General features: G+C 65.2%; 98 protein-coding genes (2 of these 98 only partly in view). 56 read left to right on the top strand and 42 right to left on the bottom strand.

Annotated features, from left to right (window positions below):
* From QCE73_RS36145 to QCE73_RS36135, 3 genes are all read right to left on the bottom strand, one after another.
* On the bottom strand, positions 1–1025 hold the 5' portion of the coding sequence (locus tag QCE73_RS36145; protein ID WP_309885646.1) for an aldehyde dehydrogenase family protein. Its footprint begins 460 nt before the window's first position; the window shows 1025 of its 1485 coding nt (coding positions 1–1025); the start codon lies at positions 1023–1025; the stop codon falls past the left edge of the window.
* 2 nt (positions 1026–1027) lie between these two features.
* Entirely contained in the window at positions 1028–1993 is a 966-nt protein-coding gene (gene speB / locus QCE73_RS36140; protein WP_035504913.1) for an agmatinase, read from the bottom strand.
* Between the two features lie 113 nt (positions 1994–2106).
* A complete protein-coding gene (locus QCE73_RS36135; protein ID WP_309885645.1) occupies positions 2107–2952 on the bottom strand; it encodes a LuxR C-terminal-related transcriptional regulator in 846 nt (281 codons plus the stop codon).
* Between the two features lie 201 nt (positions 2953–3153).
* On the opposite strand from QCE73_RS36135, the gene QCE73_RS36130 reads away from it, so the two are divergent.
* The 6 genes from QCE73_RS36130 (at position 3154) to QCE73_RS36105 (ending at position 10027) form a co-directional block, all read left to right on the top strand.
* Positions 3154–3501, top strand: a complete 348-nt coding sequence (locus tag QCE73_RS36130) for a cupin domain-containing protein (RefSeq protein WP_187602978.1) — start codon at positions 3154–3156, stop codon at positions 3499–3501.
* Between the two features lie 34 nt (positions 3502–3535).
* Positions 3536–5008, top strand: coding sequence for an FAD-dependent oxidoreductase (locus QCE73_RS36125; RefSeq protein WP_309885644.1), 1473 nt, complete (start codon positions 3536–3538; stop codon positions 5006–5008).
* 15 nt (positions 5009–5023) lie between these two features.
* Positions 5024–5977 carry a LysR family transcriptional regulator gene (locus QCE73_RS36120; RefSeq protein WP_309885643.1) on the top strand — a complete coding sequence of 318 codons (954 nt, stop codon included), beginning with the start codon at positions 5024–5026 and terminating at the stop codon, positions 5975–5977.
* 140 nt (positions 5978–6117) lie between these two features.
* Entirely contained in the window at positions 6118–7629 is a 1512-nt protein-coding gene (locus tag QCE73_RS36115) for a cytosine permease (RefSeq protein ID WP_309885642.1), read from the top strand.
* A 183-nt stretch (positions 7630–7812) separates the two neighbouring features.
* A complete protein-coding gene (locus tag QCE73_RS36110) occupies positions 7813–8949 on the top strand; it encodes a porin (protein ID WP_309885641.1) in 1137 nt (378 codons plus the stop codon).
* A gap of 64 nt (positions 8950–9013) precedes the next feature.
* A complete protein-coding gene (locus QCE73_RS36105) occupies positions 9014–10027 on the top strand; it encodes a sensor domain-containing diguanylate cyclase (RefSeq protein WP_035504897.1) in 1014 nt (337 codons plus the stop codon).
* 5 nt (positions 10028–10032) lie between these two features.
* Here the strand turns inward: QCE73_RS36105 and QCE73_RS36100 are convergent, their stop codons facing one another.
* The gene (locus tag QCE73_RS36100; protein ID WP_309885640.1) at positions 10033–10293 is read right to left on the bottom strand and encodes a hypothetical protein; all 261 of its coding nucleotides are present in this window, start codon (positions 10291–10293) and stop codon (positions 10033–10035) included.
* A 224-nt stretch (positions 10294–10517) separates the two neighbouring features.
* Between QCE73_RS36100 and QCE73_RS36095 the strand changes: the two genes are divergently transcribed.
* On the top strand, positions 10518–10838 hold the full coding sequence (locus QCE73_RS36095) for a hypothetical protein (RefSeq protein ID WP_035504895.1): 321 nt from the start codon (positions 10518–10520) through the stop codon (positions 10836–10838).
* Positions 10839–10946: 108 nt separating this feature from the next.
* Here QCE73_RS36095 and QCE73_RS36090 read toward each other — a convergent pair whose 3' ends face one another.
* Positions 10947–11405: a ribonuclease gene (locus tag QCE73_RS36090; protein ID WP_309885639.1), complete on the bottom strand. Its 459-nt coding sequence runs from the start codon at positions 11403–11405 to the stop codon at positions 10947–10949.
* A gap of 395 nt (positions 11406–11800) precedes the next feature.
* Between QCE73_RS36090 and QCE73_RS36085 the strand changes: the two genes are divergently transcribed.
* Entirely contained in the window at positions 11801–12493 is a 693-nt protein-coding gene (locus QCE73_RS36085; protein WP_309885638.1) for an NnrU family protein, read from the top strand.
* Between the two features lie 22 nt (positions 12494–12515).
* Here the strand turns inward: QCE73_RS36085 and QCE73_RS36080 are convergent, their stop codons facing one another.
* Together QCE73_RS36080 and QCE73_RS36075 are read right to left on the bottom strand one after the other, a co-directional pair.
* On the bottom strand, positions 12516–13172 hold the full coding sequence (locus tag QCE73_RS36080) for a transcriptional regulator (protein WP_273654946.1): 657 nt from the start codon (positions 13170–13172) through the stop codon (positions 12516–12518).
* A 31-nt stretch (positions 13173–13203) separates the two neighbouring features.
* Positions 13204–14193 (bottom strand): ornithine cyclodeaminase family protein, encoded by a 990-nt coding sequence (locus QCE73_RS36075; RefSeq protein WP_404989859.1) that lies wholly within the window; start codon positions 14191–14193, stop codon positions 13204–13206.
* A 149-nt stretch (positions 14194–14342) separates the two neighbouring features.
* Here QCE73_RS36075 and QCE73_RS36070 point away from each other — a divergent pair, with 149 nt between their 5' ends.
* The 3 genes from QCE73_RS36070 (at position 14343) to bluB (ending at position 17111) form a co-directional block, all read left to right on the top strand.
* Entirely contained in the window at positions 14343–15125 is a 783-nt protein-coding gene (locus QCE73_RS36070; protein WP_309885637.1) for an ABC transporter substrate-binding protein, read from the top strand.
* A 22-nt stretch (positions 15126–15147) separates the two neighbouring features.
* Positions 15148–16389, top strand: coding sequence for an FAD-dependent oxidoreductase (locus QCE73_RS36065; RefSeq protein WP_309885636.1), 1242 nt, complete (start codon positions 15148–15150; stop codon positions 16387–16389).
* A gap of 71 nt (positions 16390–16460) precedes the next feature.
* Positions 16461–17111, top strand: a complete 651-nt coding sequence (gene bluB / locus QCE73_RS36060) for a 5,6-dimethylbenzimidazole synthase (protein WP_309885635.1) — start codon at positions 16461–16463, stop codon at positions 17109–17111.
* A gap of 19 nt (positions 17112–17130) precedes the next feature.
* On the opposite strand, the gene QCE73_RS36055 is transcribed toward bluB, so the two are convergent.
* Positions 17131–18270 carry a branched-chain amino acid ABC transporter substrate-binding protein gene (locus QCE73_RS36055; RefSeq protein ID WP_035504878.1) on the bottom strand — a complete coding sequence of 380 codons (1140 nt, stop codon included), beginning with the start codon at positions 18268–18270 and terminating at the stop codon, positions 17131–17133.
* A gap of 265 nt (positions 18271–18535) precedes the next feature.
* Positions 18536–18901, bottom strand: coding sequence for a BON domain-containing protein (locus QCE73_RS36050; RefSeq protein WP_035504876.1), 366 nt, complete (start codon positions 18899–18901; stop codon positions 18536–18538).
* A 425-nt stretch (positions 18902–19326) separates the two neighbouring features.
* Between QCE73_RS36050 and QCE73_RS36045 the strand changes: the two genes are divergently transcribed.
* The 6 genes from QCE73_RS36045 to flgM all read left to right on the top strand — a co-directional run bounded on the left by QCE73_RS36045 (position 19327) and on the right by flgM (position 23662).
* Positions 19327–20442 carry a SpoIIE family protein phosphatase gene (locus tag QCE73_RS36045; RefSeq protein WP_035504872.1) on the top strand — a complete coding sequence of 372 codons (1116 nt, stop codon included), beginning with the start codon at positions 19327–19329 and terminating at the stop codon, positions 20440–20442.
* Between the two features lie 12 nt (positions 20443–20454).
* The gene (locus tag QCE73_RS36040; RefSeq protein WP_187602999.1) at positions 20455–21018 is read left to right on the top strand and encodes a SiaB family protein kinase; all 564 of its coding nucleotides are present in this window, start codon (positions 20455–20457) and stop codon (positions 21016–21018) included.
* Positions 21019–21037: 19 nt separating this feature from the next.
* A complete protein-coding gene (locus QCE73_RS36035; protein ID WP_309885634.1) occupies positions 21038–21433 on the top strand; it encodes a DUF1987 domain-containing protein in 396 nt (131 codons plus the stop codon).
* 2 nt (positions 21434–21435) lie between these two features.
* Positions 21436–22161, top strand: coding sequence for a GGDEF domain-containing protein (locus QCE73_RS36030; protein WP_187603000.1), 726 nt, complete (start codon positions 21436–21438; stop codon positions 22159–22161).
* A gap of 103 nt (positions 22162–22264) precedes the next feature.
* Positions 22265–23173, top strand: coding sequence for a CHAD domain-containing protein (locus tag QCE73_RS36025; RefSeq protein WP_309885687.1), 909 nt, complete (start codon positions 22265–22267; stop codon positions 23171–23173).
* Positions 23174–23356: 183 nt separating this feature from the next.
* A complete protein-coding gene (flgM, locus tag QCE73_RS36020; protein WP_309885633.1) occupies positions 23357–23662 on the top strand; it encodes a flagellar biosynthesis anti-sigma factor FlgM in 306 nt (101 codons plus the stop codon).
* A gap of 15 nt (positions 23663–23677) precedes the next feature.
* On the opposite strand, the gene QCE73_RS36015 is transcribed toward flgM, so the two are convergent.
* The 5 genes from QCE73_RS36015 to QCE73_RS35995 form a co-directional block, all read right to left on the bottom strand.
* Positions 23678–24178, bottom strand: coding sequence for a cupin domain-containing protein (locus tag QCE73_RS36015; RefSeq protein WP_035504858.1), 501 nt, complete (start codon positions 24176–24178; stop codon positions 23678–23680).
* 99 nt (positions 24179–24277) lie between these two features.
* Positions 24278–25054 (bottom strand): sulfite exporter TauE/SafE family protein, encoded by a 777-nt coding sequence (locus QCE73_RS36010; protein ID WP_309885632.1) that lies wholly within the window; start codon positions 25052–25054, stop codon positions 24278–24280.
* A gap of 176 nt (positions 25055–25230) precedes the next feature.
* On the bottom strand, positions 25231–27030 hold the full coding sequence (locus QCE73_RS36005; RefSeq protein ID WP_309885631.1) for a thiamine pyrophosphate-requiring protein: 1800 nt from the start codon (positions 27028–27030) through the stop codon (positions 25231–25233).
* 104 nt (positions 27031–27134) lie between these two features.
* On the bottom strand, positions 27135–28685 hold the full coding sequence (locus QCE73_RS36000) for an alpha/beta hydrolase (RefSeq protein ID WP_309885630.1): 1551 nt from the start codon (positions 28683–28685) through the stop codon (positions 27135–27137).
* 19 nt (positions 28686–28704) lie between these two features.
* Positions 28705–29868 (bottom strand): citrate synthase family protein, encoded by a 1164-nt coding sequence (locus QCE73_RS35995; RefSeq protein ID WP_309885629.1) that lies wholly within the window; start codon positions 29866–29868, stop codon positions 28705–28707.
* A gap of 113 nt (positions 29869–29981) precedes the next feature.
* Here QCE73_RS35995 and QCE73_RS35990 point away from each other — a divergent pair, with 113 nt between their 5' ends.
* From QCE73_RS35990 to QCE73_RS35980, 3 genes are all read left to right on the top strand, one after another.
* A complete protein-coding gene (locus QCE73_RS35990) occupies positions 29982–31337 on the top strand; it encodes an MFS transporter (protein WP_309885628.1) in 1356 nt (451 codons plus the stop codon).
* 55 nt (positions 31338–31392) lie between these two features.
* Positions 31393–32361 (top strand): 2-hydroxyacid dehydrogenase, encoded by a 969-nt coding sequence (locus QCE73_RS35985; RefSeq protein ID WP_309885627.1) that lies wholly within the window; start codon positions 31393–31395, stop codon positions 32359–32361.
* Positions 32362–32586: 225 nt separating this feature from the next.
* A complete protein-coding gene (locus QCE73_RS35980; protein WP_309885626.1) occupies positions 32587–33774 on the top strand; it encodes a porin in 1188 nt (395 codons plus the stop codon).
* A gap of 74 nt (positions 33775–33848) precedes the next feature.
* Here the strand turns inward: QCE73_RS35980 and QCE73_RS35975 are convergent, their stop codons facing one another.
* Together QCE73_RS35975 and QCE73_RS35970 are read right to left on the bottom strand one after the other, a co-directional pair.
* Positions 33849–34295 carry a type II 3-dehydroquinate dehydratase gene (locus tag QCE73_RS35975; protein WP_035504833.1) on the bottom strand — a complete coding sequence of 149 codons (447 nt, stop codon included), beginning with the start codon at positions 34293–34295 and terminating at the stop codon, positions 33849–33851.
* Between the two features lie 4 nt (positions 34296–34299).
* Positions 34300–35586, bottom strand: a complete 1287-nt coding sequence (locus tag QCE73_RS35970; protein WP_309885686.1) for an MFS transporter — start codon at positions 35584–35586, stop codon at positions 34300–34302.
* 188 nt (positions 35587–35774) lie between these two features.
* On the opposite strand from QCE73_RS35970, the gene QCE73_RS35965 reads away from it, so the two are divergent.
* Positions 35775–36560, top strand: a complete 786-nt coding sequence (locus QCE73_RS35965) for an IclR family transcriptional regulator (RefSeq protein WP_309885625.1) — start codon at positions 35775–35777, stop codon at positions 36558–36560.
* 9 nt (positions 36561–36569) lie between these two features.
* Here the strand turns inward: QCE73_RS35965 and QCE73_RS35960 are convergent, their stop codons facing one another.
* Both QCE73_RS35960 and QCE73_RS35955 read right to left on the bottom strand, forming a co-directional pair.
* Positions 36570–36899 (bottom strand): multidrug efflux SMR transporter, encoded by a 330-nt coding sequence (locus QCE73_RS35960; protein ID WP_238214105.1) that lies wholly within the window; start codon positions 36897–36899, stop codon positions 36570–36572.
* A complete protein-coding gene (locus tag QCE73_RS35955) occupies positions 36896–37600 on the bottom strand; it encodes a glutathione S-transferase family protein (protein WP_309885624.1) in 705 nt (234 codons plus the stop codon). Before QCE73_RS35955 ends, QCE73_RS35960 begins: the two co-directional genes overlap by 4 nt.
* Positions 37601–37721: 121 nt before the next feature.
* On the opposite strand from QCE73_RS35955, the gene QCE73_RS35950 reads away from it, so the two are divergent.
* Together QCE73_RS35950 and QCE73_RS35945 are read left to right on the top strand one after the other, a co-directional pair.
* On the top strand, positions 37722–38654 hold the full coding sequence (locus tag QCE73_RS35950; RefSeq protein ID WP_309885623.1) for a LysR family transcriptional regulator: 933 nt from the start codon (positions 37722–37724) through the stop codon (positions 38652–38654).
* Positions 38655–38784: 130 nt separating this feature from the next.
* Entirely contained in the window at positions 38785–39675 is an 891-nt protein-coding gene (locus QCE73_RS35945; RefSeq protein WP_309885622.1) for an alpha/beta hydrolase, read from the top strand.
* A gap of 72 nt (positions 39676–39747) precedes the next feature.
* On the opposite strand, the gene QCE73_RS35940 is transcribed toward QCE73_RS35945, so the two are convergent.
* On the bottom strand, positions 39748–40503 hold the full coding sequence (locus QCE73_RS35940) for an SDR family oxidoreductase (RefSeq protein ID WP_035504814.1): 756 nt from the start codon (positions 40501–40503) through the stop codon (positions 39748–39750).
* A 124-nt stretch (positions 40504–40627) separates the two neighbouring features.
* Between QCE73_RS35940 and QCE73_RS35935 the strand changes: the two genes are divergently transcribed.
* Complete coding sequence (locus QCE73_RS35935; protein WP_309885621.1) at positions 40628–41515, top strand: LysR family transcriptional regulator; 888 nt, start codon at positions 40628–40630, stop codon at positions 41513–41515.
* A 12-nt stretch (positions 41516–41527) separates the two neighbouring features.
* Here the strand turns inward: QCE73_RS35935 and QCE73_RS35930 are convergent, their stop codons facing one another.
* Entirely contained in the window at positions 41528–41962 is a 435-nt protein-coding gene (locus tag QCE73_RS35930; RefSeq protein WP_035504809.1) for a hypothetical protein, read from the bottom strand.
* Between the two features lie 327 nt (positions 41963–42289).
* Here QCE73_RS35930 and oxlT point away from each other — a divergent pair, with 327 nt between their 5' ends.
* The 4 genes from oxlT to QCE73_RS35910 all read left to right on the top strand — a co-directional run bounded on the left by oxlT (position 42290) and on the right by QCE73_RS35910 (position 47410).
* A complete protein-coding gene (gene oxlT, locus QCE73_RS35925) occupies positions 42290–43642 on the top strand; it encodes an oxalate/formate MFS antiporter (RefSeq protein ID WP_309885620.1) in 1353 nt (450 codons plus the stop codon).
* 205 nt (positions 43643–43847) lie between these two features.
* Positions 43848–45590: an oxalyl-CoA decarboxylase gene (oxc, locus tag QCE73_RS35920; protein WP_035504803.1), complete on the top strand. Its 1743-nt coding sequence runs from the start codon at positions 43848–43850 to the stop codon at positions 45588–45590.
* 29 nt (positions 45591–45619) lie between these two features.
* On the top strand, positions 45620–46873 hold the full coding sequence (gene frc / locus QCE73_RS35915) for a formyl-CoA transferase (protein WP_238214115.1): 1254 nt from the start codon (positions 45620–45622) through the stop codon (positions 46871–46873).
* Between the two features lie 108 nt (positions 46874–46981).
* Positions 46982–47410: a PAS domain S-box protein gene (locus QCE73_RS35910; protein WP_309885619.1), complete on the top strand. Its 429-nt coding sequence runs from the start codon at positions 46982–46984 to the stop codon at positions 47408–47410.
* A gap of 34 nt (positions 47411–47444) precedes the next feature.
* Here the strand turns inward: QCE73_RS35910 and QCE73_RS35905 are convergent, their stop codons facing one another.
* Complete coding sequence (locus tag QCE73_RS35905; RefSeq protein WP_075583909.1) at positions 47445–47633, bottom strand: hypothetical protein; 189 nt, start codon at positions 47631–47633, stop codon at positions 47445–47447.
* Between the two features lie 136 nt (positions 47634–47769).
* On the opposite strand from QCE73_RS35905, the gene QCE73_RS35900 reads away from it, so the two are divergent.
* The 7 genes from QCE73_RS35900 to QCE73_RS35870 are packed head-to-tail and all read left to right on the top strand — an operon-like array spanning position 47770 to position 55981.
* Positions 47770–47877, top strand: coding sequence for a potassium ABC transporter ATPase (locus tag QCE73_RS35900; RefSeq protein ID WP_222946335.1), 108 nt, complete (start codon positions 47770–47772; stop codon positions 47875–47877).
* Positions 47874–47969 carry a K(+)-transporting ATPase subunit F gene (kdpF, locus tag QCE73_RS35895; protein ID WP_008350504.1) on the top strand — a complete coding sequence of 32 codons (96 nt, stop codon included), beginning with the start codon at positions 47874–47876 and terminating at the stop codon, positions 47967–47969. Before QCE73_RS35900 ends, kdpF begins: the two co-directional genes overlap by 4 nt.
* Positions 47966–49750, top strand: a complete 1785-nt coding sequence (gene kdpA, locus QCE73_RS35890) for a potassium-transporting ATPase subunit KdpA (protein WP_309885618.1) — start codon at positions 47966–47968, stop codon at positions 49748–49750. Before kdpF ends, kdpA begins: the two co-directional genes overlap by 4 nt.
* A 13-nt stretch (positions 49751–49763) precedes the next feature.
* A complete protein-coding gene (kdpB, locus tag QCE73_RS35885) occupies positions 49764–51893 on the top strand; it encodes a potassium-transporting ATPase subunit KdpB (RefSeq protein WP_309885617.1) in 2130 nt (709 codons plus the stop codon).
* 5 nt (positions 51894–51898) lie between these two features.
* Positions 51899–52474 carry a potassium-transporting ATPase subunit KdpC gene (gene kdpC, locus QCE73_RS35880; RefSeq protein WP_309885685.1) on the top strand — a complete coding sequence of 192 codons (576 nt, stop codon included), beginning with the start codon at positions 51899–51901 and terminating at the stop codon, positions 52472–52474.
* Between the two features lie 31 nt (positions 52475–52505).
* Positions 52506–55289, top strand: coding sequence for a sensor histidine kinase KdpD (locus tag QCE73_RS35875; protein ID WP_309885616.1), 2784 nt, complete (start codon positions 52506–52508; stop codon positions 55287–55289).
* On the top strand, positions 55286–55981 hold the full coding sequence (locus QCE73_RS35870) for a response regulator (protein WP_309885615.1): 696 nt from the start codon (positions 55286–55288) through the stop codon (positions 55979–55981). The genes QCE73_RS35875 and QCE73_RS35870 overlap by 4 nt, the downstream gene beginning before the upstream one ends.
* 10 nt (positions 55982–55991) lie before the next feature.
* Here QCE73_RS35870 and QCE73_RS35865 read toward each other — a convergent pair whose 3' ends face one another.
* Positions 55992–57110, bottom strand: coding sequence for an AraC family transcriptional regulator (locus QCE73_RS35865; RefSeq protein ID WP_238286532.1), 1119 nt, complete (start codon positions 57108–57110; stop codon positions 55992–55994).
* 160 nt (positions 57111–57270) lie between these two features.
* Here QCE73_RS35865 and QCE73_RS35860 point away from each other — a divergent pair, with 160 nt between their 5' ends.
* The 5 genes from QCE73_RS35860 (at position 57271) to QCE73_RS35840 (ending at position 59915) form a co-directional block, all read left to right on the top strand.
* Positions 57271–57705, top strand: a complete 435-nt coding sequence (locus QCE73_RS35860) for a GFA family protein (protein WP_309885614.1) — start codon at positions 57271–57273, stop codon at positions 57703–57705.
* Between the two features lie 135 nt (positions 57706–57840).
* Positions 57841–58674 carry a class I SAM-dependent methyltransferase gene (locus QCE73_RS35855; RefSeq protein WP_035504789.1) on the top strand — a complete coding sequence of 278 codons (834 nt, stop codon included), beginning with the start codon at positions 57841–57843 and terminating at the stop codon, positions 58672–58674.
* On the top strand, positions 58671–58847 hold the full coding sequence (locus QCE73_RS35850) for a hypothetical protein (RefSeq protein WP_187603029.1): 177 nt from the start codon (positions 58671–58673) through the stop codon (positions 58845–58847). The genes QCE73_RS35855 and QCE73_RS35850 overlap by 4 nt, the downstream gene beginning before the upstream one ends.
* A 77-nt stretch (positions 58848–58924) precedes the next feature.
* Positions 58925–59071 carry a DUF3563 family protein gene (locus tag QCE73_RS35845; protein ID WP_309885613.1) on the top strand — a complete coding sequence of 49 codons (147 nt, stop codon included), beginning with the start codon at positions 58925–58927 and terminating at the stop codon, positions 59069–59071.
* Positions 59064–59915 carry an alpha/beta hydrolase gene (locus QCE73_RS35840; protein WP_309885612.1) on the top strand — a complete coding sequence of 284 codons (852 nt, stop codon included), beginning with the start codon at positions 59064–59066 and terminating at the stop codon, positions 59913–59915. Before QCE73_RS35845 ends, QCE73_RS35840 begins: the two co-directional genes overlap by 8 nt.
* Before the next feature lie 15 nt (positions 59916–59930).
* Here the strand turns inward: QCE73_RS35840 and QCE73_RS35835 are convergent, their stop codons facing one another.
* Positions 59931–60920, bottom strand: coding sequence for a sulfonate ABC transporter substrate-binding protein (locus QCE73_RS35835; protein ID WP_309885611.1), 990 nt, complete (start codon positions 60918–60920; stop codon positions 59931–59933).
* Positions 60921–60973: 53 nt separating this feature from the next.
* Entirely contained in the window at positions 60974–62008 is a 1035-nt protein-coding gene (gene tauA, locus QCE73_RS35830) for a taurine ABC transporter substrate-binding protein (protein ID WP_309885610.1), read from the bottom strand.
* Between the two features lie 205 nt (positions 62009–62213).
* Here tauA and QCE73_RS35825 point away from each other — a divergent pair, with 205 nt between their 5' ends.
* The 3 genes from QCE73_RS35825 to QCE73_RS35815 all read left to right on the top strand — a co-directional run bounded on the left by QCE73_RS35825 (position 62214) and on the right by QCE73_RS35815 (position 70771).
* Positions 62214–63545: an LLM class flavin-dependent oxidoreductase gene (locus QCE73_RS35825; protein ID WP_309885609.1), complete on the top strand. Its 1332-nt coding sequence runs from the start codon at positions 62214–62216 to the stop codon at positions 63543–63545.
* A 282-nt stretch (positions 63546–63827) separates the two neighbouring features.
* Positions 63828–66842, top strand: coding sequence for a patatin-like phospholipase family protein (locus QCE73_RS35820; RefSeq protein ID WP_309885608.1), 3015 nt, complete (start codon positions 63828–63830; stop codon positions 66840–66842).
* A 224-nt stretch (positions 66843–67066) separates the two neighbouring features.
* Positions 67067–70771: a patatin-like phospholipase family protein gene (locus tag QCE73_RS35815; RefSeq protein WP_309885607.1), complete on the top strand. Its 3705-nt coding sequence runs from the start codon at positions 67067–67069 to the stop codon at positions 70769–70771.
* Between the two features lie 12 nt (positions 70772–70783).
* Here QCE73_RS35815 and QCE73_RS35810 read toward each other — a convergent pair whose 3' ends face one another.
* A complete protein-coding gene (locus QCE73_RS35810; RefSeq protein WP_035504774.1) occupies positions 70784–71347 on the bottom strand; it encodes a hypothetical protein in 564 nt (187 codons plus the stop codon).
* 271 nt (positions 71348–71618) lie between these two features.
* On the opposite strand from QCE73_RS35810, the gene QCE73_RS35805 reads away from it, so the two are divergent.
* The 3 genes from QCE73_RS35805 to QCE73_RS35795 all read left to right on the top strand — a co-directional run bounded on the left by QCE73_RS35805 (position 71619) and on the right by QCE73_RS35795 (position 73406).
* Positions 71619–71939 carry a DUF4148 domain-containing protein gene (locus QCE73_RS35805; RefSeq protein ID WP_035504772.1) on the top strand — a complete coding sequence of 107 codons (321 nt, stop codon included), beginning with the start codon at positions 71619–71621 and terminating at the stop codon, positions 71937–71939.
* Between the two features lie 154 nt (positions 71940–72093).
* Positions 72094–72579, top strand: coding sequence for a hypothetical protein (locus QCE73_RS35800; protein WP_035504769.1), 486 nt, complete (start codon positions 72094–72096; stop codon positions 72577–72579).
* On the top strand, positions 72576–73406 hold the full coding sequence (locus tag QCE73_RS35795) for a hypothetical protein (protein ID WP_309885606.1): 831 nt from the start codon (positions 72576–72578) through the stop codon (positions 73404–73406). The genes QCE73_RS35800 and QCE73_RS35795 overlap by 4 nt, the downstream gene beginning before the upstream one ends.
* A 30-nt stretch (positions 73407–73436) precedes the next feature.
* On the opposite strand, the gene QCE73_RS35790 is transcribed toward QCE73_RS35795, so the two are convergent.
* Entirely contained in the window at positions 73437–74213 is a 777-nt protein-coding gene (locus tag QCE73_RS35790; protein WP_309885605.1) for a hypothetical protein, read from the bottom strand.
* A gap of 124 nt (positions 74214–74337) precedes the next feature.
* On the opposite strand from QCE73_RS35790, the gene QCE73_RS35785 reads away from it, so the two are divergent.
* Positions 74338–76128, top strand: coding sequence for a hybrid sensor histidine kinase/response regulator (locus tag QCE73_RS35785; RefSeq protein WP_309885604.1), 1791 nt, complete (start codon positions 74338–74340; stop codon positions 76126–76128).
* A 25-nt stretch (positions 76129–76153) separates the two neighbouring features.
* Here the strand turns inward: QCE73_RS35785 and QCE73_RS35780 are convergent, their stop codons facing one another.
* From QCE73_RS35780 to tssJ, 9 genes are all read right to left on the bottom strand, one after another.
* On the bottom strand, positions 76154–76909 hold the full coding sequence (locus QCE73_RS35780; protein ID WP_309885603.1) for a hypothetical protein: 756 nt from the start codon (positions 76907–76909) through the stop codon (positions 76154–76156).
* A complete protein-coding gene (locus QCE73_RS35775) occupies positions 76906–77604 on the bottom strand; it encodes a response regulator transcription factor (RefSeq protein WP_250486739.1) in 699 nt (232 codons plus the stop codon). Before QCE73_RS35775 ends, QCE73_RS35780 begins: the two co-directional genes overlap by 4 nt.
* A gap of 19 nt (positions 77605–77623) precedes the next feature.
* Complete coding sequence (locus QCE73_RS35770) at positions 77624–79486, bottom strand: MltA domain-containing protein (protein WP_309885602.1); 1863 nt, start codon at positions 79484–79486, stop codon at positions 77624–77626.
* A 70-nt stretch (positions 79487–79556) separates the two neighbouring features.
* Positions 79557–81371, bottom strand: coding sequence for a serine/threonine-protein kinase (locus QCE73_RS35765; protein WP_309885601.1), 1815 nt, complete (start codon positions 81369–81371; stop codon positions 79557–79559).
* Positions 81368–82114: a type VI secretion system-associated protein TagF gene (gene tagF, locus QCE73_RS35760; RefSeq protein WP_309885600.1), complete on the bottom strand. Its 747-nt coding sequence runs from the start codon at positions 82112–82114 to the stop codon at positions 81368–81370. The genes QCE73_RS35765 and tagF overlap by 4 nt, the downstream gene beginning before the upstream one ends.
* The gene (tssM, locus tag QCE73_RS35755) at positions 82111–85737 is read right to left on the bottom strand and encodes a type VI secretion system membrane subunit TssM (RefSeq protein ID WP_309885599.1); all 3627 of its coding nucleotides are present in this window, start codon (positions 85735–85737) and stop codon (positions 82111–82113) included. The genes tagF and tssM overlap by 4 nt, the downstream gene beginning before the upstream one ends.
* Positions 85738–85739: 2 nt before the next feature.
* Entirely contained in the window at positions 85740–87050 is a 1311-nt protein-coding gene (locus tag QCE73_RS35750) for a DotU family type VI secretion system protein (protein WP_035504750.1), read from the bottom strand.
* 21 nt (positions 87051–87071) lie between these two features.
* Entirely contained in the window at positions 87072–88421 is a 1350-nt protein-coding gene (tssK, locus tag QCE73_RS35745) for a type VI secretion system baseplate subunit TssK (protein ID WP_309885598.1), read from the bottom strand.
* A gap of 122 nt (positions 88422–88543) precedes the next feature.
* Positions 88544–89104 (bottom strand): type VI secretion system lipoprotein TssJ, encoded by a 561-nt coding sequence (tssJ, locus tag QCE73_RS35740; RefSeq protein ID WP_309885597.1) that lies wholly within the window; start codon positions 89102–89104, stop codon positions 88544–88546.
* A 152-nt stretch (positions 89105–89256) separates the two neighbouring features.
* On the opposite strand from tssJ, the gene QCE73_RS35735 reads away from it, so the two are divergent.
* The 6 genes from QCE73_RS35735 to tssC all read left to right on the top strand — a co-directional run bounded on the left by QCE73_RS35735 (position 89257) and on the right by tssC (position 102658).
* Entirely contained in the window at positions 89257–91626 is a 2370-nt protein-coding gene (locus QCE73_RS35735; protein ID WP_309885596.1) for a CHAT domain-containing protein, read from the top strand.
* A gap of 58 nt (positions 91627–91684) precedes the next feature.
* Positions 91685–93433, top strand: a complete 1749-nt coding sequence (locus QCE73_RS35730; RefSeq protein WP_309885595.1) for a ShlB/FhaC/HecB family hemolysin secretion/activation protein — start codon at positions 91685–91687, stop codon at positions 93431–93433.
* Positions 93434–93474: 41 nt separating this feature from the next.
* The gene (locus QCE73_RS35725) at positions 93475–99435 is read left to right on the top strand and encodes a filamentous hemagglutinin N-terminal domain-containing protein (protein WP_309885594.1); all 5961 of its coding nucleotides are present in this window, start codon (positions 93475–93477) and stop codon (positions 99433–99435) included.
* Between the two features lie 13 nt (positions 99436–99448).
* The gene (gene tssA / locus QCE73_RS35720) at positions 99449–100480 is read left to right on the top strand and encodes a type VI secretion system protein TssA (protein WP_309885593.1); all 1032 of its coding nucleotides are present in this window, start codon (positions 99449–99451) and stop codon (positions 100478–100480) included.
* An 83-nt stretch (positions 100481–100563) separates the two neighbouring features.
* On the top strand, positions 100564–101106 hold the full coding sequence (gene tssB / locus QCE73_RS35715; RefSeq protein WP_035499928.1) for a type VI secretion system contractile sheath small subunit: 543 nt from the start codon (positions 100564–100566) through the stop codon (positions 101104–101106).
* 46 nt (positions 101107–101152) lie between these two features.
* Positions 101153–102658, top strand: coding sequence for a type VI secretion system contractile sheath large subunit (gene tssC / locus QCE73_RS35710; protein WP_035499929.1), 1506 nt, complete (start codon positions 101153–101155; stop codon positions 102656–102658).
* Positions 102659–102692: 34 nt separating this feature from the next.
* On the opposite strand, the gene QCE73_RS35705 is transcribed toward tssC, so the two are convergent.
* From QCE73_RS35705 to QCE73_RS35675, 7 genes are all read right to left on the bottom strand, one after another.
* Positions 102693–103475, bottom strand: coding sequence for a PP2C family serine/threonine-protein phosphatase (locus tag QCE73_RS35705; RefSeq protein WP_309885592.1), 783 nt, complete (start codon positions 103473–103475; stop codon positions 102693–102695).
* Positions 103476–103494: 19 nt separating this feature from the next.
* The gene (tagH, locus tag QCE73_RS35700) at positions 103495–104868 is read right to left on the bottom strand and encodes a type VI secretion system-associated FHA domain protein TagH (protein ID WP_309885591.1); all 1374 of its coding nucleotides are present in this window, start codon (positions 104866–104868) and stop codon (positions 103495–103497) included.
* 3 nt (positions 104869–104871) lie between these two features.
* A complete protein-coding gene (gene tssH / locus QCE73_RS35695; RefSeq protein ID WP_309885590.1) occupies positions 104872–107535 on the bottom strand; it encodes a type VI secretion system ATPase TssH in 2664 nt (887 codons plus the stop codon).
* 94 nt (positions 107536–107629) lie between these two features.
* A complete protein-coding gene (gene tssG / locus QCE73_RS35690) occupies positions 107630–108700 on the bottom strand; it encodes a type VI secretion system baseplate subunit TssG (protein WP_309885589.1) in 1071 nt (356 codons plus the stop codon).
* A 2-nt stretch (positions 108701–108702) separates the two neighbouring features.
* Positions 108703–110586, bottom strand: a complete 1884-nt coding sequence (gene tssF, locus QCE73_RS35685) for a type VI secretion system baseplate subunit TssF (RefSeq protein ID WP_309885588.1) — start codon at positions 110584–110586, stop codon at positions 108703–108705.
* A gap of 27 nt (positions 110587–110613) precedes the next feature.
* A complete protein-coding gene (tssE, locus tag QCE73_RS35680; protein WP_309885587.1) occupies positions 110614–111120 on the bottom strand; it encodes a type VI secretion system baseplate subunit TssE in 507 nt (168 codons plus the stop codon).
* 11 nt (positions 111121–111131) lie between these two features.
* Entirely contained in the window at positions 111132–111731 is a 600-nt protein-coding gene (locus QCE73_RS35675; protein WP_309885586.1) for a type VI secretion system tube protein Hcp, read from the bottom strand.
* Positions 111732–111881: 150 nt separating this feature from the next.
* Here QCE73_RS35675 and QCE73_RS35670 point away from each other — a divergent pair, with 150 nt between their 5' ends.
* The 3 genes from QCE73_RS35670 to QCE73_RS35660 form a co-directional block, all read left to right on the top strand.
* Positions 111882–112364: a type VI secretion system tube protein Hcp gene (locus QCE73_RS35670; RefSeq protein ID WP_035500121.1), complete on the top strand. Its 483-nt coding sequence runs from the start codon at positions 111882–111884 to the stop codon at positions 112362–112364.
* Positions 112365–112399: 35 nt separating this feature from the next.
* Entirely contained in the window at positions 112400–114781 is a 2382-nt protein-coding gene (locus QCE73_RS35665; RefSeq protein WP_309885585.1) for a type VI secretion system tip protein TssI/VgrG, read from the top strand.
* Between the two features lie 225 nt (positions 114782–115006).
* Positions 115007–115343, top strand: the beginning of a protein-coding gene (locus tag QCE73_RS35660; RefSeq protein WP_309885684.1) for an OmpW family outer membrane protein. Its footprint extends 371 nt past the window's final position; 337 of the gene's 708 nt are visible here — the first part of the coding sequence; the start codon lies at positions 115007–115009; its stop codon lies beyond the right edge, outside the window.

The raw sequence follows: 115343 nt of genomic DNA, 5'->3' as shown, positions 1-115343 counted from the left end.
GAAACGAGCGGGCCCATCGCGACGTTTTCAGTCCGCGGCGACCCGACCACGAGCGCGCGCACCGCCGCTTCGAAGGCCGCCATGAACTTGCGATAGACATCGTCGTGCACGATGATGCGCGAGGTGGCCGAACACATCTGCCCCGCGTTCGTGAACGCGCCGCCCAAAGCGAGCGCGACCGCGTGTTCGATATCCGCGTCGGCGCGCACGATCAGCGCGGATTTCCCGCCGAGTTCGAGCGTCACGCGCTTCATGTCCTGCGCCGCGGTCTGCATGACCTTGCGGCCCACGGCCGTGCTGCCCGTGAACGAAATCTTGTCGATGAGCGGATGCGCCGCGAGCCGCGCGCCCACTTCGCCGCCGCCGTTCACGAGATTCACGACGCCATCGGGCACACCCGCTGCCGTCATGATTTCCGCGAGCCGATGCTCGACCGGCGACGTGAATTCGGACGGTTTCAGCACCACGGTGCAACCCGCCGCGAGCGCGGGCGCGATCTTCCACGAGGTCGTGACCATCGGGAAATTCCACGGCACGATCAGCGCGGCCACGCCGACCGCTTCGTAATGACGCTCGCCCGTCACGGTGTCGTCGGGCAATGCGAGAGAATCGGCGGCGAAGAGCGAACCGTCCGCGCACAGGTCCGCGTAGTAATCGAACGTGGCGATGGCGTCGCTTACGTCGGTGTCGGCTTCGAGCGGCGGCTTGCCGCTCACCTGCTGCTGCATCGCGGAGAGGCCCGCGCGCTCCGTTGCGAGCAGTTCGGCGATCTTGCGCAGCACCTCGCCGCGCGCAGCGGGCGTCCGGTTGCGCCATGCATCGAGCGCGGCGCGCGCCGCACGCACGGCGGCATCGATTTGCGCGGCATCGGCGTGTTCCTGCCAGCCGATGACCTCGCCAGTCGATGCATCGTGGATCGCGTTGCCCGCTTCCCAGTTCGATGCGCCGTAGCGCGTGCCCGCGATCGTCGCGGCGGGCAGCAGGATCGAGCCGTCTTCGGGATGTCGTTCGAGTCGAGCGGCCATGTTCATCCTCGCGTGCTTTGACGGTAGGTGACGCCCGGCATCACGCAGAGCATTTCGAACGCGAGATTGGCGCCGACGAGCGCTGTCGTGCCGGCCTGATCGTAAGGCGGCGATACCTCGACGAGATCCGCGCCGACGACATTGAGCCCCTTCATGCCGCGCACGATTTCGAGGCCCTGCTGCACGGTCAGGCCGCCCACTTCGGGCGTGCCGGTGCCGGGCGCGAACGCGGGGTCGAGCCCGTCGATATCGAAGCTGAGATAAACGGGCGCATCGCCCACGCGCGCGCGCACTTCCTCCATCAACGGCGCGAGCGACCTGTTCCAGCACGCTTCGGCCTGCACGACGGTGAAGCCCTGTTCGCGGCACCAGTCGAAGTCGTCGGCGTGGTAGCCGGTGCCGCGCAGGCCGATTTGCGTGACCTTGTCGCACTGGAGCAGACCGTCTTCCACCGCGCGTCGAAACGGCGTGCCGTGCGCGATCTTCTCGCCGAACATCGTGTCGTTGACGTCGGCGTGTGCATCGACATGCACCACGGCAACCTTGCCGTACTTCTTGTGCAATGCGCGCAGGATCGGCCACGCGATCGTGTGATCGCCGCCGAGCGTGATCGGACGGCAGCCGTTCGCGACGATCGCGTCGTAAGCCGATTCGATCAGGCGGATCGAATCCTTCAAATCATAGGGATTGGTGGCGACATCGCCGATATCGGCTACTTGCAGCGAATCGAAGGGCGCGGCGCGCGTCGCCATGTTGTAGGGGCGCAGCAGCACGGATTCCGAGCGGATCTGGCGCGGCCCGAAGCGCGCGCCCGAGCGGTTGGACGTGCCGATATCGAGCGGCACGCCGACGAAACACGCGTCGAGGCCTTCGGTGCTGTTCGCCTGCGGCAGGCGCATCATGGTCGCGATGCCGCCGAAGCGCGGCATGTCGTTGCCGCCGAGCGGCTGGTTGAGTTCACGCTGCATGGGCTCGTCTCCCGTCATCGTTATGTGGACGGGGCGATGTTAGGCGACGAGACTGCAGCGCAAATCACGAAGTCGAAATGTTCACATCGAGCCGGTTCGATGTGAACGGGGCCTCAGGTGGCCGTGAGACGGGGGCAAGCCTGCCCCCACGCGATCAGGTCGCGCTTGGTGCGCACGCCGAGCTTCGCGAACGCGCGCTTCACATACGACTCGGCCGTGCCGATGCGCACGCCGATGATCTCCGCCGCCTCGGGCACCGTGCGGCCCGTGATGAGATGCGTGCAGATTTCGTACTCGCGTTTGGACAGGCGCACGTCGTCGGCGGCAATGCGCGCGTCGAACTGCGCGAGCGGATGCAGAAACGACGTGGGATGCGCGACGCGTTTCGCCGCGCTCGTCGATGCGTGCAACTCCAGCAGCGGAAACAGGAACTCGCTCACGTTGCGAAAGCGGTTCATCTCGGCGAGCGTGAACGGCGGCGCGTCGAGCGCGCGTTCGAGCGCGATCGAATCCTGCGCGTGAGGCGTGCCGCGTGCGAGCACGCATTCATGCGCGATCAGCGCTTCGTCGAAAAGACGCTGGCGAAATTCGCCGGGCGGTATCGCGCCGATGTCGCGCACCACGAGCAGCGTGCCGATCTTGCCGCGAATGCCCGCGAAGAGCGGATCGGTATCGTAGAAGCGGTCGTAGTAGAGCGTCATGACTTCGGAGATCACGCCCGTGTCCATGCCCACACCGCTGCTGCCGATCCATTCGCAGCGAAAGCCCGTGGGCTTGCTGCGGTCCACGCGCGAGCGCTCGATGTGCACGACATTGAGCGGCACGACTTCATTGAGAAGCAGCGTGAGACGCGGCACGAAATCCGGTGTGCCGACAGCTTCGATGACTTTGCCAAGCGTCTTGAACGAGAGCGCGAACTCGGCTTGATCCTGATTGAGCGGGGGTACGTTGAGCAGCATGGCGCGCCGCGAAGAAAAGTCCCTTCGATTGTAGACCATGCGTTATAGCCCTTGCCAGAAGGGGTTTTCAGCAAATCTAGGTATTTACCCGCGCTTCGCTAAACGCCGCTTGTCCCCCCTGCGGGGGGGCATACCGGGGCAGCGTGAATCGGTAACTTTGGCGCACCGATTCAATTCAAACCGACGCAACAAGGGAAGCACATGAGCAAGCTGATTCAAGACATCGCGCCGCTGGGCGAGGGCATCGGGCAGTTCACGAAGCTGGACTACGGCATGGACGAAAGCGACTGGCGCGCGGCCGAAGGCCAAAGCGGCAATTACGTGATCGGCTGGTGGGAAGGCAAGGCCGGCGCTGTCGATTTCCCCGCGACGACGGCCGACGAAGCGGTCTGGCTCGTCGAAGGCCGGATCGCGCTGATCGACGTGAACGGCGGTCGCAAGGAATTCACGGCGGGGCAGGGCTATCTTCTGCCCGCGGGTTTCGCGGGCCGCTGGGAAACGATCGAGGACGCGAAGAAGTTCTACGTCGTGCTCGAACCGCAGCAATAACAATCGCGCGCCGCGCCCGAGGAGGAGACACGTCATGAACGAAAGCGCGCAACTTTTCGAAGCCGACATTGCCGCGCCCGCGCAGGAGGCGTCGCGCGGCGTGCGTCGCACGTCTGTCAAACTGAGCGTCGAGGAAGCGCTCGCCCGCACGCGCCTCCTGCCTTACTGGCTCGACAATCCCGCCGAGCCGCCGGCCGAACCGGCGCTCGTGAGCGATACGCGCGCCGATCTGCTGATCGTCGGCGGCGGCTTCACCGGGCTGTGGGCCGCGGTGCAGGCGAAGGAGCAGATGCCCGAACTCGATGTCGTGCTGATCGAGGCGGGACGGATCGCGCACGGCGCATCGGGGCGCGCGGGCGGCATCATCTCGACATCGGTGATGCACGGGCTGCCCAACGCGGTACGCGTGTTCCCGGACGATATCGCGGAGCTCGAAGAGTTCGGCCAGCGCAACCTCGACGGCTTCGAGGCGACGCTCAAGCGCTACGGCATCGATGCCGACATCGAGTGGAACGGCGAGATGACGGTGGCCGTCGATCCGGATCACGTCGATCATCTGCGCGCCGATTACGATCTGCACAAGTCTTATGGCCACGACGTCGTGCTGCTCGACGCAGCGGCCACGCGCGCACAGCTCGATTCGCCGCTGTTCGCGGGCGCGCTCTGGTCGCGCAACCGCAGCGGCATCGTGCATCCGGCCAAGCTTGCGTGGGGTCTCAAACGCGCGGCGCTCGAACTCGGCGTGCGGATCTACGAACACAGCCCGTTGATGACCGTAAGCGACGAAGGCGAGACCGTCTTCGTGAAAACGCCGGCGGGCACCGTGCGCGCGCCGCGCGTCGTGTTCGGCAGCGGCACCGCGAAAGTAGGCATTCCCGACATCAACCGCCGTGTGTTGCAGGTGCGCGATCACGTGCTCGCGACCGAGCCGCTCACCGAGGAACAACTGGCGCGCATCGGCTGGAAGCAGCGCCAGGGCATTTACGACACGCGCACGCAGCTCAATTATTTCCGCCTCACGAAGAACAACAACATCATCTTCGGCGGCCTCGTGAGCTATCACTTCGACGGCGATCCCAATCCGCCGAGCGACCAGCAGCGCGACACGTACTACCGGCTCGCGCAAGCGTTCTACACGACCTTCCCGCAATTGAGCGATGTGCGCTTTTCGCACGCGTGGGGCGGCCCGATCGACTATTGCTCGCGCGGCTCGGTGTTCGCGAAGCGCTATCTCGGCGACAAGGCCGTGTTCGTCGCGGGCTACACGGGTTTCGGCGTGGCCGCGAGCCGCTTCGGCGCGTTCATGGGCCTGAACATCCTGTTCGATCGCGCAAGCCCCGAGCGCGCGCTCGACATCGCCAATCAAAGCCCGACGTACATCCCGCCCGAGCCGGTGCGATGGCTGGCCGCGAAGGTGACCTTCCACGCGTTCGACGGCGCCGATGCAGAAGGCGGCTGGAAGCGCGCGTGGATCAAAGGCATCAAGGCGATGGGCTTTCCCATGTGAGCGCGGCGCAAGCATATGTTCTCCAATACCTCCGATCTCGACCTGCGCCTGGTGCGCGTCTTTCTCGCGGTCGTCGATGCGCGCGGCATCACGGCCGCCGAAGCGACGCTCGGCGTGCGCCAGTCCACCATCAGCTCGCAGTTGTCCGCGCTGGAAGCACGCATGGGCTTTCGGCTCTGCGAACGCGGACGCGGCGGCTTTCGGCTCACGTCGAAAGGCGAGCGCTTCGTCGCGTCGGCGCGCGCGCTGGTCGCCGCGACTTCGCAGTTCGTCGCTCAGGTGCGCGATATCGATCGCAAACTCGTGGGCACGCTTTCGATCGGTTTGATCGGGCAGGCGTCGCATGTCGAAAACGCGCGGCTCGCCGAAGCCATCGGCACGTTCCGCAAGCGCGATCAGGCCGTGCGTTTCGCGATGCACGTCGCGCCGCCGCAGGAACTCGAAGAAAGCCTCGTGAATCAGCAGCTCGATATCGCGATCGGCTACTTCTGGCATCGCGTCGCGGGGCTGTCGTACAGCAGGCTGTTCAGCGAGCGGCAGGTGATCTGTTGCGGGCGCGGGCATCCGCTCTTTCATGCCGGCCCGCATGTGACGTTCGACGATCTGCGCGCGCACGACTGGATCTGGCGCAGCTATCCCGTGCCCGAGGAGCTTGCGAGCATCGGCGAGCGCCGGGTGACGGCCATCGCGGACAACATCGACGCGGCCACCGTGCTGATTCTTTCGGGCAGCCATATCGGCTATCTGCCCACGCATCACGCCGAACCGTTCGAGCAGCGCGGCCTGATCCGGGTGCTGGGACGGACCGCCTTCGGCTTCGACGTGCCGCTGCATCTCGCGATGAAGCGCGGCATGGCCGACAAGCCGATCGTCCGGGCCTTCTGTGAAGACCTTCTCGGCGTCTATGGCATGCGCGCGAGCGAGCGCGAGCCGCTGATGGATCAGCCGGAACACGCAGTAGCGGTGTGAGCGCGGCCAAACATTGGCCGGACCTGATGTGAACGTTTTGACTACGCAATATGGCGCGCATTCCGCTGCAGCAGAATGACCGCCGATAACGATAGTGCGTGAACCGGCATGCCGGACGACGCCTCAAGGAGCGAGACAACATGGCAGACAACACCAGCATCACGCAGGTCGAAACATTCGGTTTCGAGCGCATTCCCGACGCTTCGCGATACGCGCGGCCGATCGATCTGTTCCGGCTGCTGTTCGGCGGCTGCAACACGTTTTCGACGTCGGTGCTCGGCAGCTTTCCGATTCTGGTCGGGCTTTCGTTCGAGGCGAGCCTGTGGGCCATCGTGCTCGGCGTGCTCGCGGGCACCTGCATTCTCGCGCCGATGAGCCTGTTCGGGCCGCGCAACGGCACGAGCGACCCGGTGTCGTCGGGCGCGCACTTCGGCATTCATGGCCGTATCGTCGGCTCGTTTCTCGCGGTGCTCACGTCGGTCGCGTTCTTTTCGCTCGCGGTGTGGAGTTCGGGCGATGCGCTCGTCGGCGGCGCGCACGACATGGTCGGCCTGCCGGTCAACCCGTGGACGCTCGGCACGGCGTACATGGTGTTCGCGGTGCTCGTGCTGATCGTGTGCATCTACGGCTTTCGCTTCATGCTGTGGGTGAACAAGATCGCCGTGTGGGCGGCGAGCCTCATGTTCGTGCTCGGCGCGTTCGCGTTCGCGAAGGCCTTCGACGTGCACTACGCGGGCACGCTCCATCACGGCGGCGCGGGCTTCTGGGCCGCGTTCATCGGCGCGGCGCTCGTGGCGCTCAGCAATCCGGTTTCGTTCGCTTCGACGCTCGGCGACTGGGCCCGCTACATTCCGCAATCGACGCCGCGTCATCGCGTGATGGGCGCCGTGTTCGCCGCGCAGATCGCGACGTTCGTGCCGTTCTTCTTCGGCCTCGTGACCGCGACGATCATCGCGACGCAGGCGCCGACCTACATCAGCTCGAACGATTACGTGGGCGGTCTGCTCGCGGTGTCGCCGCGCTGGTTTCTCTTGCCGATGTGTCTCATCGCGATCATCGGCGGCATGTCGACGGGCACGACCGCGCTCTACGGCACGGGCCTCGACATGTCGAGCATGTTTCCGAAGTACTCCAATCGCGTGCGTGCGACGGCACTGATCGGCACGCTTGCCATCGGCTTCATCTTCGTCGGCCGCTTCGCGTTCAATCTGGTGGAAAGCGTGGCGACGTTCTCGACGCTCATCTGCACGTTCAGTTGCCCGTGGATGGCGATCATGGTGATCGGCTTCGTGCAGCGCGGCGGCTTCTATCTCGCGGACGATCTGCAAGTGTTCAACCGCGGCGGGCGCGGCGGCCACTACTGGTTCTCGCATGGCTGGAACTGGCGCGCGATGGGCGCGTGGCTGCCGGCGGCGTTGATCGGTCTCGCGTTCGTGAATCTGCCGGGGCAGTTCGTCGGGCCGCTCGGCGCGCTCGCGGGCGGCTGCGATCTCAGCGTGCCGGTGTCGTTCGTGGTCGGCGGCATGCTGTATCTGGCGATGCTGTGGCGCTTTCCCGAACCCGACGCCGTTCATGGTCCGCAAGGACGCCGCCTCGTCGGTGCGGCGCGCGAACGTGACGATGACGTCGCGCGCGCGGGATCTCGCGGGTAATCTCGAACAGGCCGAAAAAGGCTGCACGTTTCACAAGGGAGCGCCGGGTCCGGCGCTCCGGTTGCGATCCTCACGCTCGAATTCCTCAATCGATAAAGCACATGCTCGTGAACCGGGCAGGGCGCCGCGCGCGCTCGGGAAACATATAGAACTCAAACCATTCAAACGCTGGAGACAAGCAGCATGAATTCGAAGATGGTCCTCGCGGCGATATCGCTATTCGCCGCCGCCACCGCACATGCGCAAAGCAGTGTGACGTTGTTTGGCGTGCTGGACGAAGGCATCAATCTGACGAGCAATGCGGGTGGACACAAGGCATGGCAGACATCGAGCGTCGATCTGGTGACGAGCCGATGGGGCCTGAAGGGCAGCGAAGATATCGGCGACGGCCTCCATGCGATCTTCGATCTGGAAAGCGGCTTCATGCTGGATAACGGCGCCGCCTATTACAACGGTCGGCTGTTCGGCTATCAGTCGTATGTCGGACTGCAATCCGATACGCTCGGCACGATCACGTTCGGACGCCAGTTCGATTCGATGACCGATATCATCGGGCCGATGACGGCGAATGGTTACTGGGGCGGTTATCTGTTTTCGCATCCGCTCGATAACGACAATACCGACGCCACGTTTCATGCGAACAACTCGGTCAAGTTTACGAGCGGCGAATACGGCGGCGTGACGGCGACCGCACTATACGGATTCAGCAATCAGGCCGGCGCATTCTCGGGCAATCGCATGTACAGCGCCGGGCTGAAGTACAGCTATGCGACATTCACGATCGGCGCGGTTTATGAAAACCTCGCGGCGCCAGGCGCGACATCGACAGGCGCCGTGGCCTCCGACGAGGCGGGCTTCGTCGCGGCGAACCAGAAGATCTACGGGATCGGCGCGAGCTATGGAGCGGGGCCGGCGACGCTCGGCCTTGTCTATACCCATGTGAACGTGCAGCAGCCGGTGTCGTCGCTATATCTCGGCGATCTCGGGGTGAATGACGCGAGCCTGCGCTTCGATAACATCGAATTCAACGCCAAGTACGACATTCAGCCGGATTTGTCGATCGCCGGCATGTACACGTACACGATGGCGCATCTGAAGCACGGCGGTTTCGATAACTCGATGCACTGGAATCAGGTCGGCTTGATGGCGCAATACTTTTTGTCGAAGCGCACCGGCATTTATACGCAACTGGTTTATCAGAAGCTGAGCGGCGGCAATACGGGCACGGCGCTCGATACGGCGTTCATTCCCGGCGCGGCGAGCCCGTCGTCGAATTCGCATCAGATGGTGGCGCGAATCGGGATGACGCACGCGTTCTGATCCTTTAAGCGAAGCCGACTTCCGCACCGTTACAATTCAGTTTCTCAGGCTAAACGAGGTGCCTATGGAATTGATGCTTGAGCGGCTTTCGGAGTCGGTGGCTTCAGCGCAAAGTCTGGAACAGCTCACGAGACCGCTGCTTGAAATGCTTGAAATCGTCACGGGGCTGGAGTCGGTCTATCTGACTTCCATCGATGAAGCCGCCGGGATTCAGTTCGTCGATTTCGCGCGCAACACGGGCGAGCTTCGCATCGACGAAGGACTGGAGGTGCCCTGGTCGGACACGCTTTGCAAGCGCTGCATCGAGGATGGACGCCGCTTCACGTCCAACGTCAGCGAAGTGTGGGGCGACTCGCAGGCTGCCAGGGCGCTCGGCATCGAAACCTATGCGAGTGCGCCGATATGCGCGAGCAACGGCCTGATCATCGGCACGCTCTGCGGCGCGAGCAGAAAAAGCCAGGCTATCGGGCCGCGTGCGCGCAGTGCGCTCAACCTGTTTTCGAAGATCATCGCTCAGCATATCGAGCGTGAACGCTTGCTGGAAGAAGTGCGCCGCTCCAACGAATATCTGACCAAGTTCGCGCTGACCGACACGCTGACCGGGCTGCCGAATCGACGCGCATTGCAGGACGAACTGGGACGGCTGCTCGCAAGGGCCGCGAGAGACGGGTCATATGTGATCGTCGGCATGATCGATCTCGACGATTTCAAAAAGATCAACGACGAGTTCGGGCACGCCGCCGGCGACAGTCATTTGAGGGACTGCTCGGAGCGTATCGCCAGCGTCACGCGCGACACGGATATGCTCGCGCGCATCGGTGGCGATGAATTCGCCTTCGTGGGCCCGGGCCCCGCCGATCTCGACGAGGCGAACCGGATCGCGGCCGAGATTCGGGCGCGCTTTGCGCGGGCAGGAAGCGGAACGAGCTTGCCCGGTCGCCATCCGGTGGGCGCTTTCGGCTTGAGCATCGGTGCTGTCGCGGTGCGGTTCGTGAGTGCGGATCAGGCGATCGCCCTCGCCGATACCGCGATGTACGAAGACAAGCGCGAAAGAAAAGCGCGTGCGAAACGAGACTGATGATGTTATCGGGCGACAGCGCGCGCAAGTGACGAAGCGGGTTCCCGGTCAATTGTCGTCAGCGCATCGCCGCGCTCCGCTTCGCTGATCTTCTCGATCTTCGTAAGCAGATCCGCCACTGCCGAAAACTGGTGGTGAAGAAGGTGCCGGCTGCGCAGCAAATGCTCCAGACGCCGGCGCCAATACAACATCGGAAGCGCCGAATTCGACTCGTGCAGAACCGCTTCGATCGCGAGTCGAATGTGGGCGATGTCGGCGTCGATCATCCGAAGCTCGAATGCGCCAACGATGTTGTTATCACAGGTGTCCATAGCTCTTGTTATCGGCATGGACTTTGAGCTTCTGAAGGGCATTGCTTTCGTGTCGGTGTACTGTCGAATCGGAAATGTAAGAGGGGCTGTAAAACTGCGGCACGGCGATTGCGGGGTTCATGTCAAGCAGGCGGCGAGCGTCTGCGTCCATACTTCAGCCCGATTAGGAGGGACGGAACATGAGCAAGACAATCAGCACTTTGATGGCGGCCGTGGCCGCACTCGCCCTGTCGGCGGGGGCTTATGCACAAACGGCGGGCGGCTCGAACGGCGCGGGTTCGGCAGGCAGCACGGCCAGCCCGGCGAACCAGGTCAACGGTGCGACAGGCGGCTATGGCACGCCAGGGATGACGAACTCGGATAGCGGCATGGGCATGAGAGCGCCGAATTCGGGCCTGCCGAGCAGCACGAACAGCAACACCACGTCGGGCACGAGCGCGCCGACCACGAGCAATAACACGCTGGCGACCCCGAGCGTGAAGTCGCCTGCGGCGCAATAAAGACGGTAGAAATGACAACTCGCGGGAAATGCTGCCGGGTCGGGTGACCGACTCGGCGGTTTGTCGCGTTCAAATTCCTTCCATGAGCTTCCGCCATTGCTGGAGATTTTATTCCGCGATGCGCTTGAAGCTGACGTAGTAATCCTCGGTGTAATAGCACTCCGCGATCTGCTTGCGCGGTCCGCCGCATACGATGCGGCGCTGCCCGCGATCCGTCGATCCGGGCGTGCGAACCGTGTATGCGTGGTAGTAGCCGCGCGGATGCTTCGGTAGCAGGTTCGAACTGTTACGGAACAGGACGCCGTCCTCGCCGAACGGGAAAGGTCCGCCCGCTTTGATGAGCCGCAGTGTCTCGCCCGCTTCCGTTGGCAACTGTGTCTTGGTGACGGTGCCTACCGTGCCCGATGCGGCGGGCGCTTCGCTCGCGCTTTGAGCCGGCTGAACCGGCGCCTGACTCGCGGATGCGCCCGATGCCTCGGTGGCGCTTTGCGATCCGCCGCCCTTGTTGCATCCGCCGAGCATCGCGCCGACGACAACGATGCAGGAGAAAACCCATGTTTTCTTCACGAAGCTGCTCTCCACTCGTTGATCAGGGCACGACGACAAGGATGGATGTAAAGGTATCGCTAATAGCGGAGCGAAGCAACGTTCGTCTGGGAAATGGCGGATTTTGTATGACCAGCCGATGGTACAGCGGTGGATTTGTTCAGACGCCGTGCGAGGCGCTTGCACACTCCACACAACTGGCGAATCGAACTCGAAGTATTTCGGAATACTGCATGAAAAGAGAGCGCGATTTCCGGTCAAACGAGACTCGGCCGGCACGCGAAGAAACCGGGCGCCGCACGTTCGAACAAATGTCGCGGTAAAGTCAACGAAAAGCGATGCGAGCGCCGATCAAACTCGCGAGACATTCATTCGAGTGACACGGCTACCGTCGCGGAGTCGAGGAGCACAGGCAAATGGACAACACCAGCGCGGTTCTGGCGGCGGCGATCGCCTTCGTAGGCAGCCACTTTCTCCTGTCGCATCCGCTACGCAAGCCTGTGATTCGCGCAGTCGGCGAAGCGGGCTTCCAGGGCGTCTATTCGCTTATCGCTTTCCTGACGCTCGGCTGGCTCGTACTGGCCTACCGGAAGGCGCCCGTGACGACGCCCTTGTGGCCGGTAGGCGACGCGCTCTGGGCGATCGTGACCGTGGTCATGCTGATCGCGTCGATCCTCCTGATGGGCTCCCTGATTCGCAACCCGGCGCTTCCCACCGGCAAACGTCCCGCCGCGTTACCGGACGCGGCGCACGGCGTGTTCGCGGTGACGCGTCATCCGATGATGTGGTCGTTCGCACTCTGGGGGCTGTGCCACATCGCGGTGTTTCCGGTGACGAAGAACATCATCGTGGGGGCGGCTATCGTCATCCTTGCGCTTGTCGGCGCTGCCTTGCAGGACCGGAAGAAGGAACGGCTCCAGCCCGATCTCTGGCCGGCATGGGAAGCGAAGACGAGTTACTTGCCGTTCGCGGCGATCGCCGCCGGGCGCGCGCGGCTGGGCGGATTCGGCTTGCACGCGCTCCTGGGCGGACTCGTCGTCTGGTTTGCGGCGACGTGGGCTCATAAGCCGCTCGCCGGATGGGCAGCGGGTATCTGGCGCTGGTTGTAAGCCCGGACACGATGCGTGACGTTCACGCGCCGTCTTTCATCTCGCGCAGATGCTTGTAGACGGTCGCGCGCCCCATGCCGAGCACCTTCGCGACATAGTTCGCCGAACTCTTGCCCTTGAACGCGCCCTGCGCGTGCAGCGCCTCCACGAGTTCGCGCCGATGATCGCGCGTAAGCGAATTGAGCGCGAGTTGCCGATCGCGCAGCCATCCGTGCAGGAACGTGTTGATGCGTTCCTGCCAGTCGTCCTTGAATAGCTCGACCGGCTGCGCGACGACGCCCGCGCCGCGCAAAAAGACATCGAGCATCGAGCGCATCTCCTCGAAAGCCGCGATGTTGAAGTTGATGCACATCACGCCCGCGGCGTTACCCGCGTCGTCGAAGAGCGCCGTGCTCACGCAGCGCATGCGGCGTCCGTCCCAGTTCAGCTTCTCGTACGGACCGACGAGCCGCTCGCGCGCAGTCTCTTCGACATCCTCCAGCGCGGAGTCGTCGCCGATCTCGCGCTTGGAAAGATTGTTCGACAGATACGCGATCGTCTGATCCGAAAGATCGTGGATCACCACTTCCGCATACGGGAAGAAGAGCGTCGTGATGCTGTCCGCGATGTGCGCATAACGTGCGAGAAGCGCGTCGCTATCCGGCTTTTGCGTCTTGCGTCGTGGCATTGAAATAGACATGGGTTCGAAACCGCGAAAACCGATGATACCGCTACGCCGCCGCGCGCCCCTTCGCGAGATGGACGTGCAGCGCATGCGCGAGAGCGATATCTTCGAGACCGAGGCCGATCGAGCGGAAGAACGCCGGACGTTCAAAGGAAGGCGCGGGACATGCGCCGCGCACGAGTTCCGCGAGGTCTCCCCGAATGGCCTCCGGCGACCAGCCGTGACGCTCCCGCGCGATCACCATTTCTCCCGCGCTCGATGGCGTGGTCTGCCGATAGTCGCAGTAGACATCGAGCGCGCCGAGCGCGGCCGGGTCGATCTCGTGTGCGCGCGCGACGTTCGTGCTGATCGACGTGACGAGCGCGGGCGTGGTGAGCGCGTCGAGCGAGAGCACCGGCGTGCCCGAAGATGTGCACAGCATGACCACGTCCGCGTCGCGCACGCACGCGTCGACGGATGCCGCCACGCGTGCGCGCGCGTCGAGCGCTTCGATGGCGGCGATGCGCGCGCGATCGTTCGCGAGGCGCGGCGAATGGATGCGGATCTCCGACCATTCGCGCAATGGCGCGACGTGCCGCAAATGCGCGAGCGCGATGTCGCCCGAGCCGACGATCGAAAGACGCCGGCTCGACGCGCGCGCGAGGCGATCGACGGCGAGCGCGGTCGTGCCCGCCGTGCGCTCGGTGGTGAGGAGCGCGGCATCGCACCACATCAGCGGCGCGCCGGTGCGCATCGACATGAGCGCGGTCCACGCGGTGACGACCGGTGCGCCCGCATTCACGAGATAGGGCGAGAGCTTCACGCCGAACACTTCGTGTTTCGCGAGCACGCCGAGGTAGGTGATGAAATCTCCCGCGTCGCGCGGAAAGAGCGTGAGCGTCTGCGGCGGCTGGACGGCTTCGCCATCGCCGAGCGCGATGAACATGCTTTCGAGCGCGCCGCGGATGTCGAGCGACGGCAGCGCCTGCCGCACCTGCGCTTCGTCGGCGATGAAAGGCGCATCGGCGCCCCGCATGAGTTCGGGCGATAGGTTCATTCGTCGGCCTCCGGATCGTGGACATTTATGTCTATTCTAGACTTTAATTTTATTTCTGGTCTATATTTCGGTGAGCGCGCGATGAAACGCTGCGCGCCCGGTGCAGGACCGACGGTGTTGATTCACACACACGACCTTTGGTGACGACAATGAACTGGAAGATGATTTGCCTGGCGGGCGCGGCGGGCCTCGCGTTCACATTCGGCGTGGCGCATGCGGATACGCAGACTTTGCGATTCGGCGTCGAGGCGTCGTATCCGCCGTTCGAGAGCAAGACGCCGACGGGCCAGCTTGAGGGCTTCGATATCGACATCGGCAACGCGGTGTGCCAGCGGATCAAGATGAAATGCGTCTGGGTCGAGAACAGCTTCGACGGGCTGATTCCCGCGCTGCAGGCGCGCAAGTTCGATGCGATCAATTCGGCGATGAACATCACCGACAAGCGCAGGCAGGCGATCGACTTCACGCCGCCCGTCTACGTGATGCCGATCCAGATGGTCGCGAAGCGCGGCTCCAACTTGCAGCCGTCGCCCGCGAGCCTGAAGGGCAAATCGGTGGGCGTGTTGCAGGGCTCGACGCAGGAGGATTACGTGCGCAAGCACTGGGCGAGCGAGGGCGTGCAGGTCGTCACGTATCAGAGCCAGGACCAGATTTTCGCGGACCTCTCGGCGGGGCGGCTGGACGGCGCGGTGCAGGAAGTGCAGACGGCCATCGACGGCTTCCTCGCGAAGCCCGAAGGCAAGGGCTTCGATTTCGCGGGCGGCGCGCTGACCGACCCGACGACGCTCGGCGAAGGCACCGGCATCGGCTTGCGCAAGAACGATGCAGCGCTGAAGGCCAAGGTTGTCGCCGCGCTCGATGCGCTGAAAAAGGACGGCACGCTCAGTCAGTTGTCGCAGAAGTACTTCAAACGCGACATCATTGCGAAGTAGGCACTTCATCAGGCATCGGACTATGACTCAGGACGTGATCGTGCTCGGCGCGGGCATCGTGGGGGTGAGCGTCGCGCTGCATCTGCGGCAGCGCGGATGGCAGGTGACGCTCGTCGATCGCCGCGCGCCCGGCGAGGCGACGAGTTTCGGCAATGCGGGGCTGATCGAGGCGTCGTCGGTCGTTCCGTATGCGTTTCCGCGTGACTGGGGCACCGTGCTGAAGTTCGCGCTCAACCGCTCGACGGCGCTGCGCTACGACCTGCGCTCGTTGCCGGCCTATGCGCCGTGGCTCGCGCGGTTCTGGTGGGAGTCGGCGCCCACGAGGCTCGCGGCGGCTGCGCGGGACATGCTGCCGCTCATCCGGATGAGCGTGGCGGAGCACGAGGCGCTGATTGCGCGGGCGGGCGTCGCCGATCTCGTGCGGCCGACGGGCTGGCTCGAAGCCTATCGCTCGCAGGATCAGTTCGAACGCGAGGCGGGCGCGGCACAGCGGATTGCGGAAGAGCACGGGCTCGGCATGAAGGTGCTCGACGCAGGCGCGTTGCAGCGGCTGGAAGCGTCGCTCGATGGCGGCTACGCGGGCGCGATCCATTGGGCGGACCCGCGCAGCGTGATCGATCCGGGCGCGTTGACGAAGGGTTATGCGGCGCTCTTGGAGCGCGAAGGCGGACGCATCCTGACCGGCGACGCCGCGACGCTCGAACGGACCGGCAGCGGATGGCGCGTGATGACCGGGAGCGGGCTGGTCGAAGCGCAAGCAGCGGTGGTGGCGCTGGGCGTGTGGTCGGGCGACCTGGCGCGCAAGTTCGGATATCGCATTCCGCTCATGGCCAAGCGTGGCTACCACATGCACTACGCGAACGATGGACGTGTTGCGCTTTCGAGGCCGGTCGTCGATATCGAGAATGGCTACGTGGTCGCACCGATGCGCCGCGGCTTGCGGCTGACCACGGGCGTCGAACTCGCGTGCAGGAACCGGCCGCCGAGTCCGGTGCAGCTCGAACGTGCCGAGCGTCTTGCGCGGCCGGTGTTCGGGCTTGGTAAGCGGCTCGACGAGTCGCCGTGGCTCGGATTGCGACCGTGCACGCCGGACATGCGGCCCGTGATTGGGGCCGCGGAGCGGCATCCGGGACTGTGGTTCGCGTTCGGGCACGCGCATCATGGGCTCACGCTGGGGCCGGTCACGGGGAGGCTTCTGGCGGAGATGATGAGTGGCGAAGCGACGTTTGCGGATCCGGGCGCGTATCGGGTGGGCAGGTTTTAAATACTGTCGATAGCGCCGGCGACCCGACGCAGTATGATGCTTCTCCATGCGTTGAACCTTCATCGATATCCATGGAAAAAGCATTCAGCGAGGCGGATCGCGAAGCGGTCTATCGCGCCATTCACGAGCGTCGCGACATGCGTCACTTCGTGAGCGATCCCATCGCGCCGCCCGTCATGCAGCGGCTCATCGACGCCGCGCTGCATGCGCCGAGCGTCGGCTTCATGCAGCCCTGGCGCATTCTGCGCATCACGCATGCGCATATTCGCGCGCAGTTGCGAGACGCTGTCGAACGCGAACGCCTGCTTACCGCCGACGCCCTCGGCGAGCGGCGCGATTCGTTCATGCGACTCAAGGTGGAAGGCTTGCGCGACTGCGCTGAAGTGCTCGTCATGGCGCTGATGGACGGCCGCGAAAACTACGTATTCGGACGACGCACGCTTCCCGAGATGGACCTCGCTTCGGTGGCGTGCGCGATCCAGAACATGTGGCTCGCCGCGCGCGCGGAAGGGCTCGGAATGGGCTGGGTTTCCCTCTTCGATCCGCAGGAAGTCGCCGCGTTGCTCAACATGCCTTCCGGCGCGAGACCTGTCGCGATTCTCTGCGTGGGACACGTCGAACGCTACTACGCTGCGCCGATGCTCGAGACCGAGCATTGGGCGAAGCGCCGTTCTATCGACGAATGCGTCTTCGAGAACGAATGGCCGTCAGCGGACAAATAGATAAGGCGAGCGTCGCCGCTTATTTCTCCGCGCCGATGGTCGTCACCGGCTGCCACTTCATCGACTTCACCTGATAGAGCGTCGATGTCGGGCTATTCAGATCGCCGTATTTATCGAACGAGATATGGCCGGTGATGCCGTTGTATTGCATCGTGCGCAGCGTTTGCATGAATGTAGCGGGCTTCGTGGAGTTCGCCTGCTTCATCGCCGTGATGGCGAGCCATGCGCAGTCATAGGCGAACGGGGCATAGGTCAGCGTATCCGCGCCGAAGCGCTTCTTGAACTTGGCTGCGAACGCCCGGCCTTCCGGCAATGAATCGACGGGCCGGCCGTATTCCCAGGCCATCGCGCCTTCGGCCGCGTTGCCCGCGGAACTGATGAAAACGCTATCGGCGATGCCGCCGCTTCCCACGAACTGCGCGCGTATGCCGAGCTGCTTCATGCGCTTGACGATCAGGCCCGCCTGACCGTCGAGCCCGCCGAAGTAAAGCAGGTCGGCATTGGCCGCCTTGATGTTCGTGAGTTGCGCGTTGAACTCGACGGCTTTGTCGGTGGTGTATTCCTCGGATACGATCTGGCCGCCTGCCGCCTGCACGGCCTTCTTGAATTCTTCGACCGCGCCTTGTCCGAATGCCGTGCGGTCGTCCATGACCGCGATGCGCTTCGCCTTCGTGACCTTCACGGCATACGTGCCGGCGTTGCCGGAGTTCTGCGTGTCGGTCGCGATGATGCGGAAGACGTTGTTCAACCCCTGGCGCGTGATGGCCGGATTCGTCGCTGCCGGATCGATCAGCGGGATGCCCGCTTTCGCGAAGATCGGCGATGAGGGAAGCGCCACGCCGGAGTTGTAATAGCCGACCACGGCGACGACGCCATCGTCCACGAGCTTTTGCGCCACCTGCACGCCGATGCGCGGATCGCCCTGATCATCGACGGATGCGAGCTCGAACTGAACCGGCTGTCCGCCGATGTTGAAGTGCTGCGCGTTCGCCTCTTCCACGGCGAGGCGCACGCCGTTTTCGATGTCCTTGCCATTGGCCGCGCCGAGGCCCGTGAGCGGCGCCGAAACGCCGATGCGAACCGCCTGTTGCGCGCTGGCGATGAGCGGGGCGATGCAGAGCGCGGACGCCGCCAGAAGAGAAAGGATCGCTTTTTTCATGACAGGGCGCTCATCAAGAGGAATGTCACGCGGTCGAGCCGGCGTCGCGAGCCTGCGTCAAATCAGGCGGCTGCCGAGCATCGTGCACAAGGCGCGCGATCCGACTCACTATATCGACAATTTTGCGGTCGAAAGAATGTTTCGGAAGCCATTCTCCGCCGAAATCCGCGTTTCGGTTCTCGGGGTAAATTCCTATCCGTGGCGCTATCCGCCACGGACCGACCTCGATGCTCGTGGCCGGTCCATGTCGCGGCGAAAGTCTTTCTTATTGCCCGATTTCGCGGATCGTCAACGCGTTCCTGACGGATGTCACGCCAGCCGTTGCCTTTGCGGCCTCGGTTGCCTTGTCGATCTGCGCGGCGTCGGGCACCGTGCCCGCGAGCGTCACGGCGCCGCCGTTAGCACGCACCGATATGTTCGACACACTCAAACCCTTCACCTTGGTCAGGCTCTTGCGCACGTCCTTGGCGAGTTGCCGGTTCGCGGCCTTCGTGGATTTGGCGCTCGGCGCGGCCGATGTCGCCGGCGCGGCGTCGCTGCTCTGAGCGTATGCGCTGCCGATTCCCGCATTGAGCGATACCGCGACGGCGAGGATGCCAGCCGCCAGTGCAAGTGGTTTTCGTGCATTCATTGTGATTCTCCTTTTTGACGAAGTTGGTCAGACGCACTGGATACGGGCCATTGCCTTCGCACGCGGCTGGCGGCAAGCCCGAAGGAAGTGCGCTGGGAAGTAAAGATACGCCGATCTGCGCAGTGTTGTCAGTCGAGTGTCAGATATCGCCGACGGCCACGATTGTTTCTCTTAGCGCCCGGCAAACGATTGCGCGAACGATCGTTCTTCACATTCGCGCCAATCGGCCGAACTTTCTTCGATCTGACACATAAAGTACACACAGAAACCGTAGCGTGCGGGGTTTCTTCATATGTCATCCGCGTGCCATGCAGCCAGCGTTTTCGAGGTTTCGCCGATCTTCTGCCCAGATAGAGCCACGCACTGCGGGAGACTTATGCCAGGAAGTGCCGTTCGTCGACGCAGAGGACTCCAACTCGCTCGTGATGGAGATTTTCTCGGCGCGTCGCGACATGGGAAGTCTCGCGGTCATCGATGGCCTTCGTCCCATCGGCCTGATCAACCGGGATATCTTCATGTCGCAAATGAGCAAGCCTTTTCATCGCGAGCTATACGATAAGAAGACCTGCATCGCGTTCATGGACAAGGAGCCTTTGATCGTCGATGCGGACGAGAGCATCGAAACGCTTGCATTCAGAACCGTCGAGGCCGGAGAGAAAGCGCTTGTCGATGGTTTCATCGTCACGCGCGGCGGCCGCTTCACGGGCGTGGGCAGCGGACTGGAACTCGTCAGCGCCGTAGCGGAAATGCAGGCGGAGAAGAACCGCCAGATCATGCAGAGCATCGAGTACGCGAGCGTGATTCAACGCGCGATGCTGCGTACTTCCGATGAAACCTTGTCGACGCATATACGCGATGCCGCAATGGTCTGGGAGCCACGCGACGTGGTCGGCGGCGACTTCTATCATTTCGCGGCGAACTCCGGCGACTGGTTCGGCGCGATAGCCGATTGCACCGGCCACGGCGTGCCCGGCGCGTTCATGACGCTGCTCGCTTCGGCGTCTCTCTCGAAGGCGCTCGAACAGATGGGACCGCGCGATCCGGCCGCCTTGCTGTCGGCGCTCAACCGCAACGTGAAGGGCTTGCTCGGGCAGGTGAACAACGCGAGCGGCGGACCGCAATCCAACGACGGGCTGGATTCCGCATTCTTCTGGTTCGATGCCGCAAAGAGCGTGCTGCATTTCGCGGGGGCGAGGATTGCGTTGCATATCCTGTCGCCCGACGCGACGGAGTTCGAAACGATCGCGCCCGATCGCATGGGCGTAGGTTATGTCGATAGCCGCGCGAATTATGAATGGAAGGCGCACGCCATTTCATTACCGAAGGGCAGCCTCTTTTTCATCTGCACGGACGGACTGACGGATCAGATCGGCGGCCCGCGAAGCATTTCTTTCGGCCGGCGCCGCGCGCTCGATGTGATTCGCGAACATCGGGCCGAGCCACCGTCGACGATCTGCGAAGCGCTTCGGCTCGCACTCGCCGAATGGCAACGCACGCAGCCGCGCCGCGATGACGTCACGTTCTTTTGTGCCCGTATCTAGTCAATTTCCAGAATGTCTCAACTACTCGATCAAGACAGCGCCTTTTTCGATCTGGCGCGGCGACGCAATGTTCTCTTCTATCACAAGGGCTATTTCTCGCATAACATCGTCGCGGCGATGGGCGAGGTGGTCAAGCTTCAACTGGAAGTCGCGGGCGTGAACGCGCCGACTCGCCGCAAGCTTTTCTCGTCCTTTGTGGAGCTGTCGCAGAACATCGTTCACTACTCGTCGGACGCATTGAAAGCGGGCGGCGAGACGGCGGGGGCCATACGCGAGGGAGCAGTCTGCATCTCGAAGGACGGCGAGCATCACGTGATGTTATGCGTCAATCCGATGGCGACTGCGGAAGTCGAGAATCTGCGCAATAAGCTCGAACCCCTGCGCAACATGTCGCTGGAAGAGATCAGGCAGGCGTACAAGCTATCGCTGCGGTCCGACACGCCGGAAGACAGCAAGGGCGCGGGCCTTGGATTTCTCACGATGGCGCGCGATGCGAGTGCGCCGCTCGAGTTTGCTTTTCACCCGCGTGCCGACGACCCCGGAACCACGCTGTTTTGCCTCATGGCCAAAATCTGAGCAGGAAGGCGCAAGAACCATGGATAACCTCTATATCGCCGCCACGACGACGTCGCCCGAGGTCGATTTTCGTTTCGACCAGCACGCGTTGTCGCTCAAGGGCGAGTCATACCCGGAAAACGCGGCGGCTTTTTATGCGCCTGTCATCGAGCAGATGCGCAAGTATCTGGCCGAGAACGCGGGCGCGGTCATCACCATCGATGTCGTGCTGACTTACTTCAATAGTTCGAGCACCAAGATGCTGTTCAGCATGTTCGACGCGCTCGATCAGGCGGGTCAATCGGGAAGCCGCGTGCTGATGAACTGGTATCACGATGAAGAAGACGAGACGATTGCCGAATTCGGCGAAGAGCTGAAGGCCGATTTCGGCGCAATCGAATTCACGGATCGTCCCATCATTTATCAGGGACGTTAAGGATGCCCTCGACATCCTCGCCTGATCTGCCTCCGGACGCGGCGCCCGATCTGTTTCAGAAGGAGAGCGCGGCGCTCGTGAAAGCCCGCGCCGTGCATGCGGCCGCCGATGCGGATGCGCATGTATATCGCGAGTCGCTTGGCGAACTCATCGATCATTTCGAGCGGCTGATGCGGGACACGCGGCGTTTGATCGGCAGAAGCGATCGTGCCGAGCGCGAGATGCAGGCGCTTGCCACGCAGCTCGAACATCGCGCGTCGCACGATGCGCTGACAGGCGTGCTCAATCGCAGCGCCGTGATCGAGCGGACCGGCAAGATGCTGCGCACGAACAGCGCGGTGATGATTGTCCTGGACATCGACGAGTTCAAACGGATCAACGACGATTTCGGCCATCCCACAGGCGACGCGGTGATACTGGGCGTCGTGGATTGTCTGCGGCGAATCGTGGGCGAGCGCGGCTTCATCGGGCGCGTGGGCGGAGAGGAATTCACCGTGCTGTTGCCCGGTCACGATCCATCCAGCGCCGCGCTTCTCGCGGAGCGTATGCGTGAAGCAATCAGCGATTCGCTGATTGTTCCGCCGGTCGATCGCCGCATCACCGCGAGTTTCGGCATCAGCAACAACGAAGCCGGAGCCGGCTTCGACACGGCCTACGCGTCGGCCGATGCAGCGCTTTATCGCGCCAAGCGAGGCGGGCGCAACCGCGTCGAATTCGCCGATCGGTAAACGGGTTCTACCTTCATCAAATCGTCATCGAGTTCAGCTTTCGGGTACTTCGCTGTGGTATGGTCAAGTCCACCAAAATTCTGTCTGACTCGAGGCCTCGATGGTGGATATGGATGCTGACTGGCCCTTGCCCCGGCCGATCAATTTCAAGGAAGGCCGACGACCGGCCGATTCATCGACAGCCGACACGGAATCAATAGCGAGCACGTTTTCATCATTGGCGGCGCCCGTCGTTGCCGAAGCCGTGCGGCGAGCACGAGAAGTCGCCACGGATTGCGATGCCGAAGCATTCCATCAACTACGCGTCGCATTCAGAAAACTGCGTGCCTTGTACTGGGCTTATTCGCCTTATCTCGGCGAAGAAGCGACCGCGCACGCTACCGAAGAGTTCAAGCGCCTGGCCGCCGTGGCCGGTGGCACGCGAGACTGGGATATCGCCGGCGATCTTCTGAAAGCCGCGCAGGCGTCGCGTGCATCGATGGGCCTTCTCGTGGCAGCCGCGAGACAAAAGCGGGCGCAGGCAGTGGTGCATAGCCAGACGATGATCAAGAGCGATGATGTCGAGTCGTTCCTCAACGACGTCCTGCTTCGCGCGCAGAACGCGCTGGCGTCGAGCTGCAATGATCTTCCGATTCGAGACTTCGCGGAGGATCGCGTTCGCCGGGCAGAGCGCGCGCTGAAGAAGCGCAGCAAATATGCATCGCGTAACGAGACTGCCCACGAAGAAGATCTCCACGACGTTCGCAAGGCCGGCAAGAAGCTGCGCTATCTGCTCGAGTTTTTTCAGCCCGTGATCAAGGGCGGACACGATCGCACGATCAAGGAGCTGACGTCGGTGCAGAACAAGCTCGGCCAGTTCAACGACATCGCCGCAAGCGAAATGCTGATTCGCGACGCGTCATTCGAGGACGTTCCGCCCGAAGTCGTGCAGGAGTCGCTGCAATGGCTGGAGAAGCAGAAGGGCCGGCGCATGCGCGCTGCGGCGCGACGCGTTCGAGCCATCGCGAGTTGACCCGATCGCCCTTGTGTGGCTTTGCTCACACTTTGTTTCAATTTGTTTCAAACGACTGAGACGCCCGCCCGGCAAGGCTTCGCGGGGTGCGGCGAGCGTCGGGATCGGTCACGCGTTCCCGTGCATGGTGAAGATTTCAAACCCCGGACCGTTAAAGGATTCAACACGTCGGGAGTAGACACCATGAAGATCGAATCCAGTAACTACACAGTCGCAACCGTCCAGAGCGACACGCAACGCGCGACGAACAACGGCGATGCGAAGGCCGCCGTGCAACCGGTGAGCGCCGCCGGTGCGCAGAACTCGACGGTGAGTCTGTCGTCCATGTCCGCGCTGGGCGAATCGAGCGGCTCCGACATCGATACGGCCAAGGTCGAGTCGATCAAGGCCGCGCTGCGTGACGGTAGCTACAAGATCGATTCGGGCAATATCGCGGACGGCATGCTGAGCACCGCGCGCGACCTGCTGCAAGCGAGAAGCCGCATTTGATCGCGCGTACGCCGATTACACGCTTAATGCGTCGGGGGCGAGTTCGGCGGGCCTCGTGAGCGGCGGACCGACAAACTCGATGCGCCACTCGTCGCCGAATGCTTTCAATACCGCCGGGTCCGGCGAACCATTCGCCATCACGTCACCGAGTTCGCTGAAAAAACGGGTGGCGTCCCAGCCGGGCGTGACCAGCACCAGCATCCGCGACGGTCGATCGTCGATATTGATGAAGCGGTGCGTGGTGCCTTGTTTCGCGACTATCGTCTCGCCTGCGCTGACGATGGTCTGCTTTCCGTCCACGTCGAAAAGATAACGGCCTTGCACGACATGAAAGACTTCCGTCTCGATCTCATGCCGATGCTGCGGCGGGCCGAATCCGGGTTGGTCTGTTGTTTCCAGTAGCGTCGCCGATGCTCCGGTCGCTTTCGAAGCAATGCGTACTTGAATGCTGAGCCCGATGGCCGGAATATCGATAGGGGCTGCATTCTGCTCGCCGTGCAGGAAATCTGTTTTCATGACGTTTCTCCTTGAATCGGGGTGCGGGGTCCGCGGCCCGGTCGACTTCATGATGTCGGCGGCGACTTAGCTCAGAATTACTGCGAGGCGCGTCTTCGATCAGTGCAGCAAGTGAGCGAAATAACGGATCGACAGGTTAGCCAGCTCGCCCACGATCACGACGATGAGAAGGCCCACTATCCAGCGCCGCGCCTGCTCGGAGATGGCGAGCCGCGCACCCAGCAGGCCACCGGCGACGCTGCCGAGCGCCATGATGCCGCCCGTCGTCCAGTCGACGCTCTCGTGCCCGGCGAAGATTGCCATCGCTACCGCGGTCGCCGTGGCGGTCGCGAAATTTCTGAGCGCGTTCGCCTCGGGCAGCGCGAAGTCCGCCGCCAGGACGAGCACGAGCAGCATGTACGTTCCGGCATCCAGCACGATGAAGCCTGTCCAGACGCCGACGCAGAAAAGCAGAAGCATCACCTTCCAGTCGACTCGCGCGTCGCCGTTGGCGGCCGAGTTCAACAGCTTCTTGAGGTTGGTGAGGATGAGAACGAGCGCGACGGCCACGGCCGCCACGATCACCATCCGAAGATCGTGACCGGGAATCCGTTCGCTCAGCAGCGCTCCTGCTGCCGCGCCCAGCGTGATCGGGCCGGCCGTGCTCAGCGTGCGTTTCCATGGGATAGCCCCGCGTCGCGCCAGTCCGACCGTGGCAGCGATGGCGCCGACGAGAACCGGAACGCGGTTGGTCGCATTGGCGGCGACGGCATGCAGACCGACCGACATCAGAACAGGAAGGGATACGGCAGATCCCGAAGACGCGACCGCGTTGAGAAAGCCGCAAAAGAGGCCGGCAGCGATAATGATGACGATGGTGTCGGGGGTTAAAACCATGGTGCTTGATCGGCTCGGATGCGTAGCGGGGCGCGCTCGCCGGGTTGGCGAGCGGCGGTTGCGTGCCGGGGGAGGTGGGCACGCGGGAAGTGTCGCTGGCTTGACTTAGTTGGGAATTACTTCGAGGGACGAGTGCGGCGCGTGCTTCGCGTCATCGATGAAGCACGCCGTTCTCGTCACTCCTCCTTATGCCCCGGCAGCACCGCACCAAGCACCTGCTTCGCCGTATCGACGATCACGTTCGCCTGACTTGGATCACCCTTCATAAGCGTCGTCGCGAAGGCCTTCGCCTGCTGCAACGTGATGTGCGGCGGCAACGGCGGCACGTTCGGATCGGCCTTCACTTCGATCACCACCGGACGATCCGCCGCCAGCGCTTCATCCCACACAGCCGCCATGCGCTCCGCATCATCGACATAAAAGCCCTTCAAGCCGATCATTTCCGCGAACTTGTGATAAGGCACCGATGGAATGTCCTGCGACGCCTCGAACTTCGGATCGCCTTCCATCACGCGCTGCTCCCACGTGACCTGATTCAGGTCCTCGTTATTGAGCACCATGCAGATCCAGCTCGGATTCGACCATTGCTTCCAGTACTTCGCGACGGTGATGAGCTCGGCCATGTTGTTCATCTGCATCGCGCCATCGCCGACGAGCGCGATCACCGGCCGCTCCGGATACGCGAACTTCGCGGCGATCGCATACGGCACGGCCGCGCCCATCGATGCAAGGCCGCCCGACAGCGAGCACATCATGCCGCGCTTCACCTTCAGATCGCGCGCGTACCAGTTGGCCACCGATCCCGAATCGCTCGTGACGATCGCGTTCGCGGGCACGCGCGGCGACAACTCCCACACGGTGCGCTGCGGATTCACGCCGCCCTTCGCGGGCGTTATCGCGCGCTTCTCCAATGTCTTCCACCAGTCTTCGACCCAGCCTTCGATGTCCTTGCGCCACGCGAGGTCCGTCTTCTGTTGCAGCAAGGGCAGGAGCGCGCGCAAGGTCTCGGCGCTGTCGCCGACGAGATTCACTTCCATCGGATAGCGGATCGAGAGCATGTCCGCCTTGAGGTCGATCTGCACGCCGCGCGCCGCGCCTTCCTTCGGCAGAAACTCGGCGTACGGAAAGCCCGAGCCGATCATGAGCAGCGTGTCGCATCCGTTCATCATCTTGTAGCTCGGCTCGGTGCCGAGCAGGCCGATCGAGCCCGTGACGAAAGGCAGATCGTCGGGCAACGCGGCCTTGCCGAGCAGCGCCTTCGCGACGCCCGCGCCGAGTTTGTCCGCGACAGCGATGACTTCGTCGGTCGCCTGCAACGCGCCCGCGCCGACGAGAATCGCGACCTTCTTGCCCGCGTTGAGGACATCGGCGGCGCGTTGCAGGTCATCGTCATACGGCACGATCTTCGGCGCGCGATAGCCGACGCCCGAATGCAGCGTGCCATGCTTGCGGCCCGGCGATTCATATTCGAGGTCCTGTAAATCGTTCGGCAGGATGAGCGCCGTCACCTTGCGTTCCGACAGCGCGATACGCACCGCGCGATCGACGAGATGGCGAATCTGCGACGGCACGCTCGCCTGCTGCACGAAGGCGCCGGCCACGTCCTTGAACATCGCGGCAAGATCGACTTCCTGCTGATAGTGGCCGCCCAGCGCCGCACGCGCCTGCTGGCCCGCGATCGCGAGGACTGGCATGTGATCGAGGCGCGCATCGTAAAGGCCGGTGATCAGATGCGCCGCGCCCGGTCCCGATGTCGCGATGCACACGCCGAGTTCGCCGGTGAACTTCGCATGCGCGGAGGCCATGAAGGCGGCCATCTCTTCGTGCCGTGCCTGGATGAATTCGATCTTGCCTTTCGCGCGATTCAGCGCGCCGAATACGCCGTTGATGCCGTCGCCGGGATAGCCGTAAATGCGGCGTACGCCCCAGGCGTGCAAACGTTCGATCAGAAAATCGCCGACGGTAGGATTGGACATGACGCGATGCTCCTTTTGACGTCCGGGTGAGAAGCAGTCACCCGCGACGGATAGGATCGACGCGCAAAACGCATGCCGGGTTCGGGAAACACCGGAACGGCTGGCTATCGACCGGTATCGAATTTCAGCGTTTGGCTCGCGGCGCACGAGGCATCGACAGGATGCGTCGGATCATCGAGGAAGGCGGCCATGATCGATTGCGCGCAACCGGATTTGCCGAGCACCGAATGCCCCGTGTACGGAAACGACACGACCTGCGCGCGGCCGAGATCCGGCGTGATCGCGCCGACCCACGCCGGCGCGGTCGCGGCATCGAATGCGCCTTCGAGTATCAGCACGGGCACATCGCTCACGATTCGGGCACTGACCGAAGGAGGCGCCTTGCCGACGTTCCAGACCGGACACTCGGTGAAGAGCCGCCCTTGCTTGGGCTGAATCCGGAGCACGCGTTCGGGAAAACCGGGAAGGGCAGCTTTCGCTTTTGCGAGCGTCGCTGCCTCGGTCGCCAGATTGGCGCTTTCTTCGCAGAACACGCCGAGGGCGAGACCCATGCCGCCCAAACCGACGAACTGCTGCGGACCGCGCAACGCGAGATAGCGGGCGGCGACCGCGCGCGCGTCGCCTCGCGCCGTATCGGAGATCATCCTCGGGACGTCTGACGCATTGCCGCGCTCGCTCGTCATGATGAGCGTATAGGCGAACGCGAAGCCGTCGATGACCACCTTCACCGAAGCACCCGAGTCGTCCTTGACTCGTGTCGTAAACGGCTTCCGATCGAGTCGCTTCACTGCGAGGTTCAAGTCGGCTTGCAGATGCGGGTAGGCCCGGACGCAAGAGGCGTCGGCGGCGCACGCAGCGGAAATCGCCCTGAACGAACTCGCCGGCGCCGTCCACCAGTCCTCGACGATATTGACCGTGGGCGGCGATACCGAATCGAGCACCACGCTTCGGATGCCTTGCGGATGATCGCGCAGCAAAGTCAGTGCGAGCCGCGATCCATACGAGACGCCGTAGACGTCCCATCGGTCGATACCGAGTGCGACGCGTAGATCGGCGATGTCGGCGGCGTTTTCGGTGGTGTTGTAGGCGGCGAGATCGACGCCGGCGGCGGCCATCGCATCGCGACACGACTTGAGAGCCGATGCATCCGCCAGCGTGCCGGATCGAGTCGTGAAGCGGCTGCTGACGGAATCGAACACATACTGCTCCCACGCGGGGCACGCAAGGAGCGGATCGGCGCGGTGGGTGCCACGTTGATCGACGAAGATGACCTCGCGCCCGGCATTGATTCCCTGCTTCATCATGAACGCCGCTTCGAACGATCCCGCGCCGCCCGGACCACCCGACAGATAGACGAGCGGATCGCGCCGCGGTTTGTCCGAGACAGCGAGTGCGCGCATGACGAAGATGCGGATGTGTCGTCCGTCGGGCAGCGCGCGATTTTCAGGGACGGTGAGATAGCCGCATTGAACGTTCGATGGGAAATCGAGATCGGGGAATCCGGCGATGTTCGGCCGGGGGCAAGGCGTAGTCTCGAACGAAGCCGCGTGGCTCGCTCGATTGTCGGCACCGCCCGCAGCGCACGCGCAAAGCAACGACACGGTCGCGATGACCGCCGTCACTCGTACCAGCCATCGTTTCGCAGTTCTCATCATGGAAGCGGCCCGGCCGCACTCATTCACCGACAGCCAGCCCGACATACCGCGCGCGCGGCCGCAACAAACTGCCTTCCATCACGTGCTCGATCGAGTGCGCCATCCAGCCGACACTGCGCGCAATCGAAAACAACGCGAACGCCGCTTCGTCGGGAAGCGGGCAATGCTCGACGAGCGCGGCAAGCGCCATGTCGATCGCGGGCAGCTTGCCCGTCAAGCGCTCGACACAATCGATGAGTTCGCGTGCATCGTCGGGCGCTTCGAAAGCGGACAGGAGATCGGCCGCACGCGGATCGCCCTGCGGATAAAGCTCGTGACCGAAGCCCGGCAACGGTTCGCCTTGCGCGATCCTTCGCCGGACGGCGGTCTCGGTTCCACCTCGTTTGGCATCATCCATCAATTGACGGACGCGCACGATTGCATTGCCATGCATGGGTCCGGAGAACACGGCGAGTCCCGCGATCATGCTCGCCCCGAGCGACGCTCCCGTCGATGCGGCCACGCGCGCGGCGAACGAAGAACTCGTCAGTTCCTGATCGGCCAGCAGGACGAGCACGCGGCGAAGCAGATCCGCATGACGCGGAACATCCCACGCATTCGCGATGCGCAGATGCAATGGGCCTTCATCCGATCGCAACTCGACGAAATTGCTCGCGAGGCGGCCAACCAGCGCCGCGGCCTGATGCGCCTCGTCCGCCAGTTTGCGCGCCGACTCGATTCGAACATGCGCGGCGTCGCGGGCCAGGGCGGCGAAAACGCGCGTACCTGTGGGGCCGTCGAACGCAACCGGCTCGCACGAAGCGAAGTGCGGCGCCTCGGTCACGTTCCAGAGCAGCCGCGCGACATCTTCGAGCGTCGCGGATGCAGCCAGTTGCACGGCATCCTGCCCGCGATAGTAAAGCCTGCCGCGCGTGATCGTGGAGATGCTCGTATCGATGATCGGCTCGCCCCAGGCCATCGTGCTTGCAGCGATGTTCTTGCGCGCCCGCCCGAGGCTGCGTTTCTTGAGAAGCGTCGTGATATCCGCTGCGCGATACAGGTTGCGGTTTGCGTGCTGCGGATCGCCCTGGACTTCGATCTGACCGCGGCTGACATACGCATAGAGCGTTTGCTTGCGCACGCCGAGGGCCTCGCAGGCTTCTTCCTGGGTCATCCAGTTCTTCACGTTGATCGAATCAATCAAGATTGACGGTCATCCACGGCATCGGTCTAATGCGAAACATAAACCAACCCCGGACCAGGCGCTCGCATCGCGCGACATCGCGAACCGTTCAGGGGCATGAAGAGGAGATATCGGTGGCTACAGAGCGAACGACCCAGTATATAGCGGGCACGGCGGCCCGCACGACCCGCACGCGTTACTCGATCCTCGCGATGATACTGCTGCTGGCAACGGTGGCCTATGCAGATCGCGCCATCCTGTCGATCGCCGGTCCCGGCATATCGAAGGAATTCGGCCTGAATCACGTGCAGCTCGGCTATGTGTTGTCGGCGTTCAGCTGGGCTTATGTCGTCGGTCAGATACCCGGCGGCCTGTTGCTCGATCGGCTCGGCACCAAGACGATGTATGGCGCGACGCTCATTCTCTGGTCCATCGCGACCATGCTCGTCGGCTTCATCGGCAACTTCACGTCGGATCTGTCAGTCGCGCTCGGCTTATTGTTCGCGCTGCGCTTCGCACTCGGACTGATCGAAGCGCCGAGCTTTCCCGCCAATGGCCGCGTCGCGGTCATGTGGTTCCCCAAGGAAGAGCGGGGTCTTGCCACGTCGCTGTTCGCATCGGCATCGTATTTCGCGGTGGCCATTTTCTCGCCGTTCGCGGGATGGCTCACGTCGCGCTTCGGCTGGCCTGCGCCGTTCATCGCGCTGGGTTTGATCGGCATCGCGGCGGCGGGCGTGTGGGCGGTCGTCATGCATGAGCCGCGCAAGCATCCGCGCGTCTCCAGCGCCGAACTCGAACACATCATCGCGGGCGGCGCGATGATCGATATCGATTCGAAGCACGAACTCAAATCGCGTCCCGTGCTGGCGCCCGGCGCGATTCGCGCGCTGCTCGGCAATCGCATGTTGTGGTGCGCGTATATCGGCCAGTATTGCACCATCGCGCTGAGCTATTTCTTCATCACCTGGTTTCCGATCTACCTCGTTCAGGCGCGCGGCATGAACGTGATGCAGGCCGGCTTCGCGACGATGGTGCCGGCTGTCGCGGGCTTTGTCGGCGGCATTGCGGGCGGCACGATCTCCGACTGGCTCATTCGTCGCGGATGGAGCGTGTCGTGGGCGCGCAAGACGCCGTATATCGTCGGCATGGCGGTGGGCTGCAGCATCGTGCTCTCGGCCGTCACCGAAAGCAATGTCGTGATCGTCCTGCTGATGGCGCTGGCCTTCTTCGGCAAGGGCGCGGCGGCGGGCGCGGGAACGTGGGCCATCGTGAGCGACACGGCCCCGCGCGAGGCAGTGGGTCTTGCGGGCGCGATCTTCAATTGCATCGGCAACATCGGCGGCATCGTGACGCCGATCGTCTTCGGCTATCTCGTGCAGGCGACGGGCGGCTATACGGTCGGACTGTACTTCGTCGCTGCGCACTGTCTGATCGCGGCCATCGTCTATCTGTTCTTCATGGGCAAGATCGAGCGCGTGAAGATGAGTTGAAGCTTCGTTGCGCGCTTCGCCCTGCATCAATTGCATACATCATCGAATCAGAACCATGACCAAGCCGATCATCCTCAACGCGGCAGAACTGCCCGAATGGACTCACGCGGAATTGCGAGCGCTTTTTACCGTGCTCGATCTGCCGCAAGAGCCCGAATCCGCGAGCGCGTTTCTGAAAGAGCACGGCAACAAGGTGCGCGGGATCGCGCTGCGCAAAACGAAGATCGATACGGCATTCCTCGATACGCTTCCCGCGCTCGAAATCATTTCGAGCTATAGCGCGGGACTGGATAACGTGGACATCGGCGCGACGCGCGCGCGCGGCATTCGCATCGAGAACACCTCGCATATCCTGGCGGAAGACGTGTCGAATGCGGCTGTCGGCCTCGCGCTCGCAGTCACGCGCGACTTCGTGAACGCGGATGCTTACGTGCGCTCGGGACAATGGCCCGTGCAAGGTCAATACCGGCTGGGACGTTCCATCTCGCGCATGAAAGTCGGCATCGTCGGACTGGGGACGATCGGATCGGCGATTGCACATCGTCTCAAGGCGTTCGGTTCGAAGCTCGCGTATTTTGGACCGAGCCGCAAGCCCGTCGATATTCCGTACTACGACGACGTGACCCGGCTCGCGCGTGACTGCGACATGCTCATCCTCACGTGTCCGCTCTCGTCGGCGACGCATCATCTCATCGATGCGACCGTGATCGATGCGCTCGGCCCCGATGGCTTTCTCGTGAACATCGCGCGTGGCCCGGTGGTCGATGAGCAGGCGCTCATCGCGGCGCTCGCATCGGACAGGCTCGCGGGCGCCGCGCTCGATGTGTTCGAGCACGAGCCCGCCGTGCCCGAGGCGCTCATACGCGATCGCAGGCTGGTGCTCACGCCTCATATCGGATCGGGAACGGAGGAGACGCGCCGCGCGATGGCGGAGAACGTCGTCGATGCGCTCGCCAGGCATTTCGGCATCGAAAGCCCGCGCAGCGGGACGGTCATCGACGCGGAGCTCGAAAGCACGCACTGAAGCCCGGAGGCGCCGGCCCCTCGCCATCACGCAGGGCTCTTCAAGCCCTGCAAACCAGCCTCACGCAACACAACCCCGCATTTTTTCGCATCGAAATGATAACGCTACCATCGACCGCCGCATCGATGGCGCGTGTCCCGACGCGGCTCAAACAAGCCGCGATGACCTCAGCGCGAGCCGTGGATGCATCGTCCACGCTCGCGCGATGAACCATGGAGAAGAAGAGTGAGACATAGCCGTTTGATTCCCATCGGCCTGCTCGGCCTGGCGGCGACTGCCGCGCACGCGCAAAGCGCGGTGACGTTGTTCGGCGTCATCGATCAGGGTTTGAGTTACACGAGCAACGCGGGCGGGAAAAGTCAGTGGAGCATGGCAGGCGGCGTGTTGCAGGGCAGTCGATGGGGCTTGCGCGGTTCGGAGGATCTCGGCGGCGGACTGAAGGCGATCTTCCTGCTCGAAAGCGGCTTCGATGCGAGCACCGGCAAGTTCACGCAAGGCGGCCTCGAGTTCGGCCGCCGCGCATACGTCGGCCTGACCGATGCGCGACTCGGCACGGTCACACTCGGCCGTCAATACGACATGGTCGTTGACTATCCGGGCGTGTACTCGGATCGCGCATTCGGCGGCGGCTATCTGGCGGCGCATCCGGGGGACATCGATAACTTCAACAACGGTTATCGCACCAACAACTCGATCAAGTACGAGAGCCCGAATTATGCCGGGCTGCATTTCGGCGGCATGTATGGCGTGGGCGGCGTCGCGGGCGATTTCACGCGCAATCAAACGTGGTCCGTCGGTGCGGGCTATGATCGCGGTCCGTTCTCGTTCGGGGCCGCGTACATGAACGTGCGCAATCCCAACGTGAGCTTCTTCGGCAACAGCACGACGGGAACGCCCAGCGCCGCCGCGACGAATATCGCATCGCCGGTGTACAGCGGCTTTGCATCGGCGCACACGTACGAGGTGATCGCGGCGGGCGGTTCGTACAAGATCGGCAACGCGATTCTGGGCGCGACGTACTCGAATATCCAGTTCAGCAATCTCCGCGACACGGCGAACTCCGGGCCGAATCCGTCGGGTTATCGCGGGTCGGTGCACTTCAACAACGCGGAAGTGAACGTGCAGTACTGGTTCACGCCGGCGTTACAGATGACCGCCGCATACGACTACATGAGGGGCAGCAGCATCGCATCCGCGACGGGAGAGAACGGCGGCGCGACCTATCATCAGGGCGTGTTGAGCGCGGATTACTTTCTGTCCAAGCGCACCGATGTCTATGTGATGGGCGTGTATCAGCATGCGTCCGGAACGGACTCGCGCAACCGGCCGGCGGTCGCGGCGATCAACAGCCTGACGGCATCCACGAGCGATGCGCAGACCAGCGTGCATATCGGCCTGCGGCACAAGTTCTGACGCGCGTCGCCATTCAAGTTCGATTCGAACGGCGGGCGCACGCGGACTCATCGCGGAGCCCGCGTGCGCCGGGTTCAACTCTGAACGTTCCAGAGATCGTCAACCGCGCGAATTGCGAGCAAGTAGCCATTCGCGCCAGCGCCGCAGATCACCGCCGTCGCCGCAACCGAGATGGTGGAGTGACGATATTCCTCGGAGCGCCGATGGATGTTCGTGATATGCACTTCCACCACCGGCCGGCGCACGAGCTTGACCGCGTCGAGCACCGGAATGCGTCCGAACGAAAATCCGGCCGGGTTGATGATCAGCGCGGCGTCCTGCAAAAACGCTTCCTGAATCCAGTCGATCAACTGGCTTTCGCTGTTGGTCTGACGGAATACGCAGTCGAATTCGAGCGTATCGGCCAGCGCGAGGCAGTTCTGTTCGATGTCCTTCAGCGTCGTGCTGCCGTAGAGGTGAGGTTCCCTGACGCCCAGCATGTTCAGGTTCGAGCCATTGAGGATATAGAGCTTGCGGGTCATGGTTTCAGTGTGTAGCGCTGCGTTCGAGGGCGGTGCCTTTGGTTTCCCGGGACGTCGCGATCATGAGGAAGGAGAGGAGGTTCAGCGAGCCGCAAACCGCGACGATCGCCCACGGCGAACCGTGAAACGCGTTGAGCAGCGCCACGGCGACAATCGGCATCGGCCCGCCGGTGAGCAGATTGGCGCCCGAGTACGACAATGCGGAGCCCGTGTATCGCGCCTCGGTCGGAAACGATTCGGCGAACCACACCGGCTGGATGCCGCTCTGGAACTGCGTGAAGCCGAGGAACGCGCCCATCACGGCCATCGTCATGCCGATCGAGTGCTGGTTGAGGATCGGAAAATAGATCAGGCAGCAGACCAGCGTGCAGAACGAGCCGATGAGCAGCGCGCGTTTGCGCCCGATCCGGTCGCTCAGATAGCCGCCCGCCAGCGCGCCGCCGATGGCGCAGACATTCGCGACCATCAGAAGCATGAAGCCGGTCTGCTTCGGCACGCCGAGATTCTTCGTCAGATAGCTGAGCGAGAAGACCACGATCAGGTAGAACAGCGCAGCCGGGCCGCAGAAGAACAGCGTCAGACGCAGCGCGGTGCGCCAGTGAAATTCGAACACGATGCCGAGCGGATTCGCAGTGCGCACGCGCTCGCCCTTGTTCTTCCTGAGCGCTTCGAAGGCCGGTGTCTCGCTGACCTTCATGCGGATATAGATGCCCAGCAGCACGAGCACGAAGCTCGCGAGGAACGGGATTCTCCATCCGAATGATTCGAAATCATCGGCCGAAAGCAGACCGGCCAGCGCGAACAGCGCCAGATTGGCGAGTATCTGGCTGAGCGGCGAACAGATGCCGAGCAGGCCCGAATACAGCCCGCGTCGCGCCGGCGATGCATGTTCCACCGCCATCAGTTGCGCGCCCGTCGATTCGCCGCCGAGCGCGAAGCCCTGAATGATGCGCAGCGAAACCAGCAACGTCGGCGCGAGAATGCCTACCTGCTGATAGGTGGGCAGCAATCCCATCAGAAACGACGACACGCCCATCACCGAGACCGTGACCAGCATCAGATTGCGGCGTCCCCAGCGGTCGCCGAGCATGCCGCAGATCACCGCGCCGAGCGGGCGTGCGGCAAGCCCCGCCCAGAAGCTCGCGAGCGACGCCAGCAGCGAAGCGGTCGGGTCCAGCGACGGGAAAAACAGCTTCGGAAAAATGGTAGCCGCGACCACGCCGTACAAGGCGAAGTCGAACCATTCCAGCGCTGTGCCGACGGTGGCGCCCGCCACCGCGCGACGCGCCATCAAGTGAGTCTGTGCGGTTTGTTCGCCCGCGGCGATGTCTGAGTCAGCAAGAACTGACATGGTGTCTCCCCTGTGTTCGATATGGTGAAGCGTTCGTTTCTGGCCACGAACAAGTGCTATTGTTTGCGCTGCAAAGGCAGGACGTTCCGCACCGGAACTGCATTTCATATCACGAAAACAGACGGGACATGTCGCTTAGAAACGGCCTGAGAATTCTCGATTTCCTCGCGTCGCAGGGAGAAGGCGCGGGCCTTCTCGCCATCGCCGACGCTCTGGCTTTGCCGCGCAGCACGTGTCACCGGTTGCTCGTCGATCTCGTCGATAGCGGATATGTCCGGCAACTGGTCGATCACGGCCGCTACATCCTGACCATGCGCATGACGTCGAACGGCTTGGAGTTTCTGAGCCTGACGGGCATCGCGGATATCGCCCAGCCGATCATCGAACGCGTCGCCGCGCGGACTGGCGAACTGGCGCGGCTGTCGCTCGTGGACGGCGAGGCGATCATCTGGGTGGGCAAGGCGGACGGGCAGCGCACAGGCTTTCGCTACGATCCGGACATGGGGCAGGCGGCACGGCTTTCATGCACGTCGACCGGGCACGCATGGCTCATGACGATGACCGATGAGCAGGCGGTCGCGCTGGTATTGAAGCAGGGCTTCGGACAGCCGAACGAGTTCGGACCCAACGCGCCGACGACGCTCAAGGCGCTTCTGGGTTTTCTGCACGCGGCACGCGTGCGCGGCTACGCGATGATCGATGAAGTGTTCGCCCCGCGCATGTCGGCGGTGGCGGTGCCCGCGGTGAGCGGCTCGCGATGCGTCGGCGTCATCAGCCTGGCCGGTCCGCGCGTGCGGCTGACGGTCGAGAAGATTCACGAGTACTCGGTGCTGTTGCGCGAGGCGGCCAATGAACTCGCGCAGTTGAGCAATATGGCCGGGTTTCCCGGCCGGCCGCCGCTCGGCAAGGGATAAGTGCTTGCGTCAGACCGGCGCCTGCTTCAGCGCCGCGATCCCCGCGATGACCAGCACCGCGCCGATAACCCTCAGCGCGCTCACGGTTTCGCCGAACAGCACGACGCCGAGCACCACGGTTCCCAGCGCGCCGATGCCGGTCCATACCGCATACGCACTGCCCACCGGCAATAGCGCCAGCACCTTGCCGAGCAGATAGACGAAGGCCGCGAGCAGCACGATCGACAGCGCTGTCCATCCGGGACGCGTATAGCCCTGCGTCAACTTCATCGAGACCGCCCACGCTACATCGAGCAATCCGGACAGGACGAGCAGCAGCCACGCCGCACTCTGGCTCATCGCGGTTCCTTGGCGTCGGCGCGAAGCAGGTACGCATCGCGTTCGTGCAGGAAAGCGCGCAATCGCTGTGCGTAGTCCGCAGGCGCCGCGCCGATCACGCTCGGACGTGCAGCGAGCGCGCGTCGCCATGCGATGACCTTCGGTGTATCGGTGAACGTCCGAAGGTCCGCGAGTTCATCGAATACATCGAAATAGCGGAAGATCGGCGCGAACACGGCATCGACCATGCCGAACTCGCGGCCTGCAAACCACGGCCCCGCGTTCAACACGCGCTCGACCGTCGCGAACCGCTCCGCGAGCGCTTTTCGCTGGGCGTGATACACCGATGCATCGGTGGCGATTTCCAGCTTCCATATCTCGGCGAGTATCGACGATCCGAACTCGATCCATCCGCGATGCTGCGCGCGCTCGAGCGCGTCCTGTGGAAGCAGCGTGCGGCCCGGCTGCGTTTCGTCGAGATACTCGCAGATCACGGCGCTTTCGAAAATCACGGCGTCTTCGCGACCTTCACGCGCGATCATCAGCAAGGGCACTTTCCCGAGCGGCGAAAGCGTTTCGAACCATGCGGGCCTGTTCGCCAGATCGACGTAACGCTTCTCGAAACCGACGCCTTTCTCCGCCAGCACGATCGCGGCGCGTTGCACGTATGGACAAAGCGGATGACTGACGAGCGTGAGCGTCGGCGCTTCGATTGGCTTCATGACCTGCCTCCCGTTGATGTGTGTCTGCACAACGGCAGAGTAGTGGTTGCGATGATGCAAGTCCATTGTCAGGGTGAAAGCCGCGCTTGCATCGATGCAAGCGCTGGTTTAACGTCGATACATGGAAGACTGGAACGAACTCCGACTCGTGCTCACGATTCAGCGTGGCGGCAGTCTCAATGCCGCATCGGAAGCGCTCGGCATTGATCATTCGACGGCGTATCGCCGTCTGAAGGCGCTCGAAACGCAGCTCGGCGCGCGTCTGTTCGAGCGCTTGCCGGGCGGCGTGTATCAGCCGACGGAGGCCGGCGCGCGCATTGCGGCGGGCGCCGAGCGCATGGAAGATGAATTCCTTGCGCTGGGGCGCGATGTCGTCGGCGGCGATCATCGGCTGAGCGGACGCTTGCGCGTCACATCGTCGGAAACGCTCGCTTATAGCCAGCTCACCACGCATCTCGCCGCGTTCCGTTTCGCGCATCCCGGCATCGTCGTCGAATTGTCAATCGAAAACCGCGTGCTCAGTCTGTCGCGGCGCGAAGCGGATATCGCGTTGCGTCCGGTGCGGCCGAAAGAGGGCGAGCTATGGGGCAAGAAGCTCGCAGGCGTCGCGTGGGCGTGGTACGCCGCGCCGTCGTATGTCGCCGATGCCGGCGGCCTTCGCCGTAACTGGAAGCCCGACGATCACGCGTTGATCGGCTGGGACGAAACGGCGTCGGGCATTCGCGCGGCGCAATGGCTGGCGCTCAATGCATCGCCGTCGTCGTTCGTGTACCGGACGAACAGTCTGGTGAATCAGTTGACCGCGGCGCGCGCGGGCATCGGCCTTGCGCTGCTGCCGTGCTATCTCGGCGACGGCGATATCGGCGTCACGCGTGTCGCCGCGAATCCGGTCGCCGAACTGGAAGGCGAACTATGGATCGTCACGCATGCCGATCTGCGAAAGACGGCGCGCGTGCGAGCGTTTTTCGATGTGGTCGGAGAAGGGCTCGCGCAACAGCGCGATTTGTTTGAAGGCAAGCGCCGGAATTCGAGGAAAGGCAACTCTTCTCGATGACAGAAGAGTGCATTCTGCACGATGAGGATTCCGTCGAAATCGCGACGGGTGCACCATGCATTCAACGCTGCATCACGGACCGGTTTGAAGCGGATGCGGCACTCGATCATCTTTCAGAGGAATTCTTGTCATGACTTCGATTCCCGTCGTTCGCTACCAGTCCGAAACCATCGATGGCGTCAACGTGTTCTACAGAGAAGCCGGCGCATCTGACGCGCCGGTCGTTCTTCTGCTGCACGGCTTTCCGACGTCGTCGCACATGTTTCGGAATCTGATCCCGATTCTTGCGCAGAAGTACCGCGTCGTCGCACCCGACTATCCCGGCTTCGGTCAAAGCGACTCTCCCGATCGCGCCGCTTTCAGCTACGGCTTTCAGCGATACGCCGACATGATCGATACGTTGCTCGGCCGGCTGAATATCGATCGCTTTGCGATGTACGTGATGGATTACGGTGCGCCGGTGGGCTATCGGCTCGCGCTCAAGAATCCGTCGCGAGTGACGGGGCTGATCGTTCAGAACGGCAATGCGTACACCGAAGGTCTGCGCGAGTTCTGGAATCCGATCAAGGCCTACTGGGCCGATCAGTCCGTGAAGAATCGCGAAGCGTTGCACGGCCTCGTCACGCTCGACACGACGATCTTCCAGTACACGGACGGCGTCTCCGATGTGTCGAGAATCAGCCCCGATAACTGGCTGCACGATCAGGCGCTGCTCGACCGTCCGGGCAACCGCGAGATTCAGATGGATCTGTTCCTCGATTACGGTACGAACGTCCCGCTCTACCCGCAGTTTCAGGCGTTCTTCCGCGAGCACCGGCCGCCGACGATCATCGTGTGGGGCAAGAACGACAAGATCTTCCCGGAAGAAGGCGCACATCCCTATCTGCGCGATCTGCCCGATGCGGAGATGCACATTCTCGACACGGGGCATTTCGCGCTGGAAGACAAGCTCGACGAAATCGCTCCGCTGCTGCTGAGCTTTCTCGATCGTTCGATCGGCGCTGCGTCCGAAAAGGTTTAAGGCGCTCAGGTTGACTAACGACGTCCCGGACAGGCTCGAACCTGCGAGCTTGTCCGGCAGGCGAGCGGTGAATCAGACCTGGGCCAGCCCGCCGTCGACAAAAAACTCGGCTCCGGCGACGAAGCTGGACTCTTCCGATCCCAGGAACAGCACGACCTTGGCGACCTCGTCCGGATCGCCTACGCGTCCGAGCGGCACGTTCGACGCCATGTAGTCGAGCAGACCCTGCTGCTGCGCCGCGTCCGGGCCCGCCAGCTCCACAAGACCCGGCGTCTTCACCGGTCCCGGGCTGACGACATTCACGCGAATCCCACGCTCCTTCAGGTCCAGCGTCCAGCTACGCGCGAGACTGCGCACAGCGGCCTTCGATGCGCTGTAGACGCTGAACGCGGCGGTGCCGGTGCTGCCGGCGGTCGAGCCCGTGAGGATCACGGAAGCGCCGTCGCGCAGAAGCGGGATCGCTTTCTGAACCGTGAAGATCACGCCTTTCACGTTGCGCCCGAACGTGTCTTCGTAGTGTTCCTCGGTGATGGCGCCCAGCGGCAGCATGGAGCCGCCGCCGGCATTGGCGAACAGCACGTCGATGTTCGAATGCTTCTGCTGCACGGCATCGTAGAGCCGGTCGATATCCGCGAGTTTCGACATGTCCGCCCGGATGCCCACGACGCGTCCGTTCATCGCTTCGACAGCCGCATCCAGCTCCTTCTGGCGACGACCGGTGATGAACACCGATGCGCCTTCCGCAGCGAAGCGCTTCGCGGTCGCGAAGCCGATTCCGCTCGTACCGCCCGTCACGACCACGACCTTGTTTTCGAATCTGCCAGTCATTTTCAACTCTCCGTCTGGTTTGGCGGCGCAGGCTGCGTCGCGTTGAGAGCATCATGCCAATGAGACAATCGGCGCGGTAGACTGCGAAACCGGGTTTGATAGTTCCAAAAATGGGTCAATAGGCATGGCCGACATCAACGATTACGTGCTGTTCGCGGAAGTGGTGGGGCACGGCGGGTTCGCTGCGGCGAGCCGCGTGCTGCGCACGCCCAAATCGACCATCAGCCGCCGGATCGCCGCACTGGAAGCGCGGCTCGGGGTGCGTCTGATCGAGCGCTCGACGCGCCGCTTTCGGGTGACCGAGATCGGGCACGCCTTCCATGAGCGTTGCAGGACGATCATGCTCGACGTGCAGCAGGCCGACTCCGTCATCTCCGAAGCGCTGAGCGAACCTCGCGGGGTCATCCGCTGCAGTTGTCCGCTCGGGCTCATGCCGACACTTTCGAAGGCGTACAGCACGTTCCTCACGCGCTTCCCGAAGGCGCGCCTGCAGGTCATCGCCGTGGATCGCCCGGTCGATCTGATCGAGGAACGTATCGACATCGCCATTCGCGTGCGCGTGCGGCTGGACACGGACGCATCGCTGATCGTGCGCACGCTGGGGCACTCGAGCCGCATTCTGGTGGCTGCGCCCTCGGTCGCGTCGCTTTGCATGAGCGGGGACATTGCGGCGCTATCCGCCTTGCCGACGCTCGCGACCACGGATCAGATGGGCGAGATCGAATGGACTTTCACCGGACCGGACGATGCATCGCATACGATCCGCAGCGAGCCGCGGATGACGTGCGTGGACTATGTCTCACTGCGCGATAGCGCGATGGCGGGACTCGGCGTCGCGTTGCTGCCCGATCACGCATGTCGGGAGCAACTCGCGAACGGCGCGCTCGTTCATGTGTTTCCGGAATGGAAAACGGAGAGCGGCATCGTCCATCTCGTATTCACCACGCGCCGAGGATTGCCGCCCGTCGTGCGGGCGTTCATCGACCACGTGGCGTCCGTTTTCCAGCTTTGAAGCGCTTGCCGCTCAGTCGTGACGGTGATGCTTGTGATGCTTGCCGTGATGACCGCGGCTGTAGTCGTCCGCGTACGAGTTCGAGCGCGAGACGTTGCCGCCCAGCGCCGCGCCCGCGCCGCCGCCCAGCGCCGCGCCCATCAGGCCACCGCCACGGCCGCCCATCGCGTTGCCTGCCGCTGTGCCCGCGCCGCCGCCCAGCGCGCCGCCGACGATCGCGCCCGTGCGCTCGCGCCGGTTCGACGTGACCGCGCCGCCAGCGCCGCCGCCCACCGCTCCGCCGAGCACTGCGCCCGTGCTGCCGCCGACAGCGCCGCCGAGCGCGGCTCCGGCCACACCGCCGAGCGCGCCGCCGAGCGCATTGTTCATGTCGCCAGCCAGGGCCGGCACCGACGCCGCCGCGGTGAACGCTGCGACAGCAAGAAGTTTGATGATTCGTTTGGACATTGTTCGGACGTTTGTTTTTGAGACGACGCCGAGTATAACCGCAGCGCTGAAAGGCTTTAGTAACGCGATCCGGCACTGTCGGTAAGAGGTGTAACAAGTTCGCGATGGCTGCCGATGCCGCCGCGCGCCGTCATCCATTCACGATCGTGAATCCATACCGAAATTTTTTATAACTTTCCCCTATCGTTTTTCTGCCGCAGGATGGCTTCGTGTATTTCCCCGATCCCCTTTGCATCGGGGCCGCGTGTCTCGCCACCGATGCATCGCGTCGGTTTTCGCAGTAACTCAAGCGCCGAACGAGCGCAATGACACATAACGGAGACAGACATGGCAAGCGCAGATACGGCGGTCGCCGGGCAGTGGCACGGACGTCGTCATAACAGGTGGGTGCAGTTGGTGATCGGTATCGTCTGCATGGGGCTCGTGGCCAATTTCCAGTACGCGTGGACGTTGTTCGTGATTCCGATGGACGCAAAGCATCACTGGGGGCAGGCGGCGATTCAGACCGCGTTCACGATCTTCATCGTCACGGAGACGTGGCTCGTGCCCGTCGAGGGCTGGCTCGTCGACAAGTTCGGACCGAGGCCCGTGGTGATGGGCGGCGCGATCTGCGCGGCGATCGGCTGGATCATCGACGCCCATGCCACCACGCTCATGCATCTGTACATCGCCGCCGTGGTCGCGGGTATCGGCGCGGGCTGCGTGTATGGCACGTGCGTCGGCACGGCGCTCAAGTGGTTCCCGGACAAGCGCGGTCTCGCGGCCGGTCTGACGGCGGCGGGCTTCGGAGCGGGCGCGGCCGTCACCGTGATTCCGATCTCGAACATGATCCAGCACTCCGGCTACGAAAGCGCCTTCATGTTCTTCGGCAGCCTGCAAGGCGCGGTCATTTTCGTGCTCGCGCTGTTGCTCGTGCGGCCAAAACCGCCCGCGAACATCGTGCCGGCCAAACGTGTCGTCGCAACCAAGATCGACTATACGACCGGGCAGATGGTGCGAGCGCCCATCTTCTGGGTGCTGTATGCGATGTTCGTCGCGGTGGCGGCGGGCGGCGTGATCGCCACCGCGCAGTTCGGGCCGATCGCCAAGGAATACGGCTTCGCCAACATGCCGGTGACAATCCTCGGCGCGACGTTGCCGCTGCTCGCGATGACCCTGTCCATCGATAACCTCTGCAACGGCTTCACGCGCCCGCTATGCGGCTTCATCTCGGACAAGATCGGCCGCGAAAACACCATGTTCATCATCTTTCTGGGCGAAGGCGTCGCGCTGCTCGGGTTGATGCAGTTCGGCCAGAGTCCCTACATGTTCATGCTGTTCGCGGCGTTGACGTTCCTGTGCTGGGGCGAAATCTTCTCGATCTTCCCCGCGACCTGCGCCGACACGTTCGGCAGCAAATACGCCGCCGCCAACGCGGGGACGCTCTACACCGCGAAGGGCACGGCCTCGATGATGGTGCCGCTTGCTTCGGTGCTGGCGTCGCTCGGCTCTTGGAACACCGTGTTCATCGCTACGGCGATCACATCGATCGCGGCGGGCATCTGCGCCAAGTTCGTCCTCGCGCCGATGCGCCGACGCTGGATCGAGAACACGATCGCGGAGGCTGCGCCGCAGCCGGTCATCGGCATGGCTTTTCAGCCGGACTGGACGGAAGCGCCGAGCAAGTCTTCAACCCGATGACGACGTCCGGCACGCGTGCTTCATAAGCCCGGCGAGGGGCCGCGCGACAGAGATGTCCGCGGCCCTTGAGTCATGCCGCAATGCACCAGAGCGTGCGCCGTATCTCTCCCTCAGTTTTTCGCTAAAAACACAAAATAAAGCTTTGACAAATGCAGTATCTGATATCTAGTATATCAGCACATAACCGGCCCTCAGGAGGAGACAAATGGCAGACGTACTCGAGGCAACAACGCAGGCGCCCGTTGAAACGAAGGCGCCGCAAGTGACCGATGGCTTTCACCTCGTCATCGATGCGCTGAAGCTGAACGACATCGACACGATCTTCGGTCTCGTCGGCATTCCGATCACCGACCTGGCGCGCCTCGCGCAGGCGGAAGGCATGCGCTTCATCGGCTTTCGTCATGAGCAGCACGCGGGCAATGCGGCCGCGATCGCGGGCTACATGACGCAGAAGCCGGGTATCTGCCTGACCGTGTCGGCGCCCGGCTTCCTGAACGGACTGACCGCGCTCGCCAACGCGACCACCAATTGCTTTCCGATGATCCTGATCAGCGGCTCCAGCGAGCGCGAGATCGTCGATCTGCAGCAGGGCGACTACGAAGAGATGGACCAGTTGAACGCGGCGAAGCCCTATGCGAAGGCCGCGTATCGCGTGCTGCATGCGGAGGACATCGGCGTCGGCATCGCGCGTGCGATCCGCGCCGCCGTGTCGGGACGTCCGGGCGGCGTGTATCTCGATCTGCCCGCCAAGCTGCTCTCGCAGACGATGGACGCGCTCAAGGGCCAGCAATCGCTCATCAAGGTCGTGGACGCCGCGCCGCGTCAGTTGCCGTCGCCGGATTCGGTGAAGCGCGCGCTCGACGTCATCAAGGGCGCGAAGCGTCCGCTGATCCTGCTCGGCAAGGGCGCCGCATACGCGCAGGCCGACGCGCAGATTCGCGAGCTGGTCGAGAAGAGCGGCATTCCGTATCTGCCGATGTCGATGGCGAAGGGCCTGCTGCCCGACACGCATGAGCAGTCGGCGTCGGCGGCGCGTTCGTTCGTGCTGCAGGAAGCGGATTGCGTCGTGCTGATCGGCGCGCGTCTGAACTGGCTGCTTGCGCACGGCAAGGGCAAGACCTGGGGCGCGGCGCCCAAGCAGTTCGTGCAGATCGATATCTCGCCGACCGAAATCGACAGCAACGTCGCAATCGCCGCGCCGGTGATCGGCGACATCGGCTCGTGCGTGTCGGCGCTCGTCGCGGGCATCGGCGCGGGCTTCCCGAAGCCGTCGAGCGAATGGACGGGCGCGATCAACGAGCGCAAGAACAAGAACCTCGAAAAGATGGCGGCGACGCTCGCGAAGAATCCGTCGCCGATGAACTTCCACAGCGCGCTGCGCGCCATCCGCGACGTACTGAAGACCCGCCCCGACATCAACGTCGTGAACGAAGGCGCGAACACGCTCGACTATGCGCGCAGCATCATCGACATGTACGAGCCGCGCAAGCGTTTCGATTCGGGCACGTGGGGAATCATGGGCATCGGCATGGGGTTCTCGATCGGCGCGGCGGTGACGAGCGGCAAGCAGGTCGTCGCGATCGAAGGCGACAGCGCGTTCGGCTTCAGCGGCATGGAACTCGAAACCATCTGCCGATACGACTTGCCGGTCTGCACCATCGTCTTCAACAACAACGGCGTGTATCGCGGCACCGATGTGAATCCTACGGGTGGCAAGGACGTCGCGCCCACCGTGTTCGTGAAGAACGCGCGCTACGACAAGATGATCGAGGCATTCGGCGGGATCGGCTTCAACGCGACGACGCCGGAAGAGTTGACGCACGCACTGGAAGAGGCGATCAGATCGGGCAAGCCGACGCTGATCAACGCAGTGATCGATGAAGCGGCCGGCACGGAGAGCGGACGCCTGACGAATCTGAATCCGCAAAGCGCGGCGATGAAAAAGTAACGACGAAAAAGCCACCCAGGAGAACTCAATTGAGCGACAAACCACTCAAAGGCATCAAGATCATCGACTTCACGCACGTGCAAGCCGGTCCCGCATGCACTCAGATGCTGGCCTGGTTCGGTGCGGATGTGATCAAGGTCGAACGTCCCGGGTCGGGCGACGTCACGCGCAACCAGTTGCGCGACATTCCGGACGCCGACGCGCTGTATTTCACGATGCTCAACAGCAACAAGCGCTCGTTGACGCTCGATACGAAAACGGACGAAGGCAAGGAAGTGCTGACGAAGCTGATCCGCGAATCGGACGTGCTGGTCGAGAACTTCGGTCCGGGCGCGCTGGACCGGATGGGCTTCTCGTGGGAAAACATCCACGAACTGAACAAGAAGCTGATCGTGGCATCGGTCAAGGGCTTCAGCGACGGCCACCATTACGACGATCTGAAGGTCTATGAAAACGTCGCGCAGTGCGCGGGCGGCGCGGCATCGACGACGGGCTTCTGGGACGGCCCGCCGACCATCAGCGCGGCCGCGCTCGGCGACAGCAACACGGGCATGCATCTGGCGATCGGCATTCTCACGGCGATCATCGGCCGCCAGCAAACGGGCAAGGGGCAGAAAGTCGCCGTGTCGATGCAGGACAGCGTGCTCAACCTGTGCCGCGTGAAGCTGCGCGATCAGCAGCGTCTGGATCGCATCGGCTACCTGGAGGAGTATCCGCAATACCCGCATGGCACGTTCAGCGATGTGGTGCCGCGCGGCGGCAATGCGGGCGGCGGCGGACAGCCGGGCTGGGTGCTCAAGTGCAAGGGCTGGGAAACCGACCCGAACGCGTATATCTACTTCACGATTCAGGGTCACGCGTGGGCGCCGATCTGCCGCGCAATCGGCAAGCCGGAATGGATTCAGGACCCGAACTACATGACGGCCGAAGCGCGCCAGCCGCATATCTTCGATATCTTCAATACGATCGAAGCATGGCTCGCCGACAAGACCAAGTTCGAAGCCGTCGATATCCTGCGCAAGTTCGATATCCCGTGCGCGCCGGTGCTGACGATGAAAGAACTCGCGAACGATGAATCCTTGCGCGCGAGCGGCTCGATCGTCGAAGTGGATCACAAGGTGCGCGGCAAGTACCTCACGGTCGGCAGCCCGATCAAGTTCTCGGATCTGAAGCCGGAAATCACGGGCTCGCCGCTTCTGGGCGAGCACACCGAGGAAGTGTTGCTCGAGCTCGGCTATAGCCCGGAGCAGGTTGCGCGCATGCAGGAGTTGCGCGCCGTTTGATGCAGTAGTTTCAGAAGGAAAAGGGTAATCGCTGCCTTCTGCCGAGCGTTTGTTTTGCGGCAGAATGGCAGCGCCCTTCAAAAATACTATATCGATCCGGACGACACCATGACCCCCACCATCGACTACGAACAGCTCGTCAATGCGATCGGCGATGCCGTGATCATTTCGGACGCGAGCGGCGCGATCACGTTATGGAATCCGGCGGCCGAACGCATGTTCGGCTTTACCCAGAGCGAAGCATTGGGGCAGTCGCTGGACCTGATCATCCCGGAACGCCTGCGCGGCCGTCACTGGGACGGTTATAACAAGACGATGGCGACCAGCGAGACGCGCTACGGACACGATCTGCTCAAGGTGCCCGCCGTCGATAAAGCCGGACGCACGATGTCGATTGCGTTCACGGTCGCGCTGTTGCAATCGCAAGGCGAAGTGACCGGCATCGTCGCGATCATCCGCGATGAGACGGCGCGCTTTCAGGAAGACCGCGCGCTACGCAAGCGCATTGCGGAACTGGAGGCGAAAGCCACCGCCTGAGAAGCGGTTCGAACCGCTGACCCGCAAACCGCGATCAGCGGCGCCCGCTACGTCCCCACACGTAGCGCACCCATCTTTGCCATCGCGATTTCGGCGCAACTGATTTATGCGCGGCCTGCGCTTCGCGGTCGCGCTCGACCGATTTCCGCACCTGTTCGTGAATCTCCCGCAACGTCATTCCACCTGGGCCTTTTAGCTGCTCGGGATCGGGATCGTCTGTCATAAGAATCGCCTCGCGAGAATGGCAGTCCACATCTTTACACCATTTTTATACCTTCTCCCGACCTCTTGTTAAGTCGTTTACGTCCGTTTTCGTATTCTCCACGCTGTCCTGAACCGCATAAGGGGAGAACACCAAAATGGACTTCATCTATCTCGCCGGCATCGTCCTGTTCTGGGGACTTTGCGTGGCGCTCACGCGCGGCTGCGAGCGATTGAGCCGCCGCGCGACGGGAGGCCGTCCATGAGCGCCTGGATGTTGTGGCTCGCGGCGGCTTCCACGCTGCTGCTCTTCGTGTACCTCGTGTACGCGCTTTTGCGTGCGGAGGATCTCGAATGAACGCCAATACCTTCATGCAGACGGCGATTTTCATCGTCGTTCTGATCGCACTCGCCATTCCGCTCGGCCGCTATATCTCGAACGTGCTCGACGGATCGTCCGTCGTCGTGCGCAGGATCGGGCGTCCGGTCGAGAACGTGCTGTATCGCATCGCCGGCGTCGATCCCGATGCCGAAATGTCGTGGAAGCATTACGCGCTCGCCGTGATGCTCTTCAACGTGCTCGGCGCGCTCGTGCTGTATGCCATCCTGCGTCTGCAAGGCATGCTGCCGGCCAATCCGCAAGGCTTCGCCGCGATGTCGCCGGACGCCGCATTCAACACCGCCGTCAGCTTCGTGACCAACACGAACTGGCAGGATTACGGCGGCGAGAGCACGCTCGGCTATCTCGCGCAGATGCTCGGCCTCACCGTGCAGAACTTCCTGTCGGCGGCGACCGGCATCGCGGTGGTCATCGCGCTGATCCGCGGCTTCAAGCGCCATTCCGCGCAGACCATCGGCAATTTCTGGGTCGATCTGACGCGCACCACGCTCTACATTCTCGCGCCGCTCGCCGTCGTCTTCGCGCTCGTCTTCGTGAGCCAGGGCGCGATCCAGAACTTCAGGGCGTATCAGGACGTATCGACGCTGCAGGTCACGAGCTATCAGACGCAATCGACCGACGCGCAGGGCAAGGCCGTCACGCAAACGCTCAAGGCCGACAAGCAGACTCTGCCGATGGGCCCGGTCGCCTCGCAGGAAGCGATCAAGATGCTCGGCACCAACGGCGGCGGCTTCTTCAACGCCAACTCCGCGCATCCGTACGAGAACCCGACGCCGTTCTCGAACTTCATGCAGATGCTCGCCATGCTGATCATTCCGGCGGCGCTGTGCGTGGTGTTCGGACGCACGGTCGGCGACAGGCGTCAGGGCTACGCCGTGCTCGCGGCGATGACCATCGCGTTCGCCGCCGCCTGCTGGTTCGAAATCTCGGCGGAACAGGCGGGCAATCCGGTCTATGCGTCGCTGCATGTCGATACGCAGGCGTCCGCGTTGCAGGCGGGCGGCAACATGGAAGGCAAGGAAACGCGTCTGGGCATCGCGCAGTCGGGCATCTTCACGGTCGCGACGACCTCGGCCTCGTGCGGCGCGGTCAGCAACATGCATGATTCGCTCACCCCGCTCGGCGGCCTCGTGCCGATGCTCCTGATCCAGCTCGGCGAAGTGATCTTCGGCGGCGTCGGTTCCGGTCTGTACGGCATGCTCGCGTTCGCGTTGCTGGCGGTGTTCGTCGCCGGGCTGATGATCGGCCGCACGCCCGAGTACGTCGGCAAGAAGATCGAATCGTTCGAGATGAAGATGGTGTCCATCGTCATTCTGCTGACGCCGCTCCTGGTGCTCGTGGGCACGTCGATCGCCGTTCTGAGCGCGGCGGGCACGGCGGGCATCGCGAATCCGGGCGCGCATGGCTTCTCCGAAATCCTCTATGCGTTCAGCTCGGCCGCCAACAACAACGGCAGCGCGTTCGGCGGTCTTTCGGTGAACACGCCCTTCTATAACTCGATGCTCGCCATCGCGATGTGGTTCGGCCGCTTCGGCTCGCTCATTCCGATTCTCGCGATCGCCGGTTCGCTCGCCGCGAAGAAGCGTCTCGCCGTGACAGCGGGCACGCTGCCGACGCACGGTCCGCTTTTCGTGGTCCTTCTGCTCGGCACGCTGCTGCTCGTCGGCGCGCTCACCTACGTGCCCGCGCTCGCGCTCGGTCCCATCGTCGAGCACATCACCATGATCGCAGGCCATTGAAGTCGAGGACAGCATGACTCAAATGAATCAACCGCCGATGCACCGTCCCGAGAATCTGGGGCAGGCACGCACGGCCGTACGTTCGATGTTCGACCCGGCGCTGGTCAAGCCGGCGATCGTCGATTCGTTCAAGAAGCTCGCGCCGCGCACGCAGTTGCGCAACCCGGTGATGTTCTGCGTCTATGTCGGCAGCAGTCTGACGACGGTGCTCTTCGTCGCCGCGCTTGCCGGCCAGGCCGAAGCGCCCGCGGGTTTCATCCTCGCGATCGCGCTGTGGCTGTGGTTCACGGTGCTCTTCGCGAACTTCGCGGAAGCGCTCGCGGAAGGGCGCTCGAAGGCGCAGGCCGCATCGCTGCGCCAGGCGAAGCACAACGTGATGGCGAAGAAGCTCAACGAGCCGCATCCGAAGTCGCCGATCCGCATCACGACATCCATCGATCTGCGCAAGGGCGACGTCGTCCTCGTCGAAGCGGGCGATGTGATTCCCGCCGACGGCGACGTGATCGAAGGCGTCGCGTCCGTGGACGAATCCGCGATCACGGGCGAATCCGCGCCGGTGATCCGCGAGTCGGGCGGCGACTTCTCATCGGTGACGGGCGGCACGCGCGTGCTCTCCGACTGGATCGTCGTGCGCGTGGGCGTGAATCCCGGCGAGGCTTTTCTGGACCGCATGATCGCGATGGTCGAGGGCGCCAAGCGTCAGAAGACGCCGAACGAGATCGCGCTCACGATCCTGCTCGTCGCGCTGACGCTCGTGCTGCTCTTCGCCACGGCCACGCTGCTGCCGTTCTCGATGTTCTCCGTGGAAGCGGCGAAGCAGGGCCATGTCGTGACGATCACCGCGCTCGTCGCGCTGCTCGTGTGCCTGATTCCGACGACCATCGGCGGCCTGCTTTCGGCGATCGGCGTCGCGGGCATGAGCCGCATGATGCAGGCGAACGTGATCGCCACGTCGGGCCGTGCGGTCGAAGCGGCGGGCGACGTCGACGTGCTGCTGCTCGACAAGACCGGCACGATCACGCTCGGCAATCGTCAGGCGTCGATGTTCGTCGCGGCGCCGGGCATCGCGGAACGCGATCTCGCCGATGCGGCGCAACTCGCATCGCTCGCCGATGAAACGCCGGAAGGCCGCAGCATCGTCGTGCTGGCGAAGCAGCGCTTCAATATCCGCGAGCGCGACATGGCGACATTGCACGCGACCTTTCTCGCGTTCACGGCGCAGACGCGCATGAGCGGCGTCGATCTTCCCGGCCGCGAGATTCGCAAGGGCGCGGCCGACGCGGTGAGGAAGTACGTCGAGGAGCGCGGCGGGCGCTTTCCGCAGGAAGTGCAGAGCGCCGTCGATGACATCGCGCGGCGCGGCAGCACGCCGCTCGTCGTGGCGGAGCGCGTGAACGAGACGGCGCGCGCGCTCGGCGTGATCGAGCTGAAGGACATCGTGAAGGGCGGCATCAAGGAGCGCTTCGCGGAACTGCGCAAGATGGGCATCAAGACGGTGATGGTGACCGGCGACAACCGCCTCACCGCCGCGGCGATCGCGGCGGAAGCGGGCGTCGACGACTTCCTGGCCGAAGCGACGCCCGAAGCGAAGCTCTCGACGATCCGCGCGCATCAGGCCGAAGGACGTCTGGTCGCGATGACCGGCGACGGCACCAACGACGCCCCCGCGCTCGCGCAGGCCGACGTCGCGGTGGCGATGAACACCGGCACGCAGGCCGCGAAGGAAGCGGGCAACATGGTCGATCTGGACTCGAATCCGACCAAGCTGATCGAGATCGTCGAGATCGGCAAGCAGATGCTGATGACGCGCGGCTCACTCACGACGTTCTCGATTGCCAATGACGTCGCCAAGTACTTCGCGATCATCCCGGCCGCGTTCGCGACGACCTATCCGCAACTTCGGGTGCTGGACGTGATGCATCTGGCGTCGCCTTCGTCGGCTATCTTGTCGGCGGTGATTTTCAACGCGCTGATCATCGTGTTCCTGATTCCGCTCGCGCTCAAGGGCGTGAAGTATCGCGCGCTGGGTGCCGCTTCGCTCCTGCGCCGCAACCTGCTGATCTACGGCCTCGGCGGCATCGTCCTGCCGTTCCCGTTCATCAAGCTCATCGACATGGTCATTACCGCACTTGGCTGGAGTTAAACATGATGAAGACAATTTTGCGTCCGGCGATCGTGTTGTTCGTCGCGCTGACGGTGCTCACGGGACTGGTTTATCCTGCTGTCGTCACCGCGATCGGGCAGGCGGCGTTCCCGCATCAGGCGAACGGCAGCCTGATCGAGCGCGACGGCCGGGCGGTCGGCTCGGAGATCATCGGACAGCAGTTCGACGCGCCGCAGTACTTCTGGGGACGTCTGTCGGCGACGACGCCGAATCCGTACAACGCGGGCAGTTCGAGCGGCTCGAATCTCGGGCCGACCAACCCCGCGCTCGCCGATGAGATCAAGGGGCGCATCGACGCGCTCCACGCCGCCGATCCGGACAACCGGGCGCCGTTGCCCGTCGATCTCGTGACGTCCTCCGGCAGCGGCCTCGATCCGGAGATCAGTCCGGCGGCGGCGGCTTATCAGGTCGCGCGTGTGGCGAAGGCGCGCGGGATGACGCCCGCGCAGGTCGAGGCGCTCGTCAGCGAGGCCACGAGCGCTCGCCAGTTCGGCGTGCTCGGCGAGCCGCGCGTGAACGTGCTGAAGCTCAATCTGGCGCTGGATGCGGCGCGCGGCTGATACAGTGCGCCCTTGATAAGAGACGACAACGATGACGCGGCCCGATCCCGACGAACTGCTCGACAAGCTTCAGCGAGAAGAGGAGAAGCGCCAGCGCGGGCGGCTGAAGGTGTTCTTCGGCGCCTCCGCGGGCGTTGGCAAGACCTTCGCGATGTTGCAGGCCGCGCGCCGCCGCCTCGACGAAGGCGCGGATGTGGTCGTCGGCGTCGTCGAAACGCATGGCCGCAAGGAGACGCTCGCGCTGCTCGACGGGCTCGACACGCTGCCCGTGGCGCGCATCGAATATCGCGGACGCCTGCTCGCGGAGTTCGATCTCGATGCGGCGCTCGCGCGCAAGCCGGAGCTGATTCTCGTCGACGAGCTCGCGCATTCGAACGTGCAGGGCTCGCGCCACATGAAGCGCTGGCAGGACGTTCAGGAGCTGCTCGATGCGGGCATCGACGTGTACACGACCGTCAACGTGCAGCATCTCGAAAGCCTGAACGACATCGTGGGGCGCATCACCGGGATTCGCGTCTGGGAGACGGTGCCGGATCGCGTGTTCGATCTCGCCGATGAAGTCACGCTCGTCGATCTTCCGCCGGAGGAGTTGCTCGACCGCCTGCGCGACGGAAAGGTGTATCTGCCGACGCAGGCCGAGCACGCGGTGCGCAATTTCTTCCGCAAGGGCAACCTGATCGCGTTGCGCGAACTCGCGCTGCGGCGCACCGCCGATCGCGTCGATGCGCAGATGCGCGAGTACCGCGCCGATCAGTCGATCGAGCGCATCTGGCGGGCGCGCGAGCGCCTGATCGCGTGCGTCGGTCCCGGTCCGGAAAGCGCGGCGCTCGTGCGCGCGGCCGCGCGGCTCGCGGCGGCGCTCAAGGCCGACTGGCTCGCCGTCTACGTGGAGACGCCGAAGCTCCAGCGGCTCTCCGACGAACAGCGGCGCCGCACGCTCGATGCGCTCAAGCTCGCGTCGGAGCTCGGCGCGGAAACCGTCACGCTCGATGGCGCCGACGCCGCCGCGACGCTCATCGACTACGCGCGCATGCGCAATGTGTCGAAGCTGGTGGCGAGCGCATCGATGACGCAAGGCTGGCGGCGCTACTTCGCGCGGCCGGTGAGCGAGCGCATCATCCGGCAGGCCGCGGATATCGACGTGACGCTCGTGTCCACCGGCACGCGCGAAGGCCCGCAACGCCCGCCGCTCACGTTCAGCGCGCTGCGGGACGGCGCGCATTCTCCGCCGCGCGCCTACGCCTTCGCACTCGCGATCGGCGGCGGGATCACGCTTGTCGCGAGCGCGCTCGCCGCGCAGCGCTTCGCGGTCACCAATCTCGTGATGCTCTATCTGCTCGGCGTGATTTTCACCGCCGTGCGCCTTGGCCGCGGACCGGGCGTGATGCTCTCGTTCCTGTCGGTCGCCGCGTTCGATTTCTTTTTCGTCGCGCCGGTCATGTCGTTCTCGGTCGGCGATACGCAATACCTTCTGACGTTCGCGGTCATGCTGCTGACGTCGCTCACGATCAGTCATCTGACGTCGAGCCTGCGGCGCGAGGCGCGCATCGCCTCGCAACGCGAGCGGCGCACCGGCGCCATGTACGCGATGACCAAGGAACTCGCCGCCGCGCTGATGACCGAGCAGATCATCGAGATCGGCACGCGGCACATCGCGGAAGTATTCCAGGCGCGCGCGGCCATTCTTCTGCCCGACAGCGCGGAGAAGGTGCAGCAGAAGGTGGCGGAGGCGAGCCCGGAGACGACGATCGACAAATCGGAGCTGGATCTCGATATCGCACAGTGGGTCTACGACCAGCAGAAGCCCGCGGGACTCAGCACCGACACCTTGCCTGCCGCGCAGGCGCTGTATCTGCCGCTCAAGGCGCCGATGCGCACGCGCGGCGTCCTGGCCTTCGCGCCGCAGCGCATCGCCGATCTCGCCATCCCCGAGCAACACCGGATGATCGAGACCTTCGCGGCGCAAATCGCGCTGGCCATCGAGCGCGTCCACTATGTCGAAATCGCGCAGGACGCGCTCGTCAACATGGAGTCGGAGCGTATGCGTAACGCGCTCTTGTCCGCCATTTCGCACGATCTGCGCACGCCGCTCACGTCGATCGTCGGCTTCGCTTCGATTCTCGAAGAAAAGGTCGATGCCGCCGAGCCGGGCGTCGGCCGCGCTCAGGAACTCGTCCACGCGATTCACGAGGAAGCGCTGCGCATGAGCGGTCTCGTCACCAATCTCCTCGACATGGCGCGGCTGCAAGCGGGCGCGATCCGGCTGAACCGGCAATGGTCGATGCTGGAGGAAACCGTAGGCGCGGCGCTCGCGGGACTCAAGCGGACGCTCGCGGGCCGCCGCGTGCAGACCCGCATTCCGCCGGACTTGCCGCTCTTGCAACTCGACGCCGTGCTGATGGACCGGCTCTTCGCCAATCTTCTGGAGAACGTCGCGAAGTACACGCCGAAGGGCACCGACATCGAGATATCCGCGCGCGAGGAACAGCTTTCGGGACAGCGCTGCGTGCGCGTTTGCATCGACGATCGCGGGCCGGGCATTCCGCCCGGCATCGAGACACGTCTGTTCGAAAAGTTCACGCGCGGACAGAAGGAGTCCGCGCAGTCCGGCGTGGGGCTGGGCCTCGCGATTTGCCGCGCGATAGTCGAAGCGCATGGCGGGCAGATCGGCGTCGAGAATCGTATCGAGGATGGCCGTGTCGCGGGATCGCGATTCTGGTTCACGCTGCCCGCGGATGGCACGCCGCCGACGCTCGATGTGCCGGTGGACGAGCAGCCCGCGCTGGACCACGGAACCGGCGAGACGAGAGCATGAGCGAAACCGGGCACACGGCGCTGATAATCGAAGACGATCCGCAGATCAGACGCTTCGTGCGATCGACGCTGGAGTCGCATGAACTCGCGGTCGTAGAGGCGGAAACGGGCAAGGCGGGATTGCGCGAGATCGCCACGAGGCAACCCGATATCGTCGTGATCGATCTCGGCCTGCCCGATACCGACGGCATCGACGTGATTCGCGAGTTGCGCGGCTGGACGCAGGTGCCGGTGATCGTGCTCTCGGCGCGCACGAGCGAAGCCGTGAAGGTCGAAGCCCTCGACGCTGGCGCCGACGACTATCTCACCAAGCCTTTCGGCGTGTCCGAGTTGCTTGCACGCGTTCGCGCGCAGTTGCGCCGCAGCGTGCGCGCGCTGGAGGAAGCGCCTGCGGTATCGTTCGGCGAGGTCGCCGTGGACCTCGCAAAACGGGAAGTGACGCGCGCAGGCCGGCCGGTTCGCCTAACGCCGACGGAGTATCGCTTGCTCACGGTGCTCATGCGGCACGCCGGGCGAGTGCTCACGCATCGGCAGTTGCTGCGCGATGTGTGGGGACCGGAGCAGGTCGACAATGCGCATTACCTGCGCGTCTATATGGGACATCTTCGCCAGAAGCTGGAGAAGGACCCGGCGCAGCCCGAGCACATTCTTACGGAGACGGCCGTGGGCTACAGGCTCGTCGGCATCAGATAGCGGGTGGACGTCACGCAGCGTCGTTGAGGCGGCGTTCTGGACGAACATTCAAAGGCGTTGGCGCGGAAAATGGCGCGCAAGCGTCTTCGTTCGCATCGGTTCCGGCGAAGACTTCATCGGACGATGCTTCATCGCTCGCGACGCGTCCCTGGCTGCGCCGCCAGCTCGCAGGCGGCATCCCGAACTGGCGCTTGAACGCCCGATTGAACGCTGCCTCCGATTCATAGCCTACGCGCTCGGCCACCGCTGCGATCGAGCGCGGTCCGGAAAGCAGATCCTGCGCCGCGACCTGCAATCGCCAGCTTGCGAGATATTGCATCGGCGCGTGGCCGAGCAATTGCGTGAAGCGCTGAGCCAGCGCGGAACGCGAGAGACCGACACGGCGCGCGAGTTCGTCGACGGTCCAGTCGTGCGCGGGCTGCGCGTGCAGCAACGCGAGCGCCTTGCCGACGAACCGGTCGGCGACGCCCGCGAGCCAGCCGCGGCGATCCTCGGGCATGGACCCGATGCAGCGCCGCACAGCCTCGACGAAGAGCAATTCCGAGAGTCGCGCCAGCACGGTCGCGCTGCCGGGGCGCCACTCGGCCGCCTCGGTCACCGCAAATCTCAGCGACGATTCGAGCCACGCGGATTGCGGATCGTCACGCATATCGACCTTGAAGAGGCGCGGCAGCGACGACAGCACCGGATTCGCGAGCATGTCGTCGCAAGCGAGAAAGCCGCAGACGATGCGCGTGCGGCCCGCTTCCTGGCTCGCGCCTTCGGCTCCGACGCTCAGGCGCATCACGTCGCCGGGAGACGTCGCGAGATATCTGGACACCATTTCGTCCGATGGCGTCGGCGTGAGTTCGAGCGAGCTGCCCATCAGATGCGCCTCGCCTTGCGGCACGACGAGCAACTCTCCCGCATCGACGCGAATGGCCGAGGCCGGATCATCGGTCAGCGCAGCCCAGCAACTGCCTTCCAGAATCAGGTGATAAGAAACGACACGCTCGGCGCGCGGCAGAAACGTCGCGCACATCGCGGGCGAAACCTGACCGACCACGCACCACGGCGCCGTGAAATCGCCGTTCAGATACACCGCTCCGCTAAGACGCAGGAGACGAAGAACGTCGGAAAGCGCATCCATCGCAGGCCCCAAGTTTCGGCGTCCCGCGCAAAACATCTGGACGCTCGGTCATTCAAAGAAGCGATTCGCGCGCCGATACTGGCATCACGCGAAACATCACTGACGCAAGGTTAAGCGCAGTTCGACCAATCGCCAACCCACATTAACGAGGGATGCGTAAATGAATGACGCAGATACTTACCATTGCCAATGTTTTTGCGGTGCAGTGAAGTTCACGGTGACCGGCAAGCCCGAAGGCATGGGGTATTGCCATTGCGAATCGTGCCGGCGCTGGTCGGCGGGGCCGGTCAATGCGTTCACGCTCTGGAAGCCCGATGCCGTGATCATCACGCACGGGACCGACCATATCGGCACTTACAACAATACTGAGCACAGCTATCGGAAATGGTGCAGGGCCTGCGGCGGTCATCTCTTCACCGAGCATCCGGGCCTCGGGCTGACCGATGTCTACGCCGCCGTCATTGCCGACTTCCAGTACGACCCGTGCGTGCACGTTCATTACGCGGAGTCGAAATTGCCGATGAGGGACGGTCTGCCCAAGATGAAGGACCTGCCGAAGGAAATGGGCGGTTCGGGCGTGAGCGTCGCCGAATAGTTCGAGTCGTTTGATCGACATGCCGGTGCGTCGCGTCGGCGTGTTCGAAGTGGGTCTTTTCGCGGCGCAATCGAAACAGGCAGTGCGAACCAACGGTCTCGCAACGCCGCCATCTCGTCTATCAGGAGCCATGTTATGTCCGCAGTCGATACCGCCATCTCGCCCGCCGCCGATCTCGCCGCCGTCAAGGTCCGTCAGCAAGCCGCCTGGTCGACGGGCAACTATGCCGTCGTCGGCACCACGCTGCAGATCGTCGGCGAAAATCTTTGCGAGGCGCTCGATCTGCGCTCCGGCAGCCGTGTTCTCGATGTCGCGGCGGGCAATGGCAATGCGACGCTCGCGGCCGCGCGCCGCTATTGCGATGTCGTCTCCACCGATTACGTTTCTTCGCTCCTCGACGCGGGCCGCGCACGCGCCAACGCCGAAGGACTTGCCGTGCAGTTCCAGGAAGCAGACGCGGAAGCGCTGCCTTTCGCGGACGCTTCGTTCGACGCCGTGCTCTCGACCTTCGGCGTGATGTTCACGCCGAATCAGGAACTGGCGGCAAGCGAACTCATGCGCGTGTGCAGGCCGGGCGGAAGGATCGGTCTCGCGAACTGGACGCCGGAGAGTTTCATCGGACAGGTCTTCAAGACGATCGGCAAATACATCGCGCCGCCTGCTGGCGTGAAGTCGCCCGCGCTATGGGGCACGGAGGCGCGTCTTGCGGAACTGCTCGGCAGCGGAGCCAAACGTATCGAAGCGAAGAAGCGCGACTTCGTTTTCCGATACCGTTCGCCCGCGCATTTCGTCGAAGTATTTCGCGCGTACTACGGTCCGATGAACAAGGCGTTCGCGGCGCTCGAAGGCGATCGGCAAGCCGCGTTTCACGGCGATCTGATGGCGCTCATCGAGAGTCGCAATCGGTCGGGCGATCAAACGCTCGTGTTGCCCAGCGAGTATCTCGAAGTCGTGGTGGAACGAAAATGATCCGATTCAAACATATGGTCGACGCTGCCCTGGAGATCGGGTCGCGCCTGCAATCGCTGCTGTGTTTTACAGGGCTTCGGTACGGGTCGGTGGTCATGACTTTGCCGCTGTTGTCGTCGGTGTGCTTCTTTGCTTTTCGATTCGCGCTGTCGCGGCTCGGAGTGCCGGTTTGAGGCGGGCTTAGCCGCTCCTTCGCCTTGAGCAATTGCAAGGCGAAGGAGCAGGCATATCCGCTCGAAGGAAGGGGAACATGTTCGTCTATCTTTTCTTGTGCCTCGAAAGGGCGCTCGATCGCGCGGAAAACAGCCGGCGCGACGCTTATCTCTCATCGGCTGTGGATATGGAAGAACTCGAACGTCGCATGCGTGCGATGGAAACGGATCGACGATATGAATAACCCTCTCCCTATCGAGCCCGTGCCGGCTCCATCGACGGTGATCGCATTGCATTGTTCCGGCTCGGGCGCATCGCAATGGCGCAAGCTGGGCGAGGCGCTCGGCTCACGCGTATCGTTCGTCGCGCCCGAGCACTACGGTTGCGACAGCACAGGACCGTGGAGCGGCGAACGCGCGTTCACACTCGCCGACGAGGCCGGAAGAACCGTCGATATCATCGATGCCGCGCGGGGCAAGGTGCATCTCGTCGGCCACTCGTATGGAGGCGGCGTGGCGCTGCGGGTGGCGATGGAACGGCCGGAGCGTATCGCGACCCTGTCGCTCTACGAGCCCTCGGCGTTCCATCTCCTGAAGACGATGGGCAAGCACGGCGCCCACGCGCTGGCTGAAATCGACGCGATATCGAAGCGCACCGCCGACAGCGTGAGTTGCGGCGACTATCGCGGCGCGGCGGCATCGTTCGTCGATTACTGGGGCGGCGAAGGCGCGTGGGAAGCGCTGCGGCCCTCGGTCAAGGCCGCGCTTACCCGCTGGGCGCCCAAAGCGCCGCTGGATTTTCGCGCGCTGCTCGATGAGCCTACGTCCGCCGCGGCATACGCGAGCCTCCGTATGCCCGTACTCGTGATGCGCGGCGAGCACGCACCGCTGCCTACGCGGGCGCTGGCCGAGCGCTTGCCGATCCTGCTCTCGTCGGCGCGGCTTGCAATCGTCCCGCGTGCCGGCCACATGGGACCGCTCACGCACGCTGACGAAGTCAATGCCGCCATCACGCGGCATATCTTCGGGTTCGAAGCGAACGGTCGCCCGAGGCACGTCGAACGCCGGCGCACGGCAGTCGTTTCATGAACGCGTTCGCGGCGCTCAGGCGAGATCGGGCGGCGCGGCCCTGAGCACATCGACGTGCTTCGGTATGAGGCCGAGTTCGACGAAGGTATCGGCGATCTGCTGCTGTTCGCCGATGATGTTCCGCGTAATCGCCTCGGTGCCGAACACCTGCCGGCTCACCGCAAGCTCGACGACGGGTTTTGGCAAGCCCCATAGCCGCGCGAGCTCGCTCGCGAGTTCATCGGGATGCTGCTTGCCCCATTGATCGACCGCCCTGATTTCCTCGATGACGATACGGAGCACATCCGCATTCTTCGCGACATAACTCTGCGACGAAAAGTAGTACGCACGGTTGCCGACGACGCCGCTCGCGTCCGCCACGATGCGCGCGTTCAGCGTCTTCTGCGCTGCGGCGAAGAACGGGTCCCAGATGACCCACGCATCGATGGAGCCGCGCTCGAAGGCGGCGCGCGCATCGGCGGGGGCGAGGAAGGCCAGTTCGACGTCGCCATACTGAAGGCCGTGCTGACGCAGCAGCTTCACGAGAAAGTAATGGACGTTGCTGCCTTTGTTCAGCGCCACGCGCTTGCCCTTCAGATCCGCCACCGTCCTGACCGGCGATTGCGCCGGGACGATCACGGCTTCGGAGCGCGGGCGCGCCGGCGTCGCGGCTACATAGGCGAGCGGTGCGCCGGCGGCCTGCGCGAAGATGGGCGGCGCCTCGCCGACATCGCCGAAATCGATCGAGCCGACATTGAGCGCTTCCAGTTGCACGGGGCCGGCGGAAAACTCCGTCCAGCTTACCGATACGTTGAGCGGAGCGAGCCGCTTTTCGAGCGTCGCGCGTCCCTTGAGCAGGTTCAGATAGCCTTTCTGGTTGCCGATGCGAAGCACACGCGGCTGTCCTTGCGCGCTCTGCTGGGCGAAGGATGCGGGCATCGCGGCGGACGCGGCGGCGCTCGCCGCGGCACGCGCGGACAGGGACAAGAATGCACGACGGTCGATGGCGGATTTACGTTTGGACATGACAGGGTATTCGATGTATTCGGAGGCCATTCAGCGGCGGATAAAAAGCGACGTCACTTCGCGGCCTGCTGCACGAAGCGCGGATCGACGCCCGTGGAGTAATCCGCGAGCACGTTCTGGATCGTGCCCTGCTGCCTGAGGAACTGCGCGGTGGCGGCAAGCGATTTCGCCGCGCCGGATTGCTGTCCGCCGCCGAGCCATGTCGGCGATGCCTGTTCGCCCGCGCTCGGGAAGGCGTAGAGCGCGAGACTCGCGGGCACGTCGGCGGCGTTCGCGCCGGATTCCTGCGCGACGGCCTGCACCTGTTTCGATGCGGCGGTCCAGTCGGCCTTGTGGTCGCGATATTGCGCATCGGTATCGGCGAGCACCTTGACGAGGCTGTTCAGGAACGCGGGGTTGTCCTGCGCGAACTTGCGCGACGCGACGAAGCCGTCGAACGTCGCCTTGCCCGATTCCTTCGCCACCTCGCCCGACGTGATGAGCACGCGGCCGCTCTGCTTGGCTTTGGCGAGCACCGGGTCCCAGATGTAGGTCGCGTCGATATTGCCGCGCTCCCACGCCGCCGCGACTTCGGGCGGACGCAGATTGACGATCTTCACCGTCGACGGATCGACGCCCGCCTGCTGCAAGGCGACGAGCGCATGGAAGTGCGACGTCGATACATACGGCACGCCGAGCGTCTTGCCCTTCAGATCGGTGAGCTTGCTCACGCCGGAACCGTTGCGCGCGACGAGCGCTTCGGCGTCGTTGATGTTGTCGAGAATCCAGAAGAGCGAGAGATCGACGCCTTGCGAGAGTCCCGCCGCGATCGGGCTGGAGCCCGCTTCGCCCAGTTGTATCGAGCCCGATGCGAGTGCGCGGATCACGTCAGCGCCGCTGCCGAGCTTGCGATAGGTGACCTTGTATCCCGTGGCCTTCTCGACGGCGCCGCTTGCCTGCGCATAGCGCCAGGGCACCACCATGTCCTGATAGCCGATGACGACCTCGCGTGTTTCGGCTCTGGCGTGAACGGGCGCGAGCGCGACGGCGGCGAGCATGAAGGAAGCGGCGCCGGCGATCAGCGTGCGGCGAAGGGTCGTATGTTTCATGGCGCGGACGGAGTGATGTGAAGAAGCCTCCGACTATAGGCACTTTGCATGCCGCCGCTACGAATCAATTATGCGTAGCAAATGACACGGCGCGTGCTTCGCATATACGGTTCTGTCGAACGGCGAGCGGTCATTTCCATCTCAGCGCGTTTTGGCGAGTTGCAGTAACTTGGCGCGATCCGCCACTCGTTCATCAACCGACGCGATGCCACATACCCGACAACTCCACCTCGGCGCGTTCATGCGGCCGGTCAGCCTGCATACAGGCGCATGGCGATTTCCGGGCGCGTGGCCCGACGCCAATTTCAACTTCAGGCATATCAAGCGATTCGTGCAGACGCTCGAAAGCGCCTGCTTCGATGCGTTCTTCATGGCCGATCATCTCGCCGTGCTCAACATGCCGGTGGATGCGTTGAAGCGCAGCCATACCGCGACGTCGTTCGAGCCGTTCACGCTGCTTTCCGCGCTCGCCTCCGTGACCGAACGCATCGGGCTGATCGCGACGGCTTCGACCACGTTCGACGAGCCGTATCACATCGCGCGTCGCTTCGCGTCGCTCGATCATCTGAGCGATGGGCGCGCGGGCTGGAATCTCGTCACCACATCGAATCCCGATGCCGCGCGCAACTTCGGCCGCGACGAACACATGGAGCACGACGAGCGCTATCGCCGTGCGCACGAGTTCTACGATGTCGTCACGGGCCTCTGGGATAGCTGGGCCGACGACGCCTTTGTGCGCGACACCGAAAGCGGCCTGTTCTTCGATCCCGACCGCCTGCATGTCCTCGATCACGAGGGCGCGTATCTGTCGGTGCGTGGCCCGTTGAACATCGCGCGGCCGGTGCAGGGCTGGCCGGTGGTGGTGCAGGCGGGATCGTCGGAAGCGGGCAGGCAGCTTGCCGCCGAAACCGCAGATGCGGTCTTCACCGCGCAGCCGAATCTCGCGGCGGGCAAGCGCTTCTATGCCGATGTCAAAGGCCGCATGGAACGCATCGGCCGGGCGCGCGAGCATCTGAAAATCCTGCCGGGCGCCTTCGTCGTGGTGGGCGACTCGCGCGACGAAGCGCAGGAGAAGCGCGCGCTGCTCGATACCTTCGTGCATGACGACAGCGGCTTCGCATCGCTTTCGATCGCGCTCGGTCACGATGTCTCGTCGTTCGATCCGGATGGCCTCCTGCCCGAGATTCCGGAGACCAACGCGAGCAGGAGCGCGCGCGAACGCGTGATCGACATGGCGCGCGCCGAAGGGCTCACCGTGCGTCAACTGGCGCAGCGTGTCGGCGGCTATTCGGGCTTGCAGATGGTCGGGACCGCGACGGATATCGCGGATGAGATGGAGCAGTGGCTCGTCGAAGAAGGCAGCGACGGCTTCAACGTGATGTTTCCGTATCTGCCCGCCGGCCTCGATGACTTCGTCGCGAAAGTGGTGCCCGAGTTGCAGCGGCGCGGCATCTTTCGGCGGGTTTACGAGGGTACGACGTTGCGGGAGCATCTCGGTCTGCCGAGGCCCGGCAACCGCTTCTTCGAGCGTCGATGATCCGCTCTCTCATGCATAGGCGATATTGAACGGTTCAGCAAGCCTTTCGCGACAAACTCGAAATCAGTCATACTATTTTCTGTAGCGCAATTGATAAGGGTTGCTGCTTATTCTATGCTTCGATGCATGCGAAGAATTCGGGGTACGCGCTCGAACGGAGCGCGCATCGATCAGGATCACCGATCGTCGGCATGACATTGCCCCGCGCCTTGAAAGGATGTGTCCCGAGCGGGCGGCGGCGTATGCGTCGCCTTGAATGATCCGAATCGAGCGAGGCTGGCGATGGCGAATCCCGATGGTCAGGCGGACACGAACGGCCCAGCGGAAGATCCTTTCAAAAAGGTGATGGCCGACGAGCTCAGACAGGTCAATCGCACGAGAAAGGTGGTCGATCCTTTAGCGCGCGACACCATGACCGGGAGAGGAACGTCGCTCACCGGGCTCGCGCTCTCGGGCGGCGGCATTCGCAGCGCGACGTTCTGCCTGGGCATGATTCAGTCGCTATGCGAGAAAGGGCTGCTGCGTCATTTCGATTATCTTTCGACCGTTTCCGGCGGCGGCTATATCGGCGCATGGCTGTCGGCGCAGGTCTACCGCAGGTGTCGCAGCGGCACGCCGAAAGAGCTGGAGCCGAAACTCAGTCCGACGACGGAGATGGGCGTCCAGAAGGACCGTGAAGATCCGTCGATCGTCTTTCTGCGTGAGTACAGCAACTATCTGACGCCGAGACTCGGCCTGCTGAGCACCGACACCCTCGCCGCGATCGCCGCCTATCTGCGCAATCTCACGCTGATCCAGAGCATGCTGATCCTGATGCTCAGCTTCCTGCTCCTGGTGCCGAGAGTCCTGTTTCTGCTGATGCGCGGGACGCAGTCGCTCGTCGGGCAGGATGCCGGATGGCCGGTCGCCGGGATGATCGGAATCGTGGCCGCGTTGCTGTGGATGAGCATCCGGAACATCCGGCGCAACATGGACTCGAAAGGGAACGCAGAGACCGCCTGCACGAGCTTCGTGCTCGTGTGGATTCTCGGCCCCGGCATCCTCGCCTCGTTCATCCTCACGGCGGCGATGACGATTCTGGCGACGCTCGACCATCCGCTTCCCCATGACGACGTCCTGACCTGGATACTCGTCTTCGTGGTCATCTTCGGCGTCGGCTCGACCATGCTTCCGGCCGAGCGCATGAACGTCGATTTCGATGCGCCCGCGAACAAGCCGCAGACCGGTCCCGCGCCGCAGTCGGTGTCCAGCGACCGCGCGCGCTGGCGCAATCGCTTCTGGATCGTGTTCTTCGGCCTGTTCGCCGGCGCGACCGGCGGATTCGGGCTGTGGCTCGTCCGCAGCCTGCTCGGCATTGCGCACGCGACCTTCGGCATGGCGGCTTCCGGCGCGCCGGATGTCCAGTCCGTGATATGGATCGCGATATCGGTCGCGCCGTTTCTGATTCTGGGCGTGCTCTCGCTCATCATCGTCGTGCATCTCGGGCTCGTGGGCCGCATCTTCGAATACGAAGTGCAGGAGTGGTGGGCGCGCTACGGCGGCTGGCTGATGTCCATCATCGTCTTCGTAGGCGGGATTTTCGTCGTGTCGGTGTATGGGCCGGCGCTCGTCGTCTTCGGCTCGAACTGGGCGCGCGCGGGCGGCGCGGCGTGGCTGCTGGCGTCGCTCTGGGGCGTGCTGAAGGGGGCGTCGAACAAGACGGGCGGCCCTGGGCCGTCGTGGACCGAGCGTCTCCTGGTCGTGGTGCCGCATGTATTCATCGTCGGACTGCTGATTCTGCTCTCGTACGCGATTCACGCGATCTGGCAGGCGGCGCTCGATCCGTCCGAGGTGCTGTCCGCATGCAGCCCGCCGCACAAGGGCGATTCGCAACCGTATCTGTGCGTGCTCGACACGACGCTCGCGCAGATGACGGCGCAGACGAGCCTTCCGGTCGGCGTGCCGTGGGCGCGCATGGGCCTGGTGGTCCTGCTCGGCACGGCGGCCGCGTGGGCGTTGCTGGCGTGGCGCGTGGACGTCAATCTGTTCTCGCTGCACAACTTCTATCGTAACCGGCTGACCCGATGCTATCTCGGCGCGTCGCGCTGCGGCGACGGGAATCGGAAGCGCGAGCCCGATCCGTTCACGGGTTTCGATCCCGCCGACGATATCCCGCTCGACCGGCTGGCCGCGTGCGGGCCCGAGCCGAAAAGCGACGGCGCGACGACGCAATGCGCGCCGCCGCAGGGCGACGACGGCGCATACGTGCAGCGGCCTTATCACCTCCTGAACACGTCGGTGAATCTGACCGAAGGCCAGAGCCTCGCGTGGCAACAGCGCAAGGCCGGCTCGTTTTTCTTCTCGCCGCTCTATTGCGGCTTTGGCCTGCCGCAGGCCTACGTTTCCCGGCAGGAAGGGGCGGGCAAGTTCGTGCGGACCGCGGACTATATGCGCACCGCGTCCAGAACCGGACCCGGACAAGTCTTGCGGCGCAGGTCCGGCACCCTTCGCGACGTCGGCCCGATGCTCGGCGGCGCGGTGGCGATCTCGGGCGCTGCGGCGAGTCCGAACTGGGGTTTCCATACCGATCCGGGCGTGGCGTTCCTGCTGACGCTCTTCAACGTGCGGCTGGGCAGATGGTGCCCGAACCCGGTCCGCGAGACGCCGGAAGGGCCGGTGCCGCCGAGTCCGGCGTTCAGCGGCAAACTGTATCTGAACGAGCTGTTCGGTCACGCGGACGCGAAGTCCGACTATCTCTATCTCTCCGATGGCGGTCACTTCGACAATCTGGGCCTCTACGAACTCGTGCGCCGGCGCGCCGAGCTGATCGTGGTCTGCGATTGCGGCGAGGACGCGCCGCTGCGTTTCGACGATCTCGCCGACACGATCCGCAAGTGCTCGGCCGATTTCGGCGTCGATATCGTCATCGACGTGGATCCGCTGCGGCATCTGGAAAAGGGCAGCAAGAGGCCGCCGCCGCAGAGCAAAGCGTACGTGGTGGACGGCATCATCAAGTATCCCGCGAGCAGCACGGATCCCACGGTAAACGCGTTCTGCGGCACGCTGATTCTGGTCAAGCCCACATTGACCAAGGACGTCATCTCGACCGCATCGGACCTCGTGAATTACGCGCTGACCAACGATACTTTTCCGCAGCAGACCACGCTCGACCAATGGTTCGATGAAGCTCAGTTCGAGAGCTATAGAAAGCTGGGCTATCTGATCGGTTGCCGGTTGCAGCAGAAGTCGTTCGGGAAAATGTTCGAGAAGGGCAAGACGCTTCGGGAACTGCTGCAGGGTTGCACGGGCATCAGGTGATGCATGGTGCAATGGTTCTGACGCGGTTGTCTTTAAGACGTTCGGACTCGCCGAAAATTGAATCCATCGCGCGCGAGTTCGAATCGGCCAAGATAGCGTTGGCGTCGGCCAATCTTCTGTTTGCGATGAACCCGCGTTCTAAGCTGAAACGCACCGATGAAGCTGATCGGAGATAGCGTTTCGACAATCAGGAATGCTTGTCATGCCAGCACGCGAGGGCCGATATGAGCACCACCAAGAACCCGGGTTCCGGCGCCTCGAATGGATTCGACGCTGAACACACATGCGTCGACGACAGGCGTAAAAAGTGCCGCGAACCCAAAGGTCCGGCCCGGCGGCCGGAATACGGGCTCGCACTTTCGGGCGGCGGCATCCGCAGCGCGACCTTCGCGCTCGGCGTCATACGCGGTCTCGCCAAGCAGCGCTCGTTTCGCCTGTTCGACTACATGTCGACCGTGTCGGGCGGCGGCTACGTCGGCGCGGCGATCGGCAGGCTCATCTGCAGCACGGGCGACGCCGAAAAGGCCGAGTCCTGCATGGCGGACGACCGTTCGATGTTCCTCTGGTGGCTCAGGCACAACGGCCGCTATCTGATTCCCGCCGGCGCGCAGGACGAATGGATGGCGGGCGCGAGCGCGCTGCGCGGCTGGATGGTGTCGCAGTTCTCGCTGATGCTGCTCATCTTCGCCGCGGTCGTGATCGTTGCATTGCCGCATTCGAGCGTCTGGTTCGCGCAGACGAGGATCATGGCGGGCGAATGTTCGCAATGGCTGCCGTCCGCGTGGCTGATCGCCGTGCCGCTTCCGGCGTTCATCTGCACGGGATTGATCTGGGCACACTGCTTCCTCGTGCTGCGCATCACGGGCGCGCTGCTATGGGCGCTCGCCGTGGCGATCATGGGCGGCGTCGCATTCGCGATGACCGGCGGCTTCGCCGAAGCGTACTACTGGTGCGGCGCGGGCGTGGCTTTTCTGGCCGGTTGCGCGGTCGCGTTCATTGCCGCGTCGGCCGGGCTCGGCTGGCTGATCTTCTGCTGTCTCGGCATTCAGCGATGGATATATCGGACGAAGACGAACACGAACGATCCGAACCCCATCGCGATGCAGCGGCTCGCGCTGACCGGCCTGCTCAAGCAGGCGCTCTTCGTGCTCGTCTTCACGTTGTGCGCGGCCGTGATGGATGCGACCACGTGGTGGGTCTTCACGATCTGGACGGCCAGCAACAGCCCGTTCGTCACGAGCCTGAACGCGATCTCCGCGGCTGTCGTGCTCCTGCTCGTGGCGGCTCGCGCGATCCTGCCGTCGCTGCAGGGCAACTCCGGCCCGAGCTGGATGCGCAACATGGACTGGCTCGCCGTCGCGCATGTGCTCGGCTGGGTGACCGTCGCGCTGCTCGCATGGCTCGCGTTGCTCGCCCTCACTTTCGTGCTGTATCTCGGCACCCGCCACCCGGCCTCGGCGCTCGAAGTGCTCGGGCTGGTGCTGCTCGGCATCGCGGTGTTCGTCGCGGGAACCGGACGCCAGATCGAGTCGACGAACCTCTCGTCGCTGCACTATCTGTATCGCGCCCGGCTCGCGCGCGCGTACACGTCGGTAGGCAATCACAACCGTTTCCCGCAGCAGATCACCTGCGAGGCGGACCGCCAGGCGACCAATCAACTGAGACGTGTCGACGAAGCCTTGCCCGGCGACGACATCCCTTACCCGGATTACGTGCCGCACGAATCCGGCGGCCCGTTGCATCTGATCAATTGCTGCGTCAACCAGACGCGTGACGACCGCACCGGCACCTACAACGCCGACAGGCGCGGCGTCGCGCTCGTCGTGGGACCGCGCGGCGTCGAAACCGGAGGCGAGCCGCCCGCGGATAACCCGCGGCTCGGCAGGACCTCGCTTGCGGAATGGACCGCGGTGTCCGGCGCCGCCGTGTCCTCGGGCATGGGCTTTTATACGCGCAGCGGGGTCGCGCTTTTGCTGTACATGAGCGGGTTGCGGCTCGGCTACTGGGTGTCGATCAACGCCGGGTCGGGGACGATGAGCCGTCTGTCTCGCTGGGCATGGATCTGCATACCGAAGTATTGCGCGGTCTTCTCCGAAGCGTTCGGCTCGTTCCCGGGCCTGCGCTCCCGGTTCTGGTATGCGTCGGACGGAGGCCACTTCGAGAACTCGGGCGTCTATGCGCTCCTCAAGCGCAAGCTTCAGTTGATCGTGCTCGTCGATGCCGCAGCCGACCCCGATTATCTTTTCGGCGATGTCGAAAATCTCGTGCGCAAGGCAAAGATCGATCTCACCGCGACGATCGAATTCCTCGACCCTTCGACCTTTCCGGCGCACGGCGGCGTCAGTCCGGCCTGGTTCGCCACGCCCTATTCGATGACCGCTTCCGCCGGTCCCGCGTTCCTGCTGCTCGCGCGCATCGGGTATTGCGACGGTTCGCGCGGCACGTTGCTGATCGTCAAGCCGCGCCGCACCGACAGCATGCCGCTCGACGTCGTGGGCTATGCGGATCGCAATCCCGTGTTTCCGCAGGAGTCCACTGCGCATCAGCTCTTTTCCGAACAGCAGTGGGAGAGCTATCACGCGCTCGGTGTCGAATTCGGCTACGCACTCACGCCGAACTTTCTCGCGACGCTGCCCTCGGTCTGCGAGCAGGCGCGCGTATTGCCGCTGATGCCGTCGGCGGCCGGCGTGCCGGGCGAAGTGCAGTCGCTGGCGCCGCTGCAACCATCGGCGAGCCGCCGCGCGCGCGTGCAGCAGACAGTGCGGACATCGCTTGGCGTCGGCGTTTCGCTGAGTGCGCTGGCCGGTCTCTGGCAGACCGTGCAGAGCCAGTTGCACGCGCACGACACGGTGCGCGACACGTATTACACGACGCTCAGGAAGCTGGCCACCGAAGTCGAGCAGGATTGCGTCGAACCGGTCAGCCTGAAGCTCTCGATCGCCGAACTCGATCGGGCCAGCACCGCGCTCGGCTCGACGGACGAAGCGCGCGTGCAAACGGCGAATATCCTGCAACTGGCCACGCGATTCTGCGACAACCCCGATGTCACCGAGTGCGATCTCACGCGTCAGTGGTCGCGCTTCTTCGATAGCGGCAGCGACAGCCGCGTTCAGCAGTTCACGCCGACATCCTGGTACTGGAATCCGTCGCGGCCGAACCAGGCGAATGTGCCGAAGCTGGAGCCGGCAGCATCGACGACGATTGCCTATCGCTGCGCGATACGCGAAGACCAGTACATGGACGGCACGAAAATCCATCGCGCGACGCTCATCAGCCAGGGCACCATGTTCGCGCCCGGCAACGGTGAACCGAATCAGATGGCGCTGGCCGCGAGCAAAATCGACTTGTCCACGTCGATCGTGAAGCCGACGTCGGCGAACGCCCCGCTCGCTGGGAAAAACGTCACGCCGATAGCGCCCGCGCCCGCGCCGTCGGACGCGGGCAAATCGGCAAGTGCGGCGCCGAAGGGCAAGCCGGAAGCGCCGAAGCAGACCAGTGCGAATCTGGACCAGGACCTCGCGAAGTCCTGCGATCCGTCCGCACTCGGCCGGAAGCTCTACGCGCAGATCTATTCGGAGGACGACCGGAACAAGGAGTCGCTGGACGCACTGAAGAAGGCGGCGGAGAAAAGCCGTGTGCGATGGATGGGCATCGAGAACGTACAGGCGACGGCCGACCGGCGAGGAACGCGAGCCCCGTTCCGCTGGCCGCGTCCGACCTTCCTTTATGTCGACGAGCGCGACGAGAACTGTGCGCGGGCGCTCGCGGCGAAGTACGAGGACGTCTCGCACGCGATGCCGGGCACGATCGGAGTCCGGTCCATCCCGCCCAACCTCGATGGCATTCCCGGCAACATCGAGTTCTGGCTGCCGCCCGCACCCGCCGACCAGAAGGCCACGTCGAACCCGGAGGCACCTGAGCCTGCATGAACCGCGCCGTCTTCAGCCGCAGACGCCATTCTTCGACATCTGCTCGCGGTCGCGTTCATCGGGCGCCTTGTACGTGCCGAACAGCATATCGGCGAGTGGAAAGACGAGGTTGTAATTCACATTCCGATAACGATGATGCATCCAGTGATTGCGCGCGAGCCACCGGTACGGATACCACTTCCTGAAGAACGCGTCGCTCGGCATATGCATCTGCCTGTGAGCGGCTATCCAGACGATGTGATGAAGCGCGAGAACGAGAGAGAAAACCAGAGCCAGGATGTGATCGAAATGATACAGCGCCGCGACGAATGGCACGGCGAGCACCGTGGTAAAGACGAAGTCGGGGTCCACGCTGATATACCGGCCATGCGGATCGGGTTCGTGATCGAAGCGCTTGTAATAGAGGTTGTGATGCAGGACGGCGTGTTTGTAGTGCGTCGATTTGACGAAGCCGCTCCATGCCGTGATGCGCGATCTCCTGTGCATGAAGTACCTATGGAAAATCCATTCGAGCACCGAGAGAAACGCATAGCTGAATGCGGCGGAAACAATGATATCGACGCACATGAAAATCATTTTATTCTGGAGTTTCCCGACAAAGCTATCGTCAACGCTCTGTAGGCAATCTAAATAAATACGATAGGCATGCCGATGTCCAGCCTGCATTCCAATTTTCTCGCTTGTCGTTCGTTTGATACCTGCGAACAGGTGTCAGCCGTATCCCGTCATGTCGGACGGGCCGTGTCCGGTCGTATCGAAGTTGAAGGCTTCGCCGCCTAAACTCCGATTGCCAGCTACGGGTCTCCTTTTTCGAATCCTGCTCGCTGGCATTCATGAGGAGGTCGCCATGAAAATGTTCGTTATTGCGGTTGCTGCTGCGTCGGCGCTCGCCGTGCCGCTTTCCGCGTTCTGTCAAACCGATGCGTCTCCGACGCGCGCCCAGGTGCGCGCCGAACTCGAACGACTGGAGCAGGCCGGTTATAACCCGGCAAAAGACGATCCAAACTATCCGGTGGACATTCAGACGGCTCAGGCGCGCGTAACGGCCCAGAGCGGCGCAACCGGCTATGGCGGCGTGTCATCCGGCACATCGACATCCGGTTCCCGCACTGTCGTTCAGCCCGCTTCATCCGAAGAGTTGAAGCAGATCTATTTCGGCGGACAGTAATCGCTTCGATCGCAGAAGAACCCATGCGCCGCGGATTCGCGAATCTTCGGCGCATTTTCATTTCATCGTAACCGTCCGGCCCGTTCAAACCGCATCGCTTCCGCTCGTCTATACGCAAGGAACAATCGAACAATCATCCGACGGGAAGGACATCATGGGTTTCTTCGATCTGGGCGTGCAGGAGGAAGCTTCGTTTCTCACAACCGTTCGACACACCGTTCTGGAAGGGCCGCTCACCGTGGTGCGCTTCTCGGATTCGAACCGCCACGAGAAGGGCGCATATGGCAAATACTGGATGTACGGCTCGGAAGTGCTCGAAGCCCTGGCACAGCGGACGATCGATCGCCTGATCCGCGATGTCCGGCGTCGCTGGGCCATCTCCAACGACTGGGGCGATCTGCGAAACTGCTGGGTGCTGCGCCTGCCGCAAGGCGCCGAACTCAACGCTTACTGGGGCTTCACGAAACCGCAGTCGCGGGTCTCGGAAGATGCGGCGAAGCGCCTCGCTCAACCCACCACGAAGTTTTATGCGGGCGGCTCCATTCAACTGATCCTGTCGATCGGACCGCGCGAGCGTGGCTACATCAGCGGACCCTTCAACACCCTCTGCCTCACATCGGCGATGATCGAAGGCCGATGAAATTCGCCGTCACCGTGGTCTCGCCGCCGGGCTATGCGCATTCCGCCGCATTCCACGAGGTGGCCGAAACGCTTCATCATGCGCTCTGCGCGCTCGGTCACGACAGCGTGATGACGCGCGAAGGCAAGCTCGACGGGCGACGCCATATCGTGCTCGGTTCGAACCTTCTGCCGCATTGCGGACTGACGCTCGCGCCGGACGCGATTCTCTACAATCTCGAACAGGTCCAAGCGGGATCGGCATGGATCACGCCCGGTCTGCTCGCGCTGCTGCGCCGTCATGTCGTGTGGGATTACAGCGCCGCGAACGCACGCGCTTTCGCAGCGCTCGGCGTGCATGTCGGGCGCGTGGTGCCGATCGGTTATGTGCCGGAACTCACGCGCATCCGCTTTGCCGAGCCGCGCGATATCGACGTGCTGTTCTTCGGTTCGCTGTGTGCGAGGCGCGCGAACATCATCGACAGAATGCGCGCGGCGGGCGTCGATGCGATCGCGGTGTTCGGCCTCTACGGACGCGCGCGCGACCGTCTCATCGCGCGTGCGAAGCTGCTGCTCAACGTGCACAGCCGCGCCGACGGCGTGCTCGAGATCGTGCGGCTTTCGTACTTGCTCGCCAACGGATGCGCGGTGCTGAGCGAGCGTTGCGCGAACCCGCAGGATGAAGCGCCGCTCGCGCACGCCATCGCCTTCGCCGATTACGATGCATTGCCCACACGCGCCGCCGAACTGCTTGCCTCGTACACGGAGCGCGAGCGGCTCGCGTGCGACGGTTTCGCTCACATGCGGGCGCGTTGCGCGGCGGACTATCTGCACGCCGCGCTCGCCTGAAATTGCGAACGAGCGGCGCTCAGGACACCATCACGGCGCGCACTGACTGGACTCCAGCGCGAGCAGATTCAGCACGAGCAGAATGGCAGACTGATTGTCCGCGCTGATCGAGATGCCGAGCGTGCCGCCGATCCATCGACCGATCTTGGTCGCCGCAAAATCCTCGCTTTGCGCGGACTTTTTGAGCGTGACGCCGAGCTTCAGCGCCCGATAGTGGTACGAAGGAATGTGATGCCGTGACGCGATGCCGAAGAGGCCGCCCTTGTCGCCCGAGCACCAGCCGAAGGTGCCGGCGAGCACCAGTTGCTCGTACTTGTCGAGTCCGCCGATGAACTCGCGGGCGAGATGCCGCACGCGCGCTTCATCGAGTCCATGTTGAATCAGAACCGAGCGGATCGGATCGTCCATCGCGTGCGCGTGTTCGTCCATCTGCTCTTCGACGCCATCCACTTCCATCGACACGTCGCGCTGATGGCTCGCGCTGCGCAGGTGATCGATCAGAAAGCGCCTGAAATACGCGCACACCGCATAACCGCTCGACGGCGCGCTGTGCTCGCCCGCATGGGATGCGCCGTGGCCGGGTTCGAGGCGCAACACCTTGGCATAGATGAACTGGGCGATCAGCTCTTCCTTGTCCTCGCGCAGCGCATGCAGCTCGGGCGGATGATACGTGCGCAGCGCGCCTTGCACGAGGTTATAGATCGACAGCATCTCGTCGTGCGACAGGTTCGTGCGCCGCCGCCACAGATCGGTGAGCATCGGAGTCGCGCCGCTTGCCTGCGCGACGTCCAGGGTCAGGGTTTCCATCTCGTCATCCCCCCATTCAGGTGGCCACGAATCGAGTATGGTTTTTTCCTACCAACCGACCAATATGCCGTTGGTAATAGCCGTCGTCTAAACGCCTGGGTATACCGGCCAAGGGGATGACAGAATGCATGGCGATCAACGAAAGCGCGTGCCCGACGCCGATATCGACCACGATGTCGCAAGCGCGCTCTATGCCTCCGATCCCGCCTCCTTTGCGACGCACGCCTGTGCGATCGTGCTTCTCGTCGTCGTTTATGGCGCACGCGCGGGCGAAGGGCTGCTGCCGCTCTTTTGCGTGCTGCTCTATGGCGTGGCGATCTGGCTATCCATCGGCTTGTGGGCGTGGCGTCGGCGTCGGCCCTCGCGGTTCGGCGCGCGCCGGTGGATCGAACTGCACGCGTTGAGGAACGTCGCGCTCTACAGCGCGCCGGGCCTGTCAGTCTGGTTCGCGTTCCAGCATGCGTTTGCGGGACTCGCCGCCGCGCATATCGTGCTGCTCGTCGCGCTCGCGGCGCTCGCTTATGGCGCGAATGGCCTGAACCTTCTCAACCTTCGCAGCGCGGTGATGCCACTGCTTCTGCCCGCTGCCGCGCTGCATCTTCTGCAACCGGAACATGGCCGGCTCGAACTGGGCGTCGCGCTCGTCATTTTCATCGCCGCCGTGGATCGGCTCGCATCGCAGTATCGCGGACTCTTTCGCGGCATCGTCGAGGCGCGCGTCGATCAGCAGCGGCTCGCCGAAACCATCGCGCGGCAAAAGAGCGTGATTGAAGAAGCGAGCATCGCGAGGACGCGTTTCTTCGCGGCGGCGAGTCACGATCTGCGTCAGCCGCTGCATGCGATCGGCCTGCTCGCGCAGACGCTCACCGATCGCCATGCGAGCGAAGCCGAGCGCGAGGACACCGCGCAGCATATCGTCGGCAATGTCGAGGCGTTGAACCATCTCTTCAATCAGGTGCTCGATCTCGCGCGCATCGAAAGCGGCGTGACGCAAGTGATGCCGCAGCACTTCCATCTCTCCGACGTGCTCGCGCGCATCGAACGGCAGTTTCGTCCCGCTGCGGCCGCGAAGGGGCTGGCGTTGCGCATCGCGCCGACGACCTGCGTCGCGTTCACCGATCCCGTGCTGCTCGAACGCGTGCTGGTCAATCTCGTCGCGAACGCGGTGCGTTATACCGAGCGCGGCGCCGTGTGGGTCGGTGTGCGCCGGGCCGCGAGCCGCGAGCGCTGCTTCATCGAAGTGCGCGATTCGGGCATCGGCATTGCGCCGCAGGAGCACGCGCTCGTGTTCGAGGAGTTCTATCAGGCGCCGCTCGCGCATCGCGACGGCCGCCAGGGTCACGGTCTCGGGCTTTCGACGGTGCGCAGTCTCACGCGCCTGATCGGCTGCGAGCCGATGCTGCGCTCCGCGCCCGGCCGCGGCACGACCATGCGCGTGCCGGTCGCAACCGGCGACGCGAGTCTCGTCACCGCGAGCCTCGTCGCGTCGCCCGCGATGAGCGCGTTCATCGACGGCCGCCGCGTGCTGTGCGTCGATGACGATCCCGCGAATCTCGACGCGCTCGGCGCCTTGCTCGCGCGCTGGGGCTGCGTCGTGCGCGGCTGCCGCGACGAGCTCGCCGCGGTGCGCGCGATCTCCGAAGGCTTCGTGCCGGACGTGCTGTTCTGCGACTATCGGATCGACCGTCATCAGACGGGCATCGAAGCGATGCAGGCGGTGCGCGAGGCGTTGCGCCGGCGCGGCCACAACGGTCTCGCACGCGTGATGATCACGGGCGACATGACATCGCCCGAACTCGCGGCGCTGGCGGCAGAAGGCGTGCCGGTGCTGCACAAGCCGGTCACGCCGACGCGCCTGCGCCGCACGCTCGACATGCTGCTGCAACCGCACGGGCAGGGGCACGAGGCGGCGTGATTCGGGGGCTTGCGCTTGGCGCGCGTCACGCGACGTTGCCGCGCATGCGCAGCGCACGCAGATACTGCCCGGCCACTTCCGATGCGCCGTAATGCACCACGGTCTCATCGACGAGCGCCCACACTTGCGCGCCCGCGAGGCGCACGCGCCGGCAGAACGAAAGGTCTTCGGACAGGTAATGTCCCTGTTCCTCGATGGTGTCGAAGAAGCCGTAGAAGCGGCCATCTGGCAGCGCGTCGCGATATTGCTCGGGCGGCGCATAGCATTGCGTGAACGGCAGCGTGAGGTCGAACGCATCGCGGCGCGCGAGAAAGATGCCGGTGCCGACGTGCTCCGCTTCCACGAAACCATCGGTGACGCGCGCGTGGCCGTCGCCGGAAGTCCTGAGACGCACCGTGTAGTCCGCATGTTTTTCGAGCCATGCGCGCAGCGTCAGCCCCTGATCCGCCTCGCCGATGCACTTGTCGAGGTTCACGCGCCGGTACGGATACGCGACGCCCGCCACGCACTTGCCGGCGGCGAGCAGCTTCATGACCGCTTGCGGCGCGAAGCGCATGTCGGTGTCGAGAAAGAGCAGATGCGAGAACTCCGGATGCGCGACGAAATAGCTCGCGAAGAAGTTGCGCGCGCGAATCACGTGCGACGAGCCCACGTGCATCGTCTGGAAGCCGCAGCCCGCGTCAGTGAGCGCGCGGGCGGTTTCCATCAGCGAGAAGGCGAAGTTGATGTGCACGTCGTCGTGATGGGTCGGCAGGCAGATGAGCACGTTGGGCGCGGTCATAGCTCGCGTCCCGTGCGCAGCCAGTCGTTGATGACGGCGATCGCGGCCGAGCGGCTATGCACGCCGAGCGCCCGGAAGATCACCGAAAGGTGGACCTTCACCGTGCCTTCGGCGAGTTGCAGTTCGCGCGCGATCATCTTGTTCGTGCAGCCGCGATGCACGAGCCGCATGATCTCGCGTTGACGCGGCGAGAGGTTCTCCATCAGATGCCGGTGATGCGATGCGAGCGGCGCGCCGGGTGCGTTCCTGAGCGGTTGCGTCGCGTCGGCGGGATGCGGCGCGACGGCGTCCGCATCGACGAGGCAGAGCGCTTCGATCGGCACGTAGGCACCGCCCGATAGCACCAGCTCGATGGCCTTGAGCATCACGTTGGCGGGCTCGCGCTTGGGCACGAAGCCAAGCGCGCCCGCCGCGAGCACGGCGCGCATCTCATCGACGGATTCTTCCGCCGACAGCACGACGAGCGGCAATGCGGGATTGGCCTTCAGCAGCGCTGTCAGCGACGACGCGCTCGCCATGCCCGACATGTGCAGATCGACGATCGCGAGATCGTGATTCGCGTCGGGATGCGCGGCGGCGGCGAGCGTGTCCCAGCTATCCGCTTCGTCGAACTGCGCTTCCCGATCGAGACCGCGCAACAGCGACTTCACCGCATGGCGGATCAGTTCATGATCGTCGGCGACGAGGAATTTCATGCTCGCTCCAGCGTGTGCTTCATGGCGCGCTCGATGGCGTATCGTCGACGCACAGGTCCGGGTCGCTCACGACGCAATCGGCGCTCGGCATCGCCGGACCGCCGCGCACGCGCACCGTCGATTCCTTCGCCGAGATGCGCAGGCCCTTGGGCAGCAGCACCCACATCTGCGCCGGCTGCTTCATGCGGCTCGCCTTCTGCTGCGCCTTCTCGCCGGTGCCGAAGAAGTAGTCGGCGCGCACCGCGCCGCGAATCGCGCCGCCCGCGTCCTGCGCCATCAGGAGGCGCGAGACCTGCGAACCGTTCGCCGCTTCCGTCGCGTTGATGAATACCGGCGCGCCGAGCGGCGTCGTGCGTGGATCGACGGCCGCGGAGCGTTCCGCCGATAGCGGCACGCCGAGCGCGCCGATCGGCCCGGCGGCGGAATCGGGGATGGCCCGGAAGAAAACGTAGCTCGGGTCCGACGATGCGAACGCATAGGCGATCGATGGCGCGGGCGCGTCGGATGTCTCGGTGGCGGGCGCAGCGGATTGAACCGACGTGTGCACCGCCGACGGCGAAGTGCTCACGCGCGCCGGCCGCACGGCGGGCGTCGCGCCCTTCGCGAGACTGAAGCCGCGCAACAGCGGCGATTCGGGCGGGCCTTCGGGGCGTGCCGCCGTGTCGTCGGGCGGATCGGCGTCGGCGGCGCCGCGCAGCAGCACGGACTTCGGCGCGTCGTCGGAATTGGACGCATCGATATGGCCGGGCGTTTCCTGCGTGCTCACGTCGCGTTCGTCCAGATCGATCTCGACGCCGCGCACGAGCACCTTGCGGCCCTGGCTCGACGCACTCGCGACCGGCGGATTGAAGGCCAGCCCATTCTGCTCGGCGTACGCGAGCCGGATGACGCCCGCGCCATCGGGCAGCACGATCTTCCCCGCGCCTTGCAACTGCATCGCATAGAGCATCGCGGGGTCCGCGACCCACGCGAGCACCGGCGCGTCGATGCGCCCGCGCTCGATCTGCGCGCGCGAATAGTAAGGCACGATGCGGTTGCCCTCGCGACGCAGCCGCAGCTTCTTGTCGCGGATGTCGGGCACGCTGTTGCCGAGGTCGAGCGCGTAGACGCCTTTCGCATTGCCGGTCGCGATCGCCGCGAGCGGCACCACCGTGCGTCCCTCGACGCGCGCCATGACCGCTTCGCTGCGCGCATTCGGCGGCAGGCGGCGCGCATCGAGGAACAGCATGTCGCGCGGCACGCCGTAGACGGGGAAGACGTAAGGCGAGCCGTATTTGCGGCTGCCGCGCAGGACCGGCTCGTAATAGCCGGTCAGCACGCCGCGCGAACTCCTGTCGACGTTGCGGATCTGGTAGACCGTGAAGTTGTCCTCGAAGAAGCGGCGCACCGCGGCGTTGTCGCTGGCGGCGATGCCGCGCGCCGCCGCGCAGGGCGCCGCCCACGCGGCCTTGCCCGACAGCACCGAGCAGCCGCGCCGGAAGGCGTCCCACGATTGCGCGACGTCGTCGCCGGACCAGCCCGGCACGCTGGAAAAGGGCACAGGCGTGTAGAGCGCGTTCTTCGTGGCGAAGGGCGTCGCGGTGCCGGACAGCGCGGCTGTGGGACTCGCGGGCAACGGATTGACGATCCCCGGCTCACGCCCCGATGCCGCCGCGCTGACGATCGGCGCCTGTTCGACCGGTTCCTCGGAAGCGGCGCTGGTCGAGGCCGTGTCGCGCGCCTGCGCGACTTGCGCGGGCGTCGATGTCGGCGAATTCGCGCACGCGGCGAGCGCGCCCGCGAGCATCGTGCAAAGCAGGGAAAGCGCGGCGCGCGCGGCTAAAGGAGAAACGCCGGGCGTGCGTCCCGACTTCGCGGCTCGGCCGCGCGTTCGTGGTGCCATGATGTCCTCGTCCAGCCGCAGTGGCTTTCGACTTGCCGTGCCGCGCGTCATCGGCGTGATGCGCGTTGCGCTATTTAGACGAATGGACGACATCGATTTTGAAGGCGGCCGCGCCGAACGCGACCGGGCACGAAGGCGTCCCGCTGCCGCACGACGGCACGCCCGCGAACGGCGACGCCGTGAGCGTGCGCTGCGCCGCCGCCGCGTTCTGAGCCTCGGGCGAGAGGCTCGCGAACACGGAATCGTGCGTCATGTCGAGCGCCGCGAAATCGCGCGGCGCGCTCGACACGATCGCGATGAAATGATTCGCGCCGACGGGCTCGCCCGCTTCCATCGGCCAGCTCGGGCGCGGCAGCACGAGGCGTTTCTTCGCGCCGATGCGGTTGTCGCGGTCGAGTTCGTTCGGGAACAGTTGCAGATACTGGTTCGCCGGATCGACGACGAACACGTAGAGATATCCATCGCGATTGCTCGTGATCGAGAAGCGCAGCCGGTCACGCCCGATGACGGCGCGCGGCTGCGGCACTTCCGCCTTCACGACGATGGACGGGTCCGCGAGCGCGGCGATGCGCGTGAATTCATCGGCGGGGGTGAAGGGTGGCAATGCGGGCGGCGGTGCGACCGGAGCCTGCACGCCGGATGCCGCCGATGCCACGGCAGGCGCGGCGGAAGCCGGAACCGGCGCGCTCGCGACGTTCGCCGCGCGATCGACAGAAGCGGAAGGCGCGTGCGACAGCAGCTTCGGCACGAAGAAGCCGAGCGCCGCCGCCGTCGCGAGTCCGCAGGCCGCACCGAGCAACCAGCCGACGCGCCGCCGCGCGCCGGGCGTCATGCCGCTCGCGCCGCCGCCCGCCGCGTCCTCGTCGAGGGAAATGCCGAGTTCGGCGGCGAACTGCCGGTCGGTCTGCGGCCGGTTCGCGGGCTGGACGCTGAGCGCGTGATCGATCGCCTTCAGAAAGCGCTCCGAGTAACGCCCGGCTGCGAGCTTCGCGAGCGGCTGATAGCTGTCCTTCACCATCCGCCCGACGGACGGCGGCGGCGTCTTCCCGGTGATCGCGAAGTAGACGAGCGCGGCGAGCGCGTAGTGATCGGTCCACGGTCCCTGCCTGAGCGACGGCACTTCGGCGTACTGCTCGATCGGCGCATAGCCCGGCTTCAGGATCACGGTCAGCGCCTGCGTCATGTCGCCGATCACGCGTCGCGCCGCGCCGAAATCGAGCAGCACGGGCCGATGACTTTCCTCCAGCAAAATGATGTTGTCCGGCGCGATATCGCGATGAAAGCAGTTCGCCGCATGCAGCACGGCGAGCGCATCGACGAGCGGCGTGAGCAGCGCGCGCAGCCAGGCTTCGTCGGGCGGCGTTTTTCTGGCCTTGAGCGCGTCCCTGAGCGTCACGCCCTTGTAGTACGGCATCACCATGTAGGCGGTGCCGTTGGCTTCCCAGAAGCGGTACACCTTCACGAGCGACTGATGATCGAAGCGCGCAAGCAGCCGGGCCTCGTCGTTGATGAAGCTTTTCAGACCCGCGCGGAACATGCTCTCGTAGCGCGCGGAGCGGACCTGCACCTGCGTTGCGCCGACCCGCGCGGCGAGCGCCGACGGCATGTACTCCTTGAGCGCGACATGACGGTCGAGCGAGGTATCGAAAGCCAGATAGACGATGCCGAAGCCGCCTTCGCCGATCAGCCCGAGAATCTCGAATTCGCCGAGCCGCGTGCCCGTCGGCAGGACGTTGTGCGTGGCTGCCTGCTCGAAGGCTTGCGTCGCGCCCGGCGCGTCCTGTTGCCTAAAGCCGCTCACGATCACCGTCCGGTCGTCGCCGGCGTTGTTCTCGGTCCTGCCGTCGTCGCGGTCGTCTTCGGGCGCGCGGCCAGTCGCGTTCATGATCCGCAATCCCGCAACAGGGTGGTGAAGAGCGCCGTGTCCGGCAGCCCGTAGACCGGCCACACGGTGAACGGGCGCGGCGCGGCGTCGGGCGGATCGGCGGGGCTCGCGGACTGCGCCGAGGTCCACATGCTCATGCCGTAGACCTCGCTCTGCCACGCCGGCGCGAAGCTGCGCGCGAGCGTCTCGGGCAGCGCCTCGGGCGACTGCACGATCCACGGCTCGTCGAGCACGGCTGAGCGCGTGGCGGCGGCCGGCGCGCTCAGCACCGGCACGGGCAGCGCGGCGAGTTGCTCGTCGAGGCGCTCGATGCTGTGATCGAAATCGAGCGCGACGAGCGCGACGCCTTCGATCGCCGAAAGCCATTGCCACAGCGCGGCGACCTCCGCGCCCGTGGACGGCGCGCACGGCAGCGCCGCCGCGATGGTCAGCGGGAAATGCCGCCCGACGCGGTCCACCGACGCCATCACGACGCCCGTCCAGCACGAGGCGAGCGTCGGCGCGATCGCGCCGGGCATCGCGAAGAAGCGCCATACCGGACACGTGAGATAGAGTTCGAGCCAGTCCGCGCCGAGCGCGTGCTGCGTCTCCGCGACGCGCTGCGCGAGCCACGCGTCCCACGGCGCGACGAACGCGTCGGACAGACGCCGCGCGGCGAAATCGCCGAGCGAGGGCAGCTTGCCGTACCAGCCCGCGATGCCCGCGCCGCCATCGACGAGCGTCGCGCCGAGATCGTCGCTCATAGGCGTTCCGGACAGGAAAACTTGCGCAGATCCGCGAGGCGGAACGGATTCTCGACGCTGTTCGCCGTCACTTCGAAGCGCGCCTTGCGGCCTTCCACATCGAAGGTCACGATGAAGCGCTCGGGCTGATCGGTCGGCTCCACGTCGAGGCGGTCGAACATGCGGAACAGCGCCCACGGGCCTTCGAACATCACGTTGCTCGCGCCGCTCGACGGCGGCGGCGTCAGTTGCAGGCTCACGCGTCCCGAGCCGCGCGCGCCGGGCCACTGGATCGTCGTCGCGATCTGCGGGCCGTGCGCGTAGTTGAGCACCTGCCCGTCGACATCGAGCGTGAAGGAGAGAATCGTCGGGTCCATGTCGAGCGGCTTGAACTTGAGCGTGAGCGCGGGCGTCTTGCCGCCCGCCGCGAAGAACACGCCGCGGATGGTCGCGGCGCGCTCGAACTGCGCGAGTCCCGCCGGGCTCACTTGCGTCGCCGACGAATCCGATTTCTTGAAGGCCCACGGCTTCGCGGAAACATCGACGTCCTGCGCGAGGTTCTTCTGGAAGAAGTCGTCGAACTTGCCGCCCGGTGCGAACAGCGCGCCGAAATCCTCGGGCAGCACGTCGCGCGTCGAGCCGGGATTGAACGGATAGCGCCCGCCCACCGCGCTCACGCAGTACGCGGAAATCGACTCCTTCAGATCGCCCGTCATGTTGGCGCGCCGCACCTGCTGCGTCTGCGCGGCGCCCTGACTGCCGAGATCGAGCAGCGCGGTGCGGATCGGCTCGGGCATGCGCGCCGCCTGCGTGCGCAGTTTCGCGGGCGCGTCCGAGGGCGGCGGCGCGGTTTTCTGCTGGAGGGCTTCGTCGGTCGCGCTCAGGTAGGTGTAGACGTCGTTGATCAACGCGAGCATCTGCGTGACGGGCGGCGGCTGACCGCCGCCCGGGCTCGTCACGAGCGCGCGCAGCCCGGTGAAGCGGTCATCGACGATGCTCTCCAGCCGCGTGCCCGGCGCGACCGGCGCGATGCGCGTCGGGTCCGGCCCGCCGATGATGTTCAGCAACTGCTGGCGCGCCGCGCTGATCTTGTCGGTGGCTTTATCGACGACCGTGGTTTCGCTGTCGGGCTTCGCGCCGAGCGTGGTCTCGCGCGAGGCGGCCTTGATCAGCATCGCGAGCGGCGAATCCGGCGCGGACAGGATGCGCGCGATCTGCACCGACTGCGTCAGGTTGTCCGAACGCACGATGCGCACGTCGTTCAGAAACTCGGTCCAGACGCGCACGTAGTCCTGGAGATAGAGCAGCCGCACGTCTTCGGTCAGACGCTGCACCGCCGCCGGATCGCCGCGCGGCAGGCCGCTCTGGTCGCGGATGCCGAGCACCCACGGCTCTTCGGCGGCGAGCTGCACCGAGACCTGATCGACGGCCTTCAGAAACGCCTTGTGATAGCCATCGAACGAATACAGGCCGGGCACGCCATTCGTCAGCGGCTTGCCGCTCGAACGCACGAACACGAGCGACGCGTTCGGCCCCGCCGCACGCGCCACGGTGAATTCCGGAAAGTCCGCGCCGACGCCTTGCTGCTTCACGCGCCCGTACACCCGCTGCGCGAGCGTGCTGGTGGCGAGCATCGCGCGCACATGCGCGACGAGGCGTTCGTCGAACGGCAGATTCGGATGCACCACGCCGCGCGCGAACAGCGTATCGAGATGCGCGGCGAGGGTGGCGCGCTCCTCGTTGCCGACTTCGCGCGGCAGGGTGCGATCCCAGTCGGTGACGATCCAGGTCTTGAGCGCATCGGCGTCCTGATGATCGGGCTGGTTCATCATCAGATACGCCTTGAGCGATTCATACGCGTAGCCCGGGTTCGACGGGTTTGCGCCGCGCACCTGTTCCTCGATGCGCGCCGCGAGCTTCGGCAGGAACAGATCGTCGAGCAGGCGCTCGTACGCGTCGTTCGCGGCGGCGTCGAGCTTCGCGCCTTGCCACAGGCCGAGCTTCATCGCGAGCGGCGGATGCGCGGCATCGACTTGCGGGGTCGAGGCGAGATTGCGTACCGCCGAGAGCAGCGGCAGCAGCGCGACCACATTCGCGTTCGCGGCCGTCGTGCCCGCCGCGGCCTGCTTCGCGAGCTGCGCGGTCTGATCGACGCTCGCCACGTAGGAACGGTTGCGCAGATAGCTCGTGCCCCAGAGCGTGAGCGCGCACGCGCTCACAGCCGTGATCGCCGCGTAGGCCGAGAGCCGCCACAGATGCCGCCGCCGCGCCCATTGCAGATTCGATCCGGCGAGGCCTTGTTCCGTGAACACGACCCGCGTGAGCAGCCGTTCGAGAAAGAAGCTGCGCCCGCTCGATGCGCGCGCTGGCTGCACGCCGCGCTCGATACCGAACGCGCGCGTGAGAGACCCCATTACGCGGTCGATGGGCGTGCCTTCCTGCGTGCCGCTCGTGAAATAGACGCCGCGCACGAGCGGGATGTCGTCGTGCTTCGACTGCACGAAGGTCGCGCGCAATGCCTCGGCGAGCACCGGTTTCAGCGCGGCGAACTGCTGCGGAAAGCCCATGATCGCGGCGCGCTGCGCGATGCCGGTCTCCGTGTTCAGGCGCTCGGGAAGACGCGCGACGAGGCGTGCTTCGAGCGCATCGAGCTCGGCATCGACGCGCGCGGCGAATTCGGCTTCGCTGAGCGGGCGCTTCGGATCGTACGGAAAGGTGAAGCCGAAGACCTGCGCGCGCTCGTCCTTCGACAGATCCGCGAAAAACTCCGTGAAGCCCGCCAGCAGGTCCGTTTTGGTGACGAGCACATAGACCGGAAAGCGCGTGCGAAAGGCCTGCATCAGCTCGCGCATCCGCGCGCGCAGCGTCGCTGCCATGTCGCCGGCGCTCGCGGGCGTCGCGGCGAGCAGATCGGGCACGGCGAGCGTCATCAGCACGCCGTTGATCGGCTGGCGCGGACGCGTCTTGCGCAGCAGCGCGAGGAAGCCTTGCCACGCGGCCTGATCGGTGTCGCGGTCGCTTTCGTGGGTGGTGTAGCGGCCGGCGGTGTCGATCAATACGGCGTCGTCGGTGAACCACCAGTCGCAGTTGCGCGTGCCGCCGACGCCGCGAATCTTGTCGGTGCCGAAGCGCTCGGCCAGCGGGAAGCGCAGCCCGGAATGCACCAGCGCCGTGGTCTTGCCCGCGCCCGGCGCGCCGATGAACATGTACCACGGCAACTGATACAGATACTGTCTGCCCGAGAGCGTGATCCAGTCGCGCCAGCCCGGCTTTCTCCCCGACGCGGTGATGCGCGCATCGCGCAGCGCGCCGAGCGCTTCGTCGAAGCGTTTGGTGAGCGTCGCGACTTCCGCTTCGCCGGGCGTAGGCGCTGCATTGGTTCGCGCCATCTCGGGCGGCGCGGCGAGTCCGGCGCAGAGCGCGGCCTGCGTGCGCCGCGCGCGCCATGCGACCCACGCATGGCGCAGCACGAGCAGCAGCACGACGCAGCCCATCGCGATGAAGCGCGCATCGCGTGTTTCGAGCGGATACTTGCCGGCGATCGACACGAGCGGCCCGGCGATCCATATCGCGCCCGAAACGAGCAGAAGTCCGATGACGAGCAACAGCAGCGGATGGAAGACGATCTTCAGAAGCTTCTTCATGGTCAGGACCCGGGCTTCGCGAACAGCGTGACTTCCACGCGCCGGTTGCGCGCGCGGCCGGCGAGCGAATCGTTCGGCGCGACGGGATCGGCTTCGCCCTTGCCTTCCGCCTTCAGACGCGCCGCCGGCACCGTGGCCGCGAGCAGGTCGCGCACGTTCGCGGCGCGCTCCTGCGACAGTTCCCAGTTCGACGGATAGCGCGCCGAGCGGATCGGCCGGTCGTCGGTGTGGCCGGTGACGAGCACGTTGCCCGGCACCGCCTTGAGCGCCGCCGCGATCCGTTCGATGAGCGGCCGCACCGCGTCCGACACTTCCGCGCTGCCGGGCCTGAAGACGTTGTCACCGTGCAGCGTGACCACCGAGCGATCGACACGGTCATCGACGGCGAGTTGGCCATCGCGGATTTCCTGCGCGAGAAATTCGGCGAGACGCGGCCGCGCCGCCTGCGTGACGACGAGCGGCCGTTGCGCGCCCGCGCGGATCGACGCGAGCGTGTTGAACGCGGGATCGGACAGTTGCCCCAGGCGAAAGCTCATCGCCAGATAAGCGAGCGTCAGCACCAGCAGCGCGAACGCGCCGGCGACCCACACCGGCAGCACGTCGGTCGTGCGCCGCCGGGCCGCGGGCACGCCTTCCCAGTGCGGCGAGAGCGCGCGTTCCGGCTCGCCGCGCTCCTTGCGGATCAGTTGATAGAGCCGCGTGCGGATCGCATCGAGCGCCTGCCTGCCTTGCGCCGCCACGCGATAGCGTCCCTCGAAACCGAGCGCGAGCACCATGCTCGCCAGTTCCAGCAGATGCAGATGTTGCGCGGGCTTCTGCGCGAGCCGCGCGAGCAACTGGAACACTTTCTCGCCGCCCCACGCCTCGTTATGGAAGGTGACGAGCAGGCTCTGACGCGCCCACACGCCCGCGCCCCACGGCGTGCACGACGCGGCTTCGTCGAGCATCGTGCAGACGATGTAGCGCGCCGCCGTCACCTGTTCCGCCGCGACGCCGTTCACGCGCGCCTGCGCTTCGAAGCGGCGCACGCCAGCCGCGAGCGAATCGCGCAGCGCGGCGGGATCGGCACACGCGCTCATCGTGCGGATGCGCGGCGCGAGCTGCAACAGCGGCGCGCACGCGGCGACCAGCGGATTGATCGCGCCGCCCTGCGCGAAGGCCGCGTCGAAGGCGTGCGCGTTTGCATCGGGCGATGCCGCGCCGGGCGTGAACGGCCCCTGCGTGCTCCCGGTGCGGCGGCGCGCGCCGGGATTGGGCTTGATCATCGTCTGGTCGGATTCGAATCCGGCGAAAGGATCGTCGTCGTTGGTCATGTCGTCGGGAAACCTGAATGATCAGTGGCGGATGGCCCAGCACTCCAGTTCCAGCGCCGGAAACTCGCCCGCGATGTACATCGCCAGATTGCCGGTCTGCTCCAGCTCCTTCCACAGTTCGCCGCCGCGATCCAGCTCGAAATACGAATAGCCCGCGTGAAACGGAATCTGCCGCGGCGCGACCGGCATCGCGCGCAATTCGATGCCTGGCAGCGCGAGATTCACCAGATCGCGCAGCTTTTCGGCGGGCGCGACCTTGACCTGCGTCGGAAAACGCGTGCGCAGCGCCTCGCCCGGCATCTGCGCGCTCGCGGCGAGCACGAAGCCGGCGGTGCGCAGCAGTTCGAGATCGTTGATGACGGCGACGCGCACGCCGGGCTTCCTGCTCTGCAATTCGATCGCGATGGCGTTCGGCTCCGGCACCTGCGCGAGCAGTTGCCGCACGTCGCGCATGAGCGGTTCGAAGGAACTGGCGAGATCGTCGTGTCGATACGGCGGATAGGCGAGCACGCGGCGGCGCTCGTCGAAGGCGGCGAGATCGCCCGCGAGCGCGAGCGTCGTCTGATAGAGACGTTCGGGATGCAGGAGCGGCACCTGCAACAGATGCGCGAACTGCGGCTCGAAGCGGTTCAGCGTTTGCAGCAGCAGGAAGTCCGCGATCTCGGCGACGCCGCCGCGCCCCGGATTGGCGATATGCCGCGCGAGCCGGTCCGCATGTTGATGCAACAGCCCCGCGATTTCCTGCGCGTGGCCGAGCAAGCGCGCATCGGCGAGCGCGTGGAGCATCGGCGGGACATAGCCCGCGTCGAGCATCACGCGATTGTCCGCGCGCCGTTCCAGCACGCGCGCAATGCCGATGGTCGCGAACGCGTCGGTGGCGTCGCGGGCAAGCATGAGCCGCAGGTTCGGCGCGCCGACGCGCATCTCGGCGACGCGGTCGGTGCTGGTCGTGACGTCGGCGACGGCGGTGTCGGTCGTGCGATAGCGCAATGCGTCGGCGTGACCGTTGAGCGCCGGGGCCGTGCCGTCGGGATCGAACTCCTTCGCGCCGGAGCGTTCCAGCGGCAGCGCGAGCAGCACGGTTTCGTCGCGCGCGCCGGCGGGAATGTCGAGCGGTGGCGGCGCGGGGAAGTCGTCGGGAAAGGAGAACGCGGTGCCGTCGGGCAGCACGCCGAACGCCTGCGCGAGCGCGATCTTGCCGAGCCCGAGCGCGACTTCATCGATCATGACCGACGCCCAGCCCCACGACCATGCCTCGGTCGCACGCACATGCGAGCGCACGAGATGCTCGATGAAGCGGTCGTGCTGCTGGAAATGCTGAGGTTCGAGAAACAGCCCCTCGGACCAGATCATGCGTTGGTGCCAGGTCATGGTGGCGTATCCGCTTCGCGTGGGTTCGGCGTTCCGCTCGCGCCTTGCCGCAGCATGGCGCGAGCGCTCCGCTCATAGAACGATCCAGCGGCGCGAATTTGCAAAGCGGCGCGGGGGCGGATTCACTTCGCCTTCTTCTTCGATGGCGGCGGCGCGGGAGCGGGCTTCGCTGCGATCGACACATCGGCGGCGTCGATGCTCACGCTCATGATCGTCGTCTGGTTCGGCGGCACGGGCGCCGTCGCCCGCCAGCGCGAGCGCTCGATATCGCGATACGCCGCCACGACCGCGATGAACTTCGTGCCCGGCTGCACCGGCTGCTCGACGCTCTGCTTGTCGCCGGGCTTGAGCAGGAACTCGTTCTTCGCATTGAGATCCGCGCCCAGGGTCGCCTGATCCTTGCCGTAGAGCGTGAAGAAGTCGGCGCTGTCGAAGGCGGCGGTCGCCTTCAGCTCGTACACGCGCACGAGCACGGGCGAGGGACGGCCGCTGCGATCCGGATTGACCTTGTCGATGGCGTTCACGTCGATATGCACGATCGTCGGCGGCGGGGGTGGAGGCGGCGGCGGCGACTTGCACGCCGTGACGGCGAACGCGCACATCAGGACGACAGGCGCGACGGCGCGCGCGGCGATGAAGCGCATGAAGCGCCCGAAGCGTGAAATCGGCTCGACGTTGCTCATGGTTCGTCCGTATGCCTGCCAACACAGCAGCAGACGAACGGCGCCGCTGCATTTTTCAAACCGGCCGCAATGGATCGTCTACTCGTGACACCGCCGCGAACGTTTGCCGCTCGCGTCGAAACAAAAGCCGGGGTCCATCGAGGAGCGCATCTGTGAAACCGATCGAACGGATCGCGTCGGCCTGTATCGAGGCCGATGCACACGCGCCCATGAGCGGCGCGGGCAAACGGGTCGACATTCTGTTCGCGCTGCTTACGATGCTGGCGCTGGGTTCGCCCGCCGTTCATGCGCAGGCCACGTTGCGCGCTGCCGGATCGGCATGCGCGCCGGATGCCGCCAGCATTCAGCTCGCGTCGAACGATCTGCACGAACCGGGCATGCAGCTCGCACAGAACGACGCGCCTGCCGGACAACCCGCGCGAGGTGCGCGCAACGCGCCGGACACGAAGGAAACGCACGCCGCGGCTGCATCGGATGCGACGCAAGGCGCGCCGCTCACGAGCGCCGCGCGTGACGCCGAAGCCCGCGTGCGCGATGCCGAAACCATCGCGACGCTCTCGAAGGAAGGTCAACTGCTGCTCGCGCGCGATCAGGTCAAGCTCGACGGCTACGCGTATTGCAGCATGTCGGTGGCGGCGGCGGAGCGCGGCGATTTCCGCGAGAGCATCGAGGCGGCGTCGCGCGCGCTCGTCGTCGCGAAGGAGACGGACAACGCCAATCTCGCCGCGTTGTCGCGCCGCGATCTCGCGATCGCCTACAGCTACGCGGGCGATCTCGACGACGCCGCGCGCTACGCAAAAGAAGCGCTCGCCGCGGGCGAGAAGAATCCGCAGCAAGTGCTCGCGCCGGCGCACAAGGTGCTCGGCGACATCGCGGCGCGGCGCGGCGATGCGGCGGCGGCGCTCACCGAATATCGCGCGGCGCTGGATGCGGCGTCGCCGCGTTATCGGCCGCTGGTGCTGCTGTCGATCACCAATGCGCAGATCGCGAGCGGCGATGCGGCGGGCGCGCGCGCGACCTTCGAGCAGACCGGCGATGTCGACGGCACGCTGCTCGCGCCGCTCAGGAAACGTATCGAAGGCAATCTGCTGCTCGCCGAGAACAAGCCCGAACAGGCGCTCGCCGCGTTCTCCGCGAGCGCGGCGAAGGGCGGATCGGATGCCAGCTACGACAATCTGTGGGCGCACGAAGGCATGGGCCGCGCGTATCTCGCGCTCGGCAAGCGCAAGGAAGCCCGCGATGCGTGGCTCGCCGCGCTCGACGATTCCGAATCGATCCGCGCGCGCTTTCGCAGCGACGAGTTCAAGACCGGCCTCTTCTCCGACACGCAGACGGTCTTCGAGGAAACCATCGCGCTCGTCGTGGAGGATGGCGACTATCCGCTCGCGTGGACGCTGTCGGAACGCAGCCGCAGCCGCGCGCTGCTCGACGTGGTGCGCAATCGGCTCGACAAGAACGTCGATGAAACGCAGCTGAACGGCCGTACGCTCTCGCTCGACGATGTGCGCGCGACGCTCGCGCCCGGCGAGGCGATCGTCGAATATCACGGCCTGCCCGACCGGATGATCGCGTGGGTCGTGCGCTCCGATGGCATCACGGGCTTCACGCTGCCGATCAAGCGCCACGACATGACGCTCGCCGTGAGCGACTTCCGCAACGCGATCATTCGCGGCAAGCCGCAGGCGATCGCCTACGGCACGAAGCTCGATGCGCTGCTGATCGAGCCGCTTAATCTGCGCGCCGACGAGCGGCTCATCATCGTGCCGAACGGCGCGCTGCACTACATGCCGTTCCAGGCGCTCAAGAACGCGCAGGGCTTTCTGATCCAGCGTCACGCGATCTCGCTCGCGCCTTCGGCGAGCGTCGCGGTGCAGCTCGTGCGCCGCCAGCAGCACATCGCGAGCAATCTCGTCGCGTTCGGCAATCCGCGCATCGGGCCGGAGTACGAACTGCCGTCGGCGGAGGCGGAAGTGCGCGCCATCGGCCCGCTGTTCGCGCGCAACGAGACCTTCCTGCGCAGCGACGTGACGCGCAAGGCGTTCGACGACAACGCGCCGGCCGGCCGCATCGTGCATGTGGCGACGCACGCGCAGGCGGACACCATCGATCCGCTGCATTCGCGCGTGCTGCTCGCGCCTTCGAGCCAGCCCGCCGATGGCCCCGATCCGCTGCTCGCCGCCGACATCTACAACCTCAAGCTCGACACGGTGGCGCTCGTCACGCTGTCCGCGTGCGAGACGGCGCTCGGGCGCGTCGGGCGCGGCGACGAAATCATGGGCTTCACGCGGGCGTTCTTCTATGCGGGCGCATCGGCGTTGCTGGTGTCGATGTGGCCGGTCGCCGACGAATCGACCGAACTCACGATGCGCACCTTCTATGGCTCGCTCACGAAGGGCGAGCAGGCGATCGACGCGATGCGCGACGCCCAGCTCGCGGTGCTCGCCAATAGCCGCTTCGCCCATCCGTTCTACTGGGCGCCGTTCGATCTGATGGGCAACTGGCGGCTTTCGGTCGCCCGCTGAGTTTCGTCCGACGCCGTGCCGCGCCGGTCCCGATGAGGATGTCGCCGTGAACCATGCCATGAAAACCGAACTTTCCGCGCGGCGTTTGCCTTCGCGTCTGCGTCCGCGCCGTCTCGTGCGCATGGCGGGCGCGAGCCTCGCCTGCGCGAGCGCGATCACGGCGTGGGCGCAGCAGGTGCCGCTGCCCGGCACGGCGCAGGTGCCGAGCGCGGGCACGCTGCTCAACGAGCAGCCGCGCCCGCCCGTCACCGCGCCGCCGCCCGGTGGCGGGGCCAATGCGCTGCCCGCGCCGATCGCGCCGCCCGAGCCCGTGCCCGAGGGCAAGAAGTTCGTGCTCAAGAGCATCCGCCTCGCGGGCAACGAGACCTTGCCCGCCGACACGCTGCTCGCGCCCGTCGCCGACAGGATCGGTCAGGAAGTGTCCATCAACGATCTCAACGCGATGGCCGCACGCGTCGCGCAGGTGTATCGCGATCGCGGCTATCCGCTCGCGCAGGTCGTGATTCCGCCGCAGGACGTGACCGAAGGCGATGTCACCTTCACCGTGCTCGAAGGCAAGATCGGGCGCGTGCGGCTGACCATGGCGCCGGGCGCGCCGATCAAGGAGTCGCTCGTGCGCGCGCGGCTCGCCGCGATCGAGCCGGGCAAGCCGCTCAGGCAAGGCGAGCTCGAACGCACGATGCTGCTGCTCTCGGACGTGCCCGGCATCAAGGTGAGTTCGGCGCTGGAGTCGGGCAGCGCGCCCGGCACCGTCGATCTGAACGTGACCGTGGAAGCCGCGCGCCGCTACGACTTCGCGCTCGCCGGCGACAACTACGGCTCCGCGCCCGCCGGACGCTGGCGTCTGGGCGCGGTCGGCCGGCTGGCGTCGCCGTTCGGCATAGGCGACAACCTCGACGTGAACTTGCTCGCCGCCGAGCGCGCCGACACGCTCTACGGACGCGTCGGCTATGACGCGCCGGTCGATGCCAACGGCACGCGTCTCGGGATCGCGTACTCGCATCTCTACTACTACCTCGGGCAGGACTTCTCGGCGCTGCAGGCGCACGGCAATGCCGATGTGGTCACGGCGTCGGTCACGCATCCGCTGATCCGCTCGCGCAGCCAGAACCTGCTGTTGCGCGGCGCGCTCGAGTATCGCTCGCTCACGGACAAGATCGACACCGTCAACTTCGACAATCCGCAGAAGCTGTATGTGGCGAGCGTCGGGCTGTCGTACGAGAGCCGCGACAATTTTCTGGGCGGCGGCTTCAACAGCGCCGACCTGCAACTGGCCTTCGCGCACCTGAATATCGATTCGGCGGCCGGGCAGCAGATCGATCAGGGGCCGGGCGGACGCGACACCGCGGGCAACAGCGTGCGCATGATCATGCAGGCCAACCGCCTCAATGCGATCACGCCGAAGACGAGCTTCTTCGTCGGCGTGTCGGGGCAGTGGGCCAACCAGAACCTCGACAGCTCGTCGCGCTTCGCGCTCGGCGGGCCGAAGGCGGTGCGCGCGTACTCGCCGTCGGAGGCGATCGTCGACGAAGGGCTGGTCGCGACGGCATCGTTGCGCTACGCCGTGATTCCGACGCTGACGCTCTCCGCCTTCTTCGATATCGGCGTGGGCCGCTACAACGCGCGCTCGGTGCCGGGACAGGGCGCCAACACCGTCACGCGCAGCGGGGCGGGCCTGGGCGTCTTCTGGAACGCGCCTTACGGCATCACCGTGGACGCCAGCGTGGCGTGGCGCACCACCCGCGCCGACAGCACCGGCGATGACAAGGTGCCGCGCGTATATGTTCAGGTTTCCAAATCGTTTTAGCTGATCAACGCCGCATCGGAGCGGTCAGACAGGAGTTCGACATGAGCGACGACATCAGCCTTCGGACCCGCCGGCATCGCCGGGAGTGGGAGCGAGCGATCCGGCGGCTTGCCAGGCGCGCGGCGCGCCATGCGGGCATCGACGTCAAGCCGGCCGCGCTGCTGCCGCTGATCGCGCTGGTGGCCGCGCCTGGCGTGTTCGCGCTGCCCGGCGGCGGGCAGGTGGTGAACGGCAACGTGAGCATCAGCCAGCCCGATCCGCACACGATGGCGATCACGCAAGGCTCGCAGAAGGGCATCGTCAACTGGAACTCGTTCTCGATCGGCGGGAACGAGACGGTGAACATTTCGCAGCCTTCGTCGCAGGCGGTGCTGCTCAATCGCGTGACGGGCGGCGAGGCGAGCAACATCGCCGGGCATCTCAACGCGAATGGGCGAGTATTTCTCGTCAATCCGGCGGGCGTGCTGTTCGCGCGCGGCGCGTCGGTGAATGTGGGCTCGATCGTCGCCTCGACGCTCGGCATTTCGGACAGCGATTTTCTCGCGGGCAAGTATCGCTTCACGAGCGCGCAGAACGCGGGCGGGCTGGTGCGCAACGAAGGCACGATCACGGTGGGCGAGCGCGGCACCGTCGCGCTGCTCGGCGCGCAGGTGGACAACAGCGGCACGGTGAGCGCGAAGCTCGGCACCGTCGCGATGGGCGCGGGCAGCGACATCACGCTCGATTTCGCGGGCGACGGCCTCACCATGCTCAAGATCGATGGCCCGGCGGCGCAGGCGCTCGCGAGCAACTCGGGCGTGCTCCAGGCCGACGGCGGCCAGGTGATGATGTCGGTGCAGACCGCCGATGCGCTCGCCTCGACCGTGCTGAACCAGACGGGCACGGTGCGCGCGCAAAGCGTGGCGGAGCGCAACGGGCGCATCGTGCTCGATGGCGGCAACGCGGGCCTGACGCAAGTGGCGGGCAGCGTCGATACGACCGGCGGCGCGGGCCTTGCCGGCGGCAGGATCGATATCACGGGGTATCACGTCGAACTGAATGACTCGGTGATCGACGCGAGCGGCGGCGCGGGCGGCGGGCGCGTGCGCGTGGGCGGCGGCTCCGCGGGAAAGGCCACCGATATCCACAACGCCGATGCCGTGTGGATGGGGCCGGGCGCGCAAATTCACGCGGATGCGCTCGACAGCGGCGACGGCGGCAACGTCGTGGTCTATGGCGCAAACGCGGCGCGCGTGTACGGCACGCTCACGGCGCGCGGCGGAAACGTGACGGGCAACGGCGGTCTGATCGAGACATCGGGGCGGTTTCTGGATGTGGCGGGCGCGAATATCGATGCATCGGCGCTGCATGGCATCGGCGGAACGTGGCTGCTCGACCCGTACGACGTGACGATCACGTCGACCAGCATCGACAGCGGCGGCGGGCCGAATTTTTCCGCGTCGTCGGATGTATCGACGATCTCGGTCGGAACTGTCAACAGCCGTTTGAACGCGGGGACGTCGGTCACCATCGATACCGGGACGGGCGGTCCCGAAACGGGCGGCAACATCACGCTCGACGGTCTCATCAACAAGAGCGAAGGCAAGGCGGCCACGCTGACGCTGCTCGCCGCGCGCTCGATCCTGATGGACCGGACGAAGGACAGAAGCGCCAGGGCGGGCATTGTATCGTCGCAGGCGCTCGACAGCGACACGCCGAGCCCGCTGTCGGTCGTGCTGACCGCGAACACCGCCGGATACAAGGACAGCTCGGCGGAGATTTTGCTGCGCGCATCGGAAGGCAACGCGGCGTTCCAGTTCCTGACCAATGGCGGCGACGTGACGATCGGCGGCCCGGCGGGCGGCGTCGCGCCGCGCGTCGTGATCGACAACGTCAACATCGACACGCGCACGCGCACGGATACGCTGTCGGGGGACGGAGCCGTCCGGATCGGCACGAATGCGCCGAGCGGCCGGATCTCGATCAATGGCTCCGCCCCGGTGGACGCGGTCGGTGACGCGCGGGGTCTTGCCTACGGCGTGAACGTCGAAGGCGGGTCCACGCTGCAAACGACGACCGGCGCGATCGCGCTGACCGGCGACGGCTTGACGGGCGGCGTGAAGGTCGGCGGCAGCGCCGGCAACAGCACGCGCGCCTCCGGCATCACTTCGACGACGGGCGGAATCAGCCTGACCGGCACCGGATCATCGACCGGAACCGGCGTAGTTCTCAACGGCGCGAACCTGGATTCGACCAGCGGCGCGATCACGGTGACCGGAAACGGCGGCGCGGGCGGCGTCTCGGCGCAATCGGGCAGCATCGAGCCGGGTTCCGGCAACGTCACGATCGACGGCACCGTGCTCGCCTCCGGATCGGTCGCACGCGCGGACGGCGTCTCGCTCTCCTCGATGCCGATCACCACGACGGGCGGCATCACCATTCGCGGCCACGCCGCACTCGATGGCCCGCTTGGCGGCGGCGTGACCATCGAGGGAGCGGGCGAGGGCAACATCACGCTGCGTTCGGGCCTGCCCGGCATCCGCGTCTACGGCAGCGGCAACGGCTACGAAGGCGTCTCGACTTCGGCGGGCGGCGTGGACAGCGGCCGGGGCATCTTCTTCGTCGCGTCCGCCCGCGACGGCACGGCTGGCCCGATCGACATTCGCGGCGTGACCAACGGCGTGGAAATCACCGCGTCGGGCGCCGATACGCGCTTTCATTCGGGCGTGAAGCTCGTCAACGCGAGCCTCGACGGCTCGGACATCACGCTCGCCGGCTCCATCTCCGGCGGCGCGACGGTGGAGCTGGCGGGGCTGCAGATCATCGATTCCAGTGTCGGCTCGACGGCCACGAAGACGCTCACGCTGCGCGCGTCGAACACTGCCGCGAACACGTCGTCCATTGCGTTCGATGCCGGCTCGACCTCGCTCGATGCCCGCTCGACGCTGGCCGCGCCCCACGGGACGCTAGTACTTGCGCCGGGCAGCGTGTCGGCGGCCACGTTCGACATCGCCGCCGACGATGCCGCGCCGATCAGCATCGGCGTGGCGGGCGCGACCGGGCGTGGCTTCACCATCGACGACACGTTGGGCACCCGTTTGACGACGAGCGTCGACAACATCTATATCGGCTCGGCGTCGCACACCGGGCATATCGAGGTCGGCGGCACGTGCGCCGCCGCGCCGTGCGCGGGCCTGCCGACCTTCGGCAACCTGTCGGTCGCGAGCGGCGGCGCGGGCAGCCAGGGCATTTCCTTGCTCTCGGGCATTTCGCTGGGCGGGAAGCTCACGCTCGATTCCGCCGGCCCCGTGACGCAGGCCGCGCCGATCGAGGCGGTCGGGCTCCTCCTCACCGGGCCGGGCACGTTCACCCTGACCAACGCGAACAACGTCTTCGGGCCGGTCACGCTCGTCGGCACCGGCAATACGTCGGTGAGCGGCACGAGCCTGACGCTCGACAGTGGCAGCGGAACCGAATTCGATGCGGCCACCAACGCCTTCAGAACGATCGACGGCACCGCCCGCTCGACGCTCGCGGGCAACCTGACGCTCACATCGACGAGCGGCGATATCGAGATCGGAACGCCGCTCCAGAACGCATCGGGCCACGACATCACGCTCGATCTGCACAGCGCCGATTCCGTCACCATCGGCTCGAACATCACCTCGACGCTCGGCGCGCTCAACCTGGTCGCCGACGCGGTGAACGAAGTGTTCGTCGGCGGGTTCGCCAGCGGCGACGGCACGGCCTCGCGCGTCGCCATCCAGACCAACGGCGGCAACGTGACGCTGACGGGGCACGGCGCGACCGTGACCACGTCCGACGGCCCAACCAGTACGACGGGCGCGGGCGTCGTGCTGCGCCTGGCCGACATCGATACGCGCACGGGTGCGGCGAACGGCACGCCGACGGCAACAGGCGGCGCCGTGACGATCCACGGCACCATGCCCGCGTCAGCCGGCGTCGACGGATCGTTCCTGGGCACGCGCGCGGGCATCGAAGTCAACGACGCGACGATCTCGACCGGCAGCGGCGACGTCACCCTCGTCGGGCAGAGCCTGAATCCCGCGGTGAATCCGGGCGGCGGCGTGGTGCTGGGCGATGCCGCGCAGTTCAAGTCCGGGCCGGGCGGTCCCGCGCGCATCACCACGGGCACCGGCGCGATCCGCATTGACGGCACCGGCAGCGGCCCCGGCTATGCCGGCGTGACGGTGACCGACGGCGCGTCGATCACGAGCGCGGGCGGTCTCATCGACATACGCGGCAGCAGCGCGGGCGTGTACGACATCACAGGCGTGAGCGCGTCTTCGCCCACGTACGGGGTGCTGCTGCTGAACGGCTCGATCAACGCGAGCGCGCCGTCCGGCACGGTTTCGATCGCCGGATCGACGCCCACCGCCGATGCGGGCATCGCTTACGGCGCCGTGCCGCTGTCGGGCTTCCCGCCGCTGACAGCGGGGCCGTTCTCGATCACGACGGGTCAAGGCGGCGTCATCTCGCTGCGGGCGTCGAACAACGGCACGGCCACGAGTCTCCTGGGCCGCGTCGGCGCGGGCTCGATCGATCCGAAGGGCGGCACGCTCGCGATCTCGGCTGCCTCGGTCGATCCGTCGAGCTTCAACGTGACCGCGCTGAACGGCGTGCCGATCACGCTCTTCGGCACGAGCGCGACGCCGGGCCTCGCCATCGACAACGCCACGTATCAGACCTTCTCGACCAGCCTGCAAACGCTCGTGCTCGGCTCGCCGACGCAGACCGGGCGCATCACGGTCGCGGGCCCGTGCGCGGGCGGCGCGGGCTGCGCGACGCGTCCGGCGGTCGCGACGAACCTCACGCTCGAAAACACCGGCGCCGGCAGTCAGGGCATCGATCTGCCTTCCGGCATCGCGCTGCCGGCCAACGCCACGCTCGCGCTCGACACGACCGGCACGGTCGGCGATCCCGGCGGCGTTCAGGCCGGCACGCTGGTGCTCGCGGGCGGCGGCGTCTTCAATCTGCTCGATCCGAACGACGTCGGTACGCTCGTCGTCGCGGGCGCGGGCACCGTGAACTTCAGGAACGCGGGCAGCTTCACGATCGGCACCGGCAGCGCGAATGGCGTCGATGCGAACGGCCGCGTCGTGCCGGTCGGCGGCCAGCCGGGCACGCTCACGGGCAATCTCGTCGCGATCTCCGACAACGGCCGGGTCACGCTCGGCGCGCCGAACGCGCCGCTGAATCTGAAGGCCGGCGGGAGCATCGACCTCGTGATGGAGAACGCATTCTTCGACAATCCGTACGGGAGCACGCTGGGCGCGGGCAACGCGTGGCGCGTGTGGGCCATGACGTGGCAAGGGGAGAACCGCGGCGGCATCGATCCGCGCGGCCCGCTGCCGAACTTCTATGGCTGCGTCTACGGCGGCGTGTGCGGCTGGAACGGCCGGCCGTCAATGGATGTCGTGTCGGGCAACGGCGATCATTTCGTGTACACGCAGCGGCCGGTCATCACCGTCGATATCGGCAATCAGGATCGTTACGTCGGCGAGGACAACCAGCCGTTCAGCTACTCGCCGGGGCAGCGCTTTCTGAACGGCGATCAGCAGGGCAACGTGCTCGCCGGCTCGATGAGCTCGCCGGCGAACCGGAGTTCAGCGCCCGGAAAATACGCGATCAACGGCACGTTCTCGTCGGCCGTGGGCTACGACGTGAATGTCGTTCCCGGCACGCTCACGGTGATGGCGCCGCCCCCGCCCCCGCCCCCGCCGCCGCCTCCACCGCCGCCCCCGCCCTCGCCGCTCGAAGGCGCGGTGTTCAACCGCACCGGCCTGCAACCGCTCTTCACCGCGCAGGAGCAGAGCTTCGTCTACGAGAGCAATCTCGGCGGCGTCAACGTGTGCGTCGGCACGAGCGAGCCGATCCTCGCCTTGCAGCAGTCCGAAGGACCGGCCGATTCGCTCGCCTCCGAATGGAAGCGCGTGCGCTCGCGGCCGAACCTGAACAACTGTCTGGTCGTGAACGGCCAGCACGGCTGCGGCGAATTCTGAGAACGGAGCCGTGATGATCGATGTAGAACCGCTGCTCGCGCCCGCCGAAACGATGCCGCCCGCCGGCGTCGATCTCGAATACGATCCGGCGTTCCTCGCGTTCGAGGCGCTCGCGCGCGGCAATCCCGAGCGCCAGTTCGAAGCGCTCGCCGAGCCGACCGCGTGGCCCGACGTGCTCGAAGAGTCGCAAGCGCTGCTCACGAAGTCGAAGGATCTGCGCATCGCCGTGGTCTACGCGCGGGCGGCCGCGCGCGTGCACGGCCTCGCGGGTTTTCATGCGGGGCTGCGGCTTCTGACGGGCCTCTTCGAGCGCTACTGGGACAACCTCTATCCGCCGCTCGATGCCGACGACGACAACGATCCCGTGCTGCGCGTCAACGCGCTCGCGCCGCTCGCGGACGCCTACACGCCCTTCGCGGAAGCCGAAACCCTGCTGCACGACCTGCGCGAGACCGAAGTGTGCCGCGCGCGCGGCGAGCGGCTGACGGTGCGCGACATCCTGATCGCGCAGGGCAGGCTCATGGCGGCCGAAGGGGCGAGCGCCGCGACGCCCGCGCGGGTCGAAGGCATGATCGCCGATGCGCTCGCGCAGGACCCCGACGTCTTCGCCGCGGGCATCGATCTGCCGCGCGTGGTGCAGACGCTCGGCATCGTCATGACGGCGCGGCTCGGCGCGGAGCGCACGCCGCTCATCGAAAAGATGATGGACACGACGCGCTGGATCGCCACGCAGTTGCGCGCGGCGGCGCAGCCGGATGCGTCGCAGCCGGCCGATGCGGCTCCTCTCGGCGCGATGGCTCCTACGCCGGCGAGCGCGCCCCGCGTGGCGGCGCGTCCCGGCGAGATCGCGACGCGCGAGGACGCCATCGCGCTGCTCGACGCGGTCTGCGCGTTTCTCGAACGCACCGAGCCTGCGCATCCCGCGCCGCTTTTGATCCGGCGCGCGCGCGGGTGGCTCGGCAAGGACTTCCTCTCCGTGATGCAGGACCTGGCGCCGGAGAGCCTCACGCAGATTCACCTGATCGCGGGAACCAGGCCGCGTTGACCGCGCGGGCGCAACCCGCTTTAAAACAAGCCACGCGTGAATCGTCTTCCAGGCGTGGCTCATGCACATGCACAGGAGGCCTCATGGCAACCAGCAGTCAGAAGTTCATCGCCCGCAATCGCGCGCCGCGCGTGCAGATCGAATACGACGTCGAGACCTACGGCAGCGAGAAGAAGATCCAGCTTCCGTTCGTGATGGGCGTCATGGCCGACCTCTCCGGCAAGCCCGCCGAAGCGCTGCCGCCCGTCGAGCAGCGCAAGTTCCAGGAAATCGACATCGACAACTTCGACAGCCGCATGAAGGCGATGCAGCCGCGCGTCGCGTTCCAGGTGCCCAACAAGCTGACGGGCGAGGGCAATCTGAGCGTCGATATCACCTTCGATACGCTCGACGATTTTTCTCCCGCCGCCGTCGCGCGCAAGGTCGACTCGCTCTCGAAGCTGCTGGAGGCGCGCACGCAGCTCGCCAATCTCGTCATCTTCATGGATGGCAAGAACGGCGCGGAGGAACTGATCGCGCGCGTGCTCGACGATCCCGCGCTGCTCAAGACGCTCGCGACCGCGACGCCCGACAAGGCCGCCGCCGACGACGCTTCGACCCCAGCCGCCGCGCCCGCCGCCGAGTGAGCGTAGCGCGCAAGCCATCACGAACGAGCCCTGAAAGGTAACGACCATGTCCGACATTCCTCAAGCGGCCGAAGCCGCACCCGAACTGCAGGGCGCGACGCTCGAAGGCAACGACCTCGCCTCGCTGCTGAACCGCGAGTTCCGCCCCAAGAGCGACGAGGCGAAGACCGCGGTGCAGACGGCGGTACAGACGCTCGCGCAGCAGGCGCTCTCGCAGACGCAGATCATCTCCGGCGACGCCATCCGCTCGATTCAGGCGATGATCGCCGAGATCGACAAGAAGCTCACCGAGCAGGTGAACGAAGTGATGCATCATGCCGACTTCCAGAAGCTGGAAGGCTCGTGGCGCGGGCTGTACTACCTCATCAACAACACCGAAACCGACGAGATGCTCAAGATTCGCGTGATGAACATCTCGAAGAAGGACCTCGGCAAGACGCTCAAGCGCTTCAAGGGCGTCGCGTGGGACCAGAGCCCGCTGTTCAAGCAGATCTACGAGCACGAGTACGGTCAGCTCGGCGGCGAGCCGTTCGGCGCGTTCATCGGCGACTATTACTTCAATCAGACGCCGCCCGATGTCGAACTGCTCGGGGAGATGTCGAAGATCGCGGCCGCGGCGCACTCGCCCTTTATCGCCGCGGCCGATCCGAGTCTCCTGCAGATGGATTCGTGGCAGGAGCTCGCCAACCCGCGCGATCTCACGAAAATATTCGGTACGCCGGAATATGCGAGCTGGCGTTCGCTGCGCACGTCGGAAGATTCGCGCTATATCGGCCTTGCGATGCCGCGCTTTCTGGCACGCGTGCCGTACGGCGCTAAAACCGAGCCCGTCGATGAATTCGACTTCGAGGAAGAAACGGGTTCCGCCGATCATTCCAAGTACACCTGGGCCAATTCGGCCTATGCGATGGGCGTGAACATCACGCGTTCGTTCAAGCTCTATAGCTGGTGCTCGCGCATTCGCGGCGTGGAGTCGGGCGGCGCGGTCGAAGGGCTGCCCGTGCACAGTTTCCCGACCGACGACGGCGGCGTCGACATGAAATGCCCGACGGAAATCGCCATCTCGGATCGCCGCGAGGCCGAACTCGCGAAGAACGGTTTCATGCCGCTGATTCATCGCAAGAACTCGGATTTCGCGGCGTTCATCGGCGCGCAATCGCTGCAGAAGCCCTTCGAATACGAAGACCCCGACGCCACCGCGAACGCCGCGCTCGCCGCGCGCCTGCCATATCTGTTCGCCTGCAACCGCTTCGCGCATTACCTGAAGTGCATCGTGCGCGACAAGGTCGGCAGCTTCAAGGAACGCTCCGACATGGAGATATGGCTCAACAAGTGGATCACGCAATACGTGGACGGCGATCCGGCCAATTCCTCCGAGCACACCAAGGCGCAGAAGCCGCTCGCCGCCGCCGAGGTGAAGGTGCAGGAAGTGCCGGGCGCGCCGGGCTACTACACGTCGCAGTTCTTTCTGCGTCCGCATTATCAGCTCGAAGGGCTGACGGTCTCGCTGCGGCTGGTGTCGCGCTTGCCTTCGCAGAAGGAAGCAGCCTGAGAGTTTCAGATGTTTCGTATCGCCGATGCCCGCATCACGCGGGCATCCGCAACACCGTGGTCTCCGATGCATCGCCCACCCACACCGCGCTCGCGGTGAAATTGTCGTGTCTGGGCCGCGCGCTGCCGCGCAGACGCGTCACCATCAGATCGAGCCATGCGGCAGGCGTCTGCGCCTGTCCGATCGCCTCGATCATCATGGATTCGTCGAGATACTCCCAGAAGCCGTCGGTGCAGAGCAGGAACGCGTCGCCATCGGCGATCGGGAACGGTTCTCCGGACGCCGCGATGGCGAGATCGTCCGCCGTGCCGAGCGCCGAGAACAGCACGTTGCGGCGCGGATAGCTGCGCACGTCGCGCGCTTCGAGCAGGTTCGCATCGATCATGCTCTGCACGAGACTGTGATCCTGCGTCTGCACGACCGTCGCGCCGCGCCGGAAGCAGTAGAGCCGCGTGTCGCCGCAATGCGCCCACGACGCGAGGCCCGCCGCTTCGTCGATGCCGAGCAGCACCGCCGTCGAACGCATCTGCGCCAGATCGCCGTCGTGCTCCTGCGCATCGATGATGGCGTCGTTCGCGCGCAGCAGCACGCGCAACAGGTTCGGCCCGGTGAGCGCGACGCCCGTCTGCGCGACGCGCGCGAGTTCGGCGAGCACGGTATCGACCGCGATGCGCGAGGCCGTATCGCCGCCGCCGTGACCGCCCGCGCCGTCCGCGACCACGCTCGCGAACAGCGCCGCGTGCCGCCATTGCCCGTAAGCGTCCTCGTTGCGCGAGCGTCCGCCCACATCGCTCACGCTTGCGGTTTGAAGTTGCATGTCGGTTCTCCGGCGCGCGTCACGGGCGGCCGCGGCGTTTCAGTTCGCTGATCTGCGTTTCGTAGGCGGCGACGAACGCCCGGCCGAACAGCATATGGAAATCTTCGGTCGCCTCGCTCGACAACTGGCCGTAAAGCTCGGTGAAGAGATCCCAGCAGCGCGCGCGGCGCTTCTTGCCGGACATGAGATCGTCGAACCGCGAACGCCCGGGCAGACGCGCCTCGATGCGTTGCGGCTCGAAGCGCTCGAACACGCCGTCGAGCGCCGCGCGCATGCCGGCGACCATGCCGACCTGATGCGCGCGCAGATCGGCGCAGGCATCGGCGAGCGCCGCGGCGGGCGGCATGAAGCCGCGCGTGGGCCCGCTGAGCAGATGCGCGAGCGCGGCGTCCACGTTCGGCGAGAACTTGAGCGGATTGTTGTCCGCTGCCGCGATGATCGTCGCTTCCGTGCGCATTTCGCGCTTGAACGCGGCGCGCGCGGCGAGCAGTTCGAGCGTGCCCTGGATCGATTCGCGCAACAACGTGCCGATGAGCTGCATCAGCGCGGGCGTGAGCGCTTCGATCCGCACGCCGGGGGCGTCGAGGCCTTGCAGCAGTGCTGCGATGAGGGCGCGCTGATCGCCCTGCACCGCAGGCGCGGGCGAAGGCGCAGGCGCGGCTGCCGGCGCTGGCGCTGGCGCGGCGCGTGCGGCCGGCGGCGTGAACGCGCTGTGCAACTCCGAGCCGGCGTCGGACAGCGTGGCGGGCGGCGCGACCGGCCGCGCCGCGCCGGTCAGACTCGCGAACGGGTCGTCGTCGTGGGCGGTGTTGGGCTGCGTAATCGGATCGATGAGCGGATCGATGAGCGGTTCCATCAGCGGATTCGACGCGCCCGGCGCGAGACCGAAAAGCTCGTCGATGGAACGCTTCGAAGCCGGATCGTCGAACTCGAAGTCGAAACGCTGATGCGGCGCGCCGGACTCGGGCGCTGCGAGCGGTTCGGCCGCGGCGGGCGCATCGAAGAGACCCGCGAACGGATCGTCCGGCGTTGTGGCGGCGCTCGCGTATGGCGTCTCGAAGGACGTCTCCGTGCGATCTTCGTCGCACACTTGCGCGCGCAACTGATAGCCGCCGATCTGCACTTCGTCGCCGTGCGCGAGCGGCACTTCCTGGCCGGGATCGAGCGGCACGCCGTTGACGAGCGCGGGATTGCTGCCGCGATCGGTCAGCCGGTACGCGCCGTCGCGCCACGCGATCTGCGCGTGCATGCGCGAGACGGTGCGCTCGGCGTCGTCGAGCACCAGCCGGTTCGTCACCGCGCGCCCGATGGTGCCGCCCTCGGCGCTGAAGCTCGCCGCGAGCGGCGTGCGCGGCGGCTGGCCGTTGTGACGGGTCACCGTGAGTGTGAGCATGGTTCAGTCGAACGCGTAGACGAAGTCGTTCCCGCTCGCCGACAGCCGGATGCGCCCGAGCGCGCCGCCTTCGGTGAGCCGCGTCAGGTACTCCGTGGAAATGCGCGGCAGCACGGTATTGGTGAGCAGCGCGTCGATCACGCGTCCGCCCGATTCGGCCTCCGTGCAGCGCGACACGATCAGCCGCACGGCGTCGTCGTCGTAGTCGAACGGAATGCCGTGATTGTCCGACACGCGCCTGCGGATGCGCTCCAGTTGCAGACGCACGATATCGGCCATCATCGCGTCGGAGAGCGGGTAGTAGGGCACCGTGACGAGCCGCCCGAGCAGCGCGGCGGGAAACACGTCGAGCAGCGGACGGCGCAGCGCGGCGGCGAGCGCGTCCGGCGCGGGCGCGTTCGCGGGGTCGCGGCACATCGACATGATCAGCTCCGAGCCGACGTTCGACGTCAGCAGGATGATCGTGTTCTTGAAGTCGATATAGCGTCCCTCGCCGTCTTCCATCCAGCCCTTGTCGAAGACCTGGAAGAAGATCTCGTGCACGTCGGGATGCGCCTTCTCCACTTCGTCGAGCAGCACGACGCTGTACGGGCGGCGGCGCACGGCCTCGGTGAGGATGCCGCCTTCGCCGTAACCCACATAGCCGGGCGGCGCGCCCTTGAGCGTCGAGACCGTGTGCGCTTCCTGGAACTCGCTCATGTTGATGGTGATGACGTTCTGCTCGCCGCCGTAGAGCGTTTCGGCGAGCGCGAGCGCGGTTTCCGTCTTGCCGACGCCCGAAGTGCCCGCGAGCAGGAAAACGCCGACCGGCTTGTCGGGATTGTCGAGCCGCGCGCGCGACGTCTGGATGCGCTTCGCGATCATCTCCAGCGCGTGGCGCTGGCCGATCACGCGGCGATCGAGCGCATCGGCGAGATTGAGCACGGCGGCCAGCTCGTTCTTGAGCATCCTGCCGACGGGAATGCCTGTCCAGTCCGCGACCACGCCCGCGACCACGCCCGCATCGACGCTCGGCAGAATCAGCGGCGCGTCGCCCTGCAATTCGACGAGCCGCGCCTTGAGTTCGGCGAGACGCGCGAGGCGTTCATCGCGCGAGGGCGGCGCTTCGCCTTCCGCCGGGGTATCCACGGCTGCGCCGCTTTCGCGCAACGCGGCCCGCAACGCCAGCAATTCGTCGACGACCTGCTTCTCGTCCTTCCAGCGCGCTTCCAGGCCAGCGAGCGTGTCGCGTTCGCGGGCGAGCGCCGCTTCGACATCCGCCGCACGCGTGCCGACATCGACGCCCACGTTCGCCTCGCGCGCGATGATCTGCGCTTCCACGTCGAGCGACTCGATGCGCCGCTGGCAATCGTCGACCTGCGGCGGCGTCGCGTGCTGGCTGACCGCGACGCGCGCGCACGCGGTATCGAGCAGCGACACGGCCTTGTCGGGCAACTGCCGCGCCGGAATGTAGCGATGCGACAGCCGCACGGCCGCCTCGATCGCCTCGTCGAGCAACTGCACGCGATGATGGCCTTCGAGCACCGCCGCCACGCCGCGCAGCATACGCACCGCTTTGGTTTCATCGGGTTCGTGGACCTGCACGACCTGGAAGCGCCGCGTGAGCGCCGGGTCCTTCTCGATGTGTTTCTTGTACTCCGCCCACGTCGTCGCGCCGATGGTGCGCAGGTCGCCGCGCGCGAGCGCCGGCTTGAGCAGATTGGCCGCGTCGCCGGTGCCCGCCGCGCCGCCCGCGCCGACGATGGCATGCACTTCGTCGATGAACAGGATCACCGGCTTCGGGCTCGCCTGCACGTCCTCGACGACCTGCCGCAGCCGCTGCTCGAATTCGCCCTTCATGCTCGCGCCCGCCTGCAACAGACCGAGATCGAGCGACCAGAGCGCGACTTCGCGCAACGGCGGCGGCACGTCGCCGCGCACGAGACGCTGCGCGAAGCCTTCGACGACGGCGGTCTTGCCCACGCCCGCCTCGCCGGTCAGAAGCGGATTGTTCTGACGCCGGCGCATGAGAATATCGACGAGCTGGCGGATTTCATCGTCGCGGCCGGTAACGGGATCGAGCGCGCCGCGACGCGCCTTGTCCGTCAGATCGGTGGCGTATTTGTGCAGGGCTTCCTGCTTGCCCATGCTCGCGGGCGCGGTCTCGCCTTCGGGCGCGCTCGCTTGCGTGCGCGGTTCATCGGCACTTTCCTCGACGGAATCGGCGACGATACGCGCGAAGTTATCCGAAAGATCTTCCGGCCTGATGCGCTCGAACTGCCGCGAGATGCCGACGAGCACGCCGCGCAAACGCGGCGTCTTCAGCATGCCGACGAGCAGATGGCCCGTGCGCACCTTGCTCGCGCCGTACAGCAGCGTGCCGTAGACCCAGCCGCGCTCGATCGCGTCGGTGATGTGCTCGGAGATATCGGAGATGGACGTCGCGCCGCGCGGCAGCCGGTCGAGCGCGCCGGTCAGCTCGCGGGCTAGCGCGGCGGCGTCCACGTCGTAGTGCGCGATGATCCGCTGCAGATCGGAGCGCGGCGTCTCCAGCATCTGCATGAGCCAGTGCGCGAGTTCCACGTAGGGATTGCCGCGCATCTTGCAGTACACCGTCGCGCTCTCCACGGTTTTGTAGCCGAGCCTGTCCAGCTTGCCGAACAGCGCCACACGACTGATCTCCGCCATCGTCCGACTCCTTTGAACGCGCGCGCGCCGACCGGAGGCGCGGCTTCATCCGATAAGACGGCGCTCGTGCGGTGTTTTTGCAAAGCGCATCGATTCAGGCGACATGCGCATCGGCGTCGAGCGCGAGATCGGCGCGATCGGTCTTGCGCGCGAGCGTGCCGAGCCACGCCGAATAGCCGATGCGGCCATAGCGCCCCGGCCGCGCGGTCGGCACCTCCTTTGCGGCGAGCACGAGTTGCGCATCCCATGCAAGCTCGCCGTTCAGATGCCGGCGAACCAGCGCGACGAGCGTCGATAGCGCCGCGCCGCCCGGCAGGAACGATTCGTACTGCGCGAGCGTGAGCGGCCCGAGCACGAGGCGGAATGCGTGCTGACGGTCCCACACGCGCGCGCCGAGCACCGCGCCGTGGCCGAGTTGCGCGAAGCCCGCCGATCGCGATGACAAGCGCGCCGCACGCGATCGCAACGCGGTGCGCTCGGCCTGCGGCAGCGTCATCCAGTGCCCGCGATACGGCTCGATGCGCACCGGCACCCGCAACAGCGCGGACGCGATGCCTTCGAGCACCTCGGCCGGACGTGTCTGCATGTTGAGGAGACCCGCGAAATGCAGCTTCGCGTGATCGGACACGGCGTCGCGCGCTCGGGTCGCCGGATCGGCATGACCGATCAGCGCGCCGGCATAGAACGCGAAACGATCCTGGGCCGGACGGTCCAGCCCGTTGACCGGACGACCCTGCGCCCACGCGCGATAGAACAGCAGCAGAAAGCGATGCAGCAGCGTATCGAGCAGCCGCGCGAAGGCCGTATCGCCATGATGCAGCGCGCGCTCGCGGGCGAAGTCGGTCAGATGCAGCGGCAGCGGTCCGTTGGGTCCGAGAAAGCCGAAGAAGCGCTGCGCGAGGCGCGGCGCATGGCCGCCGTCATCGCGTGCGAGCGCGGCGAGCGGCGCGGGCGCGAAGGCGAGCGAAACGTCTTGCGCGAGCCGCAACGGTTCGTCGGCGGGCCGCGCGCCCGCGCCGAGACGCGGCAGGTCTGGCGTGAGCGCCTCGATGTGCCGCATCAGCCGATAGAAGTCGTGACGATGCGGCTCGGCGGCAACGGCGTCGAACAACTCCAGCAGCGCGCGCGCGTGCGCGGGCGCTTCGGCGGGCGCTGGCCGCGCCACGGCTAGAAGATCGCTCGCGTGCCGCATCGCGCGGGCAGGCTCAGGATTTCGCCGCGCGCGCCGGTGCGCAGGGCGGTCTGCACGAACGAATTGATCGACACGTAGCGCGCGAAAAAGCGGTCGAGCACGCAGCCGAAGAGCCACGCGCTGCCGCCCTGAAACGCGAGATCGTCGACCGTGACGTCGATCGAGAGGCCGCGCCCGAAGGCGATCGGGCCGGGCATCGGCAGGCGGCGCACGACGGGCTTCGCATCGACCGCGACCACGCCCGCGACCTGATTGCGGCCGGTGTGATCGGCGGGCGCGACATGCAGCGCCAGGAGCGCGCGCAACGCCGCCGCCGCTTCGCGCGGACCGTTGCAGAGCGACAGATAGTGCAGCGACAACTGATCGATCAGACGCCAGGTCTGCGCGGCGTCGAGCGGCGCGGGCGCGGGGCGCGACGGTCCGCTCACGCATTTCACGGCGGCGACGGGCGCTGCGATGTCGAGCGAGAAGTCGCTGCCCGGACCGCTTGCCGCCATCATCATCGGCAGATCGCGGTTGCTGCAGAGCGTTTCGAACGACAGTTGCCGCAGCGAGCCGCGATACGGCGCGGCGCGCGGATCGACGATCGACACATACGTCTCGCTGCCGACGTAATCGGTGCGCGCGCCGCTCTTGCGCCGCGCGGCGGGCACGAGGCGCGGCTCGCGTTCGGTCGTGAAGTACGCGGCCTCGGCGGGGCGGTCGGCGAGATAGTCCGCGTAGAACGGATGGAAGGTCTGCTCGCTGTCGTCGTGCGCGCCGTAGCCGGAGACGCCCGTGACCGAATGCACTTCGAAATCGAGCGGATGCGTGCGGTCGGGCACCACATGAAAACGCGCGCTGGAATCCGTGACGAGCGCGCGATCCGCGTGTCTCGGAAAGAGATTGACGGCGGGCACGCAATCCAGCAGCACGTTCTCCTTCGTGACGATGCGTTCGAGCGTGGCGTCGCCCGCATCGAACAGCAACGTGAGTTCGATGTCGCGGGCGGCGAAGGCGGGCAGCACGTCCGCGAGCCCTTCGATGCGCGCGAAGCGCAGGCGCTGCGGCAGCGCGAAATACTCGTGCAGCAGCCGATAGCCCTGGAACGCGTTGGGCGTGACGGGCAGCAGCGCTTCGTCGTCGGCGAAGCCCGCGGGCGCGACGGCATCGCCCGGCAGCACGGCGAGCGTCGTGGCCGGACGTTCGGGCGTCGATACGACGATCGCGAGCGTGTGGCCGAGCACGAGCTCGTGCAGCCGGAACGCGATGTCGTCGCCGCCGGCGAAGTAGAGGCTCAGCGCATCGAGACGCAGCGCATCGAACGACAGACCTTCCGGCGTCGCGAGCCGGATGCGCAGCGCACCCTTCACATGCGGCGCGAGCGCGCGCGTCGCGGGCAGCGTGGCGAGCGGCAGATCGGGCGTCTGCGCGTGATAGCGCGCATCGGTCAGCTCGACGGGCCAGAGCGTGAGCGCGGCGCCGGTGCGGAACTCGCACGGCGTCGTCTGCGCGGGCGTGCGCAACGAAAACAGCGCGGTGTGACGCGGCACGGTGAAGCCATCGGCGAGATTGGGATTGGCGAGATCGGGCGCAAGCCGCGCGATCAGCATCGCGGGCGTGGGACACGCGGCCTGCGGCAGCACGACGTGCGTGAGTTGCTGCGTGAAGCGCGGAAACTCTTCTTCGAGCTTCAACTGGACGCGTGCGGCGAGAAACGCCGTGCCTTCGAGCAGCCGTTCGACGTATGGATCGGCGACGTCGATGCCGCTCATCCCGAGTCGCGCCGCGATCTTCGGAAACTGCTGCGCGAACTCCGCGCCCATCTCGCGCAGATGCGCGAGCTCGGTGTTGTAGTGACGCAGCAGGCGCGGGTCCATGAGTGTGCTTTCGTCCTTTGCGCGCGATCAGCGCGGCAGTTCCATCACCGTGATGCCGCCTTCTTCGAGATCGATCTGCGTGCGCAGCGCGAATTCGAGCGGTACCGGCTGCGCCCACAGGAGACCGCGAATCACGAGCGCGATCTGGTTGTGCATGTCGAGCACGGAGCGGTCGAGGACGGGTTCGATCTCCAGCGTCGATGGATCGATGCGCGGCTCGAAACGCTCGATCGCGGTGCGGATCGCCTGTTCGAGCACGACGGGATCGACCGTCGATGCGAAGCGCCCCGACAGGCAGGGCAAACCGTAGTTGAGCACCGAAGCGAACGCGTGCGCGAACTGGTCTTCGTCGATCTCGCTGCCGAGATTGGTCGTGTTGAAGAGCCACGAGACATCGCGCAGCACCGCCGCGCGCAGGCCGCGATGCGAGAGAAAGCGCTCGCCGGCGGGATCGGTGCGCGATGTGGGATCGTCGTCGATCAGCCGATCGAGCAGCGTGGGCTGGAGGCGGTCGGCGGCGCTGGGTGCGTTCATCGACATGATGCTCAGCCGGTGCGTCGCGTGGACACGTCGAGTGCGAAGGTCACGTCCGCGCCGCGCGCGCCGGTTTCCGTCTGCGGCGCGCAGGTCATCGTGAGCTGCTGCGCCGACAGTTCGAAGATCTCGCACAGGCGGCCGAAACGCGGGCTCGTGAAAATCTGATAGTTGCGCAGATACGCCTGTTCGAGCTTCATCGACAGGAACTCGATCTGCACGCCGTGATCGGTGCCTGCCGACTTGAAGCAGCGGATGTGCGCGAGCGCGAGCAATTCGGCCTGCGCGCACAGTTTGGCGATGACGGGCGAGGCCGAATCCACCGTGCGGATCAGGCCGAGCGAACTCACGCGCATGTCGCTCGCGTTGAGCGCGGCGGTGTGCTGTACCGCGTCGTAGCCTTGCGCCCAGCGCCAGCCGTGGATCTGCATCGGCGTGTCCCAGTCGCCGCGCTTGCTCGCTTCGCCCTTCACGGGCGTGTTGCTGCGCTTGGGCACGACCTGCAAAAGCATGTCGTTGGATTCCGGCAGCGCGAGCTGGTCGAACTGGCGGAGGGCATCGAGCGAGAGGCAGTCGTGCGGGCGCGGCTCGCGCGTGTCGGAGCTTGGCATCGTCCTGGTCCGGGAAACGGTCATCGAACATAAGACGGCGGCTGCGGCGCGATTTTGAAGCCGATCGATATTGAAAATATTCCGCCGATGTTCGTCCTACCTGCAAGCGCGAATTCGCGCGACGCAAACCGGACCACTACGGAGGACCACATGGCAACGATCGACTGCTATCTGAAGATTGACGGAATCGAAGGTGAATCGAAGCACAAGGGCGCGGAGAATCAGATCGAAGTGCAGTCCTTCGACTGGGACGTGACCAACGCCGGCAGTCCGGCGGTCGGCGGCGGCAGCGGTCAGGGCAAGGCGAAGCCCGGCATGTTCACGTTCTCGCACTTCTACGACAAGGCCTCGCCCACGCTCGCGAAGAGCTGCGTGAGCGGCAAGCACCTCGCGAACGCGAAGCTCACCGTGAGCAAGTCGGGCGAAGGGCAGAAGGAATTCCTCACCGTCACGATGAAACAGGTGACCGTGACGCACGTCGGCATGGGCGGCGGCATGGGCGGCGAGTTGCACGAGAACGTGAGCCTGCTCTATGCGGATATCGAGTTCGAATACAAGCCGCAGGATGACAAGGGCGCGCTGGGCGGCGCCGTCAAGTTCGGCTACGACGCCTTGACGACCGAAGTGCGCTGACCTTCGCAACCGACTCTCACGACGCGGGTGCGCCGATGTCCACCACCGATGTCGCCACGGCGCAGCCGCTCGCAAGCGTCGAGACGCCGCTCGCCGACGACCTGCGCTTCCTCTCGCTGCGCGCGAGCGCCGAGCTCGGGCGCATGCCGCGCTGTGAACTCACGCTCGTGTCGAAGCGCGCGGATATCGACTTCAGCAAGATACTCGGCAAGCACGTGAAGGTCTCGCTGCGCGTGGACGGCGCGAAGCCGCGTGTGTTCGGCGGCTACGTGGTGAGCTTCCGGCAGACCGGCATGCGCGGACGTCTGTACGCCTATGAAGCGGCGGTGCGTCCGTGGCTGTGGCTGCTCACGCGACGCAGCACCTGCCGCATCTTTCAGAACAAGACGGTCGAGGAGATCGTGAAGGCGGTTTTCGCCGATCCGGTCTACAAGCAGCTCGAACTGGGCGAGATCAAATGGAAGGCCAACTCCCGCGCGCATCGGCCGCGTGAGTACTGCGTGCAGTATCGCGAGTCGGACTTCAATTTCGTGAGCCGGCTGCTCGAAGACGAAGGCATCTACTACTGGTTTCAGGACAAGGACGGCAAGGAATCGCTGATTCTCACCGACACGCTCGCCGCGCACGAAAGCGTCGCGGGCTGCGAATCGCTGCCGTACGGCGCGGTGATGAGCGCCGCGCCCGGCATGGAATACGTGAGCGAGTGGCGCGTGAATCACATGATCGAGACGCGCAACTGGGTGCTCACCGATTACGACTTCAAGCATCCGTCGCGGCCCTTGCAAAAGCAGGCCGTCAAGCAGATGCCGGGCTTCGACGCGTTTTCCGGGCTCGAACACTTCGACTATCCCGGCGGCTATGTCGAGGCCGATCATGGCGAGAGCCGGGCGAAGTCTCGTGCGGACGAAGGGCTCATCGAGGCCAGCGTGACCGACGATCCGGCGATCAACTGGCATCAGGTCGATGCGCGCAGCAACGGCAGGAGCGTGCGCGCCGGCACGCTGCTGAAACTCACGCGCCATCCGCGCGCCGATCAGAACGCGCAGTATCTCGTCACGCGCACGCACTACGAGATCGATCTCGCCGACTACGAAGCCTTCGACGGCGCGCAGTCGAACCGCTGCGAGTGCTGGTTCTCCGCGATCGACGCCAAGCAACACTTCACGCCCGCGCGTGCGACGCGCAGGCCCTTCGTGCAGGGGCCGCAGACGGCGGTGGTCGTCGGGCCCGGCGGCGACGAGATTCATACGGATCAGTACGGGCGCGTGAAGGTGCAGTTCTTCTGGGACCGTCAGGGCAAGCGCGACGAGAACAGTTCCTGCTGGATTCGCGTGTCGCAGCCGTGGGCGGGGAAGGGCTTCGGCGCGGTGGCGATACCGCGCATGGGGCAGGAAGTGATCGTCGATTTTCTGGAGGGCGATCCGGACCGGCCGATCATCACGGGCCGCGTCTACAACGCCGAGCAGATGCCGCCGTACGATTTGCCCGGCAACATGACGCAGACGGGCATCAAGAGCCGTTCGAGCAAGGGCGGCAGCGCCGCGAACTGCAACGAGTTGCGTTTCGAGGACAAGAAGGGCGCCGAGCAGGTGCTGCTGCATGCCGAGCGCAATCAGGATATCGAAGTCGAGAAGGATGAGACGCATTGGGTCGGGCACGACCGCAAGAAGAACATCGACCACGACGAGACGACCGTCGTAAAGCACGATCGCACGGAGACGGTCGGGAACAACGAGAAGATCGACGTGACGATGAACCGCACGGAGACGGTGGGCGTCAACGAGAGCATCACGATCGGCTCGAATCGGACCAAGACCGTGAAGGCGAGCGAGACCGCGACGGTGTTCCTGCAGCGCACGCATAGCGTGGGCATCAACGAGACGATCACCGTCGGGGCGGCGCAGGAGGTGACGATCGGCGCGTTTCAGGCGGTGACCGTTGGGGCTTATCAGGCGGTGACGGTGGGGGCTTATCACACTGAGACCGTCGGGGCGAGTCAGACGGTGAGTGTCGGGTCGAGTCAGAGCGTGACGGTGGGTTCGGATCAGACGGTGAATGTCGGCGGAACGCAGGCGACAAGCGTGGGTGGGGATCAGTCGTTGAGTGTGAGCGGCGGGCAGACGGTGTCGGTCGCGAAGGATGCGAGCGAGTCGATCGATGGCGCGCAGGCGAGCAAGGTGGGGAAGGGGCGCACCACGGAGGTGGGCGAGGACGATGCGCTCAAGGTCGGGAAGAATCTCGTCATCGAGGCGGAAGAGTCGGTGGTGATCAAGACCGGGGATGCGAGTTTCAGCATGAAGAAGGATGGGACGATTCAGATCAAGGGGAAGGATATTACGGTGATTGGGAGCGGGAAGATCAGTGTGAAGGCGGATGGGGATATCACGATGAAAGGGTCGAAGATTTTGCAGAATTGAAGGCTGGAACATCCGCGTCCCCAAAACCAGGTCCGCAGCCACCGATCATTTACAAAATCGCGCACCCTTATTTCCCGAACACCCAACCCCGACCCCCGCTACCACGCCCCGCCCCACTAATCAATCGATAGTCATCCCAATCGTATCCGACCCACCCTCGCGTACGATCAATATTCCTGACCAAATGTGATGCAGGGAGACAGTCCGGTGAAAGCATCTCGTTTGATGGTCCTATGCGCCGCGCTTGCCTCGTCTCCCATGACCAGTCATGCGCAGTCCCTGCAAAATCTCTACGTCACCGCCGGCTGGTTTCATCTCGCGCCGCAGGACAGCAGCGGCCCGTTCACGGTGACCTCGGTCAACGGCCGGCCCGTCAACATCGTCCAACCCAACACAGGCGCAGGCGCGTCGAGCGCCGACACGTTCGGCGGCACGATCGGTTACTTCGTGACCAGTCACATCGCGGCGGAGCTCGAAATCGGCATCCCGCCGAAATTCGATATCACCGGCACCGGATCGCTCGAAAGCTTCGGCAAGCTCGGCACCGTCAAGCAATGGAGCC

The sequence above is a fragment of the Caballeronia sp. LZ029 genome (assembly GCF_031451275.1).
Lineage (GTDB): Bacteria > Pseudomonadota > Gammaproteobacteria > Burkholderiales > Burkholderiaceae > Caballeronia > Caballeronia jiangsuensis.
This window is presented reverse-complemented; position numbering and strand designations above follow the sequence as displayed.

What these genes read in the sequence shown, in the direction of transcription:
- speB (WP_035504913.1), bottom strand. Translation starts at nt 1,993, where the DNA reads ATGCAGCGTGAACTCAACCAGCCGCTCGGCGGCAACGACATGCCGCGC.
- QCE73_RS36135 (WP_309885645.1), bottom strand. Translation starts at nt 2,952, where the DNA reads ATGCTGCTCAACGTACCCCCGCTCAATCAGGATCAAGCCGAGTTCGCG.
- QCE73_RS36130 (WP_187602978.1), top strand. Translation starts at nt 3,154, where the DNA reads ATGAGCAAGCTGATTCAAGACATCGCGCCGCTGGGCGAGGGCATCGGG.
- QCE73_RS36125 (WP_309885644.1), top strand. Translation starts at nt 3,536, where the DNA reads ATGAACGAAAGCGCGCAACTTTTCGAAGCCGACATTGCCGCGCCCGCG.
- QCE73_RS36120 (WP_309885643.1), top strand. Translation starts at nt 5,024, where the DNA reads ATGTTCTCCAATACCTCCGATCTCGACCTGCGCCTGGTGCGCGTCTTT.
- QCE73_RS36115 (WP_309885642.1), top strand. Translation starts at nt 6,118, where the DNA reads ATGGCAGACAACACCAGCATCACGCAGGTCGAAACATTCGGTTTCGAG.
- QCE73_RS36110 (WP_309885641.1), top strand. Translation starts at nt 7,813, where the DNA reads ATGAATTCGAAGATGGTCCTCGCGGCGATATCGCTATTCGCCGCCGCC.
- QCE73_RS36105 (WP_035504897.1), top strand. Translation starts at nt 9,014, where the DNA reads ATGGAATTGATGCTTGAGCGGCTTTCGGAGTCGGTGGCTTCAGCGCAA.
- QCE73_RS36100 (WP_309885640.1), bottom strand. Translation starts at nt 10,293, where the DNA reads ATGATCGACGCCGACATCGCCCACATTCGACTCGCGATCGAAGCGGTT.
- QCE73_RS36095 (WP_035504895.1), top strand. Translation starts at nt 10,518, where the DNA reads ATGAGCAAGACAATCAGCACTTTGATGGCGGCCGTGGCCGCACTCGCC.
- QCE73_RS36085 (WP_309885638.1), top strand. Translation starts at nt 11,801, where the DNA reads ATGGACAACACCAGCGCGGTTCTGGCGGCGGCGATCGCCTTCGTAGGC.
- QCE73_RS36080 (WP_273654946.1), bottom strand. Translation starts at nt 13,172, where the DNA reads ATGTCTATTTCAATGCCACGACGCAAGACGCAAAAGCCGGATAGCGAC.
- QCE73_RS36075 (WP_404989859.1), bottom strand. Translation starts at nt 14,193, where the DNA reads ATGAACCTATCGCCCGAACTCATGCGGGGCGCCGATGCGCCTTTCATC.
- QCE73_RS36070 (WP_309885637.1), top strand. Translation starts at nt 14,343, where the DNA reads ATGAACTGGAAGATGATTTGCCTGGCGGGCGCGGCGGGCCTCGCGTTC.
- QCE73_RS36065 (WP_309885636.1), top strand. Translation starts at nt 15,148, where the DNA reads ATGACTCAGGACGTGATCGTGCTCGGCGCGGGCATCGTGGGGGTGAGC.
- bluB (WP_309885635.1), top strand. Translation starts at nt 16,461, where the DNA reads ATGGAAAAAGCATTCAGCGAGGCGGATCGCGAAGCGGTCTATCGCGCC.
- QCE73_RS36055 (WP_035504878.1), bottom strand. Translation starts at nt 18,270, where the DNA reads ATGAAAAAAGCGATCCTTTCTCTTCTGGCGGCGTCCGCGCTCTGCATC.
- QCE73_RS36050 (WP_035504876.1), bottom strand. Translation starts at nt 18,901, where the DNA reads ATGAATGCACGAAAACCACTTGCACTGGCGGCTGGCATCCTCGCCGTC.
- QCE73_RS36045 (WP_035504872.1), top strand. Translation starts at nt 19,327, where the DNA reads ATGGAGATTTTCTCGGCGCGTCGCGACATGGGAAGTCTCGCGGTCATC.
- QCE73_RS36040 (WP_187602999.1), top strand. Translation starts at nt 20,455, where the DNA reads ATGTCTCAACTACTCGATCAAGACAGCGCCTTTTTCGATCTGGCGCGG.
- QCE73_RS36035 (WP_309885634.1), top strand. Translation starts at nt 21,038, where the DNA reads ATGGATAACCTCTATATCGCCGCCACGACGACGTCGCCCGAGGTCGAT.
- QCE73_RS36030 (WP_187603000.1), top strand. Translation starts at nt 21,436, where the DNA reads ATGCCCTCGACATCCTCGCCTGATCTGCCTCCGGACGCGGCGCCCGAT.
- flgM (WP_309885633.1), top strand. Translation starts at nt 23,357, where the DNA reads ATGAAGATCGAATCCAGTAACTACACAGTCGCAACCGTCCAGAGCGAC.
- QCE73_RS36015 (WP_035504858.1), bottom strand. Translation starts at nt 24,178, where the DNA reads ATGAAAACAGATTTCCTGCACGGCGAGCAGAATGCAGCCCCTATCGAT.
- QCE73_RS36010 (WP_309885632.1), bottom strand. Translation starts at nt 25,054, where the DNA reads ATGGTTTTAACCCCCGACACCATCGTCATCATTATCGCTGCCGGCCTC.
- QCE73_RS36005 (WP_309885631.1), bottom strand. Translation starts at nt 27,030, where the DNA reads ATGTCCAATCCTACCGTCGGCGATTTTCTGATCGAACGTTTGCACGCC.
- QCE73_RS36000 (WP_309885630.1), bottom strand. Translation starts at nt 28,685, where the DNA reads ATGATGAGAACTGCGAAACGATGGCTGGTACGAGTGACGGCGGTCATC.
- QCE73_RS35985 (WP_309885627.1), top strand. Translation starts at nt 31,393, where the DNA reads ATGACCAAGCCGATCATCCTCAACGCGGCAGAACTGCCCGAATGGACT.
- QCE73_RS35975 (WP_035504833.1), bottom strand. Translation starts at nt 34,295, where the DNA reads ATGACCCGCAAGCTCTATATCCTCAATGGCTCGAACCTGAACATGCTG.
- QCE73_RS35970 (WP_309885686.1), bottom strand. Translation starts at nt 35,586, where the DNA reads ATGGCGCGTCGCGCGGTGGCGGGCGCCACCGTCGGCACAGCGCTGGAA.
- QCE73_RS35965 (WP_309885625.1), top strand. Translation starts at nt 35,775, where the DNA reads ATGTCGCTTAGAAACGGCCTGAGAATTCTCGATTTCCTCGCGTCGCAG.
- QCE73_RS35960 (WP_238214105.1), bottom strand. Translation starts at nt 36,899, where the DNA reads ATGAGCCAGAGTGCGGCGTGGCTGCTGCTCGTCCTGTCCGGATTGCTC.
- QCE73_RS35955 (WP_309885624.1), bottom strand. Translation starts at nt 37,600, where the DNA reads ATGAAGCCAATCGAAGCGCCGACGCTCACGCTCGTCAGTCATCCGCTT.
- QCE73_RS35950 (WP_309885623.1), top strand. Translation starts at nt 37,722, where the DNA reads ATGGAAGACTGGAACGAACTCCGACTCGTGCTCACGATTCAGCGTGGC.
- QCE73_RS35945 (WP_309885622.1), top strand. Translation starts at nt 38,785, where the DNA reads ATGACTTCGATTCCCGTCGTTCGCTACCAGTCCGAAACCATCGATGGC.
- QCE73_RS35940 (WP_035504814.1), bottom strand. Translation starts at nt 40,503, where the DNA reads ATGACTGGCAGATTCGAAAACAAGGTCGTGGTCGTGACGGGCGGTACG.
- QCE73_RS35935 (WP_309885621.1), top strand. Translation starts at nt 40,628, where the DNA reads ATGGCCGACATCAACGATTACGTGCTGTTCGCGGAAGTGGTGGGGCAC.
- QCE73_RS35930 (WP_035504809.1), bottom strand. Translation starts at nt 41,962, where the DNA reads ATGTCCAAACGAATCATCAAACTTCTTGCTGTCGCAGCGTTCACCGCG.
- oxlT (WP_309885620.1), top strand. Translation starts at nt 42,290, where the DNA reads ATGGCAAGCGCAGATACGGCGGTCGCCGGGCAGTGGCACGGACGTCGT.
- oxc (WP_035504803.1), top strand. Translation starts at nt 43,848, where the DNA reads ATGGCAGACGTACTCGAGGCAACAACGCAGGCGCCCGTTGAAACGAAG.
- QCE73_RS35910 (WP_309885619.1), top strand. Translation starts at nt 46,982, where the DNA reads ATGACCCCCACCATCGACTACGAACAGCTCGTCAATGCGATCGGCGAT.
- QCE73_RS35905 (WP_075583909.1), bottom strand. Translation starts at nt 47,633, where the DNA reads ATGACAGACGATCCCGATCCCGAGCAGCTAAAAGGCCCAGGTGGAATG.
- QCE73_RS35900 (WP_222946335.1), top strand. Translation starts at nt 47,770, where the DNA reads ATGGACTTCATCTATCTCGCCGGCATCGTCCTGTTCTGGGGACTTTGC.
- kdpF (WP_008350504.1), top strand. Translation starts at nt 47,874, where the DNA reads ATGAGCGCCTGGATGTTGTGGCTCGCGGCGGCTTCCACGCTGCTGCTC.
- kdpA (WP_309885618.1), top strand. Translation starts at nt 47,966, where the DNA reads ATGAACGCCAATACCTTCATGCAGACGGCGATTTTCATCGTCGTTCTG.
- kdpB (WP_309885617.1), top strand. Translation starts at nt 49,764, where the DNA reads ATGACTCAAATGAATCAACCGCCGATGCACCGTCCCGAGAATCTGGGG.
- kdpC (WP_309885685.1), top strand. Translation starts at nt 51,899, where the DNA reads ATGAAGACAATTTTGCGTCCGGCGATCGTGTTGTTCGTCGCGCTGACG.
- QCE73_RS35875 (WP_309885616.1), top strand. Translation starts at nt 52,506, where the DNA reads ATGACGCGGCCCGATCCCGACGAACTGCTCGACAAGCTTCAGCGAGAA.
- QCE73_RS35870 (WP_309885615.1), top strand. Translation starts at nt 55,286, where the DNA reads ATGAGCGAAACCGGGCACACGGCGCTGATAATCGAAGACGATCCGCAG.
- QCE73_RS35865 (WP_238286532.1), bottom strand. Translation starts at nt 57,110, where the DNA reads ATGGATGCGCTTTCCGACGTTCTTCGTCTCCTGCGTCTTAGCGGAGCG.
- QCE73_RS35860 (WP_309885614.1), top strand. Translation starts at nt 57,271, where the DNA reads ATGAATGACGCAGATACTTACCATTGCCAATGTTTTTGCGGTGCAGTG.
- QCE73_RS35855 (WP_035504789.1), top strand. Translation starts at nt 57,841, where the DNA reads ATGTCCGCAGTCGATACCGCCATCTCGCCCGCCGCCGATCTCGCCGCC.
- QCE73_RS35850 (WP_187603029.1), top strand. Translation starts at nt 58,671, where the DNA reads ATGATCCGATTCAAACATATGGTCGACGCTGCCCTGGAGATCGGGTCG.
- QCE73_RS35845 (WP_309885613.1), top strand. Translation starts at nt 58,925, where the DNA reads ATGTTCGTCTATCTTTTCTTGTGCCTCGAAAGGGCGCTCGATCGCGCG.
- QCE73_RS35840 (WP_309885612.1), top strand. Translation starts at nt 59,064, where the DNA reads ATGAATAACCCTCTCCCTATCGAGCCCGTGCCGGCTCCATCGACGGTG.
- QCE73_RS35835 (WP_309885611.1), bottom strand. Translation starts at nt 60,920, where the DNA reads ATGTCCAAACGTAAATCCGCCATCGACCGTCGTGCATTCTTGTCCCTG.
- tauA (WP_309885610.1), bottom strand. Translation starts at nt 62,008, where the DNA reads ATGAAACATACGACCCTTCGCCGCACGCTGATCGCCGGCGCCGCTTCC.
- QCE73_RS35825 (WP_309885609.1), top strand. Translation starts at nt 62,214, where the DNA reads ATGCCACATACCCGACAACTCCACCTCGGCGCGTTCATGCGGCCGGTC.
- QCE73_RS35820 (WP_309885608.1), top strand. Translation starts at nt 63,828, where the DNA reads ATGGCGAATCCCGATGGTCAGGCGGACACGAACGGCCCAGCGGAAGAT.
- QCE73_RS35815 (WP_309885607.1), top strand. Translation starts at nt 67,067, where the DNA reads ATGAGCACCACCAAGAACCCGGGTTCCGGCGCCTCGAATGGATTCGAC.
- QCE73_RS35810 (WP_035504774.1), bottom strand. Translation starts at nt 71,347, where the DNA reads ATGATTTTCATGTGCGTCGATATCATTGTTTCCGCCGCATTCAGCTAT.
- QCE73_RS35805 (WP_035504772.1), top strand. Translation starts at nt 71,619, where the DNA reads ATGAAAATGTTCGTTATTGCGGTTGCTGCTGCGTCGGCGCTCGCCGTG.
- QCE73_RS35800 (WP_035504769.1), top strand. Translation starts at nt 72,094, where the DNA reads ATGGGTTTCTTCGATCTGGGCGTGCAGGAGGAAGCTTCGTTTCTCACA.
- QCE73_RS35795 (WP_309885606.1), top strand. Translation starts at nt 72,576, where the DNA reads ATGAAATTCGCCGTCACCGTGGTCTCGCCGCCGGGCTATGCGCATTCC.
- QCE73_RS35790 (WP_309885605.1), bottom strand. Translation starts at nt 74,213, where the DNA reads ATGGAAACCCTGACCCTGGACGTCGCGCAGGCAAGCGGCGCGACTCCG.
- QCE73_RS35785 (WP_309885604.1), top strand. Translation starts at nt 74,338, where the DNA reads ATGCATGGCGATCAACGAAAGCGCGTGCCCGACGCCGATATCGACCAC.
- QCE73_RS35780 (WP_309885603.1), bottom strand. Translation starts at nt 76,909, where the DNA reads ATGACCGCGCCCAACGTGCTCATCTGCCTGCCGACCCATCACGACGAC.
- QCE73_RS35775 (WP_250486739.1), bottom strand. Translation starts at nt 77,604, where the DNA reads ATGAAATTCCTCGTCGCCGACGATCATGAACTGATCCGCCATGCGGTG.
- QCE73_RS35770 (WP_309885602.1), bottom strand. Translation starts at nt 79,486, where the DNA reads ATGGCACCACGAACGCGCGGCCGAGCCGCGAAGTCGGGACGCACGCCC.
- QCE73_RS35765 (WP_309885601.1), bottom strand. Translation starts at nt 81,371, where the DNA reads ATGAACGCGACTGGCCGCGCGCCCGAAGACGACCGCGACGACGGCAGG.
- tagF (WP_309885600.1), bottom strand. Translation starts at nt 82,114, where the DNA reads ATGAGCGACGATCTCGGCGCGACGCTCGTCGATGGCGGCGCGGGCATC.
- tssM (WP_309885599.1), bottom strand. Translation starts at nt 85,737, where the DNA reads ATGAAGAAGCTTCTGAAGATCGTCTTCCATCCGCTGCTGTTGCTCGTC.
- QCE73_RS35750 (WP_035504750.1), bottom strand. Translation starts at nt 87,050, where the DNA reads ATGACCAACGACGACGATCCTTTCGCCGGATTCGAATCCGACCAGACG.
- tssK (WP_309885598.1), bottom strand. Translation starts at nt 88,421, where the DNA reads ATGACCTGGCACCAACGCATGATCTGGTCCGAGGGGCTGTTTCTCGAA.
- tssJ (WP_309885597.1), bottom strand. Translation starts at nt 89,104, where the DNA reads ATGAGCAACGTCGAGCCGATTTCACGCTTCGGGCGCTTCATGCGCTTC.
- QCE73_RS35730 (WP_309885595.1), top strand. Translation starts at nt 91,685, where the DNA reads ATGAAAACCGAACTTTCCGCGCGGCGTTTGCCTTCGCGTCTGCGTCCG.
- QCE73_RS35725 (WP_309885594.1), top strand. Translation starts at nt 93,475, where the DNA reads ATGAGCGACGACATCAGCCTTCGGACCCGCCGGCATCGCCGGGAGTGG.
- tssA (WP_309885593.1), top strand. Translation starts at nt 99,449, where the DNA reads ATGATCGATGTAGAACCGCTGCTCGCGCCCGCCGAAACGATGCCGCCC.
- tssB (WP_035499928.1), top strand. Translation starts at nt 100,564, where the DNA reads ATGGCAACCAGCAGTCAGAAGTTCATCGCCCGCAATCGCGCGCCGCGC.
- tssC (WP_035499929.1), top strand. Translation starts at nt 101,153, where the DNA reads ATGTCCGACATTCCTCAAGCGGCCGAAGCCGCACCCGAACTGCAGGGC.
- QCE73_RS35705 (WP_309885592.1), bottom strand. Translation starts at nt 103,475, where the DNA reads ATGCAACTTCAAACCGCAAGCGTGAGCGATGTGGGCGGACGCTCGCGC.
- tagH (WP_309885591.1), bottom strand. Translation starts at nt 104,868, where the DNA reads ATGCTCACACTCACGGTGACCCGTCACAACGGCCAGCCGCCGCGCACG.
- tssH (WP_309885590.1), bottom strand. Translation starts at nt 107,535, where the DNA reads ATGGCGGAGATCAGTCGTGTGGCGCTGTTCGGCAAGCTGGACAGGCTC.
- tssF (WP_309885588.1), bottom strand. Translation starts at nt 110,586, where the DNA reads ATGGACCCGCGCCTGCTGCGTCACTACAACACCGAGCTCGCGCATCTG.
- tssE (WP_309885587.1), bottom strand. Translation starts at nt 111,120, where the DNA reads ATGAACGCACCCAGCGCCGCCGACCGCCTCCAGCCCACGCTGCTCGAT.
- QCE73_RS35675 (WP_309885586.1), bottom strand. Translation starts at nt 111,731, where the DNA reads ATGCCAAGCTCCGACACGCGCGAGCCGCGCCCGCACGACTGCCTCTCG.
- QCE73_RS35670 (WP_035500121.1), top strand. Translation starts at nt 111,882, where the DNA reads ATGGCAACGATCGACTGCTATCTGAAGATTGACGGAATCGAAGGTGAA.
- QCE73_RS35665 (WP_309885585.1), top strand. Translation starts at nt 112,400, where the DNA reads ATGTCCACCACCGATGTCGCCACGGCGCAGCCGCTCGCAAGCGTCGAG.